A 114,514-nucleotide genomic window follows, 5' to 3' on the forward strand; every position below is an offset into this window, starting at 1 on the left:
AATGCGTCCAAGTTTCGGGGCGCAGTTCACTCCGGCACGGGGGCTTTTTGTATAGGTCTATTGCGTGGCACTATTTGGAGGCGCGCGGCTTGGCGAAGCGGCGCTCACCCAGGTACCCGAGCAGGCTACCGAATGCGGTCCACTGCAGTGCCGCCAACAGCAGGGTGGACAGGTCGGTCACCTCAAAGGAATTGGGGATGACCTTGAACCACAGCAACGGCAGGTAAATCAGGAACAGAATGGGGGACGCCCACACGAAGAACGGGACGGGGCGCTTAGCCGACGGATACTTAGCTCGTGAGTACGACATTGTGACCTCCAAGGGGTGTCATGATGCTTGAGGCACCAGGGTGCGGAGGGAACTCCGCTGTCACTACATCATAATGCAAAAGGTTCTTGTGAGGCAGGAAAAGGCCGCCGTGCCAGATAGTCTCCGGCGCGGGGGCTTCTCGTATGAGCTTTTGTTAGAGGTACTTCTCCAGGCTGCTCTCCGCCATGCGGGAGAGCTGCTCGCGCACCGTGCGGGCACGAGCCTCACCCACACCGTCCACGGCGCGCAAATCCTCAAGGGATGCCGCCATCAGAGCCTGCAGGCTGCCGAAGCGCTCCACCAGACGCTCAGAAATAGCGTTCGGGATGCTCGGAATACCGGCGAGCAGACGGAAACCGCGAGGCTGCAGGGGGAACTCCAGGTCGGGGTTCTCGCCAAAGCCGACAGTGCGGGCAATCGTGCGCAGATCCACGATAGCCATATCGTCCAGGTTCTGAAGCGCCTCAACGCCGGCGGCGATCAGCTCGTCATTCGTCTCGGGCAGATAGTCGCGCAGAATCAGATCGCTGGCGGTCATCTCGGGGGCGCGCAGCTCCTCCAGCTGCAGGGCAATCAGGCGGCCGTGCACGCCGAGCTCCAGCACGTAGTGGCTGACCTCGCGGATAATGCGGTTCACCATCTCCATACGCTGAAGGGTCATCGCCACATCCGCCAGGGACACGTTGGACTCAATCTCCAGGGCCGAGAGTGAGGAGAGCACCGAACGCAGACGCTTCTTATAGCTTTCAAGGGTCTGAATCGCCTGGTTTGCGCGGGCCATCAGGTACTGGCTGTCCTCAACCATGTAGCGGGTGCCGTCAACGTACACCGAAATCACGGACATCGACGCGCTCACCGAAATCACCGGGAAACCGGTCTGAATCGCGGTGCGTTCGGCGGTGCGGTGGCGGGTGCCGGACTCGTTCGTCTCAATGGAGGCGTCCGGCATGAGCTGCACGCCGGCGTGCAACAGGCGGGTGGCGTCGCGGTCGCAGATGATAGCGCCATCCATCTTTGCCAGCTCGCGCAGGCGGGTTGCCGAGAACTCGGTGTCGATGTTGAAACCGCCCGAAGACAGGGAGGATACGGTGCGGTCGGATCCGAGTACGATGAGCGCGCCCGTACGGCCACGCATGATGCGTTCCAGGCCCTCGCGGAGCTCGGTGCCGGGGGCGATTCGGGCGATAGTTTTAAGCAATAGGTCACTATAATTCATCTGCACAAAAAACATTGTACCTGTAAGGGTGGTTATTGAGCCAGGTCAGGGGCGGAACGGCGGGCTAAAGTGCCTCAAAAGCGAACGGATATTCTCGATATTTATACGGGAGTGCACGAGGTGAAACTATCTGCATTTAAGGGTAAAAGTGTGTTCTGCGGTACCCCTTTTCGCCGTGACTAAACACCGCGCACCATATCGCCCCAGACCCTAAAATAGACCCATGACCGCGCGCACGAAAAACCCCAAAACCGCACCCGCCTACCGCTGCACCGAATGCGGCTGGACCACCGCCAAATGGGTAGGCCGCTGCGGCGAATGCCAAACCTGGGGCACCGTCGAAGAAGCCGCCGGGGGCACCCGTGCGCGCACCCGCGCCGCATCCAGCGTGCAGAAACCCGCCCAGCCCATTGCAGAAGTCGACTCGCGCGTAGCCGCCTACATGAGCACCGGAAACCCCGAATTTGATCGTGTGCTCGGTGGTGGACTCGTACCCGGCGCGGTCATCCTCATGGCGGGCGAACCCGGCGTGGGCAAATCCACCCTGCTGCTGGATGTCGCCGCCACCTTCGCGCGCGGCACCGCCGGGATTGCGGGACAGCAGGGGGCGCAGAATATCGCACCCCAGCCGCCGCGCCCGGTCCTGTACATCACCGGCGAGGAATCCGCCGCGCAGGTCAAACTCCGCGCCGACCGCATCGGCGCCATCGCGGACACCCTCTACCTGACCAGCGAAACCGACCTCGGCACCGCCCTGGCGCATATTGAGCAGGTCAACCCCTCCCTGCTGGTCATTGACTCGGTGCAGACCCTCGCCTCCGCGGAAGTTGAGGGTAGCGCCGGCGGCGTGACCCAGGTGCGTGAGGTTGCCGCCTCCGTGATTGCCGCGGCTAAGGAACGCAATATGTGCACCCTGCTCGTGGGTCACGTGACTAAGGAAGGCACCATCGCGGGCCCGCGCCTGCTTGAGCACCTGGTGGACGTGGTCTGCCAGTTCGAGGGCGATAAGCACTCGAATATCCGCATGCTACGCGCGATTAAGAACCGCTTCGGACCCACCGACGAGGTGGGCTGCTTCGACATGCACGAGGACGGCATCGCACCGGTGCTGGACCCCTCCGGCATGTTCGTTTCAAGTACCCCGCACCCGGTGGCGGGCACCTGCGTGACCGTCACGATGGAGGGCCGCCGCCCCCTGCTCGCGGAGGTACAGGCACTGCTGGATCAGGCGGTGGCACCCGCCCCGCGCCGTACCGTTTCGGGCCTGGATTCAGCGCGTATCCAGATGCTGTTGGCGGTGCTGCAGCGCCGCGCCGGGCTGAACGTGGGTAAGCTCGACTGCTACGTATCCACGGTGGGCGGTGCAAAAATTGCCGAGCCCGCCGCAGACCTGGCGTGCGTCATGGCGCTTGCCTCGGCGGCGCAGAATAAGCCGCTACCGCGCAAACTCGCGGTCTTCGGCGAGGTCGGCCTGGCCGGTGAAGTGCGCGCCGTGCCGGGCATCCGCCAGCGCATTGCGGAGGTGGGCCGCCTGGGCTTCACGCACGTGCTGGTGCCCGCCTCCCCGACCGGCGTGGGAGACGTGCCCGAGGGCGTGACCGTGCGTGAGGTAACCACCCTGGGCGAGGCGCTCGCGCTGCTCTTCCCGCAGAAGTAGCCGCCCGCGCATCAACAGCATAGAGATAGCAGAGGAGGGGGCTCCCGGCTGGCGTGAATGCCGGCCGGGAGCCCCTCCGCTGTGTCTTGACGGTTGCCACTGACCCCGCTAGAACCCCGCTAGGAGGAGCGGCTCTCTTCCTCGTTCTCGTGCAACATGATGTTGATCGAGCGGGTGTTGAGCTTGTTCGTGCGGTGGGTGTTCACCGCGCTATCGGTCACGTCGTCAACCACCATGGAGTCATCCATGTCAGCGTCAACAATCGGGATTGCCGAGGTACGCGGTGCATGTTTGGTGACCGCCTCACCCAGGGGCACCAGAACCGCTACGGCGTCCTTGTGGGACATACCGGTTGCCTCCAAAAAGTCGACCACAATTAGGCGGAGCATCAGCACCAGCGACTCGCCCTCAAAAGTTGCCACACCCATGGTGCGCGGCTCGAGGGTGCCGGCAAGCTTAATCATGCGCTCGCGTGCCGCCATCATGTAGTGCTCGCGTTCGCCTTCCGTCGGGGCAGACATACCCAGGCCGAGGCTCTGCGCCGCCAAAGACAGCTCGGTCAGCGCGTCACTGAGCGAAAGCTGTGCGGCAGTACGCAACTGCACGTGGTGAATCGTGGACGCCATGCGGCGGTTGAGCACGCGGTCGTTACGAATCGCCAAATCCACCGCGGCGAGGGTCTTCGCCATGCGCGCCAGCTCGCCCTTGCTCTTGCGGCTATTCCACGACAGCTCGCTCATGCCCTGCGCGGTAATCAGGTCGCCGCGGCACGCATCGTAGAGCGGCTGCAGGGCGCGCGCATCGAGCAGACTCTGGTACGCCTTGTTGTAATCGTAGTAACGGATTGCCTCGGAGGAGAGCTGGAAAACCTTCGCGAACGCATCCATGAGGGCCTGTGCGCGGGCACGCGGGTTCTTACGCGGGTCACGCGGCATCAGGTACATGGCGAGGAATGCAAAGGCGCCACCAACGATACCGTCGAAACTGCGGGTGAACGCATCGTCAGGTACGGGCAGCAGCAACGTGAAACAGGCCTGGAAGCTGAGCTGAATCGTAAAAATAATGCCCTTATCAATAAATCGGGCAATAATCACGGTCAAGAAAAGCACCACTGCCGCCTGCCAGGTGCCGTGACCGAGCAGAATCAGCAGAAGGTCGCCAATGAGAATGCCGAGGGTCACGCCGAAGGAGACCTCAAGGATTCGGCGGGAATGCTTAGCACCGCTTACATAGCCGAGGGATACGAGGGCGGCAACCGGCGCGAAAATGGGTTCCTGGTGGCCCAGGATGTGCTCAGCGAAAAGCCAAGCGCCCATAGACGCCGCAACAATCTGCACAGACTGAAAGAAGTCTGCTCGGACTCGGTGAATACCCTCATGAATGAACTGCCGGGTGTTCTGTTCAGTAGTGCGTAGAATCTCTGCGAATCGTGCCATGGGAACCATCATACCGGCGCGTGTGCCGTGTACAAGGGGGTAGGGGAGTGTTGGGTTGAAGTGTGAGAGACCCCGCGCCCCGGACCCCGCATAGCACCCTGGCTTGGGTGGTTTTTCGCGCGGAAACTTTAGCTCAAGGGCTCAGCCGCGAATCTAGCCGCGGAGGCGCCGCGCTACCTTCGCCAGCAGACCCTGCCGGGCGGGGTGCGTCTCGGCGGGTGATTCAGAATCAGCATCAACGGTGACGGGGCGCATCTGTTCTGCACCGTGTGCCCCGTGAATACCGTGCGCGCTGTACCCGCCGCCGATTGCGCGGGCACGTTCGAGCTGCCGACGGTGCTCGGCATCCCAGGAGTGCGCCCGGTCAGACATTGCCCACTCGAAACCCGCGGTGAGGGAGGTTTCGGTAAAAAGATCGCGGGCGGCGCGGACGGTCGCACCCAGCGGCTCGGGGAGAGCCGGGGTTTGCTCTGAGGCAGGGAAGGGTGCGGGGGCCGTACATTTCCCAGAGCCAAGAATCTGTGCGAGCAGGTAGGCACGCTCGGCTCGCAGAGCCTCCAGCAGCTCGGTGCGGCGTGCATCCGATGCCACTGCCGCGTGCCGCAGGGCGGCGGCAACCATCAGCTCGGGAACGCCACCGGCGAGCATGCCCAGCGGCAGGGTGAACTCGCCCAGCCCGTACTGACGCAGGGCACCGCCCACGCGCATCTGCGTGAAGGCGTCCGGCACGAGGGCGAGCACGGGAATACCCGCCGCGGCGGAGAACACCGCCGGGTGGTAGCGGCTGGTCAGCGTGAACGCCGCGCCACGGTGCACGGTGACGCTCTGGTCGGCGTGCAGAATCGGTAGCAGGGTCGCCGGGGTGGAGGGACTGAGCTGCTCGGCGATGCGCTGGTGCGCCTGAATATCGCCGTTGGTCGGGTCCTGCGGGTCACCGTAGTGGCTCAGGAACACGGGGGCGTAGCCGTGCTCGCGCCACATGCCGTCGAGTAGGCGCGCAATCTGCTGCGCCTGCTGGTTGGTGCATTCGTTGACGGTTACGCAGACGTAGTGCTCCGGCAGCTCATCAAGCGCCTGACCTGCAGAAATACCCTCCGCATAGTGCAGGGTACGCGCTGGGGAAGCCACCGGGTAGTCGGTGGCGTCGTCCACGCTCAGGCGCGCGTCAATACCCCGCTCACGGCACCAAGCGAGGGAAGAACGTTCACGCACCGTCACCGAGCGGGCGGTGCGCAGCATGCGCTCTAGAACCTGCGCGTCCTCGGGGCTGAGGACCGGGCCCAGGGACTGACCGGTCACGTACACGGGCACGCCCGCATGCTCGGCGGCACGCACCGCGGCGGCACGTTCGTAGAGCAGCCAACCGTAACGGGAGTTGAGGTTACCGCCGCCGGAGACCACGATCGCATCCATTGCGGCGATGGAGTCCGCGAACTCCACCATGCGCTCAACGGTCTGCTCCAGCGGATGCAACACCTCGGGCAGCGCCTGCACCTGCGGTAACGCCACCAGCTCGGCGGTGGAGGGGCGCTCCCGGTTGGCGTGCAGCTCCACCAGGATACTCTCGAGCGCCGCGAGGGTCAGCTCGCGTTCAGCCGGTGCCCAGGGGAAGAGGAAGAACGGCAGGTACTCGTAGGGTGCGCCCGCCTCATGAGCAGCCGCGCCGATATAGCGCGCCGAATGGCCCACATCGCGGGTCATGAGGGTGACCGCCGCGCCACCTTCGGAAAGCGCCTGGGCGCTCGCAATGGTCATGGCTTCGTCGCCCACGTGGTAGGTGTGCTGGCCGATATCGCCGATGACGAGTACGCGCGGTGCTTCATTAAAGTGCGGTGCTTCAGTAGCGGGCAGCGCTGTAGAAGAATGATTGTTCTCTGCCACGGCTATGCGTCCTTCTCACCGGTAGAACCAGTCTCAGTACCGCGACGAGCCTGAGAACGCTGATTGAGGGAACGCTTCGCCAAGGAACGCAGCGCGCGGCCCGGGGTGCGCAGGTGCTTCAGAACCCGCAGACGCTCCTCAATAGCCTGCTGGCGGTTCTCAATAGCCTGCTGACGGGCCTCGATACGTTCCAGGCGGCTCTCAATAGAGCGCAGAATATCTAGGGATTCGCGGGTCAGATCGTGCCCGTCAATCACGCGACGCTCCAGGTCAGCCGCCAAATGCGCCTGATACAGGTACGCACCGGGTCGGGCACCCGCCTGCAGATCCTCGCGGATAGCGCGGGCACGCACCAACGAATCGAAGCGGGCATGATCAGCCTGACGCTTCACGCTATTTGCCTCAGCACCTTCTGCGTCGGGGCGTAGCGACCAGTACGCCAGCGGCTCATCCACCAGCAGAATATCCGCAACGGAGGCGGCACGCATGTTGAACTCCCAGTCGCCGACCACCGGCAGGGACTCGTCGTAGAAACCGACCAGCTCGTGTAGGCTGCGGCGGTAGAGAATACCGATTGGCACGGCACGGTTCGTGCGGAAGAGGAACTGCAAACCCATGCCGGGCAGGCCGTCGTGGAAAATACGCTCCTCGTACACCTCGAACTCGCCGTCGGCGTTCTCACGTTCGTACCGCTCCACAACGCGGGTGGTGCACATGAGCGCGCCGCTCTCTTCCAGCGCCGCGACGGTGCGCTCCAGGAACTCGGGTGCCCACAGGTCGTCGTCATCGTGAATCGCCACGTATTCGGAGGTGGTCGCCGCCAAACCGGCGTTGGATGCCGCCTCCATGTTGCCGCCAGCGGTGGTCAGCAGCTGCACGCGGCTGGAATCCTGCGCGTTAGAACCCAGCAAACCCAGCGGGGAAGCCTCAATGACGGCGCGGGTTGCCTGCTCGTCGCCTCCGTCGTTAATCACGCAGACCGTGTAGTCGGTGAAGGTCTGCTGCGCAATATTCTCCAGCGCGCGGCTCAAGAAGCGGGGGCGGTCCTTTGTACGGACCAGAATAGCTACGGTAGGAGAAGACATAACCACAATCAGTCGAGGGTGAATGGGCCCGTGCCAGCCCAAGAACTCAACCATTATGAGGGTGTGCACCGTTCAGACTCAACCCGCCGCCCGGCTAACCCGCGACAGTGAGCATGCAGGGGCATGCACCGCCCCTAAAATCTAGTGGATGGACTGTAGAGCCACCATCGCCAGCACTCCGAACACAAAGCACGCCGGAATGGTCACCAGCCACACCAGAAGAATCTGCAGAACAATCCTGGACTTCAACGCGTTAAAACGCTGATTCACGCCCGCGCCGAGCGCCGATGCCGTTGCCAGGTGCGAGGAGGAGAACGGCACCTGCAGCAGGAAGTAGCCGATTACCTGCACCACAGCGGTGGTACCCTGAGCGACCGCACCACGGAACGGGTCTAGGCGCACCATCTTGTAGGCGAAGGTGTAGCCGATGCGGCGGCCACCGGTCAGCGTACCGGCACCCAGGCTGAGGGCAATAATGATGGTGCCCAGCAGCATCCCGCCCCAGGTGAGGGACTGAATCAGCGCCGGATCCATGATGCGTTCGCTCAGTAGCGCCCACAGCAGCAGGTACAGGTAGCCGGTCTGCAAGCCGTGTAGCAGCGAAATTGCGGAGGCAGACACCGCCAGCACCTCGCGGGCATGCTGATTCACCAGGCGCGGGTTGTGGCCGACCACCAGCCGGTAGAACGGCACCACCATCAGCCAGGACAGCAGAAAAATGAGCGGCGGCAGGTAAAAGAGCGGCAGCAGGGTCGCCCCAAAAATATGCGGCAGGAAGGCGAGAGAACCAAAGCCTTCAGCGGCGCTGTCACTCCTCGTCTGGGTCCACCAGCTCACGCCGGCGAGGGCACCGACCAGTGCGTGAGTCGAGGAGGACGGCAACCGCAGAAACCAGGTGAGCACACCCCAAATAGCGCAGACGAGTAGCGCCGCAATGATGCCGTTCAGGCCGGTGGTGCCTTCCGGGGCACTCACCCACGAGGCGGAATACTCACCGAGCAGCAGAAACGCACCGATTACACCGAGCACGTTGAAGAGCGCGGCAAGGTACAGGGCGGAGCGTTCGCCAAGGGCGCGGGTACGCACCGGAACAGCGACGGAGTTGGAGGCGTCGTGCACACCGGTAACGTAGACCGCGGCAATGAAGGCGCAGCAGGCTAGAAGACCCAGGAACATTAGGATTCCTGAACGATAATGCGGCCGATCTCGGCAGACACATCACGCATAGCGTTGGAGGCGGCGGTCAGCTGCGCCAGGAAGGTGGCGTAGCGGCGGTACCGTTCGGGGGTGTAGCGTTCGGCAATGTACGCGTCGTACTCTTCGGCGGTGCGTAGCGCCTGGCGGGAGATGCGCAGCATGTCCATCCAGTAGTTGTCGAGGCCGCGAATATCAGCAAGCTTGGGGATGACGGCGGCGGTCAGCACCGCCTGACGCTGAATGATGTCCAGGATTGAGGTGATGTGCGTGGCGAAGCCGTCAATGCTGTGCAGGGACAGCACGTGCGCGGCGCTGGTGAGCTTCTCAACAGCGTTGGTGAGCTTGCGTGCCAGCGTGTACAGGTCTTCACGCGGAATCGGCGGGGAGAAGGAGCTGCGCACCTCGGTGAGGGTGCGGAACAGCAGGTTCGTGGAGTCCGCCTCGTGGGTGAGCATGCGTTCGAAGAGTTCGGGGTACTCCGCGACGGGGGAGCCGACCATTTCAGAGAGCAATGCCGCCGCCTCACCGACCTGCGCTGAAATTTCAGCGAGGGAGGCGAGGGATTCGTTGGCGTGGGGGAAAAGTCGGTGCAGCATAGTTCCCAGTCTAACCAGTATTGGGGGCTGCGGGTGCGCATAGCCCGCGCGCATCTCACGAGCGCTCGAGCTTCAGACACAACTGCGTCGGGCTGACGGCGGCTTCTAGACGGGGTTTTAAGCAAAAAACGGTGGGGGTCGATTTCTCGACCCCCACCGGAACGTTTAGGGATGTCGGGTTGGGAGCGCCTCTCGGCGGAAGGCCGCTCGAAGCGGCTAAAGATTTGGAGCCCGGGGCTACCTATTAGCAACCCGACATCTTGTAATTATTATCCACCCGCACCCGGCGCAGAGTCAATTAGAAACAGGCTTTTCAGGCCTTTGCGGCCCAATGTGGAACCTGTGCCAATTCGCGGCACGAACCCGCATTTTTAGGCGCCCAAACGTTGCATAAGACTAGAATGCTTCGAGGTTGGTCTGCGATTTTTCCTGCGCAGAATCAGCCCCGGAACCCCCGTTAGCCTGCTGACCAGCCTCAACGGCGCGCAGCTGGGCGGCGACCGCCTCCAAATCGTGCGCGATCTGCTCCATCTGCTGAGCCTGACGCGGCAGACGAGCACGACGCTCCACCGCCTCACGCTTCACCTCGTGGCTGCCCGGAACCGCACCATCCTGCCCGGCAGAGCGCGCATAATCGGTGCGAATACCCAACGCCACCACGTGCGCAAACGCGGCGCAACGTTCCATCGCAATGTCCATATCGCCGGTGTACAGGCCCGCCAGAATCTCATCAATCGTGCGGACCACCTCATCGGCACTCGGCGGGTCGGGAACACCCGCCACCACGTGCGAACGGTAATCCTCCGCCATGCCCAGCTCAAAAGCGCGGCTCACCCCGCGCGGCGAACGATGCACCACGTCCCGCAGCCAGTACATGCGCCACAGCGCACCCGGCAGGGAGTGGGCGCTCGCGTGCGACCAGAGTTCGGCGAGCGTCTCAATACCGTAGTCGTCGGTGAAGCTGACGAGCCGCTCGGTCATCTGTTCGTCGGTGCCGCGTCCGCGCATCAGCAGGATGCGTGCGGAGGCGTGCGCCGCCTCTTCGCGTGCGGCGGGGTCCATGCCGCCTTCGTGGCGTTCAAATTTCTCGGCGGAGTAGAGGACGGGGCGGTGGTGGGTGCGGTGTCGGGTGCGCCAGGAGGCGCCGGTTGATGATGCGGGTGTAGACATAGGATTTCCCAGTGTACCGTTCATTGGTTGGGGGCCGGTAGTGTATAGTATTTCTATCTGCACACTTTCAGTTTTGTGTGGATAGGAGCGCCTTTAGCTCAGTCGGTAGAGCTACGGACTTTTAATCCGCAGGTCGTGGGTTCGAGCCCCACAGGGCGCACTAGCCGACCCGTCGCCTCCCGCTTTGCGGGGGTCGGCGGGTTTTTGCGTCTTCACCCTCGTGTGCGGGGTTTTACCCCGTGTTGATTCCGTGTGGTGGGGCGTGTCCTGCCGGGTTGGCCTGGCAGTTTTTGATTTGTGTACGTTGACCCGAAAAGATGAGGAAACCCGTGAGCGTCACCATTAAGAACCCTGAAGAAATCACGATTCTTGCCACTGGCGGCACAATCGATAAGTTCTATTCGGTGGCGGGCACCATGGATATTGGTGAGCCTGCCGCTAAGGACCTGCTGGACCGCGTGATTACTGATATCCGTTTTGATATTCGCCCGCTGATTGGCAAGGACAGCCTGGACATGACCGATGAGGATCGTGCCGAGCTGACCGAGGCGCTGAACGCTGTCACTAACGACCAGGTGCTCATCACTCACGGTACCGACACCATGCCGGAGACCGCCCGCTACCTGGTGGAGCACGCCGACCTGGGCGATAAGGTTGTGGTGCTGACCGGTGCGATGCAGCCCGCCGTGATGGCTCGTTCGGATGCAGGTTTCAACCTGGGTGCCGCTATTGCCGCCCTGAATCTGCTGGAGCCGGGCGTGTACATCAGCATGAGCGGCCGTATTTTCCCGGCTGAGAGCGTGCGTAAGGACCGTTCGCGCGGCATTTTTGAGGGCTAGTATGGCTGATTCCGCTCGTATGCGGAGGGGCGAACCGGCTTCTGCCGCCGAACTTGCGCAGGTGGAGGGTTCCTCGGATCTTGTGCCGCAGGAGCATATGTCGCAGGCGCAGCTTATGCAGCTGCAGGCTATGGATGAGCTGGAGCAGCAGGCTGATGAGTTCTGGAATGTCACCAGTGATTACCCGCTGCCGGCTAAGAACCTGTACCTGGTGCGTGTGCTGCTGCTGGTCGTACCCTCGCTGATTACTGTTTATTACTTCATTCGCGTCACGCTTTTCCCGATTGGTGCGGTGCCGCTGGTCTATCTGGTGATGCATATGTGGGTTGCCATGATTTACCGGGCGAACCGTTCGGTGAAGTTGGTGTTGCTGGCGAATGCAGCGTCCGGGGTCGCGGCGGCGATTATGACGGCGTTCTTTGCCTATGCGCTTGTGACGGTGCAGGGTCCGCAGACGCTGCTGGACCGTGTGGGCGTGTTCTACACGGTGAGCTTGCTGACGGTCATGGCGTCGTTCGCGTTGGAGGTTCTGTTCTCGCTGTTCTATAGTTTGGCGGTTCGTAGGAGCTTGCGTCTGACGCAGAAGAAGCAAGAGGAAGAACAGCGGAACGCAGAACAGCAGCATGCAGAGGACCCGAACGCGGAGGCTTCGCAGGTAGCGGAGTAGGGCTAACGCGCCCCGGCGGGCGGGGATTCTACCCCGCGTATCCGCGCCTCCGACGGGGTGATAACGAGGCGATAAGCGGCGGTGTGACACGCTCCCCGCGACGCCCAGCTACTGCTCAGATTCCCTTAAAGTACGCGTGATACGGTAGAGACAGAAACACGACCAGCACCTGCCAGGAGGTCACCCATGGGCGCTACACATCTGAACACAGATGCTGCTTCATCCGCAGAACACCCGGATGAAGATATCAGTATGCAGACCCGCTTTCAGGCGCCTATCCGTCACGTGACTCCTGCTACGCCGGAGGTGTCCGTTCCGCTGAACGTGCCGCCGGTGGTGACTGGTTCGCATCCGGTTATTTCGGCGACTTCTACCGTCATCATTCAGGATGGTACGAACCCGCCAATTGTGGTGCGTACGCATCCGACGGGTCCTCTACCGCCGTTCCCGGGGCAGGGTCAGTTGCCCGCTTTTCTGCGCACTTACACCGCTGATGAGGTGAAGGAGCGCAAGCAGAAGCTCAAGAAGAACCTCCTAGTCCGCGCCGTTATTTTGAGTATTTTGACCCTGGTCGAAGGGCTCATTATTTCTCAGTACACGCAGCCGTTGGCGATTTGCTTTGGTTTTGTGGCGGCGCTTTACCTGGTGGTTCAGATGTGGCCGCTGATGCGCCCTCCGAATGATTCGACGGACGCCTCCGTGTATAGCGTTTGGGCTATCTGCTCCCTGATTGGGTTTGTTGCGGTGGGGCTGGTGCTTTCACCGATTACGTTCCTGCTGCTGATGCTCGACTGGGCTGGGGTTTCGATGGGGCTTGACCCCCTGCTGATACTTGTTGTCTTGGGCCTAGTCTGGTTGAGCGAGGTCGGTTTATCGTTGCTGACCATTTACCGCTTCAATAACTTGCGAATTGCGATGGCGAACCAGGTAGATTCTCCGTCGCTACCTGACAGTATTTCTGCGACGGTTGATCCGTCCACTTCTGCCTAAAGTTTTGAGGCGGCGCGGTAGACGAACGCCGCGCCGCCGCCCACACTCACATCACACACTCGCTCATACGTTTTCCGCACACTATCAGCCGATATCCGAAAGATTCAGCTATGTCCGCCGTCGAGTCCTCTCCGCCATCCGCTCCGAACACCACGCATCCTACGAAGCCCGCCACCCCCACTCTCGTGTCTGTGGCGGGTTGGGTTCTGCTTGTTATTGCTGTGGGCTGGCTGGCGCTGATTGCATACACCGGCGTCTCCTATGCGACTACCCATTTGTCGCATTTTTCGACCTGGCGCGCCCAGTCGCTGGTGGATGCGCAGGCGTACTATCCGGTGCTTTTCCTGATGGTCAGCGCGTTCGGTAACGTGACCCTGCATGGTTTCTGCACGGTGGCGTATCTGCGTGGTTACCGGTGGGCGGCGTTGGTGCTGTCGGTGGCGTTGGCGTTGGGTGTTTTGGCTTCTTTGCTGATTATGCTGACTGTGGCGGCTCTTCTGGGCACGTTGAATGGTGCGCCGAGCCAGGATGTTGAGCTGCTGCTCAGTAGCGCTTCGCCGCTGTACACGCCGGTGTATATTGCGGGTCCGTACATGCTGGTGTGTGTTGTGGCGTTGGCGTTGGTGTGGTCGCGTCAGTCGCGTTCTTATATGGAGGCACGCCGTGATTGGCGTGTGCGCCGTAGCGAGGATTACCTGATTTAGCCTCATTTCTTGCCGCGGGCACTGTGAGACACAGGTCAGCGGCTCACCGATAATTTTATTCACCCAACCACAGTTAGGACGACTCGTGCACCCTACTTCCGAACCTGCGCACGAATCCTCATCGCAGACTAGCCCCGGCGCCGCGAAGCGCACATATGATGAGCGGGCGGCGTTTGAAGAGGCGAAAAGAAACCTTGGCATAGTTGGCGATAAGGAGCAGGAATTTAACCGGGGACTGGCGATTCTTGGTAAAGCCTATTCCATCGGTATGACGCTCATCCTGGTGTATTTCCTCCTGGATGCGTACCAGATTCTTGTTACTGCGGGTCGTAGTTTGAACATTGGCTCGTTCCTTAGTTATGCCCTGCCGAAGGTTCTTCCTGACGCCGTCATTGTGGTGCCGGTCCTCTGGATTGTTCTGGGGTGGGTCAAAGACGGGTACATTAATCCGCGCCGCCTGACGATGCTGTACCTGCTGCTGTGCTGTGTGAGCGGTGTGCTCTCTTTCGCGGGTGTTTTTGGTATGTCTCAGGTGCTTTTCCCTGCGTTTACTGCTCTGGATCCGGCTTCGCATCCTGCTGCCGCTTCGTCTATCGTGACGCAGGTTCTGGTTGCGGTCATTATGGCGGGTAGCGCTGTTCTCCTGTTTCTGCTGACTCGCCCGGCTGTGGGCACGGTTCCGAGCTTTGCGGTGATTCGGAAACAGATGAGGGCTATCGAGGAAAGCACCTCGGGTGCTGAGGACGAAGAAGAGCTGACTCGCGAGGATGTTCTTCGTCAGCTTGAGAAGGAAGAAGGCCCGGTCAAGGACTCTACCGAGCAGCTGTTGCGTGAGCTTTCTGCCGATTATGCGCTCTCGAATGATCCGGTGGAGAAGAACCGCCTGCTGGATGAGATACAGCAGGTTCAGCGCGCCCAGAAAGCGGGTGTAAAGCCCAATCTTGGCGGCGCCTCCGCTGGTGAGGCGGGTAAGCTCCACGAGCAAGCACACAGGGGCGAGAAGGCTACTGCTGGCTCTGCCGCGCCTGCCGCGCCTAAGGTGGTGCTCCCGCCGCACCCGAAGGCGCTACGCGGCGTCATGTGGTGCGCTACAGCGATTATTATTCTGTCCGCAATCCAACGTATCTATGTATCTATCCATAACGAGGTGCCAGACCGCGTTATGGAAAATATGCCGGGCATCATCATTTCAGGCATATTTGCTACCTTCATCTTCTCTCTCATACCCATTTTTGTCCTCCGCCGATTGTGGAAGGGCCGTAGATGGGCGTACTTCCTCACCCTCTTCGGTAGCGCTTTTATAGTTTTTGTTGGGGCGCTACATTTGCAATCTTTCATCTCGGCTGATTATTTCTCCAGACTGGCGGATGAATCGTTAACGTCACGACCCAGAGACTACGTAGTTTCCATCGTGGTGAGTGACATTATGGGAGCTTTTCTTACGGCCTTCTACCTGCTGATAGTTGTGCTGCTCATTAGCCGTCCCACCAGGTCGTTTATGGCTACCGCGAGGTTGGCATGGATAGAAGCACGTGAACAGGTGAACGCCGGTGACGGTTGGATTGTTGCGCATCAGGACGCAGAAACGCGTGCTCACCTAGAAGAAGAGCAGACGCGTTGGGAAGAGAAGGAAGCTAACCGACGGGCTGAAGAAGCGGCCGCGCAGCAGTACAAGACGACCCGCCGCACGGATGCACGGAGGAACTCCCGCAGCGAACAGCGCGGCTATAAGGATACTTCCGTGTATACCGAGGAAGGCTACCGCCTCAACTAGGGCAAGATGCCCCTCCTCATGGGGAAACTCTCTTCTGCACCCGCCCTGCGCTATAGCGTGCGGGGCGGGGCGCGAAGAGCAGAAAGGAACAATGATGTCAGAAAGCACCCCAAAGCAACCGTTGAATGACCCGGAGTACACGGTTCCCGAGTACAGCGTGCTGTTGCCCTCCGACGAGGCTGAAAATAGCACGGTGGAGAGTAGTGCGGCAGAGGACAACGCGCCCGGCGACAGCGCCCCCGAGCAAGCCACTACCGGCTATCGGGAGGCGACCGCCGACTACACCGCGACTGTCTCCGCCGAGCAGGTAATTCCGAAGCGCCCGCAGGCTATGCGCAGCGTCATATGGTGTGCAACCGCCATGATTGCGTTGGGGACCCTGAGTAATTTTCTGTCGGTTATGCTCCCATGGCAGTCGTATATCGATTTTGAGATGGTGGTGAGTGTTCTCTTCTCTGCCTTGGTGGTTACCCTCATCATCTCCGCCATCCCGATTTTTGTTCTCTGGAAGATCTGGGATGGCCGCGAGTGGGCGCGCATTCTTACCATCATCTACTGCGCTCTCGCGGCTGCTAGCGGTGTGCTTATTCTTGCGGATAATTTCTCGGGGTTAAGCTCTAGAGCGGCTGCGGCGTCCAGCCTGGTGCGTATCGCGAGCGGCGTTTTTACTCTCGTTCTTTACATCCTGATGATTGTCCTACTGACTCGTGCTCCTATTAGGATGTACACACAAATCGTTAGCGGGGCACGTGCACTAGAACACCAGCAGATGATGTCTGAGACGAGACAGGCTGCCGGTCAGGTCCCGGCGGAACTTCGAGAGCTTTTCGCTGATGATGAGGATGGCGAAAGCGCCTCATCAGGGGGAAACACCCCTCGACCCCCGCACCGTAGCGCGGGATGGGGCACCTAGAAAGGAACAATGATGTCAGAATACGGATCTCCGGGGCTAGCCCCGCACTATCAGCAGAACCAGCCGTATCAGCCGCGTTCTAACGGCCGCCCTGCTGCTCTGATATGGGTAACGGTGCTTACTGCGCTGGTTATTCTGATTGGGGCAACCCAGTCTACTGTGAGTGCTTTGGAGTCGAACCACACCTCCATGAATTCCGAGGCGCTGGTGCAAGTAACGATTCCTGCGCTGGTCAAAATTATCCTGATGGATGCGGTGACCCTCATTGCCCTGTTGTTCCTCTGGCTGAGGCGTAACTGGGCGCGTATCGTCAGTATTATTTTGAGTGTTCTCGGTGCGCTGGGCGGTCTTTTTTCTATTTTTGGTTCCGTCATACTCTTCAACTCTGTTGATGTGCAGGCGCTGAGCGGCGCCGAGCTGGCGCACTTCATCTTTGTTCTTGCGTTGGTAAATCTGCCTACTGTCTGCCAGGTGGTGATCGCGGTATTGCTGTTCACTCCCGGTATGCGCCGGTACACGTACGCGGCTGGCTCATACTAAAGGCCTGTTGGCGTGAGAAGGCTGTGATAGAGCCCGATGCGTGAGCATCAAACAGAGCTTGCTGTGGGTGGCAAATTTCTGCGCCTCTTCCGTCGGACTTCTAAAGGCGAAAGGGTGGGGATACCAGACGGTATCCCCACCTTTTCTCATCCCCGGCTCAGGAGCCGAGAAGGACTCACGTATTACTCAGCAGATTCCTGCTTCGCCTTCGAACGGCCACGCAGGTACTCGATAATAACCGGCACCACAGAAACCGCCACAATAATCACAGCAATGTACTCAATGTTGTTGTGCACGAACGGGATACCGCCCAGCAGCACACCCGCCAGACCAATCAAACCAATCCACGCAACCGCACCGACGATATTCCACAGGTGGAACTTCTTACGGTCGTACGAAGAAATACCAGCCGCAAGAGACACAAAAGTACGAACAATCGGCACGAAACGACCCAGAACCAGAGCCAAACTACCGCGCTTCTGGAAGAACTCCTCAGTAGTGTGCAGATTCTTGGTGCTCAGAATCTTCGCGTCATCCTTGAAGATCTTACGGCCGTAACGGGCACCAATCTGGTAGCCAACCTCAGCGCCAGCAATAGCAACCAGCACCAGGACCGGGAACGCAACCCACAGGGACAGGCCCATCTGCTCATGCAGCATACCCAGAGCAAAAATCAGGGAGTCACCCGGCAGAACAGGGAAAAGAACACCGGACTCAATAAATACGATAATTGCCGAAACTACCAGAACCCAGGGGCCGGTATCGAGCAGGAACTGCTCAAGGTCGAGACCCAAGAGCGCAACCGGAAGATGCGCCAAAGCGGTGGCAAGAAAAGTCATGAAAAATCCTGAACTGTGAGTGGACCGCACGCACGGATCGGCGGCGGAGTAACACTAGCATAGAAAGCGTACCTATGGTGAACATTGTGCAAAACTATGCGGAGGCTGTGTATTACTGGCACAATTCTACCGGCATTTACGCCGGATGCACGGGTGAGCGAGGCGTAAATCTCCTCGCCCGCATGGCGAAACAGCCGGAGGTGACGCGGCGCTCGCGTGCCTCTCCAAGAAATGACCATCCGCAGAGCCGGAGGATACGGGGTGTGACATGATGGAAAGAGAGCACGGCGCGTCGCGGCGTAGCGATTGCCCCAACCACCCACCGTTGGAGAGAACCATGAACCCCGAACAGCCAGCGTCCAGCCCCGCCGATCTCCTGCATGCTGAAGCCCGTGAAGTGTTGCGCCGCCTCACCGGCGTCGCTGATGCCGAGTTCCACGACGGCCAGTACGAGGCGATTAGCGCCCTCGTAGCCGACCGCGCCCGCACCCTCGTCGTGCAGCGTACCGGCTGGGGTAAGTCCGCAGTCTATTTCATTTCTTCCCTGCTGTTGCGTGCCCGCGGTATGGGCCCGGCTCTTATTGTCTCCCCGTTGCTTTCCCTCATGCGTGATCAGGTCGAGGCGGCATCCCGCGCGGGAGTGCGCGCCGCCATGGTGAACTCCGCGAACGTCACCGAATGGGATGAAATCCGCACCCGCCTCGAAGCTAACGAGCTCGACGTGCTCCTGGTGGGCCCCGAACGCCTCAATAACCCGGCGTTCCGTGAGCAGTGGCTGCCGTACCTGCTGCCGCGCCTGGGGCTACTCGTTATTGATGAGGCGCACTGTATTTCTGACTGGGGCCATGACTTCCGCCCCGACTACCGCCGTATTGGTCCGCTCATTAAGTCTCTGCCGGTGGGTGTGCCGGTGTTGGCGACTACCGCAACCGCGAATGACCGTGTTAGCCGCGATATCGCCGAACAGCTCAGCACTGATACCACCGCACCCGTGCATGTGCTACGCGGTCCGCTGTCCCGCGAGTCCCTGCGCCTGGGCGTTCTGACCCTGCCTCATGAGGCGCAGCGCATCGGCTGGTTGCTCACGCACCTGAATAGCCTGCCCGGTTCGGGCATTATCTACACGTTGACTGTCTCCGCGGCAGAAGATACCGCAAACGCTCTGCGTGCCAGCGGCTACGAGGTGCTCGCCTACACCGGCAAAACTGACCCGGATGAGCGGCTGGTTGCAGAGCAGGCACTCAAGGAAAACAGGGTGAAGGCGCTTGTTGCGACGAGTGCCCTCGGTATGGGTTTTGATAAGCCTGATTTGGGTTTTGTTGTGCATCTGGGCGCGCCGTCGTCTGCGGTGAGCTACTACCAGCAGATTGGCCGCGCCGGACGAGGTGCCGTCAACGCTGATGTTCTGCTCCTGCCCGGTCGTGAAGACCGCGCCATTTGGGAGTATTTTGCGACCGCCTCCATGCCTAACGAGGAGCAGGCGCTGGCGGTGCTGGATGCCCTCGCCCAGTCCCCGGATGGGTTGAGCATTACCGCGTTGGAGGCGCGCGTTCAGTTGCGCCGCTCCACCCTGGAGCTTCTGCTGAAGGTGCTGGACGTTGAGGGTGCCGCCGTGAAGGAAGGCAACTATTGGCACCGAACTTCTTCGCCGTGGCAGTACGATAGTGCCCGTTACGCGGCGGTGGCGCAGGCTCGTGTGGCGGAGCAGAACGCCATGCTCGAGTATGAACGTACTAGTCAGTGCCGTATGCTTTTCCTAGCTCAGCAGCTTGATGATGCTTCCGCGACTGCTTGCGGCCGTTGCGATGTGTGCGCGGGCCCCTGGTACCCGGTTGAAGTTCCCGCTGAGGCGCAGCAGGCGGCGCAGAGCAGCTTCAATACGGTGGGCGTGCCCCTGCAACCGCGCCGTATGTGGCCGAGCGGGCTGGACCAGCTGATGGGTGCGGATGCGCCGCGCGGTCGTTTGTCTAAGGATGAGCAGGCTGAATCCGGTTACGCTTTGGCGCGTCTGAGCGACATGGGGTACGGTACTCGTCTGCGTGAGCTTCTGGCGACGAATGAACTGGGTGAACCGGTTGATTCTGAGGTTCCTGCCGAGCTGGGTCGCGCCTGCGTGAAGGTGCTTGCCGCTTGGGAGTGGGCTGAGGCGGGTCGTCCGGTGGCGGTGTTGACTCTGCCGTCGCCGGTGCGTCCTCGTTTGGCTCAGTCCCTGGGTAGGGGATTGGCGTCGGTGGGTCGTCTGGTGGATTTGGGCCGGGTGTCTCTGGTGGGGGAGCCGCGTTTCTTTGGCGGTAATAGCGCGTTTCGCTGTGCGGATGTGCTGCGCTCGTACCGGGTACCTGCAGAGGTTCTGGACTATGTGAGTGAGCATCGGTGCCCTGTTCTGCTGGTGTCTGATGTGGTTGATTCGCGGTGGGCATTTACGGTTGTGGCGCGTGAGCTGCGGCTGGCGGGTGCTTCTGCGGTGTATCCTTTCTCTTTGGCTACTACCCACTAGTTGCGCCTATTAACGTTTATTTATTCCCCTGACGAGGTTGTATGTCATATTCGGAATATTCAAAATTGACGGTCACAGACGGTTCTTCCGCTGTGCTCAGCGATATTCCCGCTCGCCCCGAACACAGCGAGTGGATGGTCCGCGCCCTCGCCGAGGGTGCCGCTGCAGGTGAGCGTGGCGAGATTCCTATCGGTGCTGTGGTGGTGGATGAGCAGGGTGCCATTATTGGTTCGGCAGGCAATACCCGCGAGCGGGAGCATGATCCCAGTGCCCATGCGGAGGTGAACGCGATTCGTCAGGCGGCGGCGCATCGTGGTCAGTGGCGCCTGGACGGGTGCACGCTCGTGGTGACGGTTGAGCCGTGCCTGATGTGTGCCGGCACAATCCTGGCGTCGCGCGTTTCGACGGTGGTTTTTGGTGCTTGGGAGGAGAAGACGGGGGCTGCTGGCAGTCGTTACGATGTACTGCGTGACGGCAGGGTTGCTCCCGCTCCCGAGGTGTATGCGGGGGTGCGTGCTGATGAGTGTGCGCAGCTGATGGTGGACTTCTTTAAGGAACGCCGCCTCTGACCTGCCCTAGGCCTCACCCCTAAAAGATAGTTTGTATAACGTGAAAAGCCGCGCAGGGAATGCGTGGCTTTTCGCGTTATTTGTACGAAAAACCCCATTTATTTGAAAAATACTTCAAAAATTTCAAAAATGGCCCATGTTTTTCAAGAAAAGCCCACCACATCACACATAACCGGGTCTACCATATATAGGCATTGGAGCCTCCGCCTGCCCGCGCCTGACGTTCAACACCCCGCGCGGTGCCCGCGGATGACTCCCAGAAACTCACCCGAACCATCCATTCTCTGAGGGGATCTAACCGTGTTAAGCGTTGACAATATTTGGGCAAAAGGGCGCCACACTCCGCTTTTTGACCGCACCACCTTCTCAGTGGGCGAGGGTGAAGTCATTATCGTTCAGGCGGATAGCCAGTTGGAGCGTACCTCTCTCGCGTTGGCGCTGACTGGTCGCCTTCCCCTGTCCGGCGGAACGATTAGCTGGAGCAAGGGCGATGATGAGCCTCGCCGTATTTCGATGAAGCGTCTGCGTGCTCTCAGCAGCGTGGTGGACTCTCCTGATGTGACTGCTCCTGAGCAGCATATGCGCGTGCACGATTATGTGTCGGAGATGCTCTCCTATAACCTGCCAATTTTTGGTCGTTCCCGTGCGAGCCGCTGGTTGGCCGAGCGCGGTCTTGAGGAGCTGGACAGCCTGTGGATGGATGAGATTAGTGGCGAGATGAATATTGAGCTGATGGCTGCTTTGGCTCAGCATAGCCCCTCTGACCTGCTGGTTTTCGATACTCCTTCCCGACACCTGAACCACACGTACATGTGGCTTCCGTACCTGGAGGAGCTTGCCGCCGATGAGGACCACCCTCGCACGGTTGTGGCTGTTGTTCCGCATATTTCTGAATCGTGGCATGGTGCGCGTGCTGTGGTCGGTCGTGTCCCTGAGGAAAACGTGCCGGCTCCTGTTGAGGGCGAGATTGAACCCTCCAATGATTCCCCCGAACATGGCGAAAACGCTGAGAAGGAGTAAGAATGACTGTTCTGCGTGTGGCTCTTGTTGAGCTTAAGCGCCTGACCAGCGGTGTTTTGCCGGTTCTGGTGCTCATCGCGATGTCCTGTATTCCGCTGCTGTACGGCGCCCTGTACCTGTACGGCAACTGGGATGCTTACGGCCATGTGAATGGCATTGTGGGTGCCCTGGTGGTTGAGGATGAAGGCGCGACGGATTCTGAGGGTCAGCAGGTGAATACCGGTGCGGACGTGAAGAAGAACCTTCTAGACGCTGGCACGTTTGATTGGCGTCAGGTGCAGACTCGCACTGAGGCTGTTGAGGGCGTGGAGAACGGCACCTATGACTTTGCGATGGTGATTCCGAAGGACTTCTCCCGTAATTTGCAGAGTGCCGGTTCGTTCAAGCCTGATGCTGACGGTAAGACGGGCACTATTGATGCGCGTTCGGCGGGTATTGAGGTCATTACGAATGACGCGAACAACTATGTGCTGACGAATATTGTCACGAAGGCGGGCACTGCGGTGCGTGATTCGGTGGCTGAGAAGGTCGGTAATTCTACGGCGAATTCGCTGTTGGCTAGCTTCACGACTATTCATTCGAAGATGGGTGAGGCTGCTGATGGTGCGTCGAAGGTGAATAGCGGCACGGTGAAGCTGGCGGATGCTATCACTCAGCTGAAGGATGGCACCGCCACGGTGAATGATGGTGCTGTGAAGCTGAAGGATGGTACTTCTTCTCTGGCTGATGGTCAGTCCCAGTTGTTGGATGGTCAGAAGCAGTTGGCAGAGGGTGCCGCGAAGCTTGCTGATGGTGTGTCGACTTTGGATTCTGGCGCGGCGAAGCTGGATTCTGGCGCGGCGAAGCTTGCCGATGGTGCGTCGGGTTTGAAGGATGGTTCGTCGACGTTGGCTTCGGCGGCTGCTTCTGCTTCTGATGGTGCGTCGAAGCTGAAGGATGGTTCGGCGACTCTGGCTGAGGGTACTGCGAGCTTGAAGGATGGCTCTGCGTCGGTGGCGAAGGGCGCTAATGATTTGGCGTCGGGTATTCATCAGATGCGTACTGGCATGGATCAGGCGGGTATTCGTGAGTTGCCGGCTGAGCTGAATGCGATGTGCATGCGCTTGCATGAGACGGATACGTCTGCTGGTAGTGGTGATTTTGGTCGTGACTTGTCGAATACTGTGGTGTCTGCGAGTGCGCAGAAGGTGCGTGCTCAGGTGACTCCGCTGGTTGAAGCGGGTACGTTGACTCAGGAGCAGGCTGATCAGCTGGTGGCTGCTGTTGATTCTGAGGAGACGAAGAATGAGGTTGCTGAGCTGAATCAGAAGGCTCTGCAGTCGCACCTGGCTACTCGTGATGCTGCCGCTGCTGATGCCCTGTCGAAGCTGAGCGCATTGAAGTCGAGCCATTGTATTTCTGATGGTTCGTCGTCGACTGCGGTGAAGATTCAGACTTTGGTTGCTGGCGTGGATTCGCTGGATTCCGGTGCGTCTTCGCTTGCCAAGGGCGCTTCGTCGGTAGCTGATGGCGCCGCTCGTGTGGATGCTGGCGCGTCCTCGTTGGCGTCAGGTTCGGCGAGCCTGGCTGATGGTAATTCTAAGATTGCTTCGGGTGCTTCGAGCCTTGCGAGTGGTTCTGCGACTCTGTCGGGTGGTGCTTCTGAGCTGAAGGAGGGTACCGATTCTTTGAAGAGCGGTACTGCCGAGCTGAAGGATGGTAGCGGTACTCTGGCGGAGAAAGAGCAGTCTGCGGTTGAGGGTCAGCAGAAGTTGGCTGATGGTGCGAATGAGCTGAAGGATGGTGCGTCGCAGCTTTCTGACGGTACGGCGAAGCTGTCTGATGGTTCTACTCAGCTGAATGATGGTGCTTCCGAGTTGAAGGATGGTACTTCGTCGTTGGAGAGCGGCCTGGCTTCTGGTGTTAAGCAGGTTCCGAGCCTTGCTCCGACTGATCAGGCGAAGGTTGCGGATACGATGTCGAACCCGGTGACTTTGTCGCATGATTCCTTGGCGTCGGGCCGTAACTATGGTGAGGGCATGGGCCCGTTCTTCATGTGCTTGGCGTTGTGGATTGGCGGCTTGATGCTGGTTCAGACGTTGCGCGTGATGAATAACCGTGCGTTGGCTTCGCATGCTCCGTCGATTCGTGTGATGCTCGGTAGCTGGATGCCGTTCGGCCTGGTGGGTATTGCTCAGGCGACTTTGATGTTTGCCGCGATTAAGTTTGGTTTGGGCTTTGAGATGGCTCATCCGTGGCTGGTGTGGCTGTTCCTCTGCTATGTGGCTTTGGTCTTTACCGGCTTCATTCACGGTCTGACGGTGATTTTGGGTGCGCCGGGCAAGCTTGTTGCTTTGGTCATTCTGATTCTGCAGCTGATTACTGCGGGCGGCACGATGCCGTATGAGACTTTGCCTGAGTCGATTCGTTGGATGCATGATTTCTTCCCGATGGGTTATGCGGTGGCGGGTACGCGTCGTTTGGCGTATGGCATTAATGAGTCGAGCCTGTGGGGCATCATGCTGGTTTTGACTCTGTGGGGTCTGGCTGGTCTGATGTTGGGTTACATTGGCACGCGTCGTGATCGTACGTGGTCGCTGAAGAAGCTGGCTCCGGAGATTACGGTGTAACAAACCCTGTTTGGTCGCACCGGGGGAAAACTGTCTAATAAAATAGAGATATATCTGCAAAAAGGGAGGGAGGACTGCTGATGTTGCAGCGCCCAGTCGCTGAAGCTTCAAGTCGTCGTCCCGGCCGTACAGGTAGAACTCAGTTGAAGTTGTTCAACGCTGCTATGGAAATCATGACCGAAAAGGGGCTTGAGTACGCCACTGTTGAAGAGGTGGCTGCCCGGGCGGGTGTTTCTAAGGGAACCGTGTATTACAACTTCGGTTCTAAGAAGACCATGGTGGATCAGCTGGTTCAGTACGGCACGCAGTTGCTGCTGAGCGATGCGCGTCGCGCGGCGTCGGTTCATTCTGATCCGCGTGAGGCGTTGCGGAGTGCTGTTCGCGCCGCGTTCCAGTATCTTGAGGACCGTCCGGGTTTTACTCGGATGTGGCTTTCGGAGGCGTGGAAGGGTGCGGATGGTTGGACTGAGGCGATGAGCGATAACCGTCTGAATCTTCTGGATTTTTTGGAGGAGATGACGGAGGCTGTGGCTCGCCGCTATACGGTTGATACCGCTCAGAATCCTCGTGCGATTGCGATCTCTATGTTCGGCGCGATTTACATGTTTGCTATGGATCGTGAAGTGCATCAGGCGGAGCGCAATGCTGAGGATGCAACGCGTGCTGTCATGCTGGTTGTAGATGGGTATATCCGTCATTAGGCGGACCTGTTAGGGTCTGTAGACGTAGCCGGGACTTCGGTGTCGGGTGTCGAAAAGGGCACGGTGAAAGGGGCCGTGAAAGGGGCGACACCCGGCTGCCGTACGCGCACGATATGTAGGCTCATTCTTGCCCTCCTGTTGGGGGTGTGCTATAGTTTTCCACTGTTGGTGGTGTGTCCGAGCGGCCGAAGGTGCATCACTCGAAATGATGTTTGGTGTAAAAGCCAACGGGGGTTCAAATCCCTCCACCACCGCACCAACGAAAACCCGTCGAGATTCGTCTCGGCGGGTTTTTGCATGCCTGGATTGTTCTGGGGTGCTGCTGGCGGGTGTGTTGGTGGGTGTTTGTGCGGGGGGACTTCGCCTCGTTTTATAGGTTGTGTGCCACTTCCGGGGCTTTGCCGGTGCTTGCTGATTTGGGGGTGGGTAAAATCGTATTATGCGTATTAAGATTCTTGACCACCCGCTGGTCTCTCACAAGATTAGTGTTCTGCGTGATAAGAACACCCCGTCCCCGATTTTCCGTCAGCTGGTTGATGAGCTGGTGACCCTTCTTGCCTATGAGGCGACTCGCGAGATTCGTGTGGAAGAGGTTGAGGTTGTGACTCCGGTGGCGACTACTACCGGTGTTCGTATTGCTGATCCTAAGCCGCTGGTTGTTCCGATTCTGCGTGCTGGTCTGGGCATGCTTGAGGGTATGACTCGCATGGTGCCGACCGCTGAGGTGGGCTTCCTGGGTATGGCTCGTAATGAGGAGACCCTGGATATTGTGACTTATGCTGAGCGTCTGCCGGAGGATCTGACTGGTCGTCAGGTGTACCTGCTGGATCCGATGCTGGCTACCGGTGGCACTCTGATTGAGGCCATTAAGTTCCTGCGTGAGCGTGGTGCTGAGTCTGTGACTTGCGTGTGCCTGATTGCTGCTCCTGAGGGCATTGCTGCTCTGGAGAAGGGCATTGAGGGTATGGAGAATGTTGACCTGTTCCTGGCTGCTCGTGATGAGCGTCTGAACGAGAAGGCGTACATTATTCCGGGTCTGGGCGATGCTGGTGACCGCCTGTACGGTCTGGCTGAGTAGTTTTTCAGCGTTATTCACGTGATGTGAGTGGGGCGCCTCTGCATATGTTTAAGCATGTGCGGGGGCGCTTTGTTGTGTCTGCTGGAGGCCGTGTGCAGGTCATATGGTGTGGTGTTGAGGGATGTGTGTCTAACGGTCTGCTGTCTTGGGTGTTTATGGTGTTGTTGGGCGCTTGTGTGGGTTTATGAAACACCCTTGATAATATGTGATGAGGAACACTATAGTGCTTTGAGGGGCTTAAAATATATTGAGCATATTCACAGCTTCACATGAAAATACAGGGTGAAACCAGTAAATAAAAGAAGCTATGAATATTTATAAGGGAAAAAAATACTGAAAGCTTCAGGTAGCCCCTGAAACCCCAAAACGCGAGAGGGGGTATTGTACTCCTCTCGCCCATAAAGATGAATCCACTATGCTGAATCCGCTTGATTTATCCGTCAAATAGGAGAAATATTAAGTAAGAGGATTGAAGCTCGAACAGGTATTGGGGACTGTTTGACTCGGCGTCACTTCCGGCGCACCCCACACTACGTACGACAGGGATCCCGTACACAGACTTTGAGAGAAGGTTGAACCATGTCAGGCGCTGTACCTGGATATGTCCACATCTCCCAGCGCGGCCGCGCCGCTAAGCGCCAGGTCGTGCAGCCTCAGCGTCCCGCTGCGCAGGCCGCAACGTTGCGTCCGATGACTTTCTCAGCCGGTGACTCTGCCCATAAGCAGGCTCAGGAAAATGAAGCACGCGGCTTCGTGCTCTATGTTGGTTTGAACGAGGAACTTGCTGCAGCGAACGGCACCTCCCTGGTGCGTATCGTTCAGGATCTGCGCACTTATGCACACCACCTGGCTCCCGAGTCGGAGTCGTACGCCGCTGTGGCGTTGGCTCCAGTGAATGCTGAGGGTAGCGACCTTGAGGTGGTACGTAATGCGCTCGGCGATCCGACCGCAATGTATATGCACCCGGAGGCGCATGTCGCCCGCGAAGCAGAGACCACGAATAGCCACTCTTCGGGTGTGCTGATTGACCTGGCGCGCCGCGAGGTGTTCCTGGATGGTGAGCCGCTCATGCTGACCTTCAAGGAATTCGAGCTGCTGGCACACCTGGTGGAGAACTCTTCCCGCACCGTGGGTCGTGAGGAGCTGCTGAAGGCGCTGTGGAGCTCCGGTGACGAGCATCCGCATGAGCGTACGATTGACGTGCATATTCGTCGTCTGCGTTCGAAGCTGGGTCGCCTGTCGGGTACCGTGCGTACGGTGCGCGGTCAGGGTTACCGCTTCTTTGAGCACCCCGAGGTTGTTGTCTGGGCTGCTCCGGAATACTCGATTTAGCGTGTACAGAATTTAGCTTCTGTAGAGTGCACCCCGGTGTGCTGGCGTGATGCCGGTGCACCGGGGTTTACTTGTGCCCGCCTGGGGATGTTAGTGTGCGTGCTGTGGCGGCGTGCGGCACGTTCCGGCGCCCTCTAGATAGAATGGGTGTATGGCTGAAAATTCTTCCAATACTGCATCTGGCTCGCACCGCAGCGGGGTCAAGCGTCTGATTATTATGCGCCATGCGGAGGCTGATTGGGGTCTGAATGATTTTGATCGTCCGCTGACGAAGCGTGGTCATGAGCAGGCTGCCGCTGCTGGCGCTTGGCTGGCGGCTCGCGGTTATATTCCGGAGCAGATTATGTCGTCATCGGCTTTGCGTACTCGTCAGACGACGACTTGGGTTTCGGATGGTTTGGGGGCGAAGGCGCCTACCGCTCATCTGGACGAGGGGCTGTATGAGGTGTCTGCGTCCCGCATTATTGCGCGCATCAACAGTGTTTCGGAGAATGTTCATTCTCTGATGGTGGTGTCGCATCTGCCCGGCGTGCAGGATGCCGCGCAGCGCCTGATGAGCCCGGATTCTGACCCGAACGCGTCCATGGATGTGTACTACGGTTTCCCGCCCTCTTCCATTGCGGTGTTTGAGGTGCTGGGGGAGTGGGCTCTGCTGGATGGTGCGGATGCGCGCCTCGTGGACTTCAAGAGCTTCTAGACCAGAAGTTTCTAAACCAGGAGTTTCTAGGCTTTGTGCCTGAATGAAATGGGTAAAGCAAAAGCCCCGTACCAACCGGTACGGGGCTTTTTGTGGCGGAGACGGGGGGATTTGAACCCCCGGTCGAGTTTAACCCCGACCCTTCATTAGCAGTGAAGTCCATTCGGCCGCTCTGGCACGTCTCCACGGTGCGCTCGTGAGCGCATCCCTATAAGAATATAGGCTGTTTTGCACTTGGTCAATTCGACCTGTGAGGCGCGAGAGATATATGCGGGTGGGGTGGTGTTAGTTTCTTCGCGATCGTGATTTCTTTACCTGCGAGAAACGTGTGAATAGAGCCGTTTAATCTTTAAATACCCTGAATTTATGTGTTTGAGGTATTTAGGTGATGTAGTTTTGAGGGTAGAAGCGACATTGCGGTCCAGATAGAAAGGCTCCCTCCCGTGACGACCACCGTTCCTCAGTTGCCCCAGGTTCCTCAGAAGACTCAGCCTCCTCAGGGTGCTCCCTCCTCTGTGAATAACCCGGCTTTCAATAGTCAGCAGGTTGCGCAGTCTGCGGTGCATCCTGCGCAGTTTGCGCAGCCGGTGTATGTTCTTCCCGAACAGGAGAACACACACACTCAGGGCTGGATTATTGCGATGGCCTCGGTCATTATCGGTGTTCTTGGGCTGATTAGTGTTTTTGTGCTGAATTATTTGACGGGCGGAGGCGCTTCCCTTCTTCTGGGTCTTACGGGCTGGGTTCTAGCGATTGCTTCACGCCACCGCGGTCATATGCGTGTGGCTGGTGTTGCGTTGGGAGTTATGAATATGTTGCTTGGTATCCTGACTGTGCCTTTCGAGATGCTGCTATTGATTCTGGTCATGATGCATGTTTAGACAATATCGTTCATAGCTACTGGTCAGAGAAAGTCCGCGAGCGCCCCGTGTGTCCGCGGGCTTTTGCGTGTCCGCCTGCTTAGCTGTAGCAGTTTTTATGGTCACCTGACGCGGGTTTTTCGTCGTGGACTATGGGCTAGGGGCTTTGAGGTTCATAAGCATGTTCGGTACACTGCATGAGTCCCAACCGATAAATAGAGGGCATCTCTGACGTTTTATCTTCCGATACAGCACATCAGAGGCACCTCATCACTCAGCAAAGCGAGAAATCATGTCTGAAAACCCCAACAACCCCCAGCCCCAGTTCAACCAGGACCCCCAGTTCAGCCAGCAGGCACCCCAGTATGGTCAGCAGGCTCCGTACGGTCAGCCGGTCCCGACCCCCGAGCAGCAGGCTCAGATGAAGAGGGCGAAGATTCTGTCGATTCTCGCTATTGTATTTGGCGCTATTGGTCTGGTCCTTCTAAGCCCGCTTTTCAGCGCACTGGGCCTGGCTTTTGGTTTGGCGTCTCTGCGTGTCCCTGAGCTGCAGTCCCGTGGTCTGGCACTGACTGGTTCCATTATCGGTGGTACTGCTCTGGTCCTGAGCATTATTGTTGTCGCGCTGGGTGCTCTCAAGAACCTGGGCTAGGACCTTATAGCGTTTTAGCCAGCATCCTTCATGGAGATTGGCTACAGAAAGCCCGCGAGCACCCCGTGTGTCCGCGGGCTTTTGCATATCCGTTAGAGCGGCTAGCTAATGCATTGCGGTGCATTGTGGGGGCTTGGATAGTGGATGTAGTTGTACCCGTTCCATTCATAGGTTAGGGTGAATTAGGTTTAACGCACACCAGCCGTACGAAAGTGAGATGCCATGTCTCAGACTCCTCGGGGTTCAGACCCCTACGACTACAACCCGGACTATAACCGTCTGAACGAGCAGTACAACCAGAACGGCCAGTATGGTCAGGGTTCTTACGGCCAGTACGGGCAGAGCTCCTACGATCAGTATTCTTATGACCAGTACGGTCAGGATTCGTACGGTCAAGACTCGTATGGTCAGAATCAGTATGACCCGTACGGTCAGCAGTACCAGCAGCCCGACCAGTACGGTCAGCCCATGATGGTTCCTGTGGGCTTTTTGCAGAAGACCCCCGAGCAGCTTGCCGGTGAGAAGGCAGCTCAGACTTCCACGGTGCTGGGTATTATCAGCTTGGCGTGTATAGTGACTCTCAGCTGGTGGCTGTTTGGTCTGCCTTCCCTGATTCTGGGTGTTATTGGTATTCTCAAGGCTAATGAGGCAGAGCGTTATGGTGTGGCTGCTTCAGCTGGTCGTATCTTGAACTGGATTAGCGTAGCCATTGGTGGCATGTTCCTGGTGCTTTTCGGCGGAGGTCTTCTGCTGGCGATTATGCTGGCTCTTTCTGATTCTGCCGCAAATTCTAGTCTCGTGGAGACTGTGCAGATACTGGTATTCTTCTAAACACTTTCACCCTCATTGGAGGGTACGCAAAAGCCCCGCTCCTCAATACGAGGAACGGGGCTTTGCTGTGTATATGCCGTATATCTCGTGGATTGGTCCTGACATGCTTGTTCCCTCGGCGGGGAAAGCATAGGGTGGGCTTAACACCCGGTATTGAAAGGTTATGATGCAACGATGCAGGATCCAATCCTAGGCCCGTATTCCGACCCAGCAGCTGGTCTGCGCTCGAAACCTCATCGCCACAAACAGGGTGCTGATATTGAAGAGCCCCCTATGATGCAGAGCGGTGGGAAAACAGCGACTAATCTAGGGGAGCGAGCTTCCCAACTTTCACTCACTTTTGGTGTGCTCAGCCTCATCAACATCTTGGTGTTGGGTTCGTGGTTTTTCGGTATCCCCACTGTCATCTTGAGTGTCCTTGGTCTACAGAAAGCTAAGGAAGCGGATAGTTACGGCGTAGTTTCTCTTGCGGGTCGAATCCTGAGCTGGATAGCTATCGCTGTGCTTGTCCTTGGGTACGTACTGATTGTGTGGGCGTGGTTCAATGCCGAATAGGTTTTTGCGAAGCACCAGGCTGAGGTATTCAACTAACGCGTGTAGATTCTGAAAGGTTGTGGATGCGATGTCGCAGCTACCCCAAAACAATGAAGCCTTCGGTAACGCCCCGGAATACGCCAAGCTCAACCAGACAAATGGAAACTGGCAACCCTATGCTGGTGTTTTAGGTAATCAGCTACTACCTGGAAAAAAGGTTTCACCTGGCTTCTCAAAACGGCGAGATGGAGAGAATGCGGCAAGTCTTTCATTATTTTTCGGCGCCCTCAGCCTACTGTGTATCCCGCTATCGGCCTGGGTCTGGGCACCAGATTTCACTTTTATCTCACTGATACTGGGCATCTTGGGTATCTGGCAAGGGCGAGTGGCTAAACGGCATGGTGTGCCCGCCCTGGCGGGTCGTACTCTCAGTTGGGCGGGTATAGGTATTGTTCTTGCTCTCTATATTTTTGTCATCTTGTTTCTGATAAGCCTCAGTCGCTCTTTATAAAAGCTTCAGTATGGCGGCGGGCCTGAAGATACTCTCGTTTTGTTGGGTATGACCGGTCAGAAAGCATTCTGATGAGCGTAAGAAAGCCCCGTTCCTCACGTTGAGGTGTGGGGCTTTTCTGTATGTATGCCGTATGTTTCCTGGATTGGGCCCGACATGCTTGTTCCCCAGGTGGGGAGGGTCTAGGGTGAAGTTAACACCCCCCCTCGTGTGGAATGTGAAAGGTTGTGGATGCGATGTCGCAGCTACCCCAAAACATTGAAGCCTTCGATTACAACCCCGAATACGCCAAGCTCTACCAGGAAGATAACAACGAGCTGCCTAGCCCGGATACATCTGACGAGCAGCTACTGCCCGCAAATGAGTCTCTGGATGAGTTCTCAGATCAAGCGGCGGGTAAAAGAGCAGCGAACCTCTCCCTACTTTTTGGCTTCCTCAGCCCGCTGTCTTTCTTTCTAGGGTTCTGGTGTCTTGTCCAAGGTCTTGAAGAAAGTGCTCTGCAGGTGGCTATCCTTGCCCCAATCCTGAACATCCTGGGTATCTGGCAGGGGTTCGCGGCAAGGCGGCGCGGTACGCGTGCCAGCGGTGGCCTGATTCTCAACGGGCTGGGGCTATGCATTTTCATCGGTATCGCCGCCCTCATCATGCTGATTGTGAACGCCTTGTCAGGCATCAACTAACGACGCCGGCTCGATAGTGAGCCCAGATGCTCTCTCGAGTTGCTAGACACTTAACACCCGGTATTGAAAGGTTGTGGATGCGATGTCGCAGCTACCCCAAAATAACGAAGATTTTGATAACAACCCCGAGTACGCCAAGCTCTACCAGGCGAACAACAGCGTGCAACCCAGTGCTGACGATACGGACGACTGGGAGCAACATGCGAGCGAGCAACCTCCTGACGTGCAAGGGGCACAAGACGGTAAAAGGGTAGCGACCTTCTCCCTGCTTTTCGGCGCTCTCGGCCCGCTGACGTTCTTTCTAGGGTGCTGGTTGATTTTCCATGATCTTGGAGAAAGCGGTCTGCGGGTAGTGTTCGTTGCGCCGGTGCTGAATGTCCTGGGTATCTGGCTGGGGTTCGCGGCAAGGCGGCGTGGTACGCGTGCCATCGGTGGTCTGATTCTTAACGGGCTGGAGCTATGCATCTTCATCGGTATCGTAGTCCTCGTCACGTCGCTTCTAAACGCCTTGTCAGGCATACACTAACGACGCCCCCGGTAACTCGAAACGGCATATGTGAAGAGCCCCGTTCCTCGCGTTGAGGAGCGGGGCTCTTTGCGCTCCACACGTGGAGCAGAAGCTAAAACGCGGATGGTAAGGGATTTGAACCCTTGAGACGGGGTTACCGCCTACTGGTTTTCAAGACCAGCTCCTTCGGCCGCTCGGACAACCATCCATACGCACCAGAGACCGGCATTTTATGGCAATACCGTGCCGCAGGGCACTACGAGATTATCTCATGCGATAAGCTTTCTGTAAATCGCGCACCAACGATGGTGCTTCCGGCAATGAGGAGGACTCATGAGAGCAATTATTGAGAACAGTCACGGTGGACCTGAGGCTCTGACAATCAGCGAAGTCCCCGCCCCCGTACCCCGATTCCACGAAGTTCTCATCCGCGTTCACGCCGCCGGAATCAACCGCGCCGACGCCCTGCAGCGCCGCGGATTCTACCCGCCGCCCGCCGGCGCGAGCGCCATCTACGGCCTCGAAGTAGCCGGCGTTATCGAAGCGGTCGGTGAAGGCGCCTCCGTGGAGAACCGCGGCACCCCCGTCATGGCGCTCCTGCCTGGAGGCGGCTACGCCGACTACGTGACCGTACCGGTCGACCACGTGCTACCCGTACCCGAACAGCTGAGTTTTGCCGAAGCCGCCGGTATTCCCGAAGTCGCGGCAACCGTCTACTCGAACCTGGTTCTCACCTGTGGTATGAGCATGAACCCCGCCGAAAACCTCAAGGAAGACGGTGAACCCGCGGTGGTGCTCGTGCATGGTGGTACCGGCGGTATCGGTGTGCACGCTATTCAGCTGGCGCTCGCCGTAGGTACCCGCGTGTTTGCAACCGTGGGAACCGAGGAAAAAGCAGAATATGTGCGCTTACTAGGTGCGGAACCCATTATTTATACAGAACATTCGTTCCGTGAAGTTCTGCTGGCTGAAACTGGCGGACGCGGCGCTGACTACATCCTCGACGTCGTGGGCGGAAAGTACCTGGACGACAATCTGCACACCCTCGCCGACGGCGGGCACCTGTGCATTATCGGTCTGATGGGCGGCGCCAAAGCAGAAGTGAACCTGGGGTATATGCTCTCCCGCCGCCTGTCAGTGCACGCCACGAGCCTGCGTACCCGCTCGGACCGGCAGAAGGCCGAGATTCTGCGCGGTGTACGCGAACATGTGCTGCCGCTGATTGAATCCGGCAGGATTGGCGTGGGTCTGGACCGTATCTTCGACATGGAGGAGGCGGCTGCCGCCCACGAGTACTTCGACTCGGGTCAGCATCGCGGCAAGATTGTGCTGCGCATGGTCTAGAAACCGCTGCGCCCCCGCGGTGCTATTTTAGGCCGGTGCCATTTTAGGTAGGTGCCGCGGGGAGCGTCGCGTGAGGCGCGTAATGAAAATCTGGGTTTGAAATAAACAGCTGACTGCTGACATCTCGTCACTAAAAGAAATTTAGGGTAACCTAAGCATAGGGAGGTTTGCGGGTCGCCGCAGAGCCCATCACCGGCAGCCTCCACCGACCAACAAACACGGCACACACACCACGCAGAGGAGGGCATATGGGACTTAAAAGCTACCTGCAATCGCGCCGCGACGACGCCGAACTCGGCAAAGGCATCTGGCGCCGATCCCACGACCGGTTTATTCGCGGCATTGACCGCTTCCACCAGGTCCTCGAACGCCTAGCGGCAACCGATTCGTCCGCCTCCATGATTGAGCTCGTCGTGCCGGACGCAAACGCGCTCGCCGACCTGATTCCGCGCGTGCGTGCAGTCGCTATGGAAGCGCACCGCCTCGCCCCCAGCGACGGCGATATTCCCGCCTCCCCATTCGGCACCTACTCCGACCTGAACCGCGCCCTCTCCAAGGCAGGTAACGCCGTGGCACTCTGCGCCGAAGCGCTCGCCATGGCACGTTGCTTCGGCAATTGTGCCACCGGATGCGACCGCCAGGTGAGCGTGCACCGTCGCGTGGAAACCGTCATCCAGCACATTGAAGACGCCGAACGTCTGATTCAGCGCGCCCAGAAGGAAGCCGCCGGCGAGCTGACCTTCGACGACGGTATTCCGGTGGGTCGCACCCAGCTGATTGAGGCATAACACAGGGCCTAAATTGCGGTCAACAGGCGGGTTAGTTTGATGTGCACCTCAACAGGCGATACGCTTAAAGAAGGGGTGTAGGACACTTCTTATGCGGTTCCGTCACAATGGAGGTGACGACACAATGCGATGGTACGCGCGGAAGAACCGCAGGCTTTTTCCTGCCCCTCTACGGCACAACCCAATGCACAATAATTCACGGAAGAAGTCACACACCATGTTTGAATTCCACCGCAACGAGCGCGCACGTCAGCTGCGCCCCAGCCTCTCTCGTTCCTGGCTCCTCGTGCGCGCCAACTCCTCCGAAGAAGTTTTTGAAGAAGCCTTCGAATCCGAGGCTGACTCCATCATTATCGACCTCGAAGACGGCTGCCCGCCCGAAGAGAAGGACGCCGCCCGCGAACAGGTCGTTCGTATGCTCAACTCCGGCGTGGTCGCATGGGTGCGAATCAACGCCATCACCACCGAACACTGGTGGAAGGACGTCAAGGCCCTCAAGAACGTGAAGGGCCTGCGAGGCGTCATGCTCGCCACCGCAGAGCACGCCACCGACATTGACCGCACCGCAGCCGAGCTGCCCCCCGGAACCCCCATCATCGCGCTGATCGAGTCTGCACTCGGTGTGCACCACTCCGTCGAAATTGCGCGCGCAATCGGCACTTTCCGCCTCGCATTCGGTGCAGGCGACTACCGCCGCGACACCGGCTCCTCCGCAACCCCCATGGCGCTCGCCTACGTGCGTTCGCAGCTGGTCATCGCCTCCACCCTGGGTGGTCTGCCCGGCCCCATCGACGGCCCGACCCTCGGCGCATACGGTGCTGACCTCTCCAAGGCATGCGGCTTCGCAAACGACCACGGCATGACCGGTAAGATCACCCTGGACATCCGCCAGGCTGAGACCATCAACGCAGCATTCTCCCCGAGCGAGCTCGAAATCGAAGAAGCACACCAGATGCTCGACGTGCCCCTCGACGGCCCCCGCGACGGCTCCTACCTGCCGCGTTACCTGCGTGCAAAGAAGGTCAAGGAACTCGCCAAGGTCTACGGCCTGTGGGGCAAGACCGACAGCGACTTCCAGCGCGCATCCAAGTAAGGCGCTGGTCTAAAGTACACACGTAAAAAGCCGCGCATCCGACCCCCGAGCGGGGAACCGGATGCGCGGCTTTTGTCTGCCTGAAACCTCACGAGGCTACAGCCTGGCGGGCTGCTGGTCGGCGGTCTAGTTGCGGGGCGATTTGCCGCCCGTCAGCGCATGAGCGCACACGTACGAAGTCACCAAGGAAATCACAATCGGCACCAGGAACGAGGTGTCATCCTCATACACGGAACGGTAGAAGAACCACACCGCCAGGGAAACCACCAGCGCCAGCACGTACACCAGAGCAAAACGCATCGTGGGGCTCATCGGGCGTGCAGAGCCCGCAGCGGCGCGACCTGCCTGCGCACGGCCACTCTGGCGCTTAGCGGATGCGGATCGAGAAGACATGAGAATCTCCTAAAGTTCGACGGTGACATCTTCGAGAAAACGACAACTCTCAGATGCTAAAAACCGCCGCAACACACCGGAAACCGGCACGCGTTACGGCGGATGTGGAGCCCCCAGTGGGATTCGAACCCACGACCTTTTCTTTACGAGGGAAATGCTCTACCCCTGAGCTATAGAGGCGCATATGCTGCCGTTCTCAACTGCCCGAAAGCAACCGGTGAACAGTGCATACCCCGCAATAGTACCAAAAAGGCGGGGGAGAGGCTAATTACTTTCAACACCGGCCCCGCAGCTGGGAGCAGGCGACAGGGCGGCTATGGTGTGCACTGCATTCACCCCGCAAACCCGCCCGAAGATAGGGAAAGTTCAGGGCAGAGGCATACAATAAACCCTATACCCACGGCGGCTGACAGCACCTCAGAGTGCACATCAACCACAGATTAATCAACCACAGATGTAGCAAACAGGCCAGCCCGCCACCCGTAGAGAGAGGAACCACCATGACTTCACCCCTCAACCGCCGCACCCTGCTACTGGGCGTAGTGCCCGCCGCCGCCCTGGGGCTGAGCGCATGCGGTTCCAGCTCCTCCCAGCCTTCCGCATCGGCGTCTGCGAGCGGTTCGGCGAGCGCATCTGCAAGCACCGCCGCTACCTCGGCAAGTGCATCCGCGAGCGCTTCGGCATCCGCTGACCCTTCGGGTACTGCTTCGGCAACCGCCGATGACGGCTACGTCGGTTACCGCCTCAACCGCGAAGTACCCGGTGCAGGCACCGCAACCCTGTACACCGACTACCAGTGCCCCTACTGCGCTAAGGCAGAACCTAAGTTTGAAGAAGCCGCCAAGAAGCTTGACGGCATCATGAACGTGACCGTGCGTCACATGCCGCTGAACATGCACGCCAACGCCGTACCCGCCGCGCTCGCCGTAGAAGCCGCAACAGCTCAGGGTAAGCACGTCGAAATGGCGAACAAGCTCTTCAACACCCAGAACGACTGGAAGAACATCAAAGAGCGCGACAAGCTGCGCACCCTCTTCAACGACTACGCCAAGGAACTGGGCCTGAATACCGAAGAGTTCGATAAGGTCTTGCTCGACTCCGAAACCATCAAACCCATTCAGCGCGACTACGAGCACGCCGTGAAGATTGGTGTGAAGGGAACCCCCACCTTCGCCGTGAACGATAAGGTCATCGAGGGCCTGGACTCCTCCTCTTCGGTGGATGAGCTGGTCAGCACCTTCAAGCGTGAAGCTGGCGTGAAGTAGTGGCACACATTCAGCTCTCCGGCGGGCAGCGCGCCGAAATTCACCCCGACGGGTTCAGCGACCACGGCCACGTCCTCGAAATCGGTGGCGCCGAGCAGTCCCACGTGGACGTACAGAACCCCGACTACGTGTTCTATGAGTACCTGCGCCGCATCGCAAACACGGTGGATGCGCTCGCACCCACCGGCAAACCCATCACCGCCGCACATCTGGGCGCCGGTGCGCTCACCCTCGTGCGCTATATTCAGGCGACCCGCCCCGGCTCCCGCCAGGTTGCCGTGGATATTGAACCCGAGCTCATGGGCTTCGTAACGGACCGCCTGCCGCTACCCGCCGGAACCGACTGTCGGTTGGTGGTGGGGGACGCCCGCGAACAGCTGGCGAACCTGCCCGAACTGCTGGGCGTGCCCGGCTTCGATGCGATTATCCTCGACATTTTCACCGGCATGGATGCACCCGCCCACCTGGCGAACCGCGACTTCTACCGCGAACTCAAGGACGCCCTGAACGAGCGCGGCATGGTCGCCATCAACGTGGGTGACGACGCGGGTCTGCCCTTCTTCCAGCTGCAGGCAACCGCCATGCTGGAAGTTTTCGACCACGTGTGGTGCCTGTGCGAAAGTTCCATGATTAGCGGGCAGAATGAGGGCAACCTCGTGCTGGTCGGTACCGCCCGCGAACTCGACGAGGACACCCAGGACCGGCTGTACGCGATGGGCCCTCATCCGGCGGAGGTGCTCACCACCGATGAGCTGCGCGACCTGCTGGACGAGCTGGCTGAGAGATAAACCTGATATACAAAACCGTTGAGGCGGGTACCAACCAGGTACCCGCCTCAACGGTTTTCTCTATGAGTTTTCTATACGCCGCGTGCCGTACGCCGGCAGAATTTGGATTTTTACTCAGGACTTTGGTTTTACTCGGGTAGCGGCATGGGGACGGGGTCCTTGCCGTCATCCTTCTGCTTGCGGGAATTACCCTTCGTGGTGGTCAGCGTAATACTCACACTCGCCGTCATCAGCAGACAGATTGCCACCCAACGAATCGGGCCGGTCTCCTGATCCAGCAACGCCCAACCGGCAATCGCCGCAATCGCCGGTTCCATGCTCATCAGCACACTAAACACCTGCTGCGGCAGGTTACGCAGAGCCATCAGCTCCGCGCTATAGGGAATCACCGAAGCGAACATGGCGGTACCAAAAATCATGAGGAGCAGCATCGGATCCTGCGCCGCATTCCAAATCGGCTGAGGCGCCGGAACAACCGCCGCCACCGGGGCAATAAACGCAGCACCAACAAGCATCGCCACCGCCAGGCCGCTCGCACCCGGAACCAGGGCACCCACCTTCGCGCTAGAGCGAATATACAGCGCCCAGAACACGCCAGCAATCAGCGCGAACGTCAGACCCAGGTAGTCGGTATCCTTACCAACCGCCGCCTCGTAGCCGAGCACCAGCATGCCCGCCAGGGCGCAGAGCACCCACACCGCGTCGCGGAGCCTGCGCGTCAGCATGGACGCCAACGCCAGCGGGCCCAAGAACTCCACCGCAACCGCCAAACCAATCGGGATGCGGTCAATCGCGCAATAGAAGAAGCCGTTCATCAGACCGAAAGTCATACCGAAAATGATGACGGCACGCCACTGCTCCTTCGACCAGGACAGCGCACCCGGCGGCATTTTGCCGCCGCGGCGGGTACGCCAACGCGCCGCCAACCACACGGCGCTACCCACCACCATGGAAGCAATTGCCGACGGCTGACGCTAATAGCCAGAGCACCAAACAACGGGAAGAGCCTCACCGCGAACGCGGCACCGAACTGCAGCGACGAGCAGGATATCAGCACAAACATAATGCCCAGTGCGGGACGTTGAGATGAAGTATGCGGCATGATTCTCCTTCCTGTGCATCACAGGGAGGTGGTGCGTCTCTCAAGGTGTACAGGTGACGTATCGATTCGGGCGGAGGGGGCAAGAACCTGACTAGCGCAGTTAAAGAGCGCGCCCCCGGGCAACACGAGATACTATCCTACTCGTCACCCGGGGGCGCTAGAAACCGTTGACACGGCTACAGTTCAGCAGATTAGAGGCCCTTCGCCTCACGGTCAGCCTTGATCTGCGTAGCCGACGGAAGCGTAATGGAACTTGTTGCCATCTGCGCAATATCAACCGCGTGGGCATCCACCGCGCCGGGCAGGTAGCGATCGGGATCATCCATAGTGCCGTCTTCCTGAGCCTTCTTCTGCGCGCGAGCGTGGGAAATTGAAATACCGATACTCGCAGCCACCAGCAGAGCAATAGCAACCCAGCGGACCAGGCCGGTAGCCTCACCAAGCATCACAATACCCACAGCCGCTGCAATCGCAGGCTCCAGGGACAGCACCACGCTATAAATATGCGCGGGCAACAGACGCAGCGAAGAAACCTCACCCAGCGCCGGCAGAGCAGAAGCCAGCAGACCCATCAAGCAGCCAATAGCCAGCAGGTTCACATCCTGAGTGACCTTCAACAGGTTATTGCCACTTAGGATAAACGGGAACGGCAGAACCAACAGGGTCGAAACAGCGTTACCCATGACCATGCCACCCATACCCGGGATGAGCGCGCCCACCTTCTCAGTCGCCAGAATGTAGGCGGCACGAGAAATAGCGGTCAGCACCGCAAAGAACACACCCACCAGGGCGAAATCCTCCGGCTTCGCCTGCGACTCAGCGGTCAGAATCGCCATACCCGTAAAGGACAGCGCAATCCACACCAGATCCAGCTTGCGGCGCGACATAACCGTCGCCAGCACCAGCGGACCCATGAACTCAATAGCCACCGCAATCGCCAGCGGAACCTGCTCAATCGCCACATAGAAGAACGCATTCGCGCCGGTCAACGCAATACCCATGACAATAACTGTCAGCCACTGCGCGCGAGTCCACGAACGAATCTGCGGGCGGAAAAACGCCCACATCAAAATGGTGGAGGTCAGCAGGCGCAGAGTCACCACGCCCCAGGGGCCCAAATCGCCCATCAGCTGCTTAGCAAGAGCCGCACCGAACTGCGCCGAAATAATCGCGCCGGTCGCATACGCAACACCCAACCCCTGAGTCATCACAGGGGAACGCGCAGCATTGGGCGTATGGGTGGAAGAAGTCATAGCAATCCTTATTAGTCCAGAAGAGGTATCAGCCGCTATCTGTCATCAGGCGCGACCCCGAATCGTCGTGAAACAGGTCACGCACTATGCAAATAATGAATAGTGTGTAATCTACGACAATTTTACGCGCTTTAAAATCCGGCGCAAATAAAGACCAAAACACCTTAACAAGTAGACAAAAAACCACACGCCCTCGGTGAAATTTCACCCCCGCACCCCACTACAACCCCTATATCCAGGAAATATTCACCCAGCCGTGATTTACTGAGAGCATGCTTGACCCGAAGAAGTCTCTATTCGATGAAGACGGCAACCCCCGTCCCGCGCTAACCACCACCCTCGACAACGTACTGCGCATGCAACGACCGCTCGCGCTGTCCATCGTCAAAAAACTCCGTGAAGCGCACCCCGACGAAACCCCCGAACAAATCCACAAGCGCCTCGACCGCACCTACCTGCGCGACATCACCGCCATCGGCGGCGTCACCGGCGCATCCGCATTCGTGCCCGGCGTCGGTACCGTCACCTCCATGAGCCTGTCCGCGCTCGCAGTCGGCGGCTACCTCGAACGCACCGCACTCTACGCCCAGGCAGTCGCAGAACTGCACGGCGTGCACGTACACGACCCCGAAACCGCCCGCTCCATGGTCATGGCAATCATGCTCGGCGAAGAAGGCTCCCAGCTCATGAACACCGTGCTGCTGCAGACCGGCAAGGCAGGCGGTGTCTCCAACAAGTGGGGCATGCTGCTCGGCAACTCCTCCAGCGGCAAGATGTTCAGCGTCGAACGTACCATCCGAAACATGTTCATCCGCCGCTTCCTCACCCGCCAGACCGGTGCACTGCTCGGCCGTGCCCTGCCCTTCGGCGTGGGCGCAGTCGTTGGCGGTGGCGCGAACCTGACCCTCGGCAAGGACGTCGTGCGCAACACCCGCCGAGCCTTCGGCGACGCGCCCGCCTACTTCCCCGCAGAGCTCATGATTACCCCGCGTGCACCGCGCGTACAGGGCGGCGAAGGTTCGGACGGCTCCTCCGGCGTGGCTGGCTCCCTGCTCAAGGGCGTCAAGGACGCAGGTAAGGCTGTAGGCAAGGTCTTCACCCGCGACAAGGGCAACGACACCGAAACCGGTCACCACCGCATGCTCGGCCGCTAAAATCCTCGCCGGTCATAAAACCGGAACATAGCGAAGACCCAACACGCTAAAGACCCCGAATCCCTGAATGCAGGGACCCGGGGTCTTTTGTTTATATCTTTGCTACGGACTAAGCGTTCTTCGCGTGATCCAGCAGCTGAGCCGCAATACCGTTATAGGTGTGCGGAGTCAGAGCCGACAGACGTGCCTCAGCCTCGGGGGAGAGGCCCAGAGTAGCCACAAACTCCTTCAGACGAGCAGCATCCACGCGGTGACCGCGAGTCAGCTCCTTCAGGCGCTCATACGGGTTCTCCATGCCGGGAACACCTGCAATAGCCTCAGCGCGCATCACCATCTGAATCGCCTCAGCCAGAACCTCCCAGTTGGAATCCAGATCAGCAGAAATAACGTCGGTCGCAATATCCAGACGCTGCAGACCCTTCACCACATTGGAGATAGCCAGCACCGAGTGACCAAACGCCACACCGATATTGCGCTGCGCCGACGAGTCAGTCAGGTCACGCTGCCAACGAGAAGTCACCAGGGTCGAACCCAGCGAATCCAGCAGAGCGTTAGAGAGCTCCAGGTTAGCCTCCGCATTCTCAAAGCGAATCGGGTTCACCTTGTGCGGCATAGTCGACGAACCGGTCGCACCAGCCACCGGAATCTGACGGAAGAAACCAATCGAAATGTAGCTCCACACATCGGTGCAGAGGTTGTGCAGCACACGGTTGAAGTGCGCGATATCCGAGTACAGCTCGGCCTGCCAGTCGTGCGACTCAATCTGGGTGGTCAGCGGGTTCCAGGTCAGGCCCAGGTGCTCCACAAAACCACGAGAAACAGCCTGCCAATCAGCGTCAGGAACCGACGCATAGTGAGCAGCGTAGGTGCCGGTTGCACCATTAATCTTGCCCAAGAACTCAGCAGCAGCAACGTGCTTCACCTGGCGCTTCAGGCGGTACGCGAGCACGCCCAGCTCCTTACCCAGGGTGGAGGGAGTTGCAGGCTGACCGTGAGTGCGGCACAGCATCGGCACGTCGCGGCCTTCCTCAGCCAGCTTCAGCAGAACCTCAATCAGGTTCTCAGCAGCCGGAACCCACACGTTCTCAACAGCATCCTTGATGCCCAACGCGTAGGCGAGGTTGTTAATGTCCTCAGAAGTGCAGCCGAAGTGAACCAGCGGCACCAGGTGACCCAGGCCCAGGCCCTCCAGGCGGCGGCCAATGTAGTACTCGACCGCCTTCACATCGTGAACGGTGACTGCCTCAATCTCAGCCAGCTCCGCCACAGAATCAGCGTTGAAATCGGTCACGATGGCGCGCAGACCGTTCTTCTGCTCACCGGTGAGCGGGGACAGGCCCGGAAGAATCGAATGCTCGCACAGGTAGATGAACCACTCAACCTCAACGTGGATGCGGTCGCGGTTCAGCGCCGCCTCAGAAAGGTAGTTGGTCAGGGGGGCGGTCACGGATGCGTAGCGTCCGTCGAGGGGGCCCAGCGCAAGTTCGCCGGTGCCCAGGTCAATACGGCCAGAAGGCAAGAAGGTGTTATTGGTGTGAGACATAACTCTATTTTTGCATGAATTCGCCGAAAAAAAGAGGCGGGCAGAGCATATGGACGTGATGGGTGGCTGGGTTAGTTGCAGAAATATGACAAAACGAGGGGGTGCGGAGGGGGCATTTTTTGGGTTTTGAGGGGCAAAAACGTGCGAATTCTTCGAAACAAGCCTGAGTTATCCACAGGTTGGCGTACTCCGCCTGCACGGTCACCGCGGCAGATTTAGCCTAAAACAAACCCGCCGCGAAAGGACACACTATGAGCACCCTCGTCGACACCGCACCACCACCCGTACCCCAGCTGCCCCGCATCGAACCAACCGATATCCTCCGCGCAGCAGGACACATGGGCATCGGCACCGCCGCCGGCCACGCCCTCGCCGAACAGCTCATGGCCGCCGCCGCCCTCGCCCGTGCCAAAGGCGCAGAACTCTCCCACAGGATGCGCACCGAAGCCCAAGAAATCCGCACCGCACACCAACGCGCCAACGAACTCAACGGCGACCACTGGGCCTCCGAAGCCGGACGCGCCTACCGGCGACAACTCCAAGAACACCGCGAAAAAATCCGCAACCAAGCCGAACAAGCCGAAGGCGCCGCCGCCATGATCGCCGCCGCCGGTGAAGAACTCGCCAACGACCTCACCGCCAAAGCGCAGGCAATCCAAGCTGCCGCCTCCGTTGTAGACGGGCTACTCGGCAAACTCGCCGACGGCGCAGCCGACGCACTCGAAAAACTCAACCCCGGCGAAATCATCGCCCGCTCAGGCGTGCAAAAAGCCCAGTCAACGCTGGATTCACTCATGCACGTGAACCTGCCCGACGGGCTGAGCTCGCTCATCCGAACCCACTAACCTCACCCTAGGAGACACCATGATTACCGGACCCACCGTTGCGCCCATCGGTGACCTCACCGACTCCGCAGGGCCCACCGCAGGCACCATCAGCGTTACCCTCGAAGAAATGCCCGCCATCGCTGACGGCCTCGACACCGTCAGTCGCACCTGCGCCGACCGTACCGTGCCCATTCTCGGCATCGCCAATGAGACCCGACTCTTCCTCGGCATCAACGGACGCGCCCAGCTGGCTGCCACTCTCTGCACCGGCCTCGCTGCAGACCTCGGTGTGAGTGCCGCAAAGTTCGGCGCCACCGCAGTCGTTGTCCGAGTCGCCCACAGCTCCTACCTGCAGGTTGAAAACACCGTCGCAGGCTGGTTCGAATCCATGGGCATCGCAAAGGACGGCAAGCTACCCGACGGACGCAGCACCCGAGGTCACTTCCGCGGCCTCATCGCTGGAGAACCCGGCGAAGCTACCTACCTCTTGAAGCTCACCATTCCCGAGCTTGGGTACTTCTCGGCATCTCGGACGCTGCCGTATTCGCCTCTCGTGGCGGGTATTCTTTTCGGCTTCACCGCCTACATGGATGCCAAATGGAATCCTGAAATTGCCCGTCAGCGAGCATTTGACCGCCTTGCAAGCATGTTTGGCATTCCGCGAGGACTTGCTCGAAAGGCACTGGGCGGTGGTCTATCTAACCTCATCAAGGCAGCTATCGGTGGAAACGCGGTTTACAACGTCCGTACAGCCTCTGCGGAGGAATACGGTATTGCTACGCATCGCGGCGAGAAAAACCAGCTCTCTGTGGGCGCCAGCTCGGAACGTCTTCTGGCGGCGGCGCAGGCGCAGGACCTTGAACTTGAACGTTCCCGGCAGGACCCTTTGACCGCTGAACGTAGTGCCGTACTCGTCACCGTTATGTACGAAGCAGGACATGAAGGCGACCCTGCCCATGCGCTGTATGTGGTGAGCATTCCGGGTACTATCTTTGGATCTTGGGGTGGATCCATCATAGATGGCGAGGGGACTCTCCGTGAAGCAGCGGGCCCAGACCAGATGAACTCTGCGTACATGATGATTTTGCAGGCTCTGCGTGATGCTGGTGCTCCCAAGGGTGCTCGTGTATACATGGAGGGCTTCAGCCAGGGAGCAATGATCGCCCACAACATGGCGAATAGTGCTGAAGTCGCCAAAGAAATCAATATTGTGGGTGTCTATGCCCAAGCTGCCCCGATGCGAGGTATGTCAGCCAAACAACGTGACTTTGCCGTGGATTACGTGGAGGGTGACGGCGATGGGGTTCCTGATATAGCAAAGAAGATTCCCTTGCCACAGATTTTTGGAGAACCGTGGCATCCTGATGAACGCGATACGGTAATCACCGTCAATAACCATGAGCATCATGCCGTAAATTACCACGAAGCCCTACACCGTGAAGGGCATAGCGGCAAGGTGCCTGGCGGCATGCGCGCCGCAATGGATGGTAAAGAGTATGTGCTGGGGGAACAGAAGGTTACCTCCGCCTCAAACCTGCCGGACGGTCTGCCTCCCGCTCTACGAGTGGGTATAACTATCAAACGTACCGAGGGCTACGCTGTTGCAGCCCTTGCATCAGGAACTATCCCTGGTGGCTTGGGTATAGTTGAGGGGATTGATCAGCTGACAGGCGGGCGCCTGGGGCAAGCAAAGCGTGGTATCGAAGATACCGTCTCAGATGTCCAACAGGGCATGGAGATTGCCAAGCAGAGGGCCGAGGGTCTCCAGCGAGAAGCTGGAGAAACCGTACAGGCGGCTGCTAAGCAAATCCCCGCCGTCATCGAGGGCATCAAAAAGACCATCCCTCACCCCGAGCCGACTCCGCAGGAATCTCAGAACCCGCAGCCTGCATGGCCCGAAATGCCTGTGCCGCAGATGCCCAAGGTGCCCCTCCTGCAGGGATACAACCCGCAGCATCTGCCGCCCGCCATCAAGATGCCGAGCGACCTGAGCCGCCCCGAGCCTGCCCACATCAAGATGCCGAGCGACCTGAGCCGTCCGGAGCCTGCGCCCATCAAGATGCCCACTCGAATCGAGGCAGAGGGGCAGCTACCCCCTGCAGGTCTAATCCCGCCGGACATTCTGCCCAAACCTGCAGATCTGCATACGCACATCGAAAAGGCTGTTACTCAGCCAATCATCGATCAGCTGCAGCTCCCTAACGCGGGTTCCGCGCTCAAGAATCCTCCAATCTTCGGAGCCAGGCAAGGCGGAGACTACGACGGCGTTGAGTCGCTCATTCCCATCCTGCCAGGCCAGAAGCCGGCACCCATGCTCCCGCCCAAGAGCATTGACCCCGGCTTCCTCGCACCAACTCCGCCCGAGAACATCGACCCCGGGTTTCGCGCCCCAGGCCCTCCCGAGGATCTGACTCCCCTCGAGGAGCGTGAACCCCTGATGGTCTAAACACCGAGTCTAAAAGCATCAATCTCAAGGACTCTGTATCTCAAAGACTCGGTGGAGGGTGGAGGGGACGAGTAGAGTAGAGAAGAGAAAAGGAGGGGCGCCACCGGGAACAACCCCGGCGGCGCCCCTCCATCTTTGCGTACAGCACTCGCGGCCAGTATCTGCTGCCTGCACAGTTACAGCTTGCTCGCGACCTGCTCTCCAGGTGAGAAGCGTTAGCCTCCGAGCCGCCCGCAGGCACATACTGGAACCATGAGCCAGTCAGCTGAACACGCCAACATCCCGGTCCGCCCCGTCTTCAACACCCTGCCCAGCTACGCGGCAGGCAAGCCGCCCACACCCGTTGAAGGCCTCACTCAGTACAAGCTCTCCTCGAACGAGAACCCGCTGGGCCCCGTACCCGAGGTTGCGCGCGTCCTCGCAGAATTTGCGACAGCGCACCGCTACCCCGACCCGCTCTCCACCGCCCTGCGTCAGAAGCTCTCCGCACGGCTCGGCGTGGACGCTGACGACATCGTCACCGGTGCCGGAAGCCTCGGTGCGCTCAACCAAATCCTCAAAACCTTCGCCGGCGTAAACGCCGACGGCGTGCAGGATGAAGTCATCTACGCCTGGCGCTCCTTCGAGGCATACCCGATCCTCGTCGGCATTATGGGCGCTCGCAGCGTGCAGGTGCCGAACCTGCCCGACGGCTCACACGACCTGGACGCCATGGCGGCAGCCATCACCGACCGCACCCGCCTGATCCTGGTCTGCACCCCCAACAACCCGACCGGCCCCGCCGTCACCGAAAGCCAAATCCGTGCGTTCCTGGAGAAGGTGCCCGCCCACATCCCCGTGGTGATTGATGAGGCGTACTTCGAGTTCTGCGCCGCCTCCACCGTGCCGGAAGGTGAAGAAGCCCCGCTGAACGGCCTGGACATCTACCGCGACTATGAGAACGTCATTATTCTGCGCACCTTCTCCAAGGCGCAGGGCCTGGCGGGTCTGCGCGTGGGCTACTCGATTTCGCACCCGCAGATTACGCAGCACCTGCGCGTGGCGGCAACCCCGTTCGCCGTGACGGCGCTGGCTGAGGCGGCGGCTATCGCCTCCATCGAGCATGAGGATGCGGTGATGGAGCGCGTGAGCCACCTGGTCTCTGAGCGTGAGCGCGTGACCGCCCGCTTGCGCGAGCTGGGGTACGAGTTCCCGAGCACCTACGCGAACTTTGTATGGCTGCCGCTGGGGGAGCGCACGGGTGAGTTCGTGCAGCTGATGGCTGAGCATGCGCTGTCGGTGCGTGCGTTTGGTACCGAGGGTGTTCGCGTGAGTATCGGTGAAGTGGAGGCGAACGACCGTTTCCTCTCGCTCTGCGAGGTCTTCGCGAAGGGTCTCTAGAGCCTCTTGTGAAGGGGCTTGGGTGATGACCCGACCATAATTGAACAATGTACTATTTTCCCTTGTCGAGGATCGTTTAAGCTTTTCAATCGGTTCTCGCGTGGGAAAAATGGCGGCTCGAAAAAGCGCTTAATGGCTAAACTAAACCTCCTATATATTCTAGAAAAAGAATATATGGGAGGTTTAATTTAATGATGTTCAAATAGTGAATGACAGGGCACAATACACTGCGTTATCAGCGTAACTGCCGCGAGATAAAGCCGGAAAGAGTAGACTGGTAACTATATATACCCAGACCCTCACAGGCCTGCCGGAACACCTCAAACCCTGCACCATCAGGTGAACGTTGAGACTAAAACCCAAGCCGCTGAGGGCCAAGCCCTCGTCACGTGTGGAGGTTAGATGCACGAGAACGACAAGTACCCCGGAGTGCCCGAACGCATCCAGCTCATGGATGAAAACGGCACCGTACACGAACACCCCACCTACAGCCGGTACATCGAAGACGTCAACGCAGACACCCTGCGCGAGGCATACCGCCTCATGTACACCACCCGCCGATTCGACGACGAGGCAACTGCCCTGCAGCGCCAGGGTCAGCTCGCCCTCTGGGTGCCCAGTCGAGGCCAGGAAGCCGCACAGGTTGGCTCCGCACTCGCCTACGCACCCAACGACTACATCTTCCCCTCCTACCGTGAGCACGCCGTCGCTCTGGCGCGTGGCGTGGACTTCCGCGACCTGATCACCATCTTCCGCGGTTCCACCACCCACGGCTGGGACATGAAGGCGCACAACTTCCACACCTACACCAAGGTGCTTGCGGCCCAGACCCTGCACGCAGTCGGCTACGCCATGGGTCTGAACTTCGACGCCGACATCGAGGCTGAAACCGGCACCCGCCGCACCGGTCAGGGCCAGGCAACCGACCCCGCCGAGGACACCCAGAAGCCCGCCGTGGCGGTCTACTTCGGTGATGGCTCCTCCACCGAGGGCGACGCTCACGAATCTATGGTCTTCGCCGCCTCCTATAACGCACCGGTGCTCTTCTTCGTGCAGAACAACCGCTGGGCTATCTCCGTGCCCTTCGAGGTGCAGTCCCGCGTGCCGGTGTCCACCCGCGCCGCAGGCTACGGCTTTGAAGGTATCCGGGTGGACGGCAACGACGTTCTCGCGGTGCTCGCCGCAACCCGCTACGCCATGGAGAAGATCCGTGCCGGTGAAGGCCCCGTGCTGATTGAAGCTGAGACCTACCGCCTCGGCCCGCACACCACTGCGGACGACCCCACCAAGTACCGCACCGACGCCGACCTGGAAGGTCCTCTGCGCCGCGACCCCATGCTCCGCCTTGAGAAGCACCTGCGCGATAACGGCTACGCCGATGATGCATTCTTTGCTGAGGTTGCAGAATCCGCGCAGCAGGTCGCATCCGGCGTGCGTGAGGCAGTGCTGAACACCGAAGTTGCCGACTTTGAGCGTTTCTTCGACCGCGTCTACGCCCAGGAACACCAGCAGGTTGAGGACGACCGCGAATTCTACCGCACCTACAACGCAGGCTTTGAAGAGGAGTAAAGATGAGCGAGAAAATTGAACGTTTGACCCTCGCCAAGGCGATTACCCGCGGCCTGGAAGACGCCATGGAAGCCGACCGCACCGTCGTCATGCTCGGTGAGGATATCGGCAAGCTCGGCGGCGTGTACCGTGTGACCGAGGGCCTACAGGCGCGCTTCGGCAACCGTCGCGTCATGGATGCGCCCCTGGGCGAGTCTGGCATTATCGGCACCTCCATCGGTATGGCCCTGCGTGGCTACCGTCCCGTGCCGGAGATTCAGTTCGACGGCTTCGTGTTCCCCGCATACAACCAGATCACGAGCCAGCTGGCGAAGATCCACAACCGCACCGATAAGCAGTACACGGTGCCGGTGACTATCCGCATTCCGTACGGTGGCGTGATTGGTTCGGTGGAGCACCACTCCGAGTCCCCGGAGGCGCTGTTCGCCCACACCGCGGGTCTGCGCATTGTGACCCCTTCGACCCCGCACGAGGCGTACTGGATGACCCGCAAGGCGATTGAGTGCCCCGACCCGGTCATTATTTTTGAGCCGAAGCGCCGCTACTGGCTCAAGGGTGAAGTGGACTTTAACGACACTTCCTTTGATCCGTTTAGCGCCCAGGTGGTGCGTGAGGGTACGGACGCGACCATCGTTGCGTACGGCCCGCTGGTGCCGGTTGCTCTGGCTGCCGCAGAGGCTGCCGTGGAGGACGGCCGCTCGATCGAGGTTATTGATCTGCGCTCGATTTCGCCGCTGGATGTGCCGACCGTTGCCGCTTCGGTGGCGAAGACTGGCCGCCTGATTATTGCGCACGAGGCGCCGACCTTCGGTGGTATGGGTGGCGAGCTGGCTGCGGCTATTACGGAGCGTTGCTTCTACAGCCTGCAGGCGCCGGTGATTCGCGTGGGCGGCTACTACATGCCGTACCCGGTCTCCCGCGTTGAGGAAGAGTACGTGCCCGATATTGACCGTATTCTTGAGGCGGTTGACCGCGCTTTTGACTACTAGGCATTCCCTGATCTGACGTATCAGCGTGTTGCGCTATGGCGGGTTGCGAGCCCGCACAGAATATTCCGTATAGGGTATATGCCCTAGTGAGAGGTAAAAATGTCCCAGATTTTCCCGCTCCCTGATGTGGGTGAAGGCCTGACCGAAGCAGAAATCCTCAGCTGGAAGGTGGCAGTCGGCACCGAGGTCGCCATCAACGACGTCCTCGTCGAAATTGAAACCGCGAAGAGTGTTGTTGAACTGCCCTCGCCCTTCGCCGGCACCGTTGAGGCGCTGCTCGTTGCCGAAGGCGAAACCGTTGAGGTGGGCACCCCGATTATCAGCATCTCCGGAGGCGACAACGCACCCGCAACCCCGGCGGCACCCGCCGCAGCGGAGACTGAATCCGGCACCGCACTGGTCGGTTCCGGCCCCAAGGCGGACGCTGTGAAGCGCCGCGCCCGCAAGCGCCCCGCCTCCGTATCCCAGCCCGCACAGGCTACTGCGGCACCGGTCGCACCGGCTGTTCAGGCACCCGTGGCGCACACCCCCGCCGACCCGGTGAATCGCAACCAGGGCCTGCTGAGCGAGCTGGCTGAGCGCGCCTCCCGCTTTGTGGAGAACACCCCGCTGAACTCGGTGGTGCAGCGTCTGGCACCCGAGCCCGTAGCGGCTCCCGCGCCGACTTTGGCTCCCGAGCAGGTTCCGCACCGCCCGACCCTCGCGCCGCCTCCGGTGCGTCTTGCCGCAAAGGAGTTGGGTGTTGACCTGGCGAATGTGACCGCTACCGGTGCGCGCGGCCAGGTGACCAAGCAGGACCTCATGAACTATGTGGCGCACCTGAGCGATGTGCAGCATAGCGGCGCCGGCCAGCCCTTCTGGCAGCCCGCAACCACCCCCGGTGACCGCATTGAGCGCATCCCGGTGCGTGGCGTGCGTAAGGCTACCGCGAAGGCGATGGTTGCTTCAGCGTTTAGCGCCCCGCACGTGTCCATCTTCGTGGACGTTGATGCCTCCCGCACCATGGAGTTCGTGAAGCGTTTGAAGAAGTCTCGCCACTTTGAGGGCGTGAAGGTCACCCCGCTGCTGGTGCTTGCTGCCGCGGTCATTTGGGCTGCTGAGCGTAACCCGCAGGTCAATGCGACCTGGACCGATAGCGAAATCCAGATTAAGCACTTCGTGAACCTGGGTATTGCTGCGGCAACCCCGCGCGGCCTGATGGTCCCGAACATTAAGGACGCTCAGGAGCTGTCCCTGCGTGAGCTGGCGGTTGCGCTGAACAACCTGACTACTCGCGCCCGTGAGGGTAAGACTCAGCCCGCTGAGATGGCGAACGGCACCCTGACCATTACGAATATTGGTTCGCTGGGTATTGATACGGGTACCCCGATTATTAATCCCGGTGAGGTGGCGATTGTTGCCTTCGGTACGATTAAGCAGAAGCCGTGGGTTGTTGATGGTGAGGTTATTCCTCGCTGGGTGACGACCCTGGGTGGCTCCTTCGATCACCGTGTGGTGGATGGCGACCTGTCGGCTCGTTTCATGGCTGATGTGGCAGCAATTCTTGAGGAGCCTGCCTTGCTGCTGGACCACTAGGCGGCATGTTTTAGCTAGTCAGCGTCGTATTGCTGGGTAGCTGAGGCTGTTGAGGATACAGATATTTAGATGCAGAAAACCTCCGGTACCTTACTTAAGGTACCGGAGGTTTTCTGTACGGTTCATTCCTATCGCAACGAGGCGCGGGCGCTTAGAAGACTAGGTGTCCAGAAGCCTAGGCGTCCTCGCGTGCCACCTGGTCACTCGGGTACTTGTCCACTCGGCGGTGGTACAGGCGTCCGCACAGACCGCCGAGGATAGCGCCGAGGAAGCTCAACGCCAGAACCAGCAGAACCGCCAGCAGGCCGTTAGCGAAGTCGCCCCCCATCAGCTTCTGCAGGGACAGGGACGCGACACCGTTCTGGAACAGCTGAGGCGCGAGGAAGGTCGCCAGGGACCCGATGATGAGCACCATAATCTGCCAGAGCCATACGGCAATGCCCTGCTTCGCACCGGCGAATCGTGCCATGCGTCCCGCCGCGTAACCGCCCACCAGGTAGGCGAAGAAGATGAGCACACCCAACGCCACCGCGACCGGCACAGCGTTCGATGCGCCGCTGAACAGACGGGAGACCACCGTGGCGTAGTCGATGGACTCGCTCTGACCGGTCAGGGTCAGCCACGACTGGATAGCCCACAGGCCACCGTCCATGAGGGAGATGGTAATCAGCCAGCCGAGCAGACCGGGCAACAGGTGCATGCGGGAGTAGCGGCTCTTCTGCATGGACAGTGCGGTTGCGGCGGTGAGGATGGGTTCCGAGCCAGCGGCATCACCTGCGGGGGCGGGGATGACGAAGTGGTCATCATCCGCCGGATTAGCCTGCGGGGCACTGGGTGCCGCATGGGCGTTGCCGGGTGCGGGCACCTCGTAGCTTGCAGCGGTGGCAGGTGCGGTAGTGGGGGCGCCACCGCCGCGTACGTTGTCCGTGCTGGGGGCTGCAGGCTTGTCGAGCCAGCTGAGGTTGTCATCTCCGGGTTCGCCGAAGTGAGCGCCGGATTCTGCGCCTTGAGAAGTGGCGCTGGGGGAGAGGATCGGCTGGGTTGCGGTAGCCGCCTCGGTGAGGGGGCGGGTCGCATCCTGCGAGGACTGTGCGGAGGACTGCGCCGAAGAGCTCGACTCGCGCGCCTTTTCGTGGGCGCGGCGTGCCGCGTTCAGCTCCTCATCGGTCAGGACCACGGTGGGGTCGTCGGAGGAGAATGCCGCCTCCCACAGGTCACTTTCGGTGGGGGAGGACGCCGCGGCAGCCGGACGCTGCTGCGGGGTGTTGTTCTGTGCGTTCATTAAGTCCTTTGGATCTAATCCTGGGGTCGTGGTGTGCGGGTTGCCTTAGAGCGCGCGGTCAGCGTAGAAGGCGCGTGCTTCTTCCATAGCTTCTGCGGAGAAGGTGTGCGGGTGCGCGGGGCGCTCGTTCTCGCCCAGGGTACGAATGACGCGGCCGGGGTTGCCCACCACGAGGGAGTTAGCGGGGACGTCCTTGGTGACGACGGTGCCTGCGCCGATGACGGAGTTCTTGCCGATGGTCACGCCGCCCAGGATGATAGCTCCGCTACCGATCCATACGTTGTCTTCAACGGTGATGGGTGCGCCTGCTTCCCAGTAGTCGGCGCGGTCGCCGGGGTGGAGCGGGTGGGTGGGGGTCATGAACTGTACGTTGCTGCCAACCAGTACGGTGGAGCCGATGCGGATCGGGCAGACGTCCAGGAAGACGGTGCCGAAGTTGAAGAAGGAGCCGTTACCGATGTAGGTGTTCACGCCGTAGTCGAAGCGTGCGCCGGGGCGGATGTGGGCGTGTTCGCCCAGGTGGCCGAGGTGTTCACGGTAGACGTGCATTGCCTGCGCCTGCTCGCCGCGTGCGTAGTGTTCTTCGGCGAGGATGGTGGCGGCGTAAATGCGCTTGAACTGTGCGGCGCATTCGGCGTCGGCCATGTAGACGGAACCGTTGGTCATGCGGTTGAAGTTTTCACCAGTGGGGCGCTGCGGGGTGTGCATTAGTGGGCTCCTCCCAGAAGGTAGACTAGCGCGATGATGGCCATTCCGAAGAGAATGACGACTCCTCCGGCGATAGCGAATCGTTTGGAAATTTCGCGGAGGAGCTTCTTGAACTGTTCGTCAGTGATCTCTTGCTGTCGTTTACTCATGCTTTAAGTATCCCAGAGTTGCTTGGGTTTACCTTAGTGTTTCGGTGTTTATTGCGGTATCTGGGGCGGGCGTACCGTGTGATTTTCAGCGTGGGAAGAGGCCCCGCTGAGTTGAAGCGTGAGGGTGTGGGAAGGCACAATCAATGCATGACTGAGGCTCAGAAGAACACGAACCTGCAGGATGCGGCGGCTCCTGCATCCCCCGCTGGCGTATCGGCTGGCACGTCTGCTGGCGCGCATCCGTTGGCGCATCGCCCCTGGTTGAAGAACTATGCTACGTGGACTGCACGCGATATTGAGCTCCCGGAGACGTCGTTGAGTCACCTCATTGATGAGGCGGTCCGCACCGTACCCCACAAGGTGGCGCTGGAGTTTTTTGGCGCGACCACGACCTACGCTGAGTTGGGGGATCAGATTGAGCGTGCGGCGGAGGGTCTGCGTGTGGCGGGCGTGCAGCCGGGTGACCGTGTGGCGCTGATTTTGCCGAACTGTCCTCAGCATATTGCGGCGTTTTACGCGATTCTGCGTCTGGGTGCGATTGTGGTGGAGCATAACCCGCTGTATACGGGCGCGGAGTTGCGCCACATGTTTGAGGACCACGGCGCGAAGGTCGCGATTGTGTGGGATAAGATTGCCTCGCATATTACGGGTCTTCCGGCGGATATCCGCCCGAACCATATTTATTCAGTGAACATGATTTCGGCGATGCCCGCGCTGATGCGTACCGCGCTGAAGCTGCCGTTGAAGAGCGCGCGTGCTTCGCGTGAGAAGCTGACCGGTCCTGCGCCGGGTACGGTGTCGTGGGCTCAGCTGGTGAAGAGCGAGCGTATTGACCCGTCGCATCGCCGCCCGACGGCGCACGATATTGCGCTGCTGCAGTACACCTCGGGTACGACCGGCCTGCCGAAGGGCGTGATGCTCACGCACCGCAACCTGGAGTCTAATGGCCGCATGGGTGAGGTATGGATTAACCCGGGTGATGACGAGGTGATTTACTCGGTTCTGCCGCTGTTCCACGCGTACGGCATGACCCTGGGCGTGACGATTGCGTCGCTGTGCCGCGCCCGCCTGGTGCTGTTCCCGACCGTGGACATGGACCTGATTCTGAAGGCGATGAAGAAGACTCGCCCGACCATTCTGCCTGCGGTTCCGCCGGTGTACCGCCGCCTCATGGATGAGGCGAAGAAGCGCGGCGTGTCCCTGGAGGGTATCCGTTATGCAGTCTCCGGTGCGATGAACCTGCCTCCTGAGCTGGTTGCCGAGTGGGAGGAAGCTTCCGGCGGTTTCATGGTGGAAGGCTACGGCCTGACCGAGTGCGCGCCGCTGGTGTCCTGCAACCCGCTCAATGACACTCGCCGTGCCGGTTTTATTGGTGTTCCGTTCCCCTCCACCGATATTCGTGTGGTGGACCCGGAGACCGGCGAGGACGTGCCCGAGGGCGAAGAGGGCGAGCTGTGGGTGAAGGGCCCTCAGCGTTTTGCTGGCTACTGGAAGCGTGAGGACGAGACGGCTAAGACCATCACCCCCGAGGGTTGGCTGCGTACCGGCGATATTGTGCGCCTGGACGAGGACTACTTCATTCAGATTGTGGACCGCATCAAGGAGGTCATCATCACCGGTGGCTTCAATGTCTCCCCGACGGAGGTTGAGGTCGCCCTCAAGCAGCACGACATGGTCGCGGATGCGGCAGTGGTCGGTATTCCGCTGCCCGCCGGTGGCGAGATGGTCGTTGCCGCCGTGGTTGCCGCCCCGGGACGCGTGGTGCAGGAACACACCCTGCGTGAGCACTGCTACTCGAAGGTGACCCGCTATAAGGTTCCGCGCCGCATCGTGGTGGTGGATGACCTGCCCCGTTCGATGCTGGGTAAGGTTCTGCGCCGTAAGGTGCGTGAGCAGCTGATTGCTTCGGGTGAGTTCGATCAGTAGTACTGGTTGATTCGCCGCCTGCTCGTAATGAGTGGGTTAGATGGACGCCGGCTTGGGTTTTCGTACCCGGGCCGGCGTTTTGTGTGCGCCTGAATACACCGTCAATGACGCTTTGTGACCTGGCAAATAATCACTGCATGACGAATTATGACAAAATATGACGACCTTGACGTTCTGTGTCTCATGAATAGCCATTAACTTCCACACCCGCCCTTGTGCATGCTGTAATTGTCCCATCATCATTCCCATCGGATGTGCTAGTACCAACGTGAGCACCCGGTGGAACGCATCATCATTCAACAGAAAGATTCATAGCCGTGAAGAAGTTTGCTGCTGCACTCGCAGTTGTCCCCATGGTCTTTGGCCTGGCAGCCTGCGGTTCCACCAACTCCTCCTCTTCCTCCAGCTCCAAGAAGGTCACCATCGGTGTGGTTGGCTCTGAGAAGTTCAACAAGACCCTGAAGGAAGAAGCTAAGAAGCAGGGTATCGACATTGAGTTCAAGGAGTTCAGCGCTTACACCGAGCCGAACCCCGCACTGGACGCCGGTGACATCGACATGAACCGTTTCCAGCACATCGCGTACCTGTCCAACTACAACGTGAGCGCTAAGAAGGACCTGCAGATTGTCGGCCCGACCGTCATCTACCCGATGGCTCTGTTCTCCAAGAAGCACTCCAAGTTGGCTGACATCCCCCAGGGCGGCGAGATCGTTATCCCGAACGACACCGTGAACGAAGCACGCGCGCTGAAGCTGCTGAAGACCAACGGTCTGGTTACCTTCAAGAACGCTGATGTTGACGCACCCACCATCGACGACGTGGACACCGCTAACTCCAAGGTGAAGGTCACCCCCGTCGACGCAACCCAGACCGTGGTTGGCATGGAGTCCGCTGACGGCGCAGTCGTCAACAACGACTTCCTCAAGGATGCAGGCCTCAAGCCCGCAGACGCACTGGCTCAGGACGACCCCAAGACCGACCCCTCGGCAATCAAGTACGTGAACCTCTTCGTTGCTCAGAAGGACAAGGCTGACGACGAGACCTACAAGAAGATTGTCGAAATCTTCCACACCAAGCCCGTCATGGATGTCGTTCAGGAAGAGACCCGCGGCACCGCTGTTGAGGTCAACGTGAGCACCGACGAGCTGCGTCAGTCCCTGGCTAACGAAGAAGCCAAGCTGCGCGCCAAGAAGTAATCTTCTGAATACACGCCTCCTCTAGGCATACGCAAAGGCGGTAAGTCTAAGCACCCGATGCGGGTCACGACAGGCTTACCGTCCTTTGCGTAACGGCGTTAATGCCCTTTAGCGCCCCAACCACGACATATAACGGATACAAACTTATGAGTGAACTGGTACAGAGCTTCGGTGACAGCACCGAGCCCATGGTGGTTCTGGACGGAGTCTCCAAGGTCTTCGGCAACGGCCCCAAGGCGGTAGTTGCTGTGGACAACGTCTCCCTCAGCATTAACCGCGGCGAAATCTTTGCAATTATCGGCTACTCCGGCGCCGGTAAGTCTACCCTGGTCCGCCTCATTAACGGCCTGGAAACCACCACCAGCGGCACCCTGATCGTCGGTGGCTTCCAGATTTCCGGTAAGCGCGACTCTGAACTGCGTGAAGCACGCACCAATATCGGTATGATTTTCCAGCAGTTCAACCTGATGAACTCCCGCACCGTGCTCGGTAACGTCGAGTTCCCGCTGAAGATTGCCGGCTGGTCTAAGAAGGACCGCCGCGAACGCGCCCTGGAAATGCTTGAGTTCGTGGGTCTTGCCGACCGTGCAGGCCACTACCCGAACCAGCTGTCGGGCGGTCAGAAGCAGCGTGTGGGTATTGCTCGTGCGCTCGCGACCAGCCCCGCCCTGTTGCTTGCGGATGAGTCCACCAGTGCGCTGGACCCGGAAACCACTCATGAAGTTCTTGCGCTTCTTAAGCGTGTGAACCGTGAACTGGGTGTGACCGTCGTGGTGATTACCCACGAGATGGACGTGGTCTCCAGCATCGCTGACCGTGTGGCCGTCATGGAGTCCGGCCGCGTGGTGGAGCAAGGCAACGTCTACGACGTCTTCTCCAACCCGCAGACCGACGTGGCAAAGCTGTTTGTTGCGACCACCGTCAAGCTCGCCCCCACCGGCAAGGAAGCGGCTGAGCTGCGCGCAAACCACAAGGGTTACCTCATCAACGTTGAAATCGTGGAGGGTAACCAGGAGCTCGGAAAGGTGCTGTCCTACCTGGGCGCCCGTAACGTCCGCTTCAACATTGTGGGCGGCGGTATTGAGACCCTGCAGGGTAAGGCGTACGGTACCCTCACCCTGGAACTCCTCGGCGAAATCACCAGCATTGATGCCGCCGTTGCCGAACTGAAGACCGTTGCCCGCGTGCAGGAGGTGCGCTAAATGTTTGCTACTACTCTTCCGCTGGCTGCGTCTAAGACGGACTGGTCCGAGTTCCTGCCCGAGAAGCTGCTCCCGGCTATCGGCGATACGTTCTACATGGTGTCTATCACCATGCTGTGTGCCGGTCTGGTCGGCCTGATTGTGGGTGCTCTGCTGTACACCACCCGTGAGGGCAACATCTTCCAGAACCGTTTCGTGTACACGATCCTGAACATTCTGGTGAACGTGATTCGCCCGATTCCGTTCATTATTTTGATTGCGGCTTTGGGCCCGCTGACGAGCGCCGTGGTGGGTACCCGCCTGGGCGTGAATGCGGCGGTCTTCGCGATGAGCTTCGGTGCTGCATTCGCTATTGCCCGTATCGTGGAGCAGAACATGGTCTCCATTGACCCGGGCGTGATTGAGGCGGCGCGTGCGATGGGCGCTTCAAAGCTGACCATCCTGTTCACCGTGATGATTCCGGAGGCGCTTGGCCCGCTGATCCTCGGTTACACCTTCCTCGTCATTGGCGTGGTGGATATGTCCGCTATGGCCGGTTACGTGGGTGCCGGTGGTCTGGGTAAGATCGCGATTGTGGACGGCTACCAGCGCTTCAACGATGAGATCACCTGGGCTGTTGTGGCGATTATTATCGTCCTGGTTCAGCTGGTTCAGTTCATCGGTAACTTCCTGGCGAAGAAGGTTATGCGCCGATAAGCTCGTGCCCCTTGTAGGCCTTGTAGGTACTGTAGGTACGGCTGATACAGCATAGAAGACCCCCGGTCTGCTCCTTGAGGAGCGGGCCGGGGGTCTTTTTTATGCTGCTACGAGGTGGAGGGCGGATGCCGCTTAGTTCTGCGCCGCCTCCAGGTACATATCCGGGGCAGGCTTACCGGTGGGAACGTCGTTGCTGCTGACCCAGGTGCGCACCAGCGAAAAAAGCATACGCACGTAGGAAAGAAGAAGAGAGGTGGGTGAAAGCAGCAGGGGAAGTGAAGACTGTTTACCGCTGTATCTGCGATAAGAACCTAGAAATGTTTAAGGCAGAGGAGCATCTGAAGCGCATTAAGACGACTTAGGATGCAAGTTTGCTGAGGAGAGAGAACGGGCTGGGAGCTTTAGCAGCTAAATACTATAGTTTGTAGTGGTGCAAATTATTATTGAATCGTTACTAAAATAATCTTGACTCCCATTTTGCTAATTGATATCATAAAAGTGTTCCGGTTCACATCAAGCTAGAGATAATATCAACAGCTAGAGAAGGACAGGCAATGAAAAAATGTTAGTAAGTCAATTGTAAGTTGTATTTCTGCAACTGTAGCGATAGGTATATCTGGGCTGGTGAGCTATCCTGCTCACGCAGAATCCACTGCTCCACAAAGCGTCTCATCTGTTTCACCTACTTTAGGTAGCTTTTCTACAAACTCAAACGAAACGGGGTATACCACCACTGAAAGCAAAAGTTGAATAAATATCTGAGGTGATTAAGTTGGTCGACACTAGATACATACCGATACCTGAATTATGGTTCGCAGGTTATTCTTGCTATTATTTTACATCTTCGCATGATATAATGTTTTATAATGTTGCCAGTATTTTAATTCTTTGTGGAGTTGTTGGGTACTCTGCATATCGTGCAAATAAGAACTACGTAAAACCTGCAGTATCCTTCATAAAATCCGTATTGTTTATGTTAGCTGTGGTAATTTTACAAGTGTATTGGCTTGACCCTTTGGCTCAGGTTGTAGTTCTACTTATGAGTATCCTGTACGCTTTTGTTTTCTATAAGCAACAGCCGAAATAAGCATCCTTGGAGTTCTAAAACACCTAGCATCACGAGAACCTGCCAATGTTCAGGTTCTCGTGATGTTTTGTATTGGTACCGTTTAGTGAGACTTTGGAAAAGTAGCGCTCCGCGAGAGTGCTGATGAGGTCAAAGGGCTACAAGAGCGGGTGCTAGAGAGGCAGCTGATAAAGCATAGAAGACCCCCGGTCTGCTCCTTGAGGAGCGGGCCGGGGGTCTTTCTTGATGCTGCCTATCAGGTGAGGCGGTGGCGCGGTGAGGCGTCTGCGGTACGTGCTTAGTTCTGCGCTGCCTCAGACTATTGAGCTGCCTCAGACTGCTGTGCCGCCTCAAGCTTGGCGATCCAGGTGCGTGCCGCCTCCCAGAGCTGCGGGTCATTGAACGAATCGAAGCGCCCAAAACCGGCCGGTGCCTTTGCCGGGTCGGTGCCTTCCGGAACGTAAATCATGACCTTCGTACCGGCGTCACGTGCCGCCTGCGCGCCCGCGGGGGAGTCCTCGAACGCCAGCGCCTCGTGGCCCTCAAAGCCGAGGCGACGTGCCGCCTCCAGGTACATATCCGGAGCGGGCTTACCGGTCGGAACGTCGTTGCTGCTGACCCAGGTGCGCACCAGCGGGGCGTAACCGTAGCTTTCCATTTTCAGGGTCAGAATGTTCGCGGTGGAGTTCGACGCCACCGCAACCGGCATGTGCTCGCTCAGGAAGCCCAGGAACTTCTGCGCACCCTCAATCAGGTCCACGCCGGAGCTGATGACCTCGTGCTCGGTGGTGAGCAGGTCCTTCATCACGCGTTCATGGTGTTCGGCGTACTCTGCGGAGGCGGTGTCCGGCTTCTGGCCGTTCTGCGCCTCGTAGGAGAGCAGTGCAAGCTCCTCGGCGACATCGGCTGCTGCCAGGCCGGTGAGGCGATGCTCCACCTCCTCGGTGAAGGGAACAGACCAGCGGGCGAAAAGCTCACGCTGCACATCGTTCCAGACGGTCTCGGAGTCGAGGAGGATGCCGTCGCAGTCGAAGATTGCGCAACGGGGGAACCAATCGGAGGGTACTGTGTGTTCAAACATAATGTCAGTCTCTCACAGGGTTTTAGGCTATGGAAGCGGTGGCCCGGTGCGTGAGAAAACATGCAGGGCGCAAACCGGGTGAGGGCACAAAAGCACACAACACAAAAGCGCACAGCACATCAGCAGACATAAAGAAACCCTCCCGCCGCATCCAGAACGGACGCAACGGGAGGGCAGAAGCTAAAACAGCTTAGAGAGCGGACACCGGCTTATGAGTCACCTGACGCATAAACGGAATGGTCGCCAACAGGCCCACATAGACCAGTGCCAGACCCAGCGCAATAGCGCCGAAGGTCATACCGAACATCTTCGCCAGAATCTCACCGGAAAGACCCTGCGCCGCAATCAACGCCGTCAGCGGCAGACCCAGTAGCGCAGAAACCACGCTAATGAGCACCAGCGGACCGAAAACCACGGTAAGGCGCGAAGCCTGCAACATCCTCGTGGGGGTACCCATCATATTCAGCGAAGAGTACAGCGAACCACGCTCGTAAATGGCGGCGCTCTGGTTCAACACTGCGGAGAGGGTGACCAGCAGGTACGAGAAGAACAGCATGAGCAGCATGCCCTGGAACATGTCCGACATGATGGTCATGAAGGGGCCGGCGGCGGGGCCTACCTCCTTCGCCGTTTTGTTCATCTCACCCGCCAGAATCAGGATGGGGCCGAAGAAGGTCACCAAGAAGGTCGACAGCGCCACACCCGAAACCTGACGCCACGCCCCGCGCGGGGACTCCAGCACCGCACGATAACCCAGCAGAACCGACGCCTTCTGGGTCATACGCACACGGATCTTTGCGTACGCCCACACCAGGAAGGTACCAATTAGGTCGATAGCAACCATCATCAGCAGACCCGGCAGAGCAATGAAAATCGCTAGGTTCTTAATCGCGCTATCGGCACCGCCGTCCTGGAAGGGTGAGAACATGCTAAAACCCTTCGAGGTCGAAGCCAGAATCATCACGGCAATGACCAGAACAACACCGATACCCAGAGCAATGTAACCGGCGGAACCGGCCTTCGCGCGGGTACGCACACCCAGCGGGCTGATGCTGACCTTCGCCAGACCGAAGAGGGAGCTAAGAGCCGCCAGAACCATACAGCCCAGGAAGCAGTAGAAAATCACGCTCACCGGCAGGAGCATATTCTCAGCACCCAGCGGAACGTTCATGAAGTGCAAAGCGCCAAAGGGGAAAATCAGCACCAGGTAAAGCAGCAGACCGATGACGAAACCCACAAGAGAGTACACCAGCGCGTCCGCAACGGACAGACCCACAATCAGGGTTGTGGAGGCACCAATCAGGCGCAGGGACGCCAGACGCTCATCACGGCGGCGGGCACTCAAACGAGCAGCCGAAGCGCCCAGGGTAAAGAGCGGAACAATCAGCACCAGAGCGGCAACCCACGCCAAACCCATGTAGAGCTTCTGAATGCCCATCAGGTTGATCATTTCGTGGTCAACGTTGGCGTGCTCAAGCCAAGTACTCAGCGCCTGAACACCACCGGCAACCGTCAAAAACAGTGCCGAGGAGGCGGCAAAAGCCAGCACGGGAAGAATCGCCTGCGAACTCCATAGGGTTCGCTTGGCGAGTAGAGCATAGATTTGCATTATGCACCTGCCTGAGACTGAGCGCCGAAGCTCTGAGCGTGGTTCTGGGAAGCGGGAACACCGCCCTGGTTATTGCGCTGATCGCTCACAATCTGACCGTCCTGCAGGTACACCACGCGGGAGCACGCCGCCGCCACGTTCGGGTCGTGAGTAACCACCAGCAGAGTCTTACCCTGCTGCGGAATCATGGTCAGCAGCAGCGCCATCACCTCACGCGCGGTCTTCGAATCCAGCGCGCCGGTCGGCTCATCCGCGAAAGTCACGGGGGCACCGTTCACCTGGGAGCGGGCAATCGCCACACGCTGAGCCTGACCACCGGACATCTCACCCATACGGCGGTCCAGCATCTGCCCCAAACCCAGGCGGTTCAGCAGATCAGCCGAAATGGAACGCGCCTGCTGGCGGGGAACACCGGCAATCATCGCGGCGAGGGAGACATTCTCCTCTGCGGTCAGCTCGGGAACCAGTAGACCCTGCTGGAACACGAAACCAAACGAGTTAGCGCGCAGGGAGGTGCGCTCACGCTCACTGAGGGACTCCACCGCCACCTGACCGGTCGGGCCATTGAACAGCACAGAACCGGCATCGAGCTTGATAATGCCCGAGAGCGCGTGCAACAGGGTGGTCTTACCGGAACCGGAAGGACCCATAATCGCCACGGACTCGCCGGGGAAAATATCCAGGCTCACGTTACGCAGCACCGGGTTATTGCCGTACGACTTGTGCAGGTTACGGGCAGAAATAATCGCGCCGCGCGCGAAGGGCGCCTGCTGCATCTGCTGAGGTGCCTGAGCCGGGTAGCCCTGCGGCTGACTCTGATAGTAGCCCGCCTGGCTCTGCTGGTTAGGCTGACCCTGCTGAGCGGAATACTGACCGGCAGGCTGCGCCGCCTGCGGAGGGGTCATTGAGTACGGGTTCTGAGCCTGGAACTGCGGGTTCTGAGATTGAGGATTCTGCGTCATGACAACCTTCATTGGGTATGAACTAACGGAAGTACTCTTCTATCATCTCAGCTTCTCGGCAGCTCACCCCTCCGTCTGGGGGCTGAAAAATATGGGAAAACCCTGAAAAAATTCGCCCGACCGGGTGCTCAACCACCCCGCAGCTCATACCGCGGTATGAGTGCGCCTCAGCAGAAGGGATAAGCCGCGCACCCCTTGAACTGCACCGAGGCCTTGAACTGCGCGGCGGCCTTGAACTGCATGGAGGCAGTGCCATACTAGAAGGATGACCGACGCACAGAACACCCCCATCATCACTCCGGTAGCCGACCCCGAGGCAGGAACCCGCATCATCTTCCTACGCCACGGCCAGACCGACTGGAACATTGACCACCGCTTCCAGGGCGGCACCGACATCCCCCTCAACGACACCGGCAGAGAACAGGTCCGCACCGCTATCGGCGCCCTGAAGCAGGCAGCAGCTGAAGGCACCACCGTGGACGCTATCGTCTCCTCGCCGCTCTCCCGCGCCGTAGAAAGCGCCGAAATCGTAGCCGAAGGCCTGGGCGTACCCTACCGCGGTGCCGTTGACGGCTTCCAGGAACGTTCCTTTGGCGACTTGGAAGGGCAGATTGCTACCCGCGAGCTGATCCTCGCCTCCCGCCAGTCCAACAATGCTTTCAATGTGGAACCGAAGAAGGACTTCCTCGCCCGCTCCCTCGCGGCGCTGAACCGCGTCCGCCGCGAATACGAGGGTCAGACCGTTGTGGTCGCCGCGCACGGCATGCTGATTGCCATGACCATGACCGCCCTGGTCGCTGAACGCCACCCCGAACTGCTCAACGAGGACGGCATCTACCCGATCCCGGTAAACGCTTCCCTGACCGAGGTGCCCCTGCAGTACCTGGACAACGCAATCGACCGCCTGGTTGTGCAGCATCTGGAACCTGAGCTGGGCCCCGAGGAAGTACCGGCGGGCGCCGAGAACACGACCCTCACCCTGATTCGTCACGGCCAGACCGACTGGAACAAGGCGAACCTGATGCAGGGCATCACCGACATTCCGCTCAATGACACCGGTCGCGAGCAGGCACGCACCACCGGCAAGAAGCTCGCCGACATGGGTCTGGAGTTCACCGTGCTGGTGTCCTCGCCGCTGTCTCGCGCCTACGAGACGGCGCAGCTGGTCGGTGAGCACTTCGATCTGCAGGTGCACAAGACCTACCCCGAGCTGGTGGAACGCGCCTACGGTGCCGGTGAGGGCCTGGACATTCCCGCCCCCGAACGCCGCGCCCCCGAACGCTACTACCCGAACGTGGAATCCGAACGCGACGTGTACATCCGCGCGGTGCGTACCCTGCGCAATATCGTGCGTGAACTCTCAGAAGACTCCGGCGACCAGAAGATTATTGCCGTCAGCCACGGCAGCTTCATTCGCCGCGCCCTCTCCGCCGCAGCCGGTGAAGAGTGGACCGTGACCGTGCCGAACGCCGAACCGCTCACGATTGACGTACCAGGCCTGTTCGCGTGGGATTCGACCAAGCAGTTCGACGAGGTGGGTCGCCTTGTTTGGTAAAGGTTGGTCTGGCGCTCGCGTATGGCGGCTGATTCTCTGGCCGGTCACGGCGCTGTACTGCGCGGTGGTGGCGAGTATCGTGTTCGCCCCCGTGCACGTGGACGATAACGAGATGGGAGGCCGCCTGGCGCAGCTGCTGGACACCGGTCACGCCGAGGGGTGGCTGCCTGCGTTCATCACCTATTCGAGCATCGAGCAGCTCTCGAACGTCATCATGTTCATCCCGGGCGGGTTTCTCTTCGCCCTGCTGGTCAAACCGAAGGCTCGCCTGCATGTGCTGTACTCGGGATTTTTGGTCAGCGCCTGCATTGAGACGATTCAGAGTTTCATGCCTGATCGTACCGGCGACCCGGTGGATGTGCTGATGAACGGTTCGGGTGCCCTGCTGGGTGCGGCGGGTGCTTTGGGCGTGCATCGTTGGCGTCGTGAACGTCGTGAGCGTCAAGGTAAATAAAGTTTTGTGCCCGGTGGAGGCGCTGGTTTCGAGGATTCTCGCTGAGGATTTTCGGAGCTAGCGCCTCCACTTTTTACCCTGTGAGGGCGCCGTGTAGGTGTTGGATACTGTGCGGATGAGGGGGGAGCGGGAAAACCCAACAGTTCATTAGGTCAAACAGACATAAACAGGCAGTGACCTCCGATATAGTGTGGTTTCTGTAGGGAACATTCGGGTAATATTCCGGTAAATACAGCGTTTTATATTGACTTACCCACAAAAACCCACATAAAATCAAGTATTACCCTCAAGTGTTCTGCTGGCTCACTGAAACCATGTCTCTCACGGTTATAAAAGCCGAGCAGAACGCAGAAAAGAACGCACAGATTTCCTCCCACTAGCCCAAAGGAACACCAGATTTATGTTCGCAGAAGAACGCCGTGCCGAAATTGCAAAGCTTGTTGCCTCCGCACGTCGTGTCAACGGCGCTGACCTTGCGCGCCGTTACGATGTGACCATGGAGACCGTGCGTCGTGACCTCGCCGCACTGGAAGAGGCAGGTAAGCTCCGCCGTGTCCACGGTGGTGCTGTCACCATTGAGCAGTCCACCTCCCTGGAGTCCTCCATCTCCTCCCGACAGGGCATGAACACCCCCGAAAAGCGCCGCATCGCCACCAAGGCATACCAGATGCTGCGCGACTCCGAGGCGGGCTCCATCGTCCTGGACGCAGGCTCCACCATCGAAATTCTCGCCGACCACATCGGCGCTGAGAACTTCAGCCTCAAGACCGGCAATGACCGCATCGTCATCACCCATGCACTGCACATTGCAGTCAAGCTCGCCGAAGCCGAAGGCGTGACCCTTGAACTGGTTGGCGGCCAGCTGCGCAAGATGACCTGGGCTGCTGTTGGTGCACGCGCCGCAGAGCACTTCGGCACCATGCGCCCCGATATTGCTTTCATTGGTGCCAACGGTATTGAAGCCCACTTCGGCATCTCCACCCCCGGCATGAACGAAGCCATCGTCAAGACCGCAATTTGCAAGGCGGCCCGCCGCGTGGTCTTGCTCTGTGACTCCGCGAAGTTCGGTCAGGAATCCCTGGTCCGCTTCGCTGGATTTGAGGATATTGACACCCTCATTACCGATCGCGAGCCCGAAGGTGCCCTCCGTCAGGCACTCGAGGCCGCAAACGTTGAGATTGTGATTGCCTAATGATTATTACTCTGACCGCAAACCCCAGCCTGGACCGCACCATTGAACTGGGTGCGCCTTTGGCTCACGGTGCCGTGCAGCGTGCTGTCGGCGCCGTACAGGATCCCGGTGGCAAGGGCGTGAATATTTCGCGTGCCCTGCAGGTTTCCGGCGTGCCGACCCTCGCCATTGTGCCCGGTGAAGCCACCGACCCGGTGCTGACCGCACTGCAGGCTGTGGACGTTGAGTTCGCTAACCTGCCCACCGGTGAGCCGATTCGCTCGAACATCACCGTGGTTGACCCGGATGGCACCACCACCAAGCTGAACGCCCCCGGTACCGTTTTTGATGCTGAACTGCGTCAGAAGCTCGACGAGCTGGTGGTTGAGCGTTCCAAGGGTGCCGACTGGGTGGTTCTGGCTGGTTCGCTGCCTCCGGGTCTGGAACCGACCTACTACTCCGAGCTGGTTGCGGCACTGCGCGCCTCCGGCTACGAGGGCAAGATTGCTATTGATACCTCTGAGGCGCCGCTGATTGCGACCGTCGCCGGTGAGCACAAGCCCACCCTGATTAAGCCCAACTCGGAGGAGCTGGCTCAGCTGACCGGTAGCGATAACTGGGAGGAGCTGGAGGCTAGCCCCGAGCTGACCGCCCGCACCGCCCAGAAGCTGCTCGGCGACGGCATCGAGTACGTGCTTGCCACCCTCGGCGGCGGCGGTGCAGTGCTGGTCACTGAGCAGGGTATCTGGCATGCTGTGCATGAGCCGATTCAGGTTCGTAGCACTGTGGGTGCCGGTGACTCGTCGCTGTCTGGTTTCTTGATTGCTCACACCCGTGGTGAGGATGCCCCCGGTTGCCTGGTTCAGGCGGTAGCTCACGGTTCGGCTGCTGCTGCTCTGCCCGGTACTCGCATGCCTTCGCTGAAGCAGACCACTCCTGAGAAGGTCACTGTTCGTCAGCTGCAGCTCTAATTCGGGCTGTTTTCGCACCTCCAGCTTTTATTCTCAGAAGGGAATATAAGCTGGGGTGCTGTGCGCATATGTATACACATATACGCACGCTGCACACACAAACACACACTGCACACACTTTGAACTCATATAGGGGAGAAGCCCGGCACCGCTGAGCGAATCCCCGTCCCAAACACATACCCGAGGAGGGAATATGTCTAATCTGATCACCGCAGATCTCGTCCTGCTGGACGAGAACCTCGGCGAGACCCGATTCGACGTAATTGCCAAGCTCGCCCAGGCAGTCGTAAATGCCGGACGCGCTACCGACTTCGAGCAGCTCTACGCGGCTGCCGAGGCACGCGAATCCAAGACCGACACCGGTATCCCCGGCGGTATTGCGATTCCGCACTGCCGTAGCGCCGCCGTCACCGAGCCGACCCTGGCAATGGCACGCCCCAACCCGGCAGTTTCCTTCGGTGCAAAGGACGGCCCCGCCGACCTGATTTTCTTCATCGCTGCACCCGATGGCGCTGACCAGGCCCACCTGAAGCTGCTCTCCACCCTGGCACGCTCCCTGATGAAGAAGAGCTTCACCGCGTCCCTGCGCGAAGCCTCCTCGGCTGAAGAGATCGTTGAGCTGGTCAACGGTGCGCTCGGCGTGGGCGAGAAGAAGGCAGAGGCTAAGCCCGCCGAGGCTGCACCTGCCGCACCTGCCGCCTCCGCTCAGGAAACCCCCGCCGCTTCGGCTCCGGTGAAGAAGATTGTTGCTGTGACCGCATGCCCCACCGGTATCGCTCACACCTACATGGCTGCGGACGCCCTCAAGTACGCTGCTGAAGAGCTCGGCTACGACCTGAAGGTTGAAACTCAGGGCTCCTCGGGTAATGAGAAGCTGACTCAGGCTGATATTGACGCCGCAGACGCCGTGATTTTCGCGGTGTCCGTGAACGTGCGTGAGCGTAACCGCTTCGCGGGTAAGCCCTTCGTTGAGTCTCCCGTCAAGCGCGGTATTGACGAGCCTAAGGAAATGATTGCGGAGGCTCTAGCTGAGGCTGAGAACCCCAACGGTGCACGCGTTGCCGCTGCCGCATCCAGCGGTGAGGACAGCGCAGGCGCTACCGAAGGTGCATGGGGCTCGCGCATCTACAAGGCCGTGATGACCGGTATCTCCTACATGATTCCGTTCGTTGCTGCCGGCGGTATTCTGGTCGCCCTGGGCTTCGTTTTCGAGGCAATTACGGTGCCGAACCTTGGCGATGTGAACACCAAGGCGATTCTCGACTCGGCAACCCTGTTCAACCTCGGTGACGTGCACTGGACCCTGTACCTGGGTGCTGTTCTGCAGACCATCGGCGGTTTCGGTCTGAGCCTGATGGTTCCGGCTCTTGCCGCGTACATTGCGTACGGTTTGGCTCAGCGTCCCGGTATTGCTCCGGGCTTCATCGCCGGTTCGGTGGCTCTTGCGGTGAACGCGGGCTTCCTTGGCGGCATTGTTGGCGGTATTCTCGCCGGTCTGATTGCGTACGCTCTGGGCACCCTGAAGCTGCCCCGCTGGCTTGGCTCGATGATGCCCGTGGTCATCACCCCGCTGGTGACTTCTCTGGTTGCAGGCCTGGCAATGTACCTGCTGCTCGGTGCGCCCCTGGCTTGGGTTATGACCACCCTGCAGGATTGGCTGACCTCCATGTCTGGTGGTTCCGCTCTGTTGCTGGGTCTGATCCTGGGCGCCATGATGGCTTCTGACCTGGGTGGCCCCATCAACAAGGCTGCTTACCTCTTCGCAACCGCTGGCCTGTCCTCGGGTGCGACCGTGAACCAGGAAATCATGGCTGCCGTCATTATTTCCGGTATGGTTCCGCCGCTGGCTATGGCTCTGGCAACCACCCTGCGCCCCAAGCTGTTCAACGAGAACGAGCGTGAGAACGGTAAGGCTGCGTGGCTGCTGGGTGCATCCTTCATCTCTGAGGGTGCTATTCCCTTCGCTTCGGCTGACCCGGCTCGCGTGATTCCTTCGACCATTGTTGGTGGCGCTATTGCCGGTGCAATCTCCATGGGTGCGCACGTGGCTTCCCCGGCTCCGCACGGTGGTATTTGGATTATTGGTCTGGCACAGAACCCGCTGATGTTCCTGGCGGCTGTTGTTGCCGGTACCGTCGTTTCGGCGCTGCTGTACGTGGTGCTGAAGTCCCTGGGTGCCCGCTCTAAGGCATCCGCATAAAGGCCGTATAACCTCACCTTCATTTGATCGTCTGTTTGCAGGCGTGAGCGTGAAAAAACACGTTACACTGTAGACAAACCACAGATAGGACATGAACTCTATGACTACCTACAAGGGCGTCGGCGTATACGCCGGCCGCGTTATTGGCCCCGTTCTTCAGATGCCTAAGCCCATCGAGGAACCCAAGGACGGTCTGCGTCTGAGCGGCGAGACCGCTGAGGCTGCAGCGCAGCGCATTAAGGACGCATCGGTCCGCGTGAAGGAAGACCTGCTCGCTCGTGCAGAGCACGCTAGCCGTGACGGCAAGGCTGTTCTGAAGTCCACCTCTCAGATGGCTACCGACCGCGCACTGATTAAGAGCGCTATCAAGCTGGTTGAGACTCAGGAGATGGCTCCCGAGCGCGCAATTTGGGAGGCTGCAACCTCCTTCGCTGACCAGATGGCTGCCCTGGGTGGCTACATGGCTGAGCGCGTCACCGACATCCACGACGTGCGTGCCCGCATCGTTGCTGAGCTGACCGGCCAGCAGGCTCCCGGCATCCCCGTTTCTGATGAGCCGTTCATCCTGGCTGCTATTGACTTGGCACCGGCTGATACCGCGACTCTGGACCCCGAGAAGGTTATCGCTCTGATCACCTCTGACGGTGGCCCCCAGGCACACACCGCTATTCTGGCTCGCGGCCTGGGCCTGCCCGCTATTGTGGCGGCTAAGGGCGTGACCGAGATTGCTGACGGCACCGTCGTCTACGTGGAATCCAACGAAGGCATCGTTGATACCGAGCCGACTGACGCTGACCGTGAGGCAGCAATCAAGTACGCAAACCGTAAGCCCGTCGCTGACTTCGACGGTCAGGGTGTGCTGGCTGACGGCACCCGCGTTGAGCTGTACGCAAACGTTGGTGACGGCAAGTCCGCTGAGAAGGCTGCAAGCCTGAAGGCTGAGGGTGTTGGCCTGCTGCGCACCGAGTTCGGCTTCCTGGGCCACGACTCTGAGCCTTCTATCGAGACTCAGGCTAAGACCTACAAGTCCGTGTTTGACGCATTCCCCGGCAAGCACATTGTGGTTCGTACCCTGGACGCTGGTGCTGACAAGCCCCTGCCGTTCCTGAACGTGAACCCCGAAGAGAACCCCGCGCTGGGTGTTCGCGGTTTCCGTACTGACTGGACCGTTCCGGGCGTTCTGACCCGCCAGCTGGAGGCTATCAAGGCTGCTTCTGAGGACTCCGACGCTGACATCTGGGTTATGGCTCCGATGATTTCGACCACCTCCGAGGCACGCAACTTCGCGAACATGCTCAAGGAGATTGGCCTGCCCGTTCACGGTGTGATGGTTGAGACCCCCGCAGCTGTGATGAACGCTGAGGCAATCCTGGGCGAGGTCGACTTCGTGTCCATTGGTACCAACGACCTGACCCAGTACACCATGGCGGCTGACCGCCTGCTGGGCGACCTGGCGCACCTGAACAACCCCTGGCAGCCTGCAGTGCTGAAGATGATCAAGATGACCGTTGAGGGTGCTCAGCGTGCATCGGTCACCGCGGGTAAGAAGAAGTACGTGAGCGTCTGTGGTGAGGCTGCTGCTGATCCGGCTCTGGCTGTTGTTCTGATTGGTCTGGGCGTTGACACCCTGTCCATGAACGCTGGCGCTATTCCCGCTGTGGCTGCGGTTCTGAAGTCCGTGACCAAGGAGAAGGCACAGCAGATTGCGGCTATCGCTCTGCAGCAGATTTCTTCTGCTGAGGCGAAGGAGAGCGCACGCAAGGCTCTGCCGATTCTGGACGAGCTGGGCCTCTAAGCCTTAAAACAATTTCGGGCTGCCTGCCGCTTCTTGATGGGGTGTGCTGGGCGGTGCCTGAGTCCATGAAAATGCCGGGTGTAGAGTTTTATTTCTGCATCCGGCATTTTTTGTACTTGTTAGCGTATGGCTGAACGGTACAATTTATAGAGTAAGGGCGGGTCCTGAAGCGCCCCGTTCATTTAGAATAGGTACTGATATAGTTCGGTTCCTTGATCAAAGGAGAAACATAATGGCAGAGCGCGAAGCCACTATTGCAAGCCGTGTTGGCCTGCACGCACGTCCGGCAGCTATCTTCGCTGAGGCAGCTGGCGACCTCCCCGTCGAGGTCACCATCGCAGCTAAGGGCGAGCCCGCAGATGAGGCTATGGACGCTGCATCGATTCTGTCCCTGATGTCCCTGGGTGCAAAGCACGGCGACGTTGTTGTCCTGCGCGCTGAGGGTGAAGGTGCTGAAGAGGCTCTGGACTCGCTGGTTAAGATCCTCGAGACCGACCACGACGCTGAGTAATTGACTTTCGCCTCTGAAGTGACCCCGAGCGGTGCGCTTCGGATGCTGTGAAGGCTACAGCCTTAAAGCGTGAATATCCCGTCACTTCGGTGGCGGGATATTTTTTGTTATGAATAATTCATTTTTTATTGAGGTGTGAGTGGGGGTAGATGGGGGATATTTCTCTGCAAATCTTAATGTATATATAACCTTTATTTTTCCTCGAAAATAGCTCTAGAAATATCTCCCAAAATATCTTCTGTACAGTAGTGACCTGGATTTCTCTTCATATCAATGAACCTTTCTACCGTAAGTTCCGCAGAGCGCTTTTGCTCACAAAATCACCGGGCAGAAAAGTGATATTTCTGCTCTTCAGTGCTACCGCAGAATCGTGCCCTTGTTAGACTAAAAAGGCACTGTCTATCTGGGAGGGACATTGGCAGAATCGAGGAACACCCCCGCGACCCCCACATCGCGGGAAGCTTCGCATGCAGGCGAAGCAAACACTGCCGCAACGGAAGGAAGCGAGCAGAATACCACCGCGGGCTACATCGCTGGCAAACGCGGTTTTCCCCTGGTTTCACTAGACCAGGTCACCGACGAGAAATTGCGCCGCGTGCTGGCTCAGCATGCTACCTCCGCGACAAGCCAGGAGGGCACCGTTAAGGCAGAAGCAGTGAGTGAGGTGCTCCAGGAAGCTGCTGCCGACATGGGCATTACCCCGCAGGAGACCGCAGAGCCCGATTGTGGCCCGGAACTGTGCCCCCACGAGCACGATCATGGGGCGCGCACCGTCATTGACCCCTCCCTCGTGCCTGATGACGACCTGGATGCGTACCGTGAGGACCCTAACCCCGTCACATCCAGCAACTTGGTAACTGAGGCGGCGCTGACTCGCCCCTCCCAGCCGGTGCCCATGACCGGCATGATTCCGCAGGTGCCCAACTCTCACGCAGCCCGCCGCTTCGGCGCGGATCCTAGCGCAATGCCGAAGACCGGGCCTGTCTCGATGTCCACCACCTCCGTACCGCTGGTTGAGGGCGGCTCTCGCGGCCTGTTTGGGCGCGGTAGCGGTGGTCGCTGGGGTTCGCGTCGCTTCCGCTCCTTTGTGCGCACTGAGGAGGCGGCACCCGCCGCCCCGCGCGGTGCCCAGCGCATCGCGCAGCGCCAGTTCGTGCCGACGATCCGCTCTGAGGAGCATGAGCGCCGTGAGGCGTTCCGCCGTGAGAAGGAGTACGCCCGCGATACTCTGAACTTCACCCTGCGCCTGGCGGAGGCGATGTTCCACTACGGTGCGGACGCAATGGACGTGGACTCGGCGATTATTGCGGTCTCTTCGGCGTACGGGCTGGACTCGGTGGAAGTCGATATTACGAACCAGTCGGTGACCATCAACTACACGTCGGACCCCGATATTTACATGGAGTCCCGCATCGCCAAGCGCAATGCGAACGCTGACGAGCGCTTTACCCACACCCTGGTGCGTGTGGTTCGTTCCTCTACGGAGAACTACGAGGCGCTTTCTGAGGTGTACGGCCTAATCTACAAGATTACTCGCGGTGGTATGACCCTGGAAATGGCTGATTTGAAGCTGAACCAGATTACCCCCCGACCCAAGCCGTTCCCGCCTCTGGTGGTGTGGTTGGCGAACCTGGCGTGTGCCGGAACCCTAACGGCAGCGCTGGGTGCAAGTTTTGCGACGGCGTTGAGTGCGGCGATTATCTTTATTCCGGTGTACCTGCTGATTCAGTGGTTGAGTTCGATTGGTATTCCGGCGTTCTTCCGTATGGCTGCCAGTGCGGGTCTGATGACCTTCTTGGCGATTTGGCTGGGCGGTGAGGGATCCATTCTTTCGGTGTTGCAGCGTCAGGGGGAGGCGATTTCGGCGCCTCTGGTGGTGGCTGCGGGCATGATTATGTTCTTGCCGACTCCGCGCCTGGTGGGTGCCGTGCAGGACGCGATTAATGGCTTCCCGGTGACGGCTGCGGGTCGTTTCGTGTCTACGGGCATGAGCTTCTTAGGTCTGGTGGTTGGCATTGCGACCGCGGTGAGTGCGATCAATATTTTCAACGGCCCGACCCTGGATATTGAGCAGCTGCGTTTTGAGCCGACGACCCCGCTGGTGGCGTCTTTCTTCTTCATTGTTGCGATTGCGACCTTTGCGGTGACCTTGCAGACGAAGCTGGTGAAGGTCGGGTGGCTGATGGTCATTACGGGCTGCGGTTTGGCGGCGTATTACGGTTATGAGTTGCTGGCTGGCCCGAGTACTGGTCGCGGTCCGACGGCGTGTGCGGCGGTTGTGATCGGTGCGTTGAGCACATATTTTGCGTACCGTCTGCATGTGCCTCAGGCGATCTTCTCGATTCCGGCGATTACGTTCTTGCTGCCGGGTCTGTCGTTCTTCCGCGGCATGTATCTGTTGACGGTTGAGACGGACGTGATTCTGGGTATGCAGAATATGATTACGGCGGTTTCGATTGTGGTGGCGATGGCTTCGGGGGTTGCGTTGGGTAATTACACGATGCAGTATGCGCTACAGCGTTTTACGACTCCGCGAAACGTGGAACCGGCGGATTCTTAGCCCTTTTCAAGGTTATATAGCCAATATCGCATATATTGGATGTGGGGAAGGGGCGGTAGCCTGCGAGGTGAACTCATAAGCTACCGCCCCTTCACTATGCCCATTGCGCCAGCTCTCATACTGGCTCATGTGCTGCGCCTAGCGGACCGTCCAATCCACCGGCTCCGCCCCCTGCTGCACCAGCAGGGAATTTACGGTCGAGAACGGGCGCGAACCGAAGAAACCACGGCGAGCAGACAGTGGCGAGGGATGTGCCGACTCCACGCTCGGGTACGGCTGCAACATGGGTGCGCACTTGCGCGCATCCGCACCCCACAGCAGGCCAACCAGCGGCTGGTTACGCGCCACCAGTGCACGGATAGCGCACTCGGTGATTTCCTCCCAACCCTTGCCGCGGTGCGAACCCGCATCAGACTCACGCACCGTCAAAACCCTGTTGAGCAGCATGACACCCTCATCAGCCCAACAGGACAGGTCGCCGTGATTAGCCGGGGCGATACCCAGATCGTCTTCAAGTTCCTTGTAAATATTGTTCAGCGAACGAGGCAACGGCATACCGCGGTGCACCGAGAACGACAGACCCATCGCATTGCCCGGAGTAGGGTAGGGGTCCTGACCAATAATGAGGACCTTCACCTGGCTCATCGGGCGGCGGAACGCATTGAAAATATCGGCGGCAGGCGGGAAAGTGCGGTAACCCGCCGCGTGCTCCTCACGCAGGAAAGCGCCCATCGCGTGAATCTGCTCTTCGACGGGGGCGAGGGCTGCCGCCCAATCCTCGCTCATAATGCTGCTGAGGGGCTGGTTCATAAATCTCCTCGGGGAATCTCCTGGTGCTGACGCGACCCGGACGGTGACGGGGCCGGGCGCGCTACGGTTACTTCTCTTCTAGACTGAAGTTCTCTTCTAGACTGAGTTTCTCTTCTAGACTAGGGGATGACGAATACTTGCGGTAGGCGACGCCAACCGCGGCAGGTGAACTACAGACAGGAGGGAACATGGCAGAACAGGAACGCGCCGAAACCACTGAGATCCAGGCAGAGGCAGGGGCTCATGCGGAGGCAGAGAACCAGGTAGAAATACAGAATCAGCCGGAAGCGCAGCAGCAGCCCGGTGGCCTGACCCCGGTGGAGCGCCGCATCCTTGAGGTGGAGCGCCGCCGCTTCAAGCACCAGGGTTCCAAAGAGAAGGCGATTATCGCCGCCGGATTCACCCCGATTGCCTACTACCAGCGCCTGAACGTGATGCTGGACGATGAGCGGGTACGCGCCGCAGCGCCGCAGATGATCGACGTTCTGCGCGTCCGCCGAGACGCTGACTAGGGGCTCAAACTGGGGGAGTCGTGCGAGCTTTCCAACTCCTGCTTTCAACCCCGCGCACCTCAAGTTCAGCTAGAGATTGAACACTGTGCGGTGCCCGTCTCTTTCACAGCCGGTTGCGGGGCGTTCACGTTGGTTCTCGCTAGTTGAGACGGTACTCTAGGTACTAGAACACCAAGACCGTACCTTCCGTAGCCGCGCGATGCGTCAGCCCATGCGCCAGGCAGGACGGTACGGTACCAGCCGGTAAACAGAGACCCGTGAAATGAGGATAAATGAGCTACCCCCGCGACGAATTTGACGAGGTAGACGAAAACACCGCCCGCCGCGGAACCTACCGCGCGGTCAATGCTGACCCGGCAAAGAGCCCCAAGGGTGCCATCCCCCTGGTAGCTGCAGGCGTAGTTGGTCTGCTCATCGGCGGCGCAATGTACGTGTACGCGCCGCGCACCGCCTCCCCGCAGTATTCGGCGTCCACCGCGAAGAGTAGCTCCGCCCCCGCAAGCGCCTCTGCGTCCTCTGCTCCGGCTAAGGCTTCCGCCTCGGCAAGTGCTACGAAGACCGGTCTGGCTGAGTCCATCTCTGTGGCGGTCTACAATGCGGCGGCTCCGGCGGGTAGTGCATCCCGTGCGGCGGCTCTGCTGACCGGCTACACCATCAACGAGACGGCAAACTACACGGGTGTGGCACCGGCAACCAGCGTGGTCTACTACGCTGAGGGCTACCAGTCGCAGGCACAGAGCATCGCCTCGAAGCTGGGCATTACTCAGGTGCGCCAGGCGACCGCCAACGTTGAGATGGGCAACCACGAGGTCATCGTGATTCTGTCGTCGGATTACACCGCCTCCGCTACTGCCGCGGAATAGGTTTAGGCGGTTGCTCGGGTGATTCTAAGCCCGCGAGTCTAAGCCCTCGAATCTGAGCCCGCGCCTACTGTTTCTGCCATAACGACTTCTGCTCAACCCCACCCGTGCATTCCCACTGATGCACCGGTGGGGTTGATGCTTGTAACGCCCCTTTTGGTGGGGTTGATGAGCGCAGATTAAGCACTGGGCGATTAACCCTTCAACCTTGGGCTTAAACGTTTGCTCCATGCCGGTGCGGGTGCCACAATTGATGTAGCATTCGGGTGCTTTATGCCCTACTCTGCCCGCGCCTCCGTAACGGGGGCGTTGTGGAGGGGCAGCCACCCGATTTTAGATGTACCGCACCCGCAGGGGTGAAGGAAAAAATCCGATCGTCCAGGAGGACACTTATGGCAAAGCTCATTGCTTTTGACGAAGAGGCACGCCGCGGCCTTGAGCGCGGTTTGAACACCCTCGCCGATGCAGTGAAGGTGACCCTCGGCCCCCGCGGCCGCAACGTTGTGCTGGAGAAGGCGTGGGGCGCCCCCACCATCACCAACGACGGTGTCTCGATCGCGAAGGAAATCGAGCTGGAGGATCCGTACGAGAAGATTGGTGCGGAGCTCGTCAAGGAAGTTGCTAAGAAGACTGACGACATCGCAGGTGACGGTACCACCACCGCTACCGTTCTGGCTCAGGCACTGGTTCGCGAGGGCCTGCGCAACGTGGCTGCTGGCGCTGACCCGCTGAGCCTCAAGCGCGGCATTGAGAAGGCTGTTGAGGCTGTGACCGAGGCTCTGCTCTCCTCCGCGAAGGAAGTTGAGACCGAGGAAGAGATTGCCGCAACCGCGTCTATTTCCGCTGGTGACGCTGAGATCGGCAAGCTCATTGCTGAGGCAATGGAGAAGGTCGGCAAGGAAGGCGTCATCACCGTTGAGGACTCCAACACTTTCGGTCTGCACCTGGAACTGACTGAGGGTATGCGCTTCGACAAGGGCTTCCTGTCCGGTTACTTTGTGACCGACCCGGAGCGTCAGGAAGCAGTCCTGGAGGACCCCTACATCCTGGTTGTGAACCAGAAGATTTCGAACGTTAAGGACCTCGTCCCCGTCCTGGAGAAGGTCATGCAGTCCGGCAAGCCGCTGCTGATCGTTGCTGAGGACGTTGAGGGTGAGGCTCTGGCTCTGCTGGTGCTGAACAAGATGCGCGGCTCCATCAAGTCTGTGGCTGTGAAGGCTCCGGGCTTCGGTGACCGCCGTAAGGCTCAGATGGCTGATATCGCTATCCTGACCGGTGGCCAGGTCATTACCGAAGAGGTTGGCCTGTCCCTGGACGCAGCAACCCTGGACATGCTCGGTTCCGCTCGCAAGGTCGTTGTGACCAAGGACGAGACCACCATCATCGAGGGTGCAGGCGACGCAGCAGCTATCGAGGGTCGCGTGGCTCAGATTCGCGCAGAGATCGCTAACTCTGACTCCGACTACGACCGTGAGAAGTTGCAGGAGCGCCTGGCTAAGCTTGCCGGTGGCGTAGCCGTGCTGAAGGCTGGTGCCGCAACCGAGGTTGAGCTGAAGGAACGCAAGCACCGCATTGAGGATGCTGTGCGTAACGCTAAGGCTGCTGTTGAGGAGGGTATCGTCCCCGGTGGTGGCGTTGCTCTGATTCAGGCCGGCGTGAAGGTCTTCGACAAGCTGGAGCTGACCGGCGATGAGGCGACCGGCGCGAACATTGTGCGCGTGGCTATTGACGCACCGCTGAAGCAGATCGCTGCTAACGCTGGCCTGGAGCCGGGCGTTGTGGTTGACCGCGTTCGTTCCCTGCCTGCTGGTACCGGCCTGAACGCTGCAACCGGCGAGTACGAGGACCTGATGGCTGCCGGTATTGCTGACCCGGTGAAGGTGACCCGTTCGGCTCTGCAGAACGCTGCGTCGATTGCTGGTCTGTTCCTGACCACTGAGGCTGTTGTTGCGAACAAGCCGGAGCCCGCTGGTGCGGCCGCTCCCGGTGCGGACGGCATGGCAGGCATGATGTAATAACTTTTTGTCCCTGATGGGGCAAAAAGTTATGGAATCCGTGGCGCGCGAAGCGTGACACGGTGGTGACCTGGCGCTGGTACTCAAACCGGCGCAGGTCCACGCATCCGTATGAGGCGGGGGCGGCTACCCACGATGGGTGGCCGCCCCCGCTTTTTGTGTGCTTGTTTCTGATGCCCGCGCATCCTGCGTCTTTGACGGGCCGGCGGCGTGCCGGCTCGTGGAGGCGGTAAAATGGTGCCCCTATGGAATGTGCCTATTTTCGTGATGACCTCTGCTCCTCCTGCCCCAGCATTGAGACCGCCTACACCGCGCAGGTGCAGGCGAAGCAGGAGCATGCCCGCGCCCTGCTTGCCGCGTACCCGCAGCTGCAGTGGCTGGATCCGGTGACCAGTGCGGAGGCGGGCTTCCGCAACAAGGCGAAGCTTGTGGTGGGCGGTTCGGCGAAGAACCCGACCCTCGGCATTGTGGATTACCGTACGGGCGCATCCACTGATCTTGGCGAATGCCCGCTCTATATGGAGCCGATTCAGGCGGCTATTCCGGTGCTGCACGAGCTGATTCAGCGCGCAGATTTGACGCCCTATGACATTCCGAACCGTCGCGGTGAGCTGAAGAATATTCTGGTGACGGCTTCGGCGGCGGGCGAGCTGATGGTGCGTTTCGTGCTGCGTTCGAAGAAGCTTCTGGTGCCGATTCGCCGCCAAATGGACTGGCTGAATGAGCGGCTGCCGAACCTGGCGGTGCTGTCGGTGAACCTGCTGCGTGAGCCGGTAGCACGTGTTGAGGGTGACGAGGAGATTATTCTCTCGGAGCGTCAGACCCTGCCGATGCAGGTGAATGACCTGACCCTGCATTTGCGTCCGCAGAGCTTCTTCCAGACGAACACGAAGGTCGCTGAGGCGATGTACGCGCAGGGTCGTGAGTGGGTGCGTGAGGTGGCTCCGCGCTCGCTGTGGGATCTGTACTGCGGTGTGGGCGGTTTTGCCCTGCATGCCGCTTCGGTGATGGATGGCGGCTCGGTGACGGGCATTGAGATTAGTGCGGAGGCGGTTGCTTCGGCACAGCGCACGGTCGCTGAGTACGGTCTGGAGGGCGTGGACTTTTCGGCTCAGGATGCGCCGGAGTTCGCGGTGTCTTCGGGCGCGGTGCCGCAGATGCTGGTGGTGAATCCGCCGCGCCGCGGTATTGGTGAGAGCTTGTGTGCGTGGATTGAGGGTTCGGGTATTGACCGTGTGGTGTATTCGAGCTGTAACGCGGTGACTTTGGCGAAGGATCTGGAGCGTATGCCCTCGTATGCGCCGGTGCAGGGCCGTGTGCTGGACATGTTCCCGCATACGGACCACTATGAGGTTATGACGTTGCTGAAGCGCGGGTAGGTTTCTCGGGTCAAGCGCTCATTCCTATCCCAAGTCCGCGAGCAGATACATAACACTAGGGCGCGAGCAGGTGATTTTTGGCCGAGCAGGTAGTATTTTTCCTGCATGCTCGGCCAAAAATCACCTGCTCGCGGTGTTATCAGGGTTGCCCGCAACGTGGCGGAGGTGAGGCGATGATGCCCCGAGGCGATATACAGAGCACAGTCATGCACCCGCACGGCTCTTTGCCTCATTCCGCGATTCCTGCGCCCGTATCGCTCGCGCAGTCGGGCCGAGAATGAACGTGAATACGGTGGCGATGATGAAGAGTGCCCCTCCGGTAACAATGGTGTTGATCGCGCCGAACGCTGGTACCGCCCATCCGGTGATGAGGTACCCGACCATACCCGCTAGGGAGAAAACCACACCCATGAAGCTGTAGACGCGCCCGCGCATGTGTTCGTCGATAGCGTCTGCGAAGAGGACTTGCCCGAGCACTTCTTCGGGTCCGTAGAACATGCCCCAGATGAACCAGAGCACGAGTACCGCCCACAGCGCCGGGTGTAGTCCCATACTCAGACAAACGGCGCCGTAGCCGAGTCCGGAGATGCACATCCACCCGCGTTTGGTCATACGCACCCGCCCGGCGCCTGTACCGACGCCGAGTTTGGCTGAAAGCCAGGAGCTGATCACGCATCCGGCGGCGTAGACGGAAGTTGCGATTCCGAAGGCGGTGTAGTCGTGCCCGAGGCCGCGGGTGAGGTATTCGAGCATGGGCAGGGTGGTGATGGGTACGGCGGCGATGGAGAGGAACCAGAAGGTGAGCATACCGCGCACGATGGGGTTGTGTGCGGTGTAGGCGGCGCCTTCGCGCAGGAGTCTGCCGGTGTGGTGTTCCTGCACGGTGGCGGTGCGTTCGGCGTGGGTGAGGTCGTAGTTGCGTATGGTGGCGACGGTGAGGGCAGCGAGCAGGTTGAGGGTGCCTGCGAATCCGACGGCGAGGGCTGGGGTGGTGAAGGATGCGACGGCGGCTGCGATGGTGGGGCCGAGGGTTTGGGCGAGGAAGATGAGGCTGCCGCGGCGTGCCATGTATTTTTGGTAGTCGTCGCCGAGCAGGGAGGGCATGGCGGCGGAGGCTGCGGGGGATGAGAAGGTGCCGAAGGTTGAGACGAGGAATGCGATGGTGAGGAAGGCGGGTAGTCCTGCGGCGGCGTAGAGGGCTGGGGATGCGATGAGTAGGGCGGCGCTGGCGAGCCTGAAGCTGACGGTGAGGGTTTTGCGGTTGAATTTGTCGGCGATAGCGCCTGCGAATGGTGCGAAGAGGATGACGGGGACTGCCTCGACGACCATGACGATAGCGGAGTGGGCGAGGTCGCCGGTGGCGCCGTAGGTCAGCAGGGGCATGGCGATAGCTTGGATACTGGACGCAAGAGCATCAGAAACCTGCGCGGTCAGGAGCGTGAGCTGCCCGCGTGCGTTCAGCGGCGTTGCTGATGTGGGTTTTGCGGTCGCGTCTGATGTGTTTGTTGGAATGCGCGACGCAGGTGATTCAGGGTGCTCAGGCGAAGGGTCTGTGGTGCGTCTCATAATACTGTGGATTCTATCACGGGTAAGAACGCTGTAACCGAGGCGAAACAAGACACAAGATGCGCGAGCAGATAACAGTCCGTTATCTTCTCGCCGAAATATTATCTGCTCGCGGTGTTATCGGGGTTGCCCGCAACCGGGCGGTGGCGTCTCGGGCTGGTTGTGTCCGAGGCGCCACCGCTTTTTCGTTCCCCTCTAGCGGGCGTGAAATCCTAATCCTACGCCGCGAAATCCTGCGCGGCGAGAATACCCGCCGCGTACGCCGCCTGACCCACGTGCTGGGTTGCGTCGTCAATCAGGCTGACCAGGCGCATACCGCGAGTTACCGGCGGAGTCCACGAACGGTCAATAATCTCGCTCAAATCAGCCTCGCTCAGTGTCTGCGCGTAGTCGGCAAGCGCCTCGTCGGTCGCCACAAGGTATTCCACCAGCAGGGCAGAATCTTCAACCACAATGGAGCGTGCTTGCTCGGCGGTGTGGCCGTAGCCCATGGTGTCGCCGAGCTCGCCCAGGTTGAAACGCTCCCTGAAACCCTGAGTCTCCCAGACCTGCGGCTGACCGTTCAGGGCGGAAAGCTGCATGTCCATCTGCCGTCCGGCGTGCCAGAGTAGCCACGCAATAGAGTTCGGGTGCCCGCCCGGGTGGGCGTTGAGCGCCTCAGCTGATAGCCCCTTGACGGCTACGGCGGCTTCGATGCCGGGGCGGCTGGCGGCGTCACGCAGAATGTCGTGGGTTTTCATGGAATCCTCCTGAAGATGCTGGCTCCTCGCAGGGAGCCGGGTAGTTTCAGTCTACGCCCGCGTGTTCGCTGCCTTGAAAGAGTCGCCTTGAAAGAGTCGGTTTGGAAGAAAAAATGTGACGCTCGGGAATAATACTTATTTCTTTCCGTTGAACTCTGTGAAGACATCATCATCTAAATTTCACAGGAGAATATTATGACCACCCCCGCTCAGCTGCACTTTGACATGGTCGTCATCGGCTTCGGCAAGGGCGGCAAGACCCTCGCCGGCGCATACGCCAAGACCGGTAAGAACGTTGCCCTCATCGAACAGTCCAGCGGCATGTACGGCGGCACCTGCATCAACATCGGTTGCGTACCCACCAAGGCGCTCGTGCACCGCGCCGACGAGTTCCGCGCCAGCGGCGAGCGCAGCCTTGAAGAAGCAAACGCCGCCTACGAATCCGCCGTGGTTTTCCGTGACAAGCTGACCGGCATGATGCGCGCCAAGAACCGCGAGATCCTGCTGTCCAACGAGACCGCTAAGCTCATTGACGGTCACGCACGTTTCATCTCCGACACCGAGGTTGAGGTCACCGCGGGCGAGGACACCCTGCGCGTTACCGCCGACTACTTCATCGTCAACACCGGTGCCGTTTCTATTATCCCTCCGATTGAGGGTATCCGCGAATCTGAGCGTGTGCTCACCTCCACCGAGCTGCAGAAGCTCACCCCGCGCCCCAAGCGCCTGGGCATTATCGGTGGCGGCCCCATCGGTGTTGAGTTTGCCGGTATTTTCTCCTCCTACGGTACCGAGGTGACCATTCTGGACGGCGCACCCGCCCTCTTCGGCCGCTACGATGAGGACGTTGCCCAGGTTGCCCGCGAGATTATCGCAGACCAGGACATTGCCGCTCATACCGGCGTGCGCGTGCAGTCCTTCAAGGACGGCGCTGACTCGGTGACCGTGACCTACCTCGACTCCGAGGGCGCTACCCGGGAGCTGGAGGTGGACTACGTGATGGTTGCGACCGGCCGCAAGCCCGCCACCGAGGGTCTGGGCCTGGAGAACACCAGCATCGAAACCAACGACCGCGGCGCAATTGTCGTGGATGAGCACCTGCGCAGCACCGTGCCGAACATTTTCGCGCTCGGTGACGTGAACGGCGGCCCGCAGTTCACCTACATCTCCATGGATGACTACCGCGTGGTGCTCTCCCAGCTGGTCGGTGACGGTTCCCGCTCCACCAAGGACCGCAAGGCAGTGGCTTCGACCATTTACATGAACCCGCCGCTGTCTTCCGTGGGTCTGACCGAGCGTGAGGCAATCGAGGCTGGCCACAAGGTGAAGGTCGCTTCGAAGCCGGTTGCCGCGGTTGCCGCGATGCCGCGCGCTAAGACTATGGAGAACCCGCGCGGCATCATGAAGTTCGTGATTGACGCGCAGAGCGACCAGATTCTGGGCGCCCAGCTGCTGGTAATCGAGTCCATGGAGGTTATTAACCTGGTGGCTCTGGCGATGCGCCACGGCATTACTGCTTCGCAGCTGCGCGATGAGATTTACACTCACCCCTCGATCACTGAGGGTCTGAATGAGGTTCTTGCCGTCGCGGCGCCCGTAAATTAGTTGAACTAGAATCGCGGCTGAATTCGCGGTTCGTATAGCGTTTCTGCTTGTCCGAGTGCTTCCCTGCCCGTTCCTCCCGTTGTGCTATCAACGGGGGTGCGGGTGGGGAAGCATTTTTGTTAAAGTTCAGATATACCTTGTAGCTAAGCATGCCCTAAGATGGTTATGAGATAAGCGCAAGCTCACCGATTGGGTGGTCAGCGCGAGAGGGCTCGGAGGAGACACCCACTCGCGGCTACACCCACCACAGCACACCGCCTGCGCCGCGCATACAACCGAAAACCATAGGCACAAACCGGGAGAATCATGGCACTGCCCAAAATCAAGCCCTACACCTACATTGACCGTGAGCACAGCAACCGCGTGAACTGGCCCGTGGACCCCTCCCGCGCTGTACTGCTCGTACACGACATGCAGGTACACTTCGTCCAGGCTTTCGAAGGGGCCAACCTGGGTGAGGGTAACAACAACCCGGACGCCCAGATTAACATCGCCATTCGGAACCTGCGCCGCCTCATTGACGCCGCCCACGCCGCCGGAATCCCGGTCTACTACACCGCACAGCCGCCGCGCCAGAACCCCGAAGACCGCCGTCTGCTCATCGACTTCTGGGGCGACGGCCTGCAGAACGACGAGTCCGCCCGCGTGCTCGACGAACTGGCACCCACCGACCGCGACACCGTGCTGACCAAGTGGCGCTACTCCGCGTTCGTGCGCAGCCCCTTCGAGGACCTGCTCAAGGAGTCCGGTCGCGACCAGCTCATTATCGGCGGCGTGTACGCGCACATTGGCTGCCTGACCACCGCCCTGGAGGCGTTCATGCGTGACATTCAGCCGTTTATGGTTGCGGATGCGCTCGCCGACTTCTCGGAGGAGGAGCACCGCACGGCGTGCGAGTACGCTTCGGGTCGTTGCGCCCGCGTGCTGAACACCGCCGATGTGCTCGCAGACCTGCAGGCTGCTGAGACTGCTGAGGCTACTGAGGAGGCGCGCGCATGAGCTGGGTTATTGTGACCGGTGCGAACGGCGGTATTGGTGAGGCTACCGTCCACCAGCTGATTAAGAACGGTTATTCGGTATTTGCGGCTGACCTGGCGGAACAGCCCATTACCCCCTTCGGCACCTACGGGGATGCTATCTTCCGCTACCGTTCCGTGGACGTGACCAGCGAAGAGTCCGTTATCGCCCTCGCAGAAGCCGTGGCGGCACTCGACGAACCCATCACCGGTGCGGTGCTCGCCGCGGGCATCGCCCACAGCCAGCCGCTACTGGAAACCAGTTTCGCCACATGGAAGCGTCTGCACGCGGTCAACTCCGACGGCGTGTTCCTGTGTCTGCGCGAATTCGCGCGCATCATGATTGACCAGCAGGAGAGCGACCCGGCGAACAGCCGCTCCCTGGTGACGGTCGCCTCCAACGCGGCACGTGTGCCCCGCGCGGAGTTTGGTGCCTACGGTGCATCGAAGGCCTCGGCGGCGCGCGTGAGTTCCAGCTTCGGTCTGCAGCTTGCCGCGCACGGTATTCGCGTGAACTCGGTCTGCCCCGGCACCACCCGAACCCCTATGGTGACTGACGCCTGGGAGGGCGAGGACCGCTCCGCCCTGCCGGTTGCCGGTAACCCGCAAACGTTCCGTCTGGGCATTCCGCTGCGCCGTATTGCCGACCCGGCGGATATTGCGGCGGTCAACGCCTTCCTCATCTCGGAGGCGGCCCGCCACATCACCATGCAGGAGATTGTCGCCGACGGCGGCGCGACCCTCTAACGGCACCCCGCGTCCGGCGTTTAGATGCCCGGCGCGAACCCACACACCACTGATAGAAGTACGATGACGAACCTTCCCGATTTTATCTTTGCCACCGGCACCCGCGTCCTGCGCGCATCCGGTGCGATGACCCCTGTAACCTTCGATAATGCCCTGGACGAGGCGAAACGTGCCGGTAGCGCCGTCGTGGGTCTGATTCCTTTTGACCCCGATATGCCCGCCTACCTCTTCGTGCCTGAACGCCTGGAGGAACAGCAGGTACCGGTACCCGAGCAGACTGTGGCGCTTGCCGAGCCGGTATCGGTCACCGGCCGGCAGAACGACCGGTTCCGTGCCGCCGTTGCGACCGCCGTGGAGCGCATGAAGGCGGGTGAGCTGAGCAAGATCGTGCTTTCGCGTGTGCTCACCGCCCGCTACGCACCCGGCGCCCTCAACCTGGAGGCGCTGTACAACAACCTGCGCGCCCAGCAGCGTTCCGCGTTCAACTTTGCGGTGCGCCTGCCCGATGGTGAGCGCGGCATGAGCGGAAGCTACCTGATGGGTGCCTCCCCGGAGCTAGTGTTCCGCACCGAAGGCCGCGCCTTCAAGACCCACCCGCTTGCCGGTAGCGCCCCGCGCATTGCCGAGCCCGGTAGCGCCGAGGACGAGGCGATTCGTGACCGCCTGTTCGCCTCGCCGAAGGACCGCCACGAGCACGCCTACGTCATTAACGATATTGCCAAGCGCCTGGCCCCCATCGCCGAGGAGCTGAACGTACCGCAGGTGCCCTCGCTGCTGCAGACCCCGCAGCTTTGGCACCTGGCGACCCCCATCGACGGTGTGCTGAAGGAGGGTTTGACCTGCCTGGACGGTGCCCGCGCGATCCACCCGACTCCCGCGATTTGCGGTGCCCCCACTGAGAAGGCGCTGGAGCTGATTCGCCAGCTGGAGTCTTTCGAGCGCCGCTACTTTGGCGGCCTGGTCGGCTACATGGACGCCGAGGGTAACGGCGAGTGGGCGCTGGTGCTGCGTTGCGCCCAGGTCAGCCCGGACGAGGCGGTCCTGTACGCTGGCGCGGGTATTGTGGCTGAGTCCGACCCGGAGCTGGAGCACACGGAGACCGGTACGAAGCTCGGCAGCTTCGGTCGCGCACTGGGCGTGGATACCCTGGGCGAAGATACCCCTTAAGCTCTGCCTAGAACGCCTTGACGAGGCAGAATACAACGGCTGAATACGGTGACTTCATAAAACGACGGAACGCGCTCGCTGGCATGGCGGGCGCGTTCCGTCGTTGTATGAGTTGGTAGGGGATTGAGCGCGACTAATCGGTGAGCAGGCGCTTGAGCTCCAGAGGGGTAGCCACCGGCAGAAGCTCGACCTCAACCTGCACGGGCTCACCCTGGGCTGGCTCACTATGGGCAGGGTTCTCAACGGCCAGGGCGATGAGCATCTTCTGGGCGTGCTCGGGGTTCTCCGCGTCGGGGAGCGCCACGGGTACCCACTGCAGGCTAAAGCTTCGCTCGGCAGCCTCGCCACCCTGATTACCGCCCTGATCGCCGCCGCCCTGAGCCGCGGGCGCGCTAAAGGTCGCTTGGGCGGTCAAGCTGTCCTGAGTCAGTACGCGCAGGGCGCCAGGCTCGGGGGTGCCACCGCCCAGAAGGTCCCCCGGGACCTCCTCGTTCATGGCAAGTTCGAGCGCATCCAGCAGGCCATCGGTGAGCTGCACCCGAACCAGGGACGGCACTACGCTCAGGCCGTGGCCGGTCGCCTTGAGTACCGCCTCCTTAGCGGTCCACAGCGCCACAGAGAGCAGGTGCAGTACGGGCGCGGGGCGTTCCTGCGCCACCCGCTCATAGAACGTGCGTTCTTCATCGGAGAGCGCCAGGCGCGCAAAACCGGAGAACAAGCGAGCATCCAGGGTCTCAACATCCACGCCGAGCACCGCCGAGGAATTACGGCTAAACGCACCCACCACCAGCGGATTCACCTGCGACATATTGAAATTTACGCCCGCAATACGCGGCTTACCGTGCTTCTTACCGCTGGTGCACAGGGTGCAGGAACGATTCACCTCAATCTCAGAAGCAGCACTGGACGGCACATCCAGACGAGCTGCCGCCATAGCGCGCATGAGCGCCTGAGTGCTCAGGTAGCTGACCGCCGCCGTGGAGGTCGGCAACTGCGCCGCATGCTGCTGCTCGGCAAGACCCAGGTAGCTCAACCAGCTAAAACGCAGGGAACCGTACATGGTGCGGGTGGGAAGAGCGAAAATCTGCACGCGCTCGCTCGGACGGGCGGTAGGGCGCTCCGGGCGCTGTGCGCTGGGTGTTTCGGGGGCAGAATAGCTCATAGGTTTAGTGTACCCGCCCGGCAATACGGCAATGGGCGCTACAGGGCTGCTTGAGGTTGTCCACAGCTGCGACCGCGCGCTACGCACCCTCGCCGCCGGTGCGGTAAAGTCATCACAGACATCATTACGGACAGCCGCCCGCACAATAGAGCGGCGGTGCAGAAAGAAGGTACCGTGAACAGCACGCAAGAGATCATTGCCGCCGCAGACGGCTCGGCGCTGGGCAACCCCGGACCGGCGGGCTGGGCATGGTATATCGACGACGACCACTGGGCGAGCGGCGGCTGGGCGCACGGCACCAACAACATGGGTGAGCTCAAAGCTGTCCTGGACCTGTTCGAGGCGACCGCATCCCGCCCGGAGGCGAAGCTGCGCGTGTACTGCGATAGCCAGTACGTCATTAACTCGCTGACCAAGTGGATGCCCGGCTGGAAGAAGAAGGGCTGGAAGAAATCCGACGGCAAGCCTGTGCTCAACCGCGACCTTCTGGAGGCGCTGGATCAGGCGCTGACCGGCCGCGACTACGAGTTTATTTGGGTGAAGGGCCACGCGGGTCACGAGCTCAACGAAAAGGCGGATTCCCTGGCGAATGGTGCCGCGCGCGCCTACCAGGAGGGCCGTGAACCCGCGCACGGTCCCGGCTTCGGTGTCTCTGCTGAACCCACTACTGCGGCTGAGCCTGTGGAGGCTCCGGCTGTTGAAGTGCCGATTGTGAACGCTCCGGTTGCAGAACCTGCCCTCTCTGACGTTGCGCTCTCTGATTCGGCGCCCTCCGAGTCTTCCGCGGACGCCCACCTGCCCATGCAGGAATTCACCGCAGCCGAGATCGAGAACGCCCAGCGCGGCGTGGAGAGCCTGCGCCTGTCCGGTCTGTTGCGCCCCGCCTCCGCGGTGAACGCCCCCGACCCGGAGGCGGTCCGCACCCGCAAGGAACAGCTGGCGCTCGCGGCAGAGCGTGCCGCTGAGCGTGACGCAAAGGCACTGGCACGCCAGCAGGAGGAGACCGCTCAGCAGGCATCGAGTGCCGCGCAGGCGGAAGAAGAGGATGACCTGACCGGTCTGGAAGAGTTCGCAGGTCTGGACCCGAACGATGTTGACCCGGCGGAACTGCTGGGCGAGACGGAAGCGCACGCAGAAGAGCAGGCGGTAGAGCCCGCCGCGGCGCCCGCACAGACTGTAGAGCCCGCTCAGGTTGAGGCACCCGTGAAGGACGCACCCGCTTCTGCCCCTGCGGCACCCGCGGCACCCGCTCTGAACCCCGAGGAAGCCGCCGCCGCAGAACAGCTACTCGAAAGCCGCGGCTCCGTCATGGAGGCACCGCAGCTGGAGTCCATGCTGCACGAGCGTCTGGTGTGGGTGACCGCCACCGGTAAGTCGGTGTCCCGCTCCTCGGTGCTGCAGTACCGCGAACGCGCCTTCACCCAGCAGGGTGCCCCACTCAAGCAGGGTATGCAGGTGCTGGATTCTTCCAGCGTGCTGGTTATGGCGGCGGTTGCGACCGCGCGTGGTCGCGTGAGCCGTTCGAGCATTTGGCATTACGATGCTGAGCGCGGCCTGTGGCGTCTGCGTTTCCGCCAGGAGACCCCTGCTTCCTAAAGCTCAGCTCCTAAAGCTCAGCTCCTAAGGAATGGGCTCTTGGGCGCAAAGATTTCCGTGCAATAAAACCCCGCCGCATCCTCATTCTCGAGGATGCGGCGGGGTTTTCTCAATAGATGTTCGCCGCCTTCTGGCAAATCTGGCGGGCGGTGTGCCGTGCGTCCGGGACCTTTTAGCTGTCCGGTCTGCCGCCTGCCTGCGGGTGGGCCTTAGAATCTGTAGCCCGGACCCCTTAGCCGACGAACATGGAGGCGTTAGCCTGCTCGGTGTCTGCGTAGTTTACGCCTGCGCGGGTGAGTGCCTCGTTGATCTGGGTGATGGATGCTTCGACCTGGCGCTGGGTTGCGTGCCACTGGTCCAGTACGCCCTGGAAGTTGGCAGATGCGGAGCCGGTCCAGGAGCTCTGCAAATCGTGCAGGGATGCGGTCATACCGTTGACGTCTGCGGTGATGGATGCGACGTAGGATCGTGCCTGTGCGCTCTTGGCTGCGATGACTTCGGAATCGACATTGAACTGTGCCATGGTTTTTCTCCTTTGAGATATGTGAGATAGGTGGGGCGGTTGCCCCGTGGTGGCGCTTGGGGTTTGGATCTCTGGAAGGGTTGAGTTCCTGACCGGAAGCTTGTTATCACTATATCTTTCAAAATGCATCAAATGAGCTGAAAAATGATTATTAAGTAAATCTGTGGATAAACCCGCCAGATTAGCTCTGCTATCTCGAAAAAATCGAAAACCCTCCCGAAAATGACGCCGCCATGACGCGCGCTCGGTTGCTCCCGCTGTTCTTTAGCCGCGCCGCTCCTTCTTACTCACGCTCTCTTTACTCGCGCCGCCGCGAGTTATCATCCCGCCTCCGGCGCACAGCAAAACCCCCGAACCGTAGAACACTCAAGTTCCACAATCCGGGGGTTTATGCGTCAGTGCTATTTCATCAGCTGATCGTCCGAGACGGGCGGCGGATAGAACGGCAAAGAAATCACGAAGGTAGCGCCGCCACCATCGGTCTCTTCAATGTGAATCCTGCCCTCATGCTGCTCGATAATCGCAGCCACAATGGACAGACCCAGACCCGTACCGCCGGTCTCACGCGAACGTGAAGCATCGGTGCGGTAGAAACGCTCGAAGACGCGCTCGCGGTCCTCGCCGTGAATACCGGGGCCGTGGTCGCGCACCTCCAGCACGGACAGCGGGAAGCCGGGAACCTCTTCGCGCACGCCCACCGCAATCTCCAGGGGAGAACCGTCGGGGGTATAGCGCATGGCGTTGGTTAGCAGGTTCGCCACGACCTGACGCAGGCGTGATTCGTCGCCGAGCACGGTTGCGGAGGTCGGTGCCACCTCTTCGTTCAGACCCACCAGGGACACTGCACGATCGGGCGCCGTAGCGTAGGCGTCGTTACTAGCGTCCACCGCCAGGTTGAACAGGTCGAAGGGTGCCAGCTTGGATTCGCGGCGCTCATCAATACGCGCCAGGGTCAGCAGGTCTTCCACGAGCTGACCCATACGCTTGGACTCCGATTCGATGCGGCTCATCGCGGTAGCGACAGCCTCGTCGGTCGGTAGCGCACCCTGACGGTACAGCTCCGAGTAACCTCGAATACTGACCAGAGGGGTGCGCAGCTCATGCGAAGCGTCACCCACGAAGCGGCGCATTTTCGCCTCGCTCTTCTCGCGGGCTTTGAAGAGCATTTCAATCTGGGTGAGCATCGTGTTCAGCGAAACCGCGAGGTTACCGATCTCGTTGCTGGGGTTGTAGTCCTCAATACGCTGAGAGAGGTCACCGGCAGCGATCTTGGCGGCGGTTTGCTCCACGCGAGCCAGCGGCTCGAAGGTGCGGGTCACAATCACCCAGGTCATTGCAATCGCGGAGGCGAGGGTCGCCAAACCAAACGCGAAGGTCAGCACACCTACGAGGGCGACCACCTGGTTCGTTTGTTTCAGCGGCATGGCAATAACCATGGATGCCGCCTCCGTCAGCCCAGAAGAATCTTTCGATTCAATGGGCACGGCGAGCACACGCCAATCGGAGGAGCTGCCCACCGAATTGACGGTGACTGCCTCCTCGTTTTGCTTGCGAACCTTCTCTTCGGTCCAGCCTTGCAGCGCCGGCTCGCTGAACTGTTCGCTGTCCTCGGACTTGAGCGAGTACAGTACGTTGCCGTCCTTGTCGAGCAGGTACAGGCGGTAGGTGCTCAGGGATTGTTCCTGGTTGCCGGAGGGGCGCACGGTCGCCAGCTGCACGAGTGAGGGGGCGCTGTTCTTCATCTCTTCATCCAGCTGGTGCACCATCTGGGCGCGCAGAGCGGAAATCGCTACCAGGCTCGTCACCGCAATGGAGAGGGCGATGAGCATGGAGGTGATGAGCACCAGCTGGGTGCGAAGGGAAAGAGACTGGGGGATCCGGTCGAGGGGTTTGAGCGCCACGTTAGCCTCGAGAACCGCGAATCATGTAGCCCACACCGCGCTTGGTATGGATGAGCGGCTCGTGGTTTTCACGGTTGTTGTCGATCTTGCGGCGCAGGTACGAAATGTAGGACTCAACGATGGAGGAGTCGCCGTTGAAGTCGTACTCCCACACGTGGTCGAGAATCTGCGCCTTGGACAGCACGCGGTTGGCGTTGAGCATCAGGTAGTGCAGCAGGTTGAACTCGGTGGGGGAGAGGTCAATCTCTTCGTCACCGAGGAACACTTCGTGGGTGTCCACGTTCAGGGTGAGGGCGTCAACGCGCAGTACGGCGTCGTCCTCTTCCTGGACGCTGCGGCTACGGCGCAGAATGGCGCGGATGCGGGCGATCACCTCGTCGAGGGAGAAGGGCTTGGTGACGTAGTCGTCACCACCGGCACCCAGACCAGTCACCTTGTCTTCGGTGGCGTCCTTTGCGGTCAGGAAGAGCACGGGGGTGGTGGTGCCGTTTTCGCGCAGGCGGCGGGTCACCTCGAAGCCGTCCATGCCGGGCATCATGACGTCCAGGACGATGAGGTCGGGATTTTCGGCGTGTGCCTTTTCGAGGGCTTCGCGGCCGTTGCCGGCGGTAACTACTTCAAAACCGGCGAAACGCAGGGAGGTGGCGAGCAATTCAAGAATGTTGAACTCGTCATCGACGACTAGGAGTTTTGCTTCAGCAGACATACTCTATCTTTCTCTCTGAATGGCAGGCTGTACTTGATAAGTGAATGATGTGTGTGAGCTTGGGGCTCAAATCTTTATGCCTTGTTGCGGCGCATGACCGACAGGATGAGTGCGGCCATGAGGGCGATAAAGGCGACGGGGAGGAGGACCAGCGGAATCTGGCTCATGAGGGCGGGCGGCGCTGCCCCAACCCACTTCATCACGAGCATGGCGACTCCGGTGAGCAGGCAAATCAGGGCGAGAAGCGCACCTGCCGCGCCGAGCCAACGGATAGCTCCGGCGTAGGGAAGGGGCGCAGGCGCCTGGTCTGCGGTACTGCGCGTGTCCTGTACGGGTTCATTACTCATAAATTTAACCGTATCAGCTCACACACAGCTGTTAATGGGTGAAGCCCCAGATTTAGCGGTTTGAGACTCAAATTCACAGCGTATGCGAAGCTTGGGGCGGGCGCCGCAATGTTTGCGCACGCGAGATGCTTTAATAGGGGTATGTCTGAACAGGTTATTGAACTGCTCCCCGAAACTATGCCCGCTACTGACGCGCCCGCAGAGTCCGTTGCGCCTTCTGCCGCGCCTGAGAGCACCGACGAGGGTAGCGCTGTACCTGCTGAGACTCAGCCCTCCGTGAACGCTGAGGAGACTGAGGCGGCTGATACGCCCGCTGAGGAATCTGCCTCTGAGGAATCTGCTGCCGAAGAAACCGCACAGAACGAAGACTCCACCCCCGACCCCTTCACCCCGCTGGATGAAGAGGTGGGCGCCCCCTCCCTGGGTGTTCCGCACAAGCTGCGCCGCACCTCCAAGGTGGATGAGATTCTTGCCGCCGCAAAGGATGTGGCTTTGCAGGGCGTTCAGGAAATCGCCCCGGCACACGCTATCGGCCTGGTACACCACGTGCGAGCCGAGGAAGAGCGTCTAAGTACGCACCTTTTCGAGTGCACCCTGCCCGGTTACCGCGGCTGGTTCTGGTTCGCGACCCTCTCGCGTGCGCCTCGCTCCCGCGTGGCAACGATCTGCGAGGTGGGCCTGCTGCCCGGCGACGACGCGCTCATTGCGCCGGATTGGGTGCCGTGGGCTGACCGCGTTCGCCCGGAAGACCTGGAGGAGAACGCCGAGCAGGAGAACGCAGAGTCTGCTGAAACCGCTGAGGCAGAGGAATCTGCTGAGCTTGCAGAGAACAAAGCGGAAGAGAACGAATCTGCCGTGGAAGAAACCGCTGAGGCTGAGTCCGCAGAGTAAGCCTACCGTCTACTCCTCTTAATAAGGGGTGGGTTAGCAAAAGCGTATATATCAAGGTGTCTTGAGTCGTCCAATGAGTTTTCATTGGGCGACTCAATGACTTAAGCCGTGGCAAAAGCCGCTGAAAAAGTACATAATAGATTATTGAATTAAGTAACGACTTAGGCAGTGCTATCTAAGTACTGTTGCGGTGATAGCTGGGAGAGATATATGACAGACCTCATCGATACCACAGAGATGTATTTGCGCACCATCCTCGAACTGGAGGAAGAGGGTATCGTCCCCATGCGTGCGCGCATCGCTGAACGACTCGAGCACTCCGGCCCGACCGTTTCCCAGACTGTGGCACGTATGGAGAAGCACGGCCTGCTCACCGTTGAGCCGGACCGCCACCTCGAACTGACCGAGGAAGGCCGCCACAAGGCGGTCGAGGTGATGCGTAAGCACCGCCTGGCTGAGCGACTGCTCTCCGACATTATTGGTCTGGAACTTGAGTACGTGCATGAAGAGGCATGCCGCTGGGAGCACGTCATGAGTGACAAGGTGGAGAAGCGCATCCTGGAGATGCTTAAGGACCCCAAGTTCTCCCCGTACGGTAACGCTATCCCCGGCCTGGAGGATCTGGGCCACACTAGCGAGAAGAACGACGAGCGTACCGTGCCCATGTCCCTGGCGGCACGCGACTCCGGTCCCGAGGACCGTTTCACTATTTCTCGCTTCCCCGAGTCCATTCAGACTGACGTTGAGCTGTTGAAGCTGCTGGCTGACGCAGGTATTGTCTACGGCGCATCGGTGTCCGTGGTTGCCGGTCAGAACGATGACGTGATTGTTCACGCTGATGGCGAAGAGGACACCCTCTCCCTGGATATGGACGTGGCAAACGCAATTGTGGTCAAGCGCGGCGGCAACCTCTAAGCTCTCATTCTGAGAGTCTGCTAACCCAGTTCACGCTAAACGGTGGTATCGCCTTCCTTTGTGGAGGCGGTGCCACCGTTTTTGTGCACGTGTTAGGGCTGCTCGGTCTTGCGGGGAGGTTTTGGGGAGCTGAGGTGCCTAGTGAGTGGGGTATTTCAGAGTTTGGTCATGTGCGCGGGCGCATATACTCCTCTCTCAGGGTTTTAGCAACTGCGCTTGAGTGCATTTTTCGGGTTTTTCGCTTAAATCTAAGGTTGAAACTGAGGGAAACGCCGATGGTTGAGCAATCTCTGAGAATGGACACTTAAGAGATAAGGGTCATTTTTAAGAGTTTTGAACCCTGTCCTTGAGGGGTGATGGCGCATTAAAAGCGAATGTGCATCCTTGTGAAATGCCTAGTCAAGTGCCTTAAAAGGTAGATAAGGGTTCCATTGAGAGGGGGTCAAATGCCTGGAGTGCCAAGTTTTCCCCCCAGGGTGAAAGTCCAAAATTTAAGCCCGAATGAAGTGACAACTGGGAGTTTTCTGTGTATTCTCGTTTCTGTGCCCAAATCCTCATCGTAAGAGGGCACCGTCGAAGCGGTTCCGCTGAGTTCTGCCAACGCTTCGATGTACGTCTACCCAATATGGCAGAAGCGGGGGACCCAATCCCCAAGCTGGGATACGGCATCTCAATCGAGAAGCCTCGGGGCTAAGTCACTTCGGTGGCCGAGCGAATCCATGCTCGAGCCCGACAGCTCACCTCGTCAGGCAATGGAGGAATTACCAATGGCTAAGAAGATCGTACGTACCGCAGGTGCAACCCTCGCAGCAGGCGCAATCCTGCTCGGCTCGACCGTTCCCGCGAACGCATTTGCACAGATCCCCGCTGCTGCTGATCTGTCCTACGACTACACCAACTACGAGTTCGACTACACCAGCTACAACACCCCCGCAACCACCTACGTTGCACCCCAGGCTCAGGCACAGCAGACCTACGTTGCTCCCGCAGCAGCTCCTGCACCCGCAGCTGAGACCGCCTACGTAGCACCCCAGGCTGAGACCCAGCAGGCTTACGTTGCACCCGTTGCAACCGAGGCTCCCGCTGCACCCGCAGCTTCCTCCGCTTCCACCGGTAACGCTTCCCGCGACGCAATCGTTGCAACCGCAATGAGCGGTCTGGGCGGCGCATACGTTTGGGGCGGCAAGACCTTCGGTGCATGGGACTGCTCCGGCTTCACCTCTTGGGTTTTCGCTCAGCACGGCATCAAGCTGACCGCTTTCACCTACGCAATGAAGAACGAGCTGCGTCCGACCTCTAACCCCCAGCCCGGCGACATCGTCTTCCAGAACGGCTACAGCCACGTTGGTATCTACCTGGGCGACGGCAAGATGATCTCCGCTCTGAACCCCACCAACGGTACCCTGGTGCACCCCACTTCCTGGATGTCCGTTGACGGCTACTACACCGCTCTCTAAGCCTTAGCGCATAAGAGCTGGGTCTAGCCCAACATACTTCTCAAAAGGCGCCTACCCCGCACGGGGTGGGCGCCTTTTGCGTACCCGAGAGATTCTATGAAAATACCGCCGAGAGCGCACCTTAGTGTGGGTGCATTCTCGGCGGTATGTGTTTTAGGTGTATGCGGCTAGGACGCGAGAGCCTGCAGAAGCCCCTGCGGGTCCTGCGCCCACTCGCTGAGCTCAGCACTCAGATTAGCCCTCGCGGGCTCCTCCCAGAGCTGTAGACCCTCCTCGGAGAGGAAGATGCGTTTACGCCCCAGGATCGAACGCAGGAAGGTCGTACGACCGGCACGGAACGCCTCATCGTCAAAATGGGAGTACTCGCTACGCACCCCGTGCAGGTAGCGGCGATAGCGTGCCGAATCAGCCGCCAGGATAGCCATATCGGCATCGAGGAAAAACTGAATATCCGCCGGCTCATAGCCCGCCGGTAGGTCGACAGACTTGGGCAGCTCGTGGGTTGCCGTGGCACGCACCAGAAGGCTCACCATCTGTAGCTCGTCACCACTGAGCAGGCCCGCGGCAACCAGCGGCTCCAGGGAGGCGCTCGCCAGCTGCTCGCTACGGCGCTCATCCTCACCCGGCGCGCCCTCGTACACCGCGTCGTGGAACCACGCCGCCAGAACCAATGCCAGGGGAGTAGAACCCTGCGTGCGGTGTGCGTAGAGGCGGTCCAGGTCGGTGAGCATCTGCGAAAGGTGCCCGCTATGGTGGTAGGCGCGGTGCGGCTGCTCCCACGCCTGCAACAGGCTCTCACTCAGCTCCGCTACCTGCGCCGTGAGCTGAGCTTGGCTCACGGCAGGAGCCTCCACACGCTTGAGACGGGGTGTATTAAGGCGGGGCGCAAACGCCGCCTCCCAGGCGCGAAGCAGGCGCGGGCGAATCTTCTCGGGGCGTTCCTTCAAGGGAATCCGCAGACCGCTGGCAATGAGCGTGCGAGTCAGCTGTGCACCGCTGAGCTCCTTTGCGCCCGCCCGTACTAGATTCTCGTAGAGGTGCGCCGGAACATCGTAGTGGTCGCGGTCGAAAGCACGCTCACTGATGCCCGCCGCTGCGGCGAACTCGTGCAGTTCCGCCAGGGATACATCGGAGATGAGGTGCGAGAAGACGGTGCCGTGTGCGGGCCAGGTGGGCGGGTCAATGTAGATGCTCATTCGTACATTGTAAGAGCGATTCTGCCGCCGGGTGCGGGTGTCTTCGGGCGGTGAACACAGGGCGGTGAACACGGGCTGTGCGGACTCGCGGTGCGGGGTGCTTTATACTGGATAGGTACGCCCTCGTAGCTCAGGGGATAGAGCACTTCTCTCCTAAAGAAGGTGTCGGACGTTCGAATCGTCTCGGGGGCACACAGAACCGGTAGTCACGCCGGTACGAGAAAACCGCTCGTCGCTTGCATTAGCAGGCGCGGGCGGTTTCTCTGTTTCTGCACGTAACGAGTACTCAAGAAAACACGTTGTTATAGCTGAGACAGGTCAATCTTGCCCATCAGCAGGATCTTCTCGCGAGAGGCCTTATCTGCCATCAGCTCAGCAATATTGTGCGGGACAACCTGCCAAGAAATACCCCAGCGATCTACACACCAGCCGCAACGCTCCGCCTCAGGTATAGCCGAGAGCTGCTCCCAATAGTAATCAATCTCCTCCTGAGTACGGCACGAAAGAACTACCGAAACCCCCGGCGTGAATGTGAAATCGTGGAAAGTGCTGGAATCAGCAGCCGCCATCCAGGTGCCGTGCAGGTTGAAGTCGGTAAACATGACCGCATCTGCCTCAAAGGGGCTACCTTCCGGATAGTGGTACAGGGTGCCGCGGCGGGCATCATCAAACATGGAAATCCAGCCGTTGGTGGCTTCCTCTGCATTGCCGTGATTCGTGCCGCCAAACATGAAAGAAGGCACGACGAAGGGTCGCGGGTCGCCTGCAGGATTGGTAAGCATCAGCTGCCAGGTCATGCCGAAACGATCACGCACCCAGGCGTAGCGTGGGGAGAAAGGGTACTCACCCAGTTTCATCAGCACACCGCCGGTACTTAGCTCTTCGTAGAGTTCATCGAGGTATGCTCGCGCTTGCGCCTCACCGCCGAAGAGGAGCGGGTCAAAGTTTAGGATGCAACTGATGGACTGGTTCGGGACGTACCGGTCATCACCGTTAATGAGCGAGAGCTGGAAGCCATGGATGCTTAGAGCCGTCGTAAGTCCGGGCACCTGTTCAACGATAGAAGCATCGCGAAAAACCCTGGTATAGAACCGTGCGGCTTCGTCGGCTGAGCCATTGCACCATAGGGCTATTGAGAGGCTCGGAGATAAGGTCTGAGTCATGCGGTCATCCTAACATGACTATTCTGTGCCACCGGTGTGCCGTTGCCGATATAGGACGTGCGGCGGATGACCGAACGGGTGGGAGCCGCGGAGCAAATGCGGTAGCATGGAATATCGAACGTGTATTCTAGGCAGCGAGGTAGATGATGAGCGACAAGCCCGAACAGCAGAAGCAGCCCTTCACCGAACAGGACGGCCTGTTCGCCGCCGAACTCGTCACCCCCGCAGCACCGGTAGCGGATGATGAGCCGCCCTTCGACCCCTACTACGACGTACCCCCTGCCGAGGACGACTACTACGCCCCTCCCATGGACGCCGCAGTGATGGATGCTCCGGTGATGGAGGAACCCGCACAGGACGTACCCGCCGCCCTGCCCACCGGCATGCCCGCCTACGGTGCCCCTGCTACCAGCGCACCCGTTCCTGAACCCAGCGCACCCGCAGTCTTCACCGCCGCAGACCCGCTCGGCGACTTCATGCCGCCCGCCTACCGCGTCGGCGGCTACGGCGAGGACTTCGACCCCGCCGACCCCTACGGCGAACGCGCCCACAGCCTCAACGCGGTGGACCCCGCCTCCCTCACCGCAGGGCTCAACGAACGCCAGGAAGAAGCCGTGCTGCACTCCGGCGCGCCCCTGCTCATCGTTGCGGGCGCCGGATCCGGCAAGACCCGCGTGCTCACCCACCGCATCGCCTACCTGCTCGCAACCCACCGCGCGACCCCCGGCCAGATTCTCGCCATCACCTTCACCAATAAGGCTGCCGCCGAAATGCGTGAACGTATTGAGGCGCTGGTTGGCCCGCGCGCCAAGCACATGTGGATCTCGACCTTCCACAGCTTCTGCGTGCGCGTGCTGCGCCGTGAGGCCGCCGCCCTGGGTCTGAAGTCCACCTTCACCATTTACGATTCGACCGACTCGCAGCGTCTGCTGAGCCTCATCATTAAAGAGCTCAACCTGGACCCCAAGAAGTTCACCGCCAAGGCTGTGGGCAACCGCATCTCCGCGCTGAAGAACGAGCTGGTCAGCGCCGAAGCGTACGCATCCCGCGTGGCGAGCGATAACCCGTACGAGAAGACCATCTCGCAGATTTACACCGTCTACACGCAGCGTCTGCGCGCCGCCAACTCCCTCGACTTTGACGACCTGATTGGCCGCACCGTCTTCTTGCTCAAGAAGTTCCCCGAAATCGCGAACTACTACCGCCGCAAGTTCCGTCACATCCTCGTGGACGAGTACCAGGACACTAACCATGCCCAGTACCAGCTGGTGCGTGAACTGGTCGGCGCCCACACGAAGGCACCGGCTGACCGCGGCCCCTACCCGGATGCCGCGCCCCCTGCCGAGCTGACCGTGGTGGGTGACTCCGACCAGTCCATCTACGCTTTCCGCGGCGCGGATATCCGCAATATTACGGACTTTGAGAAGGACTACCCGAACGCCCACACGATCCTGCTGGAACAGAACTACCGTTCCACGCAGAATATCCTCTCCGCGGCGAACGCGGTCATCGAACGCAACCCTGACCGTCGCCCCAAGAAGCTGTGGACCGCCTCCGGCGCCGGTGCGAAGATCATCGGTTACGTTGCCGAATCCGAACACGCCGAGGCACGCTACATCACCCGCGAAATTGACCGCCTTGCCGATGAGCACGGCGTGCAGCCCGGTGACGTCGCAATCTTCTACCGCACCAACGCGCAGTCCCGAACCCTCGAGGACATGCTCATGCGTGCCGGCCTGCCCTACCGCGTGGTCGGCGGCACCCGCTTCTATGAGCGTAAGGAAATCAAGGACGCGCTGGCGTACCTGCGCGCCCTGAGCAACCCCGATGACGACGTGAACGTGCGCCGCATCCTCAACGAACCCAAGCGCGGTATCGGTGCTAAGTCTGAGTCCGTGGTGGCGGAGTACGCGAGTGCGAACCGCATCTCCTTCTACGCCGCCGCACGCCAGGCAGCCGACATCCCCGGCCTGGGTGCCGCCGCGGTCAAGAAGTACGCCGAGTTCGTGCGCCTCATGGACGACCTGGCGCAGATTGCCCGCACCGAACCCGCCGCAACCTGCCTGGAAGCGGTCCTGGAGCAGACCGGGTACCTGGCGGCTCTGCGCGCCTCCAAGGACATTCAGGACGAATCGCGCGTGGAGAACCTCTCCGAGCTGCTCGACGCCATGGTCGAGTTCGAGACCGAGAACCCCGGCGCTGACCTGGAGCAGTTCCTCGAACACGTGGCTCTGGTCGCCGACGCCGACTCAATCCCGAACCGCCCCGCCAGCGCGGAGGGTGAGAACGCCTCCGCCGCACAGATTGCCGCCGAAGCCGCCGAGGCGAAGGCACAGGGCATGGTCACCCTCATGACCCTGCACACCGCCAAGGGCCTGGAGTTCCCCGTGGTGTTCTTGACCGGCATGGAGCACGGCCTGTTCCCGCATCAGCGTGCCCTGACCGATGAGAAGGAAATGAGTGAGGAACGCCGCCTGGCGTACGTGGGTCTGACCCGCGCCATGGAGCGCCTGTACCTGACCCGCTCGGAAACCCGCACCATGTGGGGTAAGAGCCAGTTCAACCCGCCCTCGCCCTTCCTGGAGGAGATTCCGGAGGAGCTGATTGAGTGGAAGCGCACCGCCGGTTTTTCGGGCTTTGGCGCCTCCGGTATGGGTGCGTATGGCGCTCGCGGCAGTTCCTATGGCGGTAGCTCATACGGGAACTCGTACGGTGGCGGCTATTCGGGCGGTTCTCGTTCCGGCTACGGTTCCGGCGGCTATTCGGGTGGTTACAGCTCGGGCGGCTACGGCTCGGGTGGTTACAGTTCCGGCGGCTCGCGCGGCTCATACGACCCCTACGAGTCCCGCCCCGCACGCCGTTCTGAGCCGTCCACCGCGGATATTAACGGCTCGGCAAGCTACGGGCTGGCGGCGGCCACCTCGAAGGTGACGAACCGTTCCCGCGTGCACCAGAGCAAGGAAATCCCGACTCTGGCGGTTGGCGATACCGTGCGCCACACCAAGTTTGGTGAGGGTCGCGTGCTCGCCGTTGAGGGTAGCGGCGATAAGACCGTGGCGAAGGTCCGTTTCGGTTCGGAAGAGAAGCGCCTGCTGCTGCGTTACGCGCCGCTGGAGAAGGTGAGCTAACGCGTCGGGCGTAAGAACCTGACAATGCCTATGGAGGGGCGGGTACCTGAGGGTGCCCGCCCCTCTTTTGTGCGCTGTACCGGGCGTATTGTCCGCCTGCTGAGAAGGTGGCCGGGGCTTTGCAGAGCACGGCGGTAAACGCCGCATTTTCGCCGGTATTTCGCGGCGGATCGGGGAGCGTTAGTTCGGGTTAGTTACCCGGTGCACAGCCTTTGGGTGGAATGTACCCAAAATATTTGTGAGCTGAGTCGCTAAAATCTCAGATTTGGGGCTCTGTGAGTGCGAGCTCACGCCGAATCCGATAGAGTAGAGACGAGAGAAATTCCCCGCGTCAATGATGCGTGTGCGCCGGGTGCGAGAGACCCCTATCGCACCGTACTGACCACACGGGGGAACCTCCTCTAATGAGACCAGGCCGAGTGCACCAGTACTCGGCACCACTTCGAAGAAGAAGGACACCTGTGGACCTTTTCGAATACCAGGCGCGCGAGCTCTTCGCAAAGCACGGTGTACCCGTGCTCAAGGGCATTGTTGCGACCACCCCTGAAGAAGCAAAGGCAGCAGCTGAGGAAATTGGCGGCCTGACCGTCATTAAGGCTCAGGTTAAGACCGGCGGCCGCGGTAAGGCTGGCGGCGTTAAGCTCGCAAAGTCCCCCGAAGAAGCTTACGAGCACGCTAAGGCAATTCTCGGCATGGACATCAAGGGCCACACCGTTCACCGCGTGCTGGTCGCTGACGGCGCAGACATCGCCGAAGAATACTACTTCTCCCTCCTGCTGGACCGCGCAAACCGCTCCTACCTGGCAATGTGCTCGGTAGAAGGCGGTATGGAAATTGAGCAGCTCGCTGCTGAGCGCCCCGAGGCACTGGCAAAGATCGAGGTTGACCCGCTGGTCGGCCTGGACCAGGCTAAGGCTGAGGAAATTGCTAAGGCAGCAGGTTTCTCCGCAGAACTGCAGGAGAAGGTTGTTCCCGTTCTCGTCAAGCTGGGCGAAGTCTACACCAAGGAAGACGCAACCCTGGTTGAGGTTAACCCCCTCGTTCTGACCCCCGAGGGTACCATCCTCGCCCTGGACGGCAAGGTCTCCCTGGACGACAACGCAGAATTCCGCCAGCCCGAGCACGAGGCTCTCGTGGACAAGTCCGCTGAGAACCCGCTGGAAGCTAAGGCAAAGCAGTTCGACCTGAACTACGTGAAGCTGGACGGCGAGGTCGGCATCGTTGGTAACGGTGCAGGTCTGGTTATGTCCACCCTGGACGTCGTTGCATACGCTGGCGAGAACCACGGCAACGTCAAGCCCGCAAACTTCCTTGATATTGGTGGCGGCGCGTCCGCTGAGGTTATGGCTGCCGGCCTGGAAATCATTCTGGGCGACGAGCAGGTCAAGAGCGTTTTCGTGAACGTCTTCGGCGGCATCACCGCATGTGACGCAGTGGCAGACGGCATTGTGAAGGCTCTGGAGATTCTGGGCGACGCAGCAACCAAGCCCCTGGTTGTGCGCCTGGACGGCAACAACGTTGCTGAGGGTCGCCGCATCCTCTCCGAGGCGAACCACCCGCTGGTTGTTCTGGCTGAGACCATGGACTCCGGCGCTGACAAGGCAGCAGAGCTCGCTCACAAGGCGTAATCGCCAGCAAAGGATTTCAAGGAAGTAATATGTCTATCTTTGTGAACAAGGACTCCAAGGTCATCGTTCAGGGCATCACCGGTGGCGAGGGTACCAAGCACACCGCACGCATGCTCGCAGCAGGCACCAACATTGTGGGCGGCGTGAACGCTCGCAAGGCTGGCACCACCGTCACCCACAAGGCGAAGGACGGCTCCGACATCGAGCTGAACGTGTTCGGTTCCGTAGCTGAGGCTATGGAGAAGACCGGCGCGAACGTCTCCATCGTCTTCGTTCCCCCGGCCTTCACCAAGGCAGCAGTTCTCGAGGCTATCGAGGCTAAGATCGGCCTCGTCGTCGTCATCACCGAGGGCGTTCCGGTTCAGGACTCCGCAGAGTTCTGGGCAGCTGCTAAGGCATCCGTGGACGAGAACGGCAAGCAGATCACCCGCATCATTGGCCCCAACTGCCCCGGCATCATCTCCCCCGAGGAGTGCCTGGTTGGTATTATCCCGGCGAACATCACCGGCAAGGGCAAGATTGGTCTGGTTTCCAAGTCCGGTACCCTGACCTACCAGCTGATGTACGAACTGTCCGACATTGGTTTCACCACCGCTATCGGTATTGGTGGCGACCCCATCATCGGCACCACCCACATCGACGCTCTGGAAGCTTTCGAAGCTGACCCCGAGACCGAAGCAATCGTCATGATTGGTGAGATCGGTGGTGACGCTGAGGAGCGTGCTGCAGAGTACATCAAGGCAAACGTGACCAAGCCCGTCGTTGGTTACATTGCAGGCTTCACCGCTCCTGAGGGTAAGACCATGGGCCACGCAGGCGCTATTGTCTCCGGTTCCTCCGGTACCGCTCAGGCGAAGAAGGAAGCTCTGGAAGCAGCAGGCGTGAAGGTCGGTAAGACCCCCTCCGAGGCTGCAAACCTGATGCGCGAAATCTTCGCAGCGAAGTAAACAGCATAGTATTGCGGCAGATGCCGGTAGTCCATGAGGCTACCGGCATCTGTGCTTTAACCGGGAACTCAACAGAGACAGTGCCGAAGAACGCCCAGAGGTGCTGGAGGGGAATGCACCGGGGAAAAGAGGAAGGTTGAGCCGCTCCAGCTGCCGAATAGTGCTGGGATTTGAGGATGCTTTTGAGATGTTTGAAACCGGGCGGTAGAACTTACGGAGGAAAGTAAGATTGTGCACATCCGCCCTCATAAGGTGCAGATATAACCTCAACCTTTGTATACTGGAGTGCATTGAGCCTAGTCAGAACCATTCTGAGCGGCTCTAAGAAACACCAAACACTCACAGGAGATCACTACACTCATGACTCAGCCCATCTCTCGCCGCACCATCGCAAAGGCAGGCGTCTGGTCCGCACCCGTCGTCGCAGCCTCCGCAGCAGTACCTGCCTACGCCGCATCCAAGGAAACCCCCGGCGTGCAGTACGGCGTGTACGTCAGCGTGCAGAACAACGGCGGCTACGTCGGCTACGCATCCTCCAACAACACCGGCACCATCAACCCGGCAAGCCCCGAGGCACACTTCACTGCCTCCGGCACCCCCGACTCCGACATCAACTGGGACGACGCAACCTCCAAGCCCAAGAGCGCAACCTACGTCAACGGCGAAGGTAAGTTCACCCCCGTCACCAACTCCCAGACCGGCGCAAACGGCGCATACATGTCCTCCAGCGGCTTCTGGTGGTCCGTACCGACCAAGGACACCGCAACCGGCACCGGCTACATCCCCGGCAGCAGCGTCACCCTCGCAGCTGGCGCAACCTTCGTAACCGAGGTTGAGTACACCGTCGCCGCCAGCGCACAGTCGCTCCTTAAGCTCGGTAAGATCAACGGTCAGGCATGGGCCCCCTCCGGTCGCAAGCTGACCGGTAAGACCACCGAACTGGTAGCCTCCGCAGGCCAGGCAAAGTACCTGTCCGTCGCGCAGACCGCCGGCACCTGGACCGCAGAAGTACCGACCGTCACCAAAAACTCTGACGGCACCTACACCTTCAAGGGTCGTATCGTCTACACCACCAGCAAGGCGTACACCATGAAGCAGTCCGGCACCAAGTACTACAGCCAGACCAACTTCATGCCGGCGCAGCTGCGCTTCCCGGCAAACGACGGCTGGGTTTCGTACAAGCAGACCTCCAGCGTGCAGGTCGCAAACCTGACCTACTCCGGCAACGGCGCGAGCGGTTCGGAGAGCGTTTCCGGTCAGGCCACCACCGCGGAGATTCACCCGTAATAGATCAACCCCTCATGCAGGGTAAGAACATATAGAAAACCCCCGGCGGATACACTGAATGTATCCACCGGGGGATTTCTGCATCCGAATAGTTCTCAAACGCTTGAAAACAAATTCCAGAGCGGCTATATACACTTGGGAGAGCTTATTGGGGGTGTTGTAACTAGCCGACCGTCGTGCCGAACGCCAGACCCAGCAGGTAGGTCACGAACGCTGCACCAAAGCCAATTAGAATCTGACGAACACCGCGCTTGAGCGGGGACGCGCCCGAAAGCAGACCCACCACGCCGCCGGTGAAGCCCAGCGCCGCACCCACAAACAGCAGAGACAGCACCATCGCGAACACACCCGACAAGCCAAAGATATACGGCAGAATCGGAACCAACGCACCCGAAGCAAAGAACGCAAAGGACGCAGCGGCAGCACCAATATCGGTACCCAAAGCCACATTCTCCTCACGATCCTCATCCTCGCGGTGAGACAGCGACGGATCACAGTCACAATCCATGTAGCCGAAACGCTCCATCGCACGGTGATGCGCCGCGTCCGGCTCCATGCCGCGGGCACGGTAAATGAGCTCCAGCTCGTTCGAATCCAAATCCAAATCGTGCGCAACACGCAGGGTCACCTGGGTCGGCTGGGAGGCATCCAGCAGCTCACGCTGAGAACGCACCGACACGAACTCACCCGCCGCCATCGACAGCGCACCCGCCAGCAGACCCGCAATACCCGACAGCAGAACCATCGAACTGGACGCGCCCGACGCGGTAATACCCATAGTCAGCGCCAGATTCGACACCAAACCGTCGTTAGCGCCAAAGACCGCCGCACGGAAATTACCCGAAAGCTTCTCGCGACCGTTAGTCGCCAGGGCGCGAATAATCTCCTCGTGAATCGCCTCGTCAGCCGCCATTTCCTCGGTGGCGTCCGGGTCCTCAGCGTAGGGGGAGCGGGACTCGGCGCGCTGAGCCATCGCAAGAATAAACACCGAACCGAAGTTCTTCGCCAAGAACTGCAGTAGCTGCGATTGCAGGGACGGGCGCACGTGTACATCCGCGTGCTCGCCGAGCATGTCACGCCAATGCTGCTGGTGACGCTTCTCCGCCTCAGCAACCTGTAAAAGGATCTCGCGGTCGGTGCCCTCGGCGCGGCGAGCCAGGTAGCGGTAGATGCGTGCCTCCGACTCTTCATCAGCCAGGTAGCGGCGCCAACGCTTAATCTGCGTGGGGGAGGGGGAGGTAACGGCGCTATGGCGGGTGGCCTGCGGAGCCTCGGTAGCGGTGTTTTCCGGCTGAAGTTTCTCAGTTTCTTCGCCGTGCTCGTGCTGGGCGTGCGTGCTCATAGTTCCCTTTCCACGGGTGCCGTGCGTGCAGGGCTGGATCCCTGCGCCTGATGATGCGTTCATGTCTGTGTGCTCTGTCATGAACAGTGAACCACTCTAGAACACTCTGAACAGAAAATCTAGGACGGCCTAACCCGATAATAATGTTCGCCTCAACGTACTCTAGAGTACCCCGCGGGCGAGGCGAAACGTCGGGAAAAAGCACCGAAACAGCACAGAAACCGGGCGGGTGCACCCTCCATAAAGGAGAGCGCATCCGCCCGGTTTCGTGATTCTAAAAATTCGTGTCTTTAGAACGATGGCTTAGATGTTGCCTTCGCCGTTTTCCAGGAACGCGCGGATGAACCACTGGAACTTCTCCAGCTCAGCGGTCTGACCAATCAGCAGGTCCTCAGTGACGGGGTCGGACTCACCGGCAAAAGCAATAGCCTTGCGGTGATCCTTGATCACACGGGTGTACACGTCGTTCAGAGCGTGCAGGTGGTCAGCAACGCGTGCGCGGCCGACGGGGTAGTCCTCGACGGTGCGCTGTGCGACCAGTGCGCCAGCCAGGCCATTGGGGGTTGCGCCCAGGGTTGCCATACGCTCTGCGATGGCGTCGACGAACTCGCGGACGGTGTCGACCTGGGGGTCAATCATTTCGTGAACGGCGATGAAGCCGGGGCCGGTCACGTTCCAGTGAGCGTGCTTCAGCAGCAGGTGCAGGTCGTTCAGGTCGTGCAGACGTGCCTGGAGAACCTCGGAAATGCCCTTGCCTTCTTCGAGGGTCAGGCCGGGTGCGGTGTAGTTTGCGAATGCCATGATGGTCTCCTTCATGATGCTGTGATGCTTGTGGTTCGGTGGGATTTGTCGCCCCGCCGAATCGTTATTATGAGTAAATCATTTTAAGGAACCATTGTCAAGGTTATTTTGAGTAATTCGTAATAAATTGTCATCTATGTGTCGCGCCGCACTTAAAAGCCCCTGTTCAAAAGGCGCTGCTTAAACGTGTCAGCCCCAAATGCCCGCGTGGCTCACCGCCCAAGCACGCACAAAGGGTGGGACACGCGGTATCTCATATCGCGCATCCCACCCTTTATGGTGAAGCGTATTCAGTTTTCTACAGAGCTTCCGGCCTTTCTGTAGGGCTTCCCGCGTGCGAATCGGGCGGTTACGCCAGCGCGCGAACCGCCTCCAGAGTCAGCTCCTCATGCTTGAGGCGCGCGGTGCCCAGCTCCGCCGGAACCTCCAGCTCGCCCGGCACAACAATGACACGCATACCCGCCGCGGTCGCACTGCGCACGCCCGACGGGGAGTCCTCAAGAGCCACGCACTGAGTCGGATCAACACCAAGACGCTCCGCCGCCAAAAGATAGGGCTGCGGGTCCGGCTTGGGGTTGGTGGTCTCATCGTTGCCAATAACCACCGAGAACGTGCCCTCGGGTGCCGCGTTTGCGGTGCGGCGAGCCACGGAGGTGGTTGCGTTTGTGACGATGGCGGCCGGAATCTGTGCATCGTGAACCTCCGAGAGGAAACGCTCAATGCCAGGAAGGAACTCGACCGGCTGCTGCGCCAGGGCCTCGCGCACCTTTGCCACCAGTCGATCGTTAATCTCCTCGTCCGGCAGGTTCACGCCGCGCTCGCGCAGACGATCCAGGGTGAACTGCATCGACAGGCCCAGGCAATCGAGGGTGTCCTGCTCGGTCCAGGTGCCGCCAAATTCTGCGGTGAGAGCAACCTTTGCGGCAGCCCATACGGGTTCAGTATCGACGAGGGTTCCGTCGTGGTCGAAGAGAATGGCGGCGGGGAAGGTGTTCGTAGTCGTCATGTCATTAAGCCTACCGGTTTATTTCTGGGGCGAGTGTAGGGCAACGTCCCCAATCGTCACCAAAAAATCTGTGCCCGCATTCTGAGGGTTCTTGGCGATAGTGAGCAGTGCATCGGCAACGTCTTCACGGGCAATCGTGGGGATGCCCGGAGTTCGCTCGACGCTCGCCATGTCAAATACCTTCACCCCGCCCTTACCGGGCTTATCGGTCAGCCTGCCCGGATGAGCACGCGAAATATATGGCTGATATTCGGCAACCAGGGCGTCCGCCTTAACCTTGTCGGTGAAAATGCCGCGCATGATGACCTTGCACACCAGGCGCATGGGGAGGGACGCGGTCCGTACCGTATTGCCGACACCGTAGGCACTCATCAGAACGCAATGCTTTACGCCTGCGCCCGTGACCGCCTCCATGATGAGGGGCAGACGCTCCTGCATGAACGTGGAGGAGAGAAACTCTCGCACCGTGGCTTTCTGCCCCAGGACGCTCACCATGACGTCCTGCCCGGAGGATGCTGCGGCGAGCTGTTCGGCATCGTTCAGGGTCCCCGGAATGATAGTGAGATTTTGGTGCGCCCCCAAAAGCGCTTGTGCCCTATCGGGGTTGCGCACGTAGGCGGTGACGGTGTGCCCCTCCTCTAGGGCTTTGCGGGTGAAGAGGTAGCCGGTGCGGCCGGTTGCACCTAGAACCAGTATTTTCATGTGGGTCCCCATTCGTGACTGTGATTGTTGTGGGAGCCCGCAAGCACCCAGCCTCGCAAGTACCCAGTCCGGTCAGTATAACAATGCGGTTTTGACTGGGGCTTTTGTCCGGGGCTTTTGTTTGGGGGTCAGGGGTGTGAGGTGGGGTGAGGTGGGGTGAAAAATATGAAAATTTTTTTGCAGGAGGCTTGCGAAACATAATTGAGTGGAGTAGACTCAAGTTATGTAATGCAGGGGCGCATAGGATAAGCCCCTCGAAATGCGAAAGGAACATCATGGACAACAAGTTCACGACCAAGAGTCAAGAAGTTATCTCGGCGGCAAATACTAATGCTCAAACCGCCGGTAACCCCACTATTGAAACCGCGCACATCCTCAAGGCCCTCATGGACCAGCGCGAAGGCGTCGCCGTAGCAGTCCTCAAGGCTGCAGGCCTGGATGTGGACGCTATCTCCGAGGCGGCATCCGCTGAAATCAAGAAGCTGCCGAAGGCATCCGGTGCCTCCGTGCAGAACGCCTCCCTCAGCCGTGCCGCGCTCTCCGCTCTGCAGGCGGCACAGACCCGCGCCCAGGGCTTCGGAGATACCTACGTTTCTACCGAAATGATTCTGCTCGGCATTGCCAGCGGCACAGATAGCACCGCTGAAGCAATGCACAAGCTCGGCGCTACCGCAGAGCTCATTGCACAGACCATCCCCACCGTCCGAGGAGACCGCACCGTGGACACCCCCGACCCCGAAGGCACCTTCCAGGCGCTCGAAAAGTACGGTACCGACCTGACCGCTATTGCCCGCGCGGGCAAGCTTGACCCGGTCATCGGCCGCGACTCTGAGATTCGCCGCGTTGTGCAGGTGCTTTCCCGCCGTACCAAGAACAACCCCGTGCTGATTGGTGAGCCCGGCGTCGGTAAGACCGCCGTCGTGGAAGGCTTGGCACAGCGCATGGTTTCTGGCGACGTGCCCGAATCCCTGCGCGGCAAGACCCTCATCAGCCTGGACCTGGGCTCCATGGTCGCAGGCGCAAAGTACCGCGGTGAATTCGAGGAGCGTCTGAAGGCTGTCCTCGAAGAAATCAAGAAGTCCGAGGGTCAGATCGTGACCTTCATCGACGAGATTCACACCGTCGTCGGTGCGGGCGCGTCCGAAGGCTCCATGGACGCAGGCAACATGCTCAAGCCCATGCTTGCCCGTGGCGAGTTGCGCCTGATCGGTGCCACCACCCTGGACGAGTACCGCGAGAACATTGAGAAGGACCCCGCACTGGAGCGCCGCTTCCAGCAGGTGTACGTGGGCGAGCCCAGCGTAGATGACACCATCGGTATTCTGCGCGGCCTGAAGGAACGCTACGAGGCACACCACAAGGTGCAGATCGCTGACTCCGCGCTGGTTGCCGCAGCAACCCTGTCCAACCGTTACATTCCCTCCCGTCAGCTGCCTGACAAGGCAATTGACCTGATTGACGAGGCAGCATCCCGCCTGCGCATGGAAATTGACTCCGCACCGGAGGAAATCGACCAGCTGCGCCGCGCCGTGGACCGCCTCACCATGGAGGAACTGGCACTTGCCGACGAGACCGATCCCGCATCGGTTGAGCGTCTGGAGGCGCTGCGCAAGGACATGGCTGACAAGAAGGAACAGCTCGACTCCCTCAACGCTCGTTGGGAAGCCGAGAAGGCGAACCTGAACCGCGTGGGTGATCTTAAGACTGAGATTGACGAGCTGCGCTCCCGCGCAGAGGTTGCACAGCGCGAGGGTAACCTCGCCGAGGCATCCCGCCTGCTCTACGGCGAAATTCCCGCAAAGCAGGCTGAGCTGGAAGAAGCACAGCGTGCCGAGGACAACGCCAAGAACGAATCCATGGTCTCCGAAGAGGTCACCGCGGACGATATTGCCGAGGTTATCTCCTCCTGGACCGGCATTCCCGCAGGTCGCATGATGCAGGGTGAATCCGAGAAGCTGCTCGAAATGGAGAAGCGCATCGGTGCCCGCCTGATTGGTCAGGAAGACGCAGTGGTCGCTGTCTCTGACGCTGTGCGCCGCGCCCGCGCCGGTATCTCCGACCCGGACCGCCCGATTGGTTCCTTCCTGTTCCTGGGCCCGACCGGTGTCGGTAAGACCGAGCTGGCTAAGGCACTGGCTGAGTTCCAGTTCGATGACGAGCGTGCCCTGGTACGTATCGACATGAGCGAGTACTCCGAGAAGCACACCGTTTCTCGCCTGGTCGGTGCCCCTCCCGGATACGTCGGCCACGAAGAGGGCGGTCAGCTGACCGAGGCTGTACGCCGTCGCCCCTACTCGGTGGTCCTGCTCGACGAGGTTGAGAAGGCACACCCCGAGGTCTTCGACATCCTGCTGCAGGTACTCGATGACGGCCGCCTGACCGACGGTCAGGGCCGCACCGTGGACTTCCGCAACGTCATCCTGATTCTGACCTCGAACCTCGGTTCGCAGTACCTGGTCAACCAGGACCTGCCCTTCGAGGAGCGCTCCGAGAAGGCACTGGAGGTTGTGCACCAGGCATTCCGCCCCGAGTTCCTCAACCGACTGGACGACATCATCATGTTCCAGCCCCTGTCGGCTGAGAACCTGGGCCAGATCGTGGGCCTGCAGATTAAGAGCATTGCTAAGCGTCTGGAGGACCGCCGCCTCACCCTGAACGTCACCCCCGCCGCCCTGGAGTGGCTGGGCAAGACCGGCTACGACCCGGCATTCGGCGCCCGCCCGCTGCGCCGCCTGGTACAGCGCGAGATTGGTGACCGTCTGGCTCGCGGCATCCTCTCCGGTGGCATCCACGACGGCGACACCGTGACCGTGGATGTGAACCCGGATGTTGCCAGCGACGGCCTGTCGGTGACCTCCGAGCGTGAGCAGAAGGCTGAGAACTAAACTCAACCGGTTGGCTGGGCGGACTTAGCCTGTGGCTGAGTTTGCACATTCGAAACCATAAGAAATAGGCTGTGGGGTACCCTCGAAAGGGGGTGCCCCACAGCCGTTTAACGCACTAGAACCGCACTGACCGCACTAGTACACAGAGCATTGAGGAGAAGAATGGACCGCTGGACTGACCACCAGAACTTCGCCGCCGCCGGTGAGCAGCGCGAAGAAATCGCCTCCGTGCACCGTGCCGCAATCCGCTCGATTCAGCGCGTTGTCTCTGAGAACGCCACCCCGCACGACGAAGAATACGCCTCCGCGGGTATTGCCGAGCTGCTCAAGGCCGGTAAGGTCCTCGTGCTCACCGGCGCGGGCGTGAGTACCGAATCCGGCATCCCCGACTACCGCGGCCCCGGCGGATCCCTGCACGATCACCGCCCCATGACCTACCAGGAATTCCGCTACGATGACGTAGCCCGCCAACGCTACTGGGCGCGCTCCTACGTTGGTTGGCGCCGCATGCGCCGCGCCGAACCGAACCGCGCCCACTATGCGCTCGCCGAGCTTGAACAGTTGGGTGCCGTGAGCGGCGTGATTACGCAGAACGTGGACGGTCTGCACGCCCGCGCTGGAAGCTCCTCTCTGTTGGCATTGCACGGCGACCTGTCGCGCATCGTCTGCCTGGACTGCGGGCAGGATGAGGGCCGCGAAAGCCTGGATGCGCGCCTGGACGCGGCGAACCCCGGCTACCTGGCGCGCCTTGATAACGAAGAGCTGCGCGTGAACCCTGACGGTGACGTGGAGCTGGACGAACGCTATATCCGCGATTTTCAGATGGTGCCCTGCATCGCCTGCGGTTCGACCCGCCTCAAGCCGGATGTGGTGTACTTTGGCGAGTCCGTGCCCGCCGAACGTAAGGCACTCAAGGATGCCATGCTCGCTGAATGTACGGCGCTGCTGGTGGTGGGCTCCTCGGTGGCAGTTATGAGCAGCTACAAGATTGTGCTGGAGGCTCTGCGCGCGGGCAAGC

General features: G+C 59.9%; 97 protein-coding genes, 6 tRNA genes and 1 riboswitch (1 of these 104 cut by a window edge). Of the genes, 67 read left to right on the forward strand and 36 right to left on the reverse strand.

Features of this window, described 5'->3' with window-relative positions:
• Positions 1-70: 70 nt before the first annotated feature.
• Both HMPREF2928_RS01170 and disA read right to left on the reverse strand, forming a co-directional pair.
• Complete coding sequence (locus HMPREF2928_RS01170; RefSeq protein WP_005507607.1) at positions 71-310, reverse strand: hypothetical protein; 240 nt, start codon at positions 308-310, stop codon at positions 71-73.
• 154 nt (positions 311-464) lie between these two features.
• Entirely contained in the window at positions 465-1,541 is a 1,077-nt protein-coding gene (gene disA / locus HMPREF2928_RS01175) for a DNA integrity scanning diadenylate cyclase DisA (protein ID WP_070687062.1), read from the reverse strand.
• Positions 1,542-1,749: 208 nt separating this feature from the next.
• On the opposite strand from disA, the gene radA reads away from it, so the two are divergent.
• Positions 1,750-3,183, forward strand: a complete 1,434-nt coding sequence (radA, locus tag HMPREF2928_RS01180) for a DNA repair protein RadA (protein ID WP_070687064.1) — start codon at positions 1,750-1,752, stop codon at positions 3,181-3,183.
• Positions 3,184-3,302: 119 nt separating this feature from the next.
• On the opposite strand, the gene HMPREF2928_RS01185 is transcribed toward radA, so the two are convergent.
• The 6 genes from HMPREF2928_RS01185 to HMPREF2928_RS01210 all read right to left on the reverse strand — a co-directional run bounded on the left by HMPREF2928_RS01185 (position 3,303) and on the right by HMPREF2928_RS01210 (position 10,548).
• A complete protein-coding gene (locus HMPREF2928_RS01185) occupies positions 3,303-4,631 on the reverse strand; it encodes an FUSC family protein (protein ID WP_070687066.1) in 1,329 nt (442 codons plus the stop codon).
• A gap of 141 nt (positions 4,632-4,772) precedes the next feature.
• The gene (locus HMPREF2928_RS01190; protein WP_070642413.1) at positions 4,773-6,500 is read right to left on the reverse strand and encodes a polysaccharide pyruvyl transferase family protein; all 1,728 of its coding nucleotides are present in this window, start codon (positions 6,498-6,500) and stop codon (positions 4,773-4,775) included.
• A gap of 2 nt (positions 6,501-6,502) precedes the next feature.
• The gene (locus tag HMPREF2928_RS01195; RefSeq protein WP_070642426.1) at positions 6,503-7,585 is read right to left on the reverse strand and encodes a glycosyltransferase family 2 protein; all 1,083 of its coding nucleotides are present in this window, start codon (positions 7,583-7,585) and stop codon (positions 6,503-6,505) included.
• A 141-nt stretch (positions 7,586-7,726) separates the two neighbouring features.
• A complete protein-coding gene (locus tag HMPREF2928_RS01200) occupies positions 7,727-8,761 on the reverse strand; it encodes an inorganic phosphate transporter (protein ID WP_049340429.1) in 1,035 nt (344 codons plus the stop codon).
• Positions 8,761-9,378 (reverse strand): hypothetical protein, encoded by a 618-nt coding sequence (locus tag HMPREF2928_RS01205; protein ID WP_005504391.1) that lies wholly within the window; start codon positions 9,376-9,378, stop codon positions 8,761-8,763. The genes HMPREF2928_RS01200 and HMPREF2928_RS01205 overlap by 1 nt, the downstream gene beginning before the upstream one ends.
• 396 nt (positions 9,379-9,774) lie before the next feature.
• Complete coding sequence (locus HMPREF2928_RS01210) at positions 9,775-10,548, reverse strand: histone acetyltransferase (protein WP_083311360.1); 774 nt, start codon at positions 10,546-10,548, stop codon at positions 9,775-9,777.
• An 87-nt stretch (positions 10,549-10,635) separates the two neighbouring features.
• Here HMPREF2928_RS01210 and HMPREF2928_RS01215 point away from each other — a divergent pair.
• The 8 genes from HMPREF2928_RS01215 to HMPREF2928_RS01250 all read left to right on the forward strand — a co-directional run bounded on the left by HMPREF2928_RS01215 (position 10,636) and on the right by HMPREF2928_RS01250 (position 16,975).
• Positions 10,636-10,708, forward strand: a tRNA-Lys gene (locus tag HMPREF2928_RS01215).
• Between the two features lie 169 nt (positions 10,709-10,877).
• Positions 10,878-11,387 carry an asparaginase domain-containing protein gene (locus HMPREF2928_RS01220; RefSeq protein ID WP_070832225.1) on the forward strand — a complete coding sequence of 170 codons (510 nt, stop codon included), beginning with the start codon at positions 10,878-10,880 and terminating at the stop codon, positions 11,385-11,387.
• A gap of 1 nt (position 11,388) precedes the next feature.
• Complete coding sequence (locus HMPREF2928_RS01225) at positions 11,389-12,054, forward strand: amino acid transporter (RefSeq protein WP_070687069.1); 666 nt, start codon at positions 11,389-11,391, stop codon at positions 12,052-12,054.
• Positions 12,055-12,306: 252 nt separating this feature from the next.
• A complete protein-coding gene (locus HMPREF2928_RS01230) occupies positions 12,307-13,044 on the forward strand; it encodes an organic solvent tolerance protein OstA (RefSeq protein WP_246823538.1) in 738 nt (245 codons plus the stop codon).
• 110 nt (positions 13,045-13,154) lie between these two features.
• Complete coding sequence (locus tag HMPREF2928_RS01235) at positions 13,155-13,748, forward strand: flagellar type III secretion system protein FlhB (RefSeq protein WP_005504401.1); 594 nt, start codon at positions 13,155-13,157, stop codon at positions 13,746-13,748.
• 85 nt (positions 13,749-13,833) lie between these two features.
• Positions 13,834-15,522 carry an ABC transporter permease gene (locus HMPREF2928_RS01240; RefSeq protein WP_070687073.1) on the forward strand — a complete coding sequence of 563 codons (1,689 nt, stop codon included), beginning with the start codon at positions 13,834-13,836 and terminating at the stop codon, positions 15,520-15,522.
• Between the two features lie 94 nt (positions 15,523-15,616).
• Positions 15,617-16,435: a multidrug ABC transporter permease gene (locus HMPREF2928_RS01245; protein ID WP_070687076.1), complete on the forward strand. Its 819-nt coding sequence runs from the start codon at positions 15,617-15,619 to the stop codon at positions 16,433-16,435.
• Between the two features lie 9 nt (positions 16,436-16,444).
• Positions 16,445-16,975: a hypothetical protein gene (locus HMPREF2928_RS01250; RefSeq protein ID WP_141754933.1), complete on the forward strand. Its 531-nt coding sequence runs from the start codon at positions 16,445-16,447 to the stop codon at positions 16,973-16,975.
• A 182-nt stretch (positions 16,976-17,157) separates the two neighbouring features.
• On the opposite strand, the gene HMPREF2928_RS01255 is transcribed toward HMPREF2928_RS01250, so the two are convergent.
• Complete coding sequence (locus HMPREF2928_RS01255; RefSeq protein WP_005507588.1) at positions 17,158-17,814, reverse strand: DedA family protein; 657 nt, start codon at positions 17,812-17,814, stop codon at positions 17,158-17,160.
• A 337-nt stretch (positions 17,815-18,151) separates the two neighbouring features.
• On the opposite strand from HMPREF2928_RS01255, the gene HMPREF2928_RS01260 reads away from it, so the two are divergent.
• The 9 genes from HMPREF2928_RS01260 to HMPREF2928_RS01300 all read left to right on the forward strand — a co-directional run bounded on the left by HMPREF2928_RS01260 (position 18,152) and on the right by HMPREF2928_RS01300 (position 28,317).
• Positions 18,152-20,311: a RecQ family ATP-dependent DNA helicase gene (locus HMPREF2928_RS01260; RefSeq protein WP_070687080.1), complete on the forward strand. Its 2,160-nt coding sequence runs from the start codon at positions 18,152-18,154 to the stop codon at positions 20,309-20,311.
• 41 nt (positions 20,312-20,352) lie between these two features.
• A complete protein-coding gene (locus HMPREF2928_RS01265; RefSeq protein WP_044141780.1) occupies positions 20,353-20,880 on the forward strand; it encodes a nucleoside deaminase in 528 nt (175 codons plus the stop codon).
• A 300-nt stretch (positions 20,881-21,180) separates the two neighbouring features.
• Entirely contained in the window at positions 21,181-21,900 is a 720-nt protein-coding gene (locus HMPREF2928_RS01270; RefSeq protein ID WP_070615374.1) for an ABC transporter ATP-binding protein, read from the forward strand.
• Between the two features lie 2 nt (positions 21,901-21,902).
• A complete protein-coding gene (locus HMPREF2928_RS01275) occupies positions 21,903-24,509 on the forward strand; it encodes a YhgE/Pip domain-containing protein (RefSeq protein ID WP_070593205.1) in 2,607 nt (868 codons plus the stop codon).
• 80 nt (positions 24,510-24,589) lie between these two features.
• Positions 24,590-25,210 (forward strand): TetR/AcrR family transcriptional regulator, encoded by a 621-nt coding sequence (locus HMPREF2928_RS01280; protein ID WP_005504416.1) that lies wholly within the window; start codon positions 24,590-24,592, stop codon positions 25,208-25,210.
• Between the two features lie 167 nt (positions 25,211-25,377).
• Positions 25,378-25,464, forward strand: a tRNA-Ser gene (locus HMPREF2928_RS01285).
• 185 nt (positions 25,465-25,649) lie between these two features.
• The gene (upp, locus tag HMPREF2928_RS01290; RefSeq protein WP_005504417.1) at positions 25,650-26,288 is read left to right on the forward strand and encodes a uracil phosphoribosyltransferase; all 639 of its coding nucleotides are present in this window, start codon (positions 25,650-25,652) and stop codon (positions 26,286-26,288) included.
• 579 nt (positions 26,289-26,867) lie between these two features.
• Positions 26,868-27,620, forward strand: coding sequence for a winged helix-turn-helix domain-containing protein (locus tag HMPREF2928_RS01295; protein WP_070615368.1), 753 nt, complete (start codon positions 26,868-26,870; stop codon positions 27,618-27,620).
• Positions 27,621-27,771: 151 nt separating this feature from the next.
• Positions 27,772-28,317, forward strand: a complete 546-nt coding sequence (locus HMPREF2928_RS01300; RefSeq protein WP_070630045.1) for a SixA phosphatase family protein — start codon at positions 27,772-27,774, stop codon at positions 28,315-28,317.
• Between the two features lie 93 nt (positions 28,318-28,410).
• Here HMPREF2928_RS01300 and HMPREF2928_RS01305 read toward each other — a convergent pair.
• Positions 28,411-28,502 (reverse strand) — tRNA-Ser (locus HMPREF2928_RS01305).
• Positions 28,503-28,760: 258 nt separating this feature from the next.
• On the opposite strand from HMPREF2928_RS01305, the gene HMPREF2928_RS01310 reads away from it, so the two are divergent.
• The 6 genes from HMPREF2928_RS01310 (at position 28,761) to HMPREF2928_RS01335 (ending at position 32,911) form a co-directional block, all read left to right on the forward strand.
• Complete coding sequence (locus HMPREF2928_RS01310) at positions 28,761-29,198, forward strand: hypothetical protein (RefSeq protein WP_070593201.1); 438 nt, start codon at positions 28,761-28,763, stop codon at positions 29,196-29,198.
• 271 nt (positions 29,199-29,469) lie between these two features.
• Positions 29,470-29,829: a DUF4190 domain-containing protein gene (locus HMPREF2928_RS01315; RefSeq protein ID WP_070593200.1), complete on the forward strand. Its 360-nt coding sequence runs from the start codon at positions 29,470-29,472 to the stop codon at positions 29,827-29,829.
• A 222-nt stretch (positions 29,830-30,051) separates the two neighbouring features.
• Positions 30,052-30,660, forward strand: coding sequence for a polyprenyltransferase (locus tag HMPREF2928_RS01320; protein ID WP_070687082.1), 609 nt, complete (start codon positions 30,052-30,054; stop codon positions 30,658-30,660).
• A gap of 622 nt (positions 30,661-31,282) precedes the next feature.
• Complete coding sequence (locus HMPREF2928_RS09050) at positions 31,283-31,705, forward strand: hypothetical protein (RefSeq protein ID WP_141754934.1); 423 nt, start codon at positions 31,283-31,285, stop codon at positions 31,703-31,705.
• Between the two features lie 236 nt (positions 31,706-31,941).
• Entirely contained in the window at positions 31,942-32,385 is a 444-nt protein-coding gene (locus HMPREF2928_RS01330) for a hypothetical protein (RefSeq protein WP_070687086.1), read from the forward strand.
• A gap of 82 nt (positions 32,386-32,467) precedes the next feature.
• Entirely contained in the window at positions 32,468-32,911 is a 444-nt protein-coding gene (locus HMPREF2928_RS01335) for a hypothetical protein (protein WP_044141753.1), read from the forward strand.
• 102 nt (positions 32,912-33,013) lie between these two features.
• Here the strand turns inward: HMPREF2928_RS01335 and HMPREF2928_RS01340 are convergent.
• Positions 33,014-33,101: transfer RNA gene (locus HMPREF2928_RS01340), tRNA-Ser, on the reverse strand.
• Between the two features lie 125 nt (positions 33,102-33,226).
• Between HMPREF2928_RS01340 and HMPREF2928_RS01345 the strand changes: the two genes are divergently transcribed.
• The 3 genes from HMPREF2928_RS01345 (at position 33,227) to HMPREF2928_RS01355 (ending at position 36,118) form a co-directional block, all read left to right on the forward strand.
• Positions 33,227-34,237, forward strand: coding sequence for an NAD(P)H-quinone oxidoreductase (locus tag HMPREF2928_RS01345; protein ID WP_070687088.1), 1,011 nt, complete (start codon positions 33,227-33,229; stop codon positions 34,235-34,237).
• Positions 34,238-34,485: 248 nt separating this feature from the next.
• Positions 34,486-35,025, forward strand: coding sequence for a dehydrogenase (locus tag HMPREF2928_RS01350; protein ID WP_070687090.1), 540 nt, complete (start codon positions 34,486-34,488; stop codon positions 35,023-35,025).
• Between the two features lie 217 nt (positions 35,026-35,242).
• Entirely contained in the window at positions 35,243-36,118 is an 876-nt protein-coding gene (locus tag HMPREF2928_RS01355; RefSeq protein WP_070687092.1) for an HpcH/HpaI aldolase/citrate lyase family protein, read from the forward strand.
• Between the two features lie 126 nt (positions 36,119-36,244).
• On the opposite strand, the gene HMPREF2928_RS01360 is transcribed toward HMPREF2928_RS01355, so the two are convergent.
• Together HMPREF2928_RS01360 and HMPREF2928_RS01365 are read right to left on the reverse strand one after the other, a co-directional pair.
• Positions 36,245-36,511 (reverse strand): hypothetical protein, encoded by a 267-nt coding sequence (locus HMPREF2928_RS01360; protein ID WP_005504446.1) that lies wholly within the window; start codon positions 36,509-36,511, stop codon positions 36,245-36,247.
• Positions 36,512-36,616: 105 nt separating this feature from the next.
• Positions 36,617-36,691: transfer RNA gene (locus HMPREF2928_RS01365), tRNA-Thr, on the reverse strand.
• A 320-nt stretch (positions 36,692-37,011) separates the two neighbouring features.
• Between HMPREF2928_RS01365 and HMPREF2928_RS01370 the strand changes: the two genes are divergently transcribed.
• Together HMPREF2928_RS01370 and HMPREF2928_RS01375 are read left to right on the forward strand one after the other, a co-directional pair.
• Positions 37,012-37,776, forward strand: a complete 765-nt coding sequence (locus HMPREF2928_RS01370; RefSeq protein WP_070687094.1) for a DsbA family protein — start codon at positions 37,012-37,014, stop codon at positions 37,774-37,776.
• The gene (locus HMPREF2928_RS01375) at positions 37,776-38,564 is read left to right on the forward strand and encodes a spermidine synthase (RefSeq protein WP_070687096.1); all 789 of its coding nucleotides are present in this window, start codon (positions 37,776-37,778) and stop codon (positions 38,562-38,564) included. The genes HMPREF2928_RS01370 and HMPREF2928_RS01375 overlap by 1 nt, the downstream gene beginning before the upstream one ends.
• A 128-nt stretch (positions 38,565-38,692) precedes the next feature.
• Here the strand turns inward: HMPREF2928_RS01375 and HMPREF2928_RS01380 are convergent, their stop codons facing one another.
• On the reverse strand, positions 38,693-39,514 hold the full coding sequence (locus HMPREF2928_RS01380) for an EamA family transporter (RefSeq protein WP_246823539.1): 822 nt from the start codon (positions 39,512-39,514) through the stop codon (positions 38,693-38,695).
• 343 nt (positions 39,515-39,857) lie between these two features.
• Positions 39,858-40,919: an EamA family transporter gene (locus HMPREF2928_RS01385; RefSeq protein WP_070687098.1), complete on the reverse strand. Its 1,062-nt coding sequence runs from the start codon at positions 40,917-40,919 to the stop codon at positions 39,858-39,860.
• Positions 40,920-41,191: 272 nt separating this feature from the next.
• On the opposite strand from HMPREF2928_RS01385, the gene HMPREF2928_RS01390 reads away from it, so the two are divergent.
• The gene (locus tag HMPREF2928_RS01390) at positions 41,192-42,073 is read left to right on the forward strand and encodes a hypothetical protein (protein WP_049346152.1); all 882 of its coding nucleotides are present in this window, start codon (positions 41,192-41,194) and stop codon (positions 42,071-42,073) included.
• 109 nt (positions 42,074-42,182) lie between these two features.
• Here HMPREF2928_RS01390 and purB read toward each other — a convergent pair whose 3' ends face one another.
• Positions 42,183-43,616, reverse strand: a complete 1,434-nt coding sequence (gene purB / locus HMPREF2928_RS01395; protein ID WP_049357353.1) for an adenylosuccinate lyase — start codon at positions 43,614-43,616, stop codon at positions 42,183-42,185.
• 251 nt (positions 43,617-43,867) lie between these two features.
• Here purB and HMPREF2928_RS01400 point away from each other — a divergent pair, with 251 nt between their 5' ends.
• The 6 genes from HMPREF2928_RS01400 to HMPREF2928_RS01425 all read left to right on the forward strand — a co-directional run bounded on the left by HMPREF2928_RS01400 (position 43,868) and on the right by HMPREF2928_RS01425 (position 52,402).
• Positions 43,868-44,461 carry an ABC transporter substrate-binding protein gene (locus tag HMPREF2928_RS01400; RefSeq protein ID WP_070687100.1) on the forward strand — a complete coding sequence of 198 codons (594 nt, stop codon included), beginning with the start codon at positions 43,868-43,870 and terminating at the stop codon, positions 44,459-44,461.
• Between the two features lie 19 nt (positions 44,462-44,480).
• On the forward strand, positions 44,481-46,889 hold the full coding sequence (locus tag HMPREF2928_RS01405) for an extensin (RefSeq protein WP_070687102.1): 2,409 nt from the start codon (positions 44,481-44,483) through the stop codon (positions 46,887-46,889).
• Between the two features lie 252 nt (positions 46,890-47,141).
• On the forward strand, positions 47,142-48,269 hold the full coding sequence (locus HMPREF2928_RS01410; protein ID WP_012902822.1) for a histidinol-phosphate transaminase: 1,128 nt from the start codon (positions 47,142-47,144) through the stop codon (positions 48,267-48,269).
• Between the two features lie 402 nt (positions 48,270-48,671).
• Positions 48,672-49,838: a thiamine pyrophosphate-dependent enzyme gene (locus HMPREF2928_RS01415; protein WP_070687104.1), complete on the forward strand. Its 1,167-nt coding sequence runs from the start codon at positions 48,672-48,674 to the stop codon at positions 49,836-49,838.
• A 2-nt stretch (positions 49,839-49,840) separates the two neighbouring features.
• The gene (locus HMPREF2928_RS01420) at positions 49,841-50,827 is read left to right on the forward strand and encodes an alpha-ketoacid dehydrogenase subunit beta (protein ID WP_070687106.1); all 987 of its coding nucleotides are present in this window, start codon (positions 49,841-49,843) and stop codon (positions 50,825-50,827) included.
• Positions 50,828-50,926: 99 nt separating this feature from the next.
• The gene (locus tag HMPREF2928_RS01425) at positions 50,927-52,402 is read left to right on the forward strand and encodes a dihydrolipoamide acetyltransferase family protein (protein WP_070687108.1); all 1,476 of its coding nucleotides are present in this window, start codon (positions 50,927-50,929) and stop codon (positions 52,400-52,402) included.
• A gap of 175 nt (positions 52,403-52,577) precedes the next feature.
• Here the strand turns inward: HMPREF2928_RS01425 and HMPREF2928_RS01430 are convergent, their stop codons facing one another.
• From HMPREF2928_RS01430 to HMPREF2928_RS09140, 3 genes are read right to left on the reverse strand one after another with little or no spacing between them, the layout of a single operon-like run.
• Positions 52,578-53,684: a hypothetical protein gene (locus HMPREF2928_RS01430; RefSeq protein WP_070687110.1), complete on the reverse strand. Its 1,107-nt coding sequence runs from the start codon at positions 53,682-53,684 to the stop codon at positions 52,578-52,580.
• 45 nt (positions 53,685-53,729) lie between these two features.
• Positions 53,730-54,392 (reverse strand): sugar O-acetyltransferase, encoded by a 663-nt coding sequence (locus HMPREF2928_RS01435; RefSeq protein ID WP_012902830.1) that lies wholly within the window; start codon positions 54,390-54,392, stop codon positions 53,730-53,732.
• On the reverse strand, positions 54,392-54,541 hold the full coding sequence (locus HMPREF2928_RS09140; protein WP_168165529.1) for a hypothetical protein: 150 nt from the start codon (positions 54,539-54,541) through the stop codon (positions 54,392-54,394). The genes HMPREF2928_RS01435 and HMPREF2928_RS09140 overlap by 1 nt, the downstream gene beginning before the upstream one ends.
• A 147-nt stretch (positions 54,542-54,688) precedes the next feature.
• Between HMPREF2928_RS09140 and HMPREF2928_RS01440 the strand changes: the two genes are divergently transcribed.
• From HMPREF2928_RS01440 to HMPREF2928_RS01455, 4 genes are all read left to right on the forward strand, one after another.
• A complete protein-coding gene (locus HMPREF2928_RS01440; protein WP_083311361.1) occupies positions 54,689-56,467 on the forward strand; it encodes a long-chain-fatty-acid--CoA ligase in 1,779 nt (592 codons plus the stop codon).
• A gap of 317 nt (positions 56,468-56,784) precedes the next feature.
• Entirely contained in the window at positions 56,785-57,663 is an 879-nt protein-coding gene (locus tag HMPREF2928_RS01445) for a MetQ/NlpA family ABC transporter substrate-binding protein (RefSeq protein WP_070687112.1), read from the forward strand.
• Between the two features lie 146 nt (positions 57,664-57,809).
• Entirely contained in the window at positions 57,810-58,865 is a 1,056-nt protein-coding gene (locus HMPREF2928_RS01450) for a methionine ABC transporter ATP-binding protein (protein WP_070687115.1), read from the forward strand.
• On the forward strand, positions 58,866-59,561 hold the full coding sequence (locus tag HMPREF2928_RS01455; protein ID WP_012902834.1) for a methionine ABC transporter permease: 696 nt from the start codon (positions 58,866-58,868) through the stop codon (positions 59,559-59,561). It abuts the gene before it with no gap.
• 1,385 nt (positions 59,562-60,946) lie between these two features.
• Here the strand turns inward: HMPREF2928_RS01455 and HMPREF2928_RS01460 are convergent.
• The 3 genes from HMPREF2928_RS01460 to HMPREF2928_RS01470 form a co-directional block, all read right to left on the reverse strand.
• Entirely contained in the window at positions 60,947-61,708 is a 762-nt protein-coding gene (locus HMPREF2928_RS01460; RefSeq protein ID WP_070687117.1) for an HAD family hydrolase, read from the reverse strand.
• A gap of 190 nt (positions 61,709-61,898) precedes the next feature.
• Entirely contained in the window at positions 61,899-63,317 is a 1,419-nt protein-coding gene (locus HMPREF2928_RS01465) for an FtsX-like permease family protein (protein WP_049338392.1), read from the reverse strand.
• Positions 63,317-64,279, reverse strand: a complete 963-nt coding sequence (locus tag HMPREF2928_RS01470) for an ABC transporter ATP-binding protein (protein WP_070687165.1) — start codon at positions 64,277-64,279, stop codon at positions 63,317-63,319. The genes HMPREF2928_RS01465 and HMPREF2928_RS01470 overlap by 1 nt, the downstream gene beginning before the upstream one ends.
• 265 nt (positions 64,280-64,544) lie before the next feature.
• Between HMPREF2928_RS01470 and HMPREF2928_RS01475 the strand changes: the two genes are divergently transcribed.
• From HMPREF2928_RS01475 to HMPREF2928_RS01510, 8 genes are all read left to right on the forward strand, one after another.
• Positions 64,545-65,834: a histidine phosphatase family protein gene (locus HMPREF2928_RS01475; protein WP_070616138.1), complete on the forward strand. Its 1,290-nt coding sequence runs from the start codon at positions 64,545-64,547 to the stop codon at positions 65,832-65,834.
• Positions 65,824-66,288, forward strand: coding sequence for a VanZ family protein (locus HMPREF2928_RS01480; protein WP_070687119.1), 465 nt, complete (start codon positions 65,824-65,826; stop codon positions 66,286-66,288). Before HMPREF2928_RS01475 ends, HMPREF2928_RS01480 begins: the two co-directional genes overlap by 11 nt.
• A 400-nt stretch (positions 66,289-66,688) precedes the next feature.
• On the forward strand, positions 66,689-67,480 hold the full coding sequence (locus HMPREF2928_RS01485; RefSeq protein WP_005504500.1) for a DeoR/GlpR family DNA-binding transcription regulator: 792 nt from the start codon (positions 66,689-66,691) through the stop codon (positions 67,478-67,480).
• Positions 67,480-68,430 (forward strand): 1-phosphofructokinase family hexose kinase, encoded by a 951-nt coding sequence (locus tag HMPREF2928_RS01490; RefSeq protein WP_070687121.1) that lies wholly within the window; start codon positions 67,480-67,482, stop codon positions 68,428-68,430. Before HMPREF2928_RS01485 ends, HMPREF2928_RS01490 begins: the two co-directional genes overlap by 1 nt.
• Positions 68,431-68,623: 193 nt before the next feature.
• Positions 68,624-70,630, forward strand: a complete 2,007-nt coding sequence (locus HMPREF2928_RS01495; RefSeq protein WP_070687123.1) for a PTS fructose transporter subunit IIABC — start codon at positions 68,624-68,626, stop codon at positions 70,628-70,630.
• A 100-nt stretch (positions 70,631-70,730) separates the two neighbouring features.
• Positions 70,731-72,425 carry a phosphoenolpyruvate--protein phosphotransferase gene (ptsP, locus tag HMPREF2928_RS01500; protein ID WP_005504505.1) on the forward strand — a complete coding sequence of 565 codons (1,695 nt, stop codon included), beginning with the start codon at positions 70,731-70,733 and terminating at the stop codon, positions 72,423-72,425.
• A gap of 232 nt (positions 72,426-72,657) precedes the next feature.
• Positions 72,658-72,936, forward strand: a complete 279-nt coding sequence (locus HMPREF2928_RS01505; protein WP_005504506.1) for an HPr family phosphocarrier protein — start codon at positions 72,658-72,660, stop codon at positions 72,934-72,936.
• 415 nt (positions 72,937-73,351) lie between these two features.
• Positions 73,352-75,496 (forward strand): threonine/serine exporter family protein, encoded by a 2,145-nt coding sequence (locus HMPREF2928_RS01510; protein ID WP_070687125.1) that lies wholly within the window; start codon positions 73,352-73,354, stop codon positions 75,494-75,496.
• Positions 75,497-75,634: 138 nt separating this feature from the next.
• On the opposite strand, the gene HMPREF2928_RS01515 is transcribed toward HMPREF2928_RS01510, so the two are convergent.
• Positions 75,635-76,306 (reverse strand): uracil-DNA glycosylase, encoded by a 672-nt coding sequence (locus tag HMPREF2928_RS01515; protein ID WP_070687127.1) that lies wholly within the window; start codon positions 76,304-76,306, stop codon positions 75,635-75,637.
• Between the two features lie 188 nt (positions 76,307-76,494).
• On the opposite strand from HMPREF2928_RS01515, the gene HMPREF2928_RS01520 reads away from it, so the two are divergent.
• From HMPREF2928_RS01520 to rlmC, 4 genes are all read left to right on the forward strand, one after another.
• The gene (locus HMPREF2928_RS01520; RefSeq protein WP_070687129.1) at positions 76,495-76,818 is read left to right on the forward strand and encodes a DUF3263 domain-containing protein; all 324 of its coding nucleotides are present in this window, start codon (positions 76,495-76,497) and stop codon (positions 76,816-76,818) included.
• 272 nt (positions 76,819-77,090) lie between these two features.
• The gene (locus tag HMPREF2928_RS01525) at positions 77,091-77,681 is read left to right on the forward strand and encodes a LytR C-terminal domain-containing protein (RefSeq protein ID WP_005508172.1); all 591 of its coding nucleotides are present in this window, start codon (positions 77,091-77,093) and stop codon (positions 77,679-77,681) included.
• Positions 77,682-78,070: 389 nt separating this feature from the next.
• The gene (gene groL, locus HMPREF2928_RS01530) at positions 78,071-79,693 is read left to right on the forward strand and encodes a chaperonin GroEL (protein ID WP_005504512.1); all 1,623 of its coding nucleotides are present in this window, start codon (positions 78,071-78,073) and stop codon (positions 79,691-79,693) included.
• A 245-nt stretch (positions 79,694-79,938) separates the two neighbouring features.
• Entirely contained in the window at positions 79,939-81,072 is a 1,134-nt protein-coding gene (rlmC, locus tag HMPREF2928_RS01535; protein WP_070633687.1) for a 23S rRNA (uracil(747)-C(5))-methyltransferase RlmC, read from the forward strand.
• Positions 81,073-81,276: 204 nt separating this feature from the next.
• Here the strand turns inward: rlmC and HMPREF2928_RS01540 are convergent, their stop codons facing one another.
• Both HMPREF2928_RS01540 and HMPREF2928_RS01545 read right to left on the reverse strand, forming a co-directional pair.
• Positions 81,277-82,638: an MFS transporter gene (locus tag HMPREF2928_RS01540; RefSeq protein WP_246823142.1), complete on the reverse strand. Its 1,362-nt coding sequence runs from the start codon at positions 82,636-82,638 to the stop codon at positions 81,277-81,279.
• A 218-nt stretch (positions 82,639-82,856) separates the two neighbouring features.
• On the reverse strand, positions 82,857-83,378 hold the full coding sequence (locus HMPREF2928_RS01545; protein WP_049363487.1) for a mycothiol transferase: 522 nt from the start codon (positions 83,376-83,378) through the stop codon (positions 82,857-82,859).
• Between the two features lie 195 nt (positions 83,379-83,573).
• On the opposite strand from HMPREF2928_RS01545, the gene HMPREF2928_RS01550 reads away from it, so the two are divergent.
• From HMPREF2928_RS01550 to HMPREF2928_RS01565, 4 genes are all read left to right on the forward strand, one after another.
• A complete protein-coding gene (locus HMPREF2928_RS01550) occupies positions 83,574-84,983 on the forward strand; it encodes an FAD-dependent oxidoreductase (protein WP_070687131.1) in 1,410 nt (469 codons plus the stop codon).
• Between the two features lie 306 nt (positions 84,984-85,289).
• Positions 85,290-85,982 (forward strand): isochorismatase family protein, encoded by a 693-nt coding sequence (locus HMPREF2928_RS01555; protein ID WP_070687133.1) that lies wholly within the window; start codon positions 85,290-85,292, stop codon positions 85,980-85,982.
• Positions 85,979-86,746, forward strand: coding sequence for an SDR family oxidoreductase (locus tag HMPREF2928_RS01560; protein WP_070687135.1), 768 nt, complete (start codon positions 85,979-85,981; stop codon positions 86,744-86,746). Before HMPREF2928_RS01555 ends, HMPREF2928_RS01560 begins: the two co-directional genes overlap by 4 nt.
• A 63-nt stretch (positions 86,747-86,809) precedes the next feature.
• On the forward strand, positions 86,810-87,913 hold the full coding sequence (locus HMPREF2928_RS01565) for an isochorismate synthase (protein ID WP_049340914.1): 1,104 nt from the start codon (positions 86,810-86,812) through the stop codon (positions 87,911-87,913).
• A gap of 133 nt (positions 87,914-88,046) precedes the next feature.
• Here HMPREF2928_RS01565 and HMPREF2928_RS01570 read toward each other — a convergent pair whose 3' ends face one another.
• Positions 88,047-89,075, reverse strand: coding sequence for a 4'-phosphopantetheinyl transferase family protein (locus HMPREF2928_RS01570; RefSeq protein WP_083311362.1), 1,029 nt, complete (start codon positions 89,073-89,075; stop codon positions 88,047-88,049).
• Between the two features lie 174 nt (positions 89,076-89,249).
• Between HMPREF2928_RS01570 and HMPREF2928_RS01575 the strand changes: the two genes are divergently transcribed.
• A complete protein-coding gene (locus HMPREF2928_RS01575; RefSeq protein WP_070687137.1) occupies positions 89,250-90,671 on the forward strand; it encodes an RNase H family protein in 1,422 nt (473 codons plus the stop codon).
• 232 nt (positions 90,672-90,903) lie between these two features.
• Here the strand turns inward: HMPREF2928_RS01575 and HMPREF2928_RS01580 are convergent, their stop codons facing one another.
• The 4 genes from HMPREF2928_RS01580 to HMPREF2928_RS01595 all read right to left on the reverse strand — a co-directional run bounded on the left by HMPREF2928_RS01580 (position 90,904) and on the right by HMPREF2928_RS01595 (position 94,148).
• Positions 90,904-91,194, reverse strand: coding sequence for a WXG100 family type VII secretion target (locus HMPREF2928_RS01580; RefSeq protein WP_005504526.1), 291 nt, complete (start codon positions 91,192-91,194; stop codon positions 90,904-90,906).
• A 401-nt stretch (positions 91,195-91,595) separates the two neighbouring features.
• A complete protein-coding gene (locus tag HMPREF2928_RS01585) occupies positions 91,596-93,095 on the reverse strand; it encodes a sensor histidine kinase (RefSeq protein ID WP_049353228.1) in 1,500 nt (499 codons plus the stop codon).
• 1 nt (position 93,096) lies between these two features.
• The gene (locus HMPREF2928_RS01590; RefSeq protein WP_005504528.1) at positions 93,097-93,801 is read right to left on the reverse strand and encodes a response regulator transcription factor; all 705 of its coding nucleotides are present in this window, start codon (positions 93,799-93,801) and stop codon (positions 93,097-93,099) included.
• Between the two features lie 74 nt (positions 93,802-93,875).
• Positions 93,876-94,148, reverse strand: a complete 273-nt coding sequence (locus HMPREF2928_RS01595; RefSeq protein ID WP_005504529.1) for a hypothetical protein — start codon at positions 94,146-94,148, stop codon at positions 93,876-93,878.
• A gap of 141 nt (positions 94,149-94,289) precedes the next feature.
• Here HMPREF2928_RS01595 and HMPREF2928_RS01600 point away from each other — a divergent pair, with 141 nt between their 5' ends.
• From HMPREF2928_RS01600 to HMPREF2928_RS01610, 3 genes are all read left to right on the forward strand, one after another.
• Positions 94,290-95,039 (forward strand): DUF3027 domain-containing protein, encoded by a 750-nt coding sequence (locus tag HMPREF2928_RS01600; RefSeq protein WP_246823540.1) that lies wholly within the window; start codon positions 94,290-94,292, stop codon positions 95,037-95,039.
• 210 nt (positions 95,040-95,249) lie between these two features.
• On the forward strand, positions 95,250-95,954 hold the full coding sequence (locus tag HMPREF2928_RS01605) for an iron-dependent transcriptional repressor DtxR (RefSeq protein ID WP_005504532.1): 705 nt from the start codon (positions 95,250-95,252) through the stop codon (positions 95,952-95,954).
• A 607-nt stretch (positions 95,955-96,561) separates the two neighbouring features.
• Positions 96,562-96,721: riboswitch (cyclic di-AMP (ydaO/yuaA leader) on the forward strand.
• A complete protein-coding gene (locus tag HMPREF2928_RS01610) occupies positions 96,722-97,411 on the forward strand; it encodes a C40 family peptidase (RefSeq protein WP_070687141.1) in 690 nt (229 codons plus the stop codon).
• Between the two features lie 167 nt (positions 97,412-97,578).
• On the opposite strand, the gene HMPREF2928_RS01615 is transcribed toward HMPREF2928_RS01610, so the two are convergent.
• Entirely contained in the window at positions 97,579-98,607 is a 1,029-nt protein-coding gene (locus HMPREF2928_RS01615; RefSeq protein WP_070687143.1) for a DUF4031 domain-containing protein, read from the reverse strand.
• A 119-nt stretch (positions 98,608-98,726) separates the two neighbouring features.
• Between HMPREF2928_RS01615 and HMPREF2928_RS01620 the strand changes: the two genes are divergently transcribed.
• Positions 98,727-98,799 (forward strand) — tRNA-Arg (locus HMPREF2928_RS01620).
• A 110-nt stretch (positions 98,800-98,909) separates the two neighbouring features.
• On the opposite strand, the gene HMPREF2928_RS01625 is transcribed toward HMPREF2928_RS01620, so the two are convergent.
• Positions 98,910-99,770 carry a VOC family protein gene (locus HMPREF2928_RS01625; protein WP_070630017.1) on the reverse strand — a complete coding sequence of 287 codons (861 nt, stop codon included), beginning with the start codon at positions 99,768-99,770 and terminating at the stop codon, positions 98,910-98,912.
• Positions 99,771-99,913: 143 nt separating this feature from the next.
• Here HMPREF2928_RS01625 and HMPREF2928_RS01630 point away from each other — a divergent pair, with 143 nt between their 5' ends.
• From HMPREF2928_RS01630 to HMPREF2928_RS01645, 4 genes are all read left to right on the forward strand, one after another.
• Positions 99,914-102,898 (forward strand): UvrD-helicase domain-containing protein, encoded by a 2,985-nt coding sequence (locus tag HMPREF2928_RS01630; RefSeq protein WP_070687145.1) that lies wholly within the window; start codon positions 99,914-99,916, stop codon positions 102,896-102,898.
• 461 nt (positions 102,899-103,359) lie between these two features.
• Positions 103,360-104,526, forward strand: a complete 1,167-nt coding sequence (gene sucC / locus HMPREF2928_RS01635) for an ADP-forming succinate--CoA ligase subunit beta (RefSeq protein WP_005504561.1) — start codon at positions 103,360-103,362, stop codon at positions 104,524-104,526.
• A gap of 29 nt (positions 104,527-104,555) precedes the next feature.
• Complete coding sequence (gene sucD / locus HMPREF2928_RS01640; RefSeq protein WP_005504562.1) at positions 104,556-105,473, forward strand: succinate--CoA ligase subunit alpha; 918 nt, start codon at positions 104,556-104,558, stop codon at positions 105,471-105,473.
• 360 nt (positions 105,474-105,833) lie between these two features.
• Positions 105,834-106,760 carry a hypothetical protein gene (locus HMPREF2928_RS01645; RefSeq protein ID WP_049340935.1) on the forward strand — a complete coding sequence of 309 codons (927 nt, stop codon included), beginning with the start codon at positions 105,834-105,836 and terminating at the stop codon, positions 106,758-106,760.
• A 163-nt stretch (positions 106,761-106,923) separates the two neighbouring features.
• On the opposite strand, the gene HMPREF2928_RS01650 is transcribed toward HMPREF2928_RS01645, so the two are convergent.
• The 4 genes from HMPREF2928_RS01650 to HMPREF2928_RS01665 all read right to left on the reverse strand — a co-directional run bounded on the left by HMPREF2928_RS01650 (position 106,924) and on the right by HMPREF2928_RS01665 (position 110,611).
• Positions 106,924-108,102: a VIT1/CCC1 transporter family protein gene (locus tag HMPREF2928_RS01650; RefSeq protein WP_070687147.1), complete on the reverse strand. Its 1,179-nt coding sequence runs from the start codon at positions 108,100-108,102 to the stop codon at positions 106,924-106,926.
• A 303-nt stretch (positions 108,103-108,405) separates the two neighbouring features.
• The gene (gene dps / locus HMPREF2928_RS01655) at positions 108,406-108,903 is read right to left on the reverse strand and encodes a DNA starvation/stationary phase protection protein Dps (RefSeq protein ID WP_005508202.1); all 498 of its coding nucleotides are present in this window, start codon (positions 108,901-108,903) and stop codon (positions 108,406-108,408) included.
• A gap of 349 nt (positions 108,904-109,252) precedes the next feature.
• Positions 109,253-109,909 carry an HAD family hydrolase gene (locus HMPREF2928_RS01660; protein ID WP_049340938.1) on the reverse strand — a complete coding sequence of 219 codons (657 nt, stop codon included), beginning with the start codon at positions 109,907-109,909 and terminating at the stop codon, positions 109,253-109,255.
• Between the two features lie 18 nt (positions 109,910-109,927).
• Positions 109,928-110,611: an NAD(P)-dependent oxidoreductase gene (locus tag HMPREF2928_RS01665; protein ID WP_049346086.1), complete on the reverse strand. Its 684-nt coding sequence runs from the start codon at positions 110,609-110,611 to the stop codon at positions 109,928-109,930.
• A 275-nt stretch (positions 110,612-110,886) separates the two neighbouring features.
• Between HMPREF2928_RS01665 and clpB the strand changes: the two genes are divergently transcribed.
• Complete coding sequence (gene clpB, locus HMPREF2928_RS01670) at positions 110,887-113,496, forward strand: ATP-dependent chaperone ClpB (protein WP_070687149.1); 2,610 nt, start codon at positions 110,887-110,889, stop codon at positions 113,494-113,496.
• 162 nt (positions 113,497-113,658) lie between these two features.
• Positions 113,659-114,514, forward strand: partial view of a Sir2 family NAD-dependent protein deacetylase gene (locus HMPREF2928_RS01675; RefSeq protein ID WP_070630010.1) — the 5' portion only. 113 nt of this gene lie beyond the right edge of the window; the window shows 856 of its 969 coding nt (coding positions 1-856); the start codon lies at positions 113,659-113,661; its stop codon lies beyond the right edge, outside the window.

The organism is Rothia sp. HMSC072B04 (assembly GCF_001813725.1).
In the GTDB taxonomy this organism is placed as follows: domain Bacteria; phylum Actinomycetota; class Actinomycetes; order Actinomycetales; family Micrococcaceae; genus Rothia; species Rothia mucilaginosa.

What these genes read in the sequence shown, in the direction of transcription:
- HMPREF2928_RS01350 (WP_070687090.1), top strand. Translation starts at nt 34,486, where the DNA reads ATGGGACTTAAAAGCTACCTGCAATCGCGCCGCGACGACGCCGAACTC.
- HMPREF2928_RS01370 (WP_070687094.1), top strand. Translation starts at nt 37,012, where the DNA reads ATGACTTCACCCCTCAACCGCCGCACCCTGCTACTGGGCGTAGTGCCC.
- HMPREF2928_RS01490 (WP_070687121.1), top strand. Translation starts at nt 67,480, where the DNA reads ATGATTATTACTCTGACCGCAAACCCCAGCCTGGACCGCACCATTGAA.
- HMPREF2928_RS01465 (WP_049338392.1), bottom strand. Translation starts at nt 63,317, where the DNA reads ATGCAAATCTATGCTCTACTCGCCAAGCGAACCCTATGGAGTTCGCAG.
- HMPREF2928_RS01330 (WP_070687086.1), top strand. Translation starts at nt 31,942, where the DNA reads ATGTCGCAGCTACCCCAAAACATTGAAGCCTTCGATTACAACCCCGAA.
- ptsP (WP_005504505.1), top strand. Translation starts at nt 70,731, where the DNA reads ATGACTACCTACAAGGGCGTCGGCGTATACGCCGGCCGCGTTATTGGC.
- clpB (WP_070687149.1), top strand. Translation starts at nt 110,887, where the DNA reads ATGGACAACAAGTTCACGACCAAGAGTCAAGAAGTTATCTCGGCGGCA.
- HMPREF2928_RS01455 (WP_012902834.1), top strand. Translation starts at nt 58,866, where the DNA reads ATGTTTGCTACTACTCTTCCGCTGGCTGCGTCTAAGACGGACTGGTCC.
- HMPREF2928_RS09140 (WP_168165529.1), bottom strand. Translation starts at nt 54,541, where the DNA reads ATGAGTAAACGACAGCAAGAGATCACTGACGAACAGTTCAAGAAGCTC.
- HMPREF2928_RS01260 (WP_070687080.1), top strand. Translation starts at nt 18,152, where the DNA reads ATGAACCCCGAACAGCCAGCGTCCAGCCCCGCCGATCTCCTGCATGCT.
- HMPREF2928_RS01235 (WP_005504401.1), top strand. Translation starts at nt 13,155, where the DNA reads ATGTCCGCCGTCGAGTCCTCTCCGCCATCCGCTCCGAACACCACGCAT.
- HMPREF2928_RS01665 (WP_049346086.1), bottom strand. Translation starts at nt 110,611, where the DNA reads ATGAAAATACTGGTTCTAGGTGCAACCGGCCGCACCGGCTACCTCTTC.
- HMPREF2928_RS01225 (WP_070687069.1), top strand. Translation starts at nt 11,389, where the DNA reads ATGGCTGATTCCGCTCGTATGCGGAGGGGCGAACCGGCTTCTGCCGCC.
- radA (WP_070687064.1), top strand. Translation starts at nt 1,750, where the DNA reads ATGACCGCGCGCACGAAAAACCCCAAAACCGCACCCGCCTACCGCTGC.
- HMPREF2928_RS01650 (WP_070687147.1), bottom strand. Translation starts at nt 108,102, where the DNA reads ATGAGCACGCACGCCCAGCACGAGCACGGCGAAGAAACTGAGAAACTT.
- HMPREF2928_RS01265 (WP_044141780.1), top strand. Translation starts at nt 20,353, where the DNA reads ATGTCATATTCGGAATATTCAAAATTGACGGTCACAGACGGTTCTTCC.
- HMPREF2928_RS01200 (WP_049340429.1), bottom strand. Translation starts at nt 8,761, where the DNA reads ATGTTCCTGGGTCTTCTAGCCTGCTGCGCCTTCATTGCCGCGGTCTAC.
- HMPREF2928_RS01470 (WP_070687165.1), bottom strand. Translation starts at nt 64,279, where the DNA reads ATGACGCAGAATCCTCAATCTCAGAACCCGCAGTTCCAGGCTCAGAAC.
- HMPREF2928_RS01300 (WP_070630045.1), top strand. Translation starts at nt 27,772, where the DNA reads ATGGCTGAAAATTCTTCCAATACTGCATCTGGCTCGCACCGCAGCGGG.
- HMPREF2928_RS01525 (WP_005508172.1), top strand. Translation starts at nt 77,091, where the DNA reads ATGAGCTACCCCCGCGACGAATTTGACGAGGTAGACGAAAACACCGCC.
- HMPREF2928_RS01485 (WP_005504500.1), top strand. Translation starts at nt 66,689, where the DNA reads ATGTTCGCAGAAGAACGCCGTGCCGAAATTGCAAAGCTTGTTGCCTCC.
- HMPREF2928_RS01600 (WP_246823540.1), top strand. Translation starts at nt 94,290, where the DNA reads ATGTCTGAACAGGTTATTGAACTGCTCCCCGAAACTATGCCCGCTACT.
- HMPREF2928_RS01390 (WP_049346152.1), top strand. Translation starts at nt 41,192, where the DNA reads ATGCTTGACCCGAAGAAGTCTCTATTCGATGAAGACGGCAACCCCCGT.
- HMPREF2928_RS01320 (WP_070687082.1), top strand. Translation starts at nt 30,052, where the DNA reads ATGTCTCAGACTCCTCGGGGTTCAGACCCCTACGACTACAACCCGGAC.
- HMPREF2928_RS01170 (WP_005507607.1), bottom strand. Translation starts at nt 310, where the DNA reads ATGTCGTACTCACGAGCTAAGTATCCGTCGGCTAAGCGCCCCGTCCCG.
- HMPREF2928_RS01460 (WP_070687117.1), bottom strand. Translation starts at nt 61,708, where the DNA reads ATGTTTGAACACACAGTACCCTCCGATTGGTTCCCCCGTTGCGCAATC.
- HMPREF2928_RS01565 (WP_049340914.1), top strand. Translation starts at nt 86,810, where the DNA reads ATGACGAACCTTCCCGATTTTATCTTTGCCACCGGCACCCGCGTCCTG.
- HMPREF2928_RS01400 (WP_070687100.1), top strand. Translation starts at nt 43,868, where the DNA reads ATGAGCACCCTCGTCGACACCGCACCACCACCCGTACCCCAGCTGCCC.
- HMPREF2928_RS01555 (WP_070687133.1), top strand. Translation starts at nt 85,290, where the DNA reads ATGGCACTGCCCAAAATCAAGCCCTACACCTACATTGACCGTGAGCAC.
- HMPREF2928_RS01420 (WP_070687106.1), top strand. Translation starts at nt 49,841, where the DNA reads ATGAGCGAGAAAATTGAACGTTTGACCCTCGCCAAGGCGATTACCCGC.
- HMPREF2928_RS01615 (WP_070687143.1), bottom strand. Translation starts at nt 98,607, where the DNA reads ATGAGCATCTACATTGACCCGCCCACCTGGCCCGCACACGGCACCGTC.
- HMPREF2928_RS01195 (WP_070642426.1), bottom strand. Translation starts at nt 7,585, where the DNA reads ATGTCTTCTCCTACCGTAGCTATTCTGGTCCGTACAAAGGACCGCCCC.
- purB (WP_049357353.1), bottom strand. Translation starts at nt 43,616, where the DNA reads ATGTCTCACACCAATAACACCTTCTTGCCTTCTGGCCGTATTGACCTG.
- HMPREF2928_RS01610 (WP_070687141.1), top strand. Translation starts at nt 96,722, where the DNA reads ATGGCTAAGAAGATCGTACGTACCGCAGGTGCAACCCTCGCAGCAGGC.
- HMPREF2928_RS01430 (WP_070687110.1), bottom strand. Translation starts at nt 53,684, where the DNA reads ATGAACGCACAGAACAACACCCCGCAGCAGCGTCCGGCTGCCGCGGCG.
- HMPREF2928_RS01360 (WP_005504446.1), bottom strand. Translation starts at nt 36,511, where the DNA reads ATGTCTTCTCGATCCGCATCCGCTAAGCGCCAGAGTGGCCGTGCGCAG.
- HMPREF2928_RS01245 (WP_070687076.1), top strand. Translation starts at nt 15,617, where the DNA reads ATGTCAGAAAGCACCCCAAAGCAACCGTTGAATGACCCGGAGTACACG.
- HMPREF2928_RS01435 (WP_012902830.1), bottom strand. Translation starts at nt 54,392, where the DNA reads ATGCACACCCCGCAGCGCCCCACTGGTGAAAACTTCAACCGCATGACC.
- groL (WP_005504512.1), top strand. Translation starts at nt 78,071, where the DNA reads ATGGCAAAGCTCATTGCTTTTGACGAAGAGGCACGCCGCGGCCTTGAG.
- HMPREF2928_RS01205 (WP_005504391.1), bottom strand. Translation starts at nt 9,378, where the DNA reads ATGCTGCACCGACTTTTCCCCCACGCCAACGAATCCCTCGCCTCCCTC.
- HMPREF2928_RS01660 (WP_049340938.1), bottom strand. Translation starts at nt 109,909, where the DNA reads ATGACGACTACGAACACCTTCCCCGCCGCCATTCTCTTCGACCACGAC.
- HMPREF2928_RS01250 (WP_141754933.1), top strand. Translation starts at nt 16,445, where the DNA reads ATGATGTCAGAATACGGATCTCCGGGGCTAGCCCCGCACTATCAGCAG.
- HMPREF2928_RS01255 (WP_005507588.1), bottom strand. Translation starts at nt 17,814, where the DNA reads ATGACTTTTCTTGCCACCGCTTTGGCGCATCTTCCGGTTGCGCTCTTG.
- HMPREF2928_RS01345 (WP_070687088.1), top strand. Translation starts at nt 33,227, where the DNA reads ATGAGAGCAATTATTGAGAACAGTCACGGTGGACCTGAGGCTCTGACA.
- upp (WP_005504417.1), top strand. Translation starts at nt 25,650, where the DNA reads ATGCGTATTAAGATTCTTGACCACCCGCTGGTCTCTCACAAGATTAGT.
- HMPREF2928_RS01295 (WP_070615368.1), top strand. Translation starts at nt 26,868, where the DNA reads ATGTCAGGCGCTGTACCTGGATATGTCCACATCTCCCAGCGCGGCCGC.
- HMPREF2928_RS01590 (WP_005504528.1), bottom strand. Translation starts at nt 93,801, where the DNA reads ATGTCTGCTGAAGCAAAACTCCTAGTCGTCGATGACGAGTTCAACATT.
- disA (WP_070687062.1), bottom strand. Translation starts at nt 1,541, where the DNA reads ATGTTTTTTGTGCAGATGAATTATAGTGACCTATTGCTTAAAACTATC.
- HMPREF2928_RS01625 (WP_070630017.1), bottom strand. Translation starts at nt 99,770, where the DNA reads ATGACTCAGACCTTATCTCCGAGCCTCTCAATAGCCCTATGGTGCAAT.
- HMPREF2928_RS01230 (WP_246823538.1), top strand. Translation starts at nt 12,307, where the DNA reads ATGCAGACCCGCTTTCAGGCGCCTATCCGTCACGTGACTCCTGCTACG.
- HMPREF2928_RS01315 (WP_070593200.1), top strand. Translation starts at nt 29,470, where the DNA reads ATGTCTGAAAACCCCAACAACCCCCAGCCCCAGTTCAACCAGGACCCC.
- HMPREF2928_RS01595 (WP_005504529.1), bottom strand. Translation starts at nt 94,148, where the DNA reads ATGAGTAATGAACCCGTACAGGACACGCGCAGTACCGCAGACCAGGCG.
- HMPREF2928_RS01545 (WP_049363487.1), bottom strand. Translation starts at nt 83,378, where the DNA reads ATGAAAACCCACGACATTCTGCGTGACGCCGCCAGCCGCCCCGGCATC.
- dps (WP_005508202.1), bottom strand. Translation starts at nt 108,903, where the DNA reads ATGGCATTCGCAAACTACACCGCACCCGGCCTGACCCTCGAAGAAGGC.
- HMPREF2928_RS01540 (WP_246823142.1), bottom strand. Translation starts at nt 82,638, where the DNA reads ATGAGACGCACCACAGACCCTTCGCCTGAGCACCCTGAATCACCTGCG.
- HMPREF2928_RS01185 (WP_070687066.1), bottom strand. Translation starts at nt 4,631, where the DNA reads ATGATGGTTCCCATGGCACGATTCGCAGAGATTCTACGCACTACTGAA.
- HMPREF2928_RS01495 (WP_070687123.1), top strand. Translation starts at nt 68,624, where the DNA reads ATGTCTAATCTGATCACCGCAGATCTCGTCCTGCTGGACGAGAACCTC.
- HMPREF2928_RS09050 (WP_141754934.1), top strand. Translation starts at nt 31,283, where the DNA reads ATGTCGCAGCTACCCCAAAACAATGAAGCCTTCGGTAACGCCCCGGAA.
- HMPREF2928_RS01425 (WP_070687108.1), top strand. Translation starts at nt 50,927, where the DNA reads ATGTCCCAGATTTTCCCGCTCCCTGATGTGGGTGAAGGCCTGACCGAA.
- HMPREF2928_RS01410 (WP_012902822.1), top strand. Translation starts at nt 47,142, where the DNA reads ATGAGCCAGTCAGCTGAACACGCCAACATCCCGGTCCGCCCCGTCTTC.
- HMPREF2928_RS01645 (WP_049340935.1), top strand. Translation starts at nt 105,834, where the DNA reads ATGACTCAGCCCATCTCTCGCCGCACCATCGCAAAGGCAGGCGTCTGG.
- HMPREF2928_RS01280 (WP_005504416.1), top strand. Translation starts at nt 24,590, where the DNA reads ATGTTGCAGCGCCCAGTCGCTGAAGCTTCAAGTCGTCGTCCCGGCCGT.
- HMPREF2928_RS01580 (WP_005504526.1), bottom strand. Translation starts at nt 91,194, where the DNA reads ATGGCACAGTTCAATGTCGATTCCGAAGTCATCGCAGCCAAGAGCGCA.
- HMPREF2928_RS01275 (WP_070593205.1), top strand. Translation starts at nt 21,903, where the DNA reads ATGACTGTTCTGCGTGTGGCTCTTGTTGAGCTTAAGCGCCTGACCAGC.
- HMPREF2928_RS01550 (WP_070687131.1), top strand. Translation starts at nt 83,574, where the DNA reads ATGACCACCCCCGCTCAGCTGCACTTTGACATGGTCGTCATCGGCTTC.
- HMPREF2928_RS01520 (WP_070687129.1), top strand. Translation starts at nt 76,495, where the DNA reads ATGGCAGAACAGGAACGCGCCGAAACCACTGAGATCCAGGCAGAGGCA.
- HMPREF2928_RS01515 (WP_070687127.1), bottom strand. Translation starts at nt 76,306, where the DNA reads ATGAACCAGCCCCTCAGCAGCATTATGAGCGAGGATTGGGCGGCAGCC.
- HMPREF2928_RS01570 (WP_083311362.1), bottom strand. Translation starts at nt 89,075, where the DNA reads ATGAGCTATTCTGCCCCCGAAACACCCAGCGCACAGCGCCCGGAGCGC.
- rlmC (WP_070633687.1), top strand. Translation starts at nt 79,939, where the DNA reads ATGGAATGTGCCTATTTTCGTGATGACCTCTGCTCCTCCTGCCCCAGC.
- HMPREF2928_RS01415 (WP_070687104.1), top strand. Translation starts at nt 48,672, where the DNA reads ATGCACGAGAACGACAAGTACCCCGGAGTGCCCGAACGCATCCAGCTC.
- sucD (WP_005504562.1), top strand. Translation starts at nt 104,556, where the DNA reads ATGTCTATCTTTGTGAACAAGGACTCCAAGGTCATCGTTCAGGGCATC.
- HMPREF2928_RS01475 (WP_070616138.1), top strand. Translation starts at nt 64,545, where the DNA reads ATGACCGACGCACAGAACACCCCCATCATCACTCCGGTAGCCGACCCC.
- HMPREF2928_RS01385 (WP_070687098.1), bottom strand. Translation starts at nt 40,919, where the DNA reads ATGACTTCTTCCACCCATACGCCCAATGCTGCGCGTTCCCCTGTGATG.
- HMPREF2928_RS01560 (WP_070687135.1), top strand. Translation starts at nt 85,979, where the DNA reads ATGAGCTGGGTTATTGTGACCGGTGCGAACGGCGGTATTGGTGAGGCT.
- HMPREF2928_RS01440 (WP_083311361.1), top strand. Translation starts at nt 54,689, where the DNA reads ATGACTGAGGCTCAGAAGAACACGAACCTGCAGGATGCGGCGGCTCCT.
- HMPREF2928_RS01405 (WP_070687102.1), top strand. Translation starts at nt 44,481, where the DNA reads ATGATTACCGGACCCACCGTTGCGCCCATCGGTGACCTCACCGACTCC.
- HMPREF2928_RS01380 (WP_246823539.1), bottom strand. Translation starts at nt 39,514, where the DNA reads ATGGTGGTGGGTAGCGCCGTGTGGTTGGCGGCGCGTTGGCGTACCCGC.
- HMPREF2928_RS01450 (WP_070687115.1), top strand. Translation starts at nt 57,810, where the DNA reads ATGAGTGAACTGGTACAGAGCTTCGGTGACAGCACCGAGCCCATGGTG.
- HMPREF2928_RS01505 (WP_005504506.1), top strand. Translation starts at nt 72,658, where the DNA reads ATGGCAGAGCGCGAAGCCACTATTGCAAGCCGTGTTGGCCTGCACGCA.
- HMPREF2928_RS01630 (WP_070687145.1), top strand. Translation starts at nt 99,914, where the DNA reads ATGATGAGCGACAAGCCCGAACAGCAGAAGCAGCCCTTCACCGAACAG.
- HMPREF2928_RS01335 (WP_044141753.1), top strand. Translation starts at nt 32,468, where the DNA reads ATGTCGCAGCTACCCCAAAATAACGAAGATTTTGATAACAACCCCGAG.
- HMPREF2928_RS01355 (WP_070687092.1), top strand. Translation starts at nt 35,243, where the DNA reads ATGTTTGAATTCCACCGCAACGAGCGCGCACGTCAGCTGCGCCCCAGC.
- HMPREF2928_RS01605 (WP_005504532.1), top strand. Translation starts at nt 95,250, where the DNA reads ATGACAGACCTCATCGATACCACAGAGATGTATTTGCGCACCATCCTC.
- HMPREF2928_RS01210 (WP_083311360.1), bottom strand. Translation starts at nt 10,548, where the DNA reads ATGTCTACACCCGCATCATCAACCGGCGCCTCCTGGCGCACCCGACAC.